General features: G+C 66.2%; 101 protein-coding genes, 1 tRNA gene and 1 riboswitch (2 of these 103 cut by a window edge). Of the genes, 37 read left to right on the top strand and 65 right to left on the bottom strand.

Annotated elements, in window-relative coordinates:
- Window positions 1–8: the beginning of an aminodeoxychorismate lyase gene (locus HCA61_RS11405; protein WP_169688294.1), read on the bottom strand. The gene continues 847 nt to the left of window position 1, outside the view; 8 of the gene's 855 nt are visible here — the first part of the coding sequence; the start codon lies at window positions 6–8; its stop codon lies beyond the left edge, outside the window.
- Window positions 9–63: 55 nt separating this feature from the next.
- Between HCA61_RS11405 and HCA61_RS11400 the strand changes: the two genes are divergently transcribed.
- The 4 genes from HCA61_RS11400 to HCA61_RS11385 all read left to right on the top strand — a co-directional run bounded on the left by HCA61_RS11400 (window position 64) and on the right by HCA61_RS11385 (window position 3,210).
- Window positions 64–1,194, top strand: a complete 1,131-nt coding sequence (locus HCA61_RS11400; protein WP_169688293.1) for a folate-binding protein YgfZ — start codon at window positions 64–66, stop codon at window positions 1,192–1,194.
- Window positions 1,191–1,862: an MOSC domain-containing protein gene (locus HCA61_RS11395; RefSeq protein WP_169688292.1), complete on the top strand. Its 672-nt coding sequence runs from the start codon at window positions 1,191–1,193 to the stop codon at window positions 1,860–1,862. Before HCA61_RS11400 ends, HCA61_RS11395 begins: the two co-directional genes overlap by 4 nt.
- A complete protein-coding gene (locus tag HCA61_RS11390; RefSeq protein ID WP_169688291.1) occupies window positions 1,859–2,815 on the top strand; it encodes an asparaginase in 957 nt (318 codons plus the stop codon). Before HCA61_RS11395 ends, HCA61_RS11390 begins: the two co-directional genes overlap by 4 nt.
- A gap of 194 nt (window positions 2,816–3,009) precedes the next feature.
- Window positions 3,010–3,210: a DUF3073 domain-containing protein gene (locus tag HCA61_RS11385; protein ID WP_169688290.1), complete on the top strand. Its 201-nt coding sequence runs from the start codon at window positions 3,010–3,012 to the stop codon at window positions 3,208–3,210.
- Between the two features lie 206 nt (window positions 3,211–3,416).
- Here the strand turns inward: HCA61_RS11385 and purM are convergent, their stop codons facing one another.
- From purM to purS, 12 genes are all read right to left on the bottom strand, one after another.
- Complete coding sequence (gene purM / locus HCA61_RS11380) at window positions 3,417–4,490, bottom strand: phosphoribosylformylglycinamidine cyclo-ligase (RefSeq protein ID WP_169688289.1); 1,074 nt, start codon at window positions 4,488–4,490, stop codon at window positions 3,417–3,419.
- Window positions 4,491–4,644: 154 nt separating this feature from the next.
- Window positions 4,645–6,228, bottom strand: a complete 1,584-nt coding sequence (gene purF / locus HCA61_RS11375; protein WP_169688288.1) for an amidophosphoribosyltransferase — start codon at window positions 6,226–6,228, stop codon at window positions 4,645–4,647.
- 94 nt (window positions 6,229–6,322) lie between these two features.
- On the bottom strand, window positions 6,323–6,709 hold the full coding sequence (locus HCA61_RS11370; RefSeq protein WP_169688287.1) for a sterol carrier family protein: 387 nt from the start codon (window positions 6,707–6,709) through the stop codon (window positions 6,323–6,325).
- Window positions 6,696–7,367, bottom strand: a complete 672-nt coding sequence (locus HCA61_RS11365; RefSeq protein ID WP_169688286.1) for a CPBP family intramembrane glutamic endopeptidase — start codon at window positions 7,365–7,367, stop codon at window positions 6,696–6,698. Before HCA61_RS11365 ends, HCA61_RS11370 begins: the two co-directional genes overlap by 14 nt.
- The gene (locus HCA61_RS11360; protein WP_169688285.1) at window positions 7,364–9,139 is read right to left on the bottom strand and encodes an alpha/beta hydrolase; all 1,776 of its coding nucleotides are present in this window, start codon (window positions 9,137–9,139) and stop codon (window positions 7,364–7,366) included. The genes HCA61_RS11365 and HCA61_RS11360 overlap by 4 nt, the downstream gene beginning before the upstream one ends.
- 4 nt (window positions 9,140–9,143) lie before the next feature.
- Window positions 9,144–11,426: a phosphoribosylformylglycinamidine synthase subunit PurL gene (gene purL, locus HCA61_RS11355; RefSeq protein WP_169688284.1), complete on the bottom strand. Its 2,283-nt coding sequence runs from the start codon at window positions 11,424–11,426 to the stop codon at window positions 9,144–9,146.
- Window positions 11,427–11,509: 83 nt separating this feature from the next.
- Window positions 11,510–12,181, bottom strand: coding sequence for a Uma2 family endonuclease (locus HCA61_RS11350; RefSeq protein ID WP_169688283.1), 672 nt, complete (start codon window positions 12,179–12,181; stop codon window positions 11,510–11,512).
- A gap of 65 nt (window positions 12,182–12,246) precedes the next feature.
- Window positions 12,247–13,554 carry a M18 family aminopeptidase gene (locus tag HCA61_RS11345; RefSeq protein WP_169688282.1) on the bottom strand — a complete coding sequence of 436 codons (1,308 nt, stop codon included), beginning with the start codon at window positions 13,552–13,554 and terminating at the stop codon, window positions 12,247–12,249.
- 57 nt (window positions 13,555–13,611) lie between these two features.
- A complete protein-coding gene (locus HCA61_RS11340; RefSeq protein ID WP_169688281.1) occupies window positions 13,612–14,028 on the bottom strand; it encodes a DUF427 domain-containing protein in 417 nt (138 codons plus the stop codon).
- A gap of 31 nt (window positions 14,029–14,059) precedes the next feature.
- Window positions 14,060–14,890 (bottom strand): acyl-CoA thioesterase domain-containing protein, encoded by an 831-nt coding sequence (locus HCA61_RS11335; protein ID WP_240959190.1) that lies wholly within the window; start codon window positions 14,888–14,890, stop codon window positions 14,060–14,062.
- Window positions 14,891–15,299: 409 nt separating this feature from the next.
- Complete coding sequence (purQ, locus tag HCA61_RS11330; RefSeq protein WP_169688279.1) at window positions 15,300–15,977, bottom strand: phosphoribosylformylglycinamidine synthase subunit PurQ; 678 nt, start codon at window positions 15,975–15,977, stop codon at window positions 15,300–15,302.
- Entirely contained in the window at window positions 15,974–16,219 is a 246-nt protein-coding gene (gene purS, locus HCA61_RS11325; protein WP_054714511.1) for a phosphoribosylformylglycinamidine synthase subunit PurS, read from the bottom strand. Before purS ends, purQ begins: the two co-directional genes overlap by 4 nt.
- Window positions 16,220–16,321: 102 nt before the next feature.
- Between purS and HCA61_RS11320 the strand changes: the two genes are divergently transcribed.
- Window positions 16,322–16,966: an MBL fold metallo-hydrolase gene (locus HCA61_RS11320; RefSeq protein ID WP_169688278.1), complete on the top strand. Its 645-nt coding sequence runs from the start codon at window positions 16,322–16,324 to the stop codon at window positions 16,964–16,966.
- A 21-nt stretch (window positions 16,967–16,987) separates the two neighbouring features.
- On the opposite strand, the gene HCA61_RS11315 is transcribed toward HCA61_RS11320, so the two are convergent.
- Together HCA61_RS11315 and HCA61_RS11310 are read right to left on the bottom strand one after the other, a co-directional pair.
- Window positions 16,988–18,628: an FAD-binding dehydrogenase gene (locus tag HCA61_RS11315; protein ID WP_169688277.1), complete on the bottom strand. Its 1,641-nt coding sequence runs from the start codon at window positions 18,626–18,628 to the stop codon at window positions 16,988–16,990.
- Window positions 18,629–18,694: 66 nt separating this feature from the next.
- Window positions 18,695–19,399 carry a DUF2334 domain-containing protein gene (locus HCA61_RS11310; RefSeq protein WP_169688276.1) on the bottom strand — a complete coding sequence of 235 codons (705 nt, stop codon included), beginning with the start codon at window positions 19,397–19,399 and terminating at the stop codon, window positions 18,695–18,697.
- A 197-nt stretch (window positions 19,400–19,596) separates the two neighbouring features.
- Between HCA61_RS11310 and HCA61_RS11305 the strand changes: the two genes are divergently transcribed.
- Window positions 19,597–21,723 carry an NAD(P)/FAD-dependent oxidoreductase gene (locus HCA61_RS11305; protein ID WP_169688275.1) on the top strand — a complete coding sequence of 709 codons (2,127 nt, stop codon included), beginning with the start codon at window positions 19,597–19,599 and terminating at the stop codon, window positions 21,721–21,723.
- A 67-nt stretch (window positions 21,724–21,790) separates the two neighbouring features.
- On the opposite strand, the gene bluB is transcribed toward HCA61_RS11305, so the two are convergent.
- The 3 genes from bluB to HCA61_RS11290 all read right to left on the bottom strand — a co-directional run bounded on the left by bluB (window position 21,791) and on the right by HCA61_RS11290 (window position 24,447).
- Complete coding sequence (bluB, locus tag HCA61_RS11300; protein WP_169688274.1) at window positions 21,791–22,462, bottom strand: 5,6-dimethylbenzimidazole synthase; 672 nt, start codon at window positions 22,460–22,462, stop codon at window positions 21,791–21,793.
- Between the two features lie 47 nt (window positions 22,463–22,509).
- Window positions 22,510–23,004 (bottom strand): glutathione peroxidase, encoded by a 495-nt coding sequence (locus HCA61_RS11295; protein ID WP_169688273.1) that lies wholly within the window; start codon window positions 23,002–23,004, stop codon window positions 22,510–22,512.
- Window positions 23,005–23,082: 78 nt separating this feature from the next.
- Window positions 23,083–24,447, bottom strand: a complete 1,365-nt coding sequence (locus HCA61_RS11290; protein WP_169688272.1) for a cation:dicarboxylase symporter family transporter — start codon at window positions 24,445–24,447, stop codon at window positions 23,083–23,085.
- Window positions 24,448–24,649: 202 nt separating this feature from the next.
- On the opposite strand from HCA61_RS11290, the gene HCA61_RS11285 reads away from it, so the two are divergent.
- The 3 genes from HCA61_RS11285 to HCA61_RS11275 all read left to right on the top strand — a co-directional run bounded on the left by HCA61_RS11285 (window position 24,650) and on the right by HCA61_RS11275 (window position 27,864).
- A complete protein-coding gene (locus HCA61_RS11285; RefSeq protein ID WP_169688271.1) occupies window positions 24,650–26,275 on the top strand; it encodes a sensor histidine kinase in 1,626 nt (541 codons plus the stop codon).
- Complete coding sequence (locus HCA61_RS11280) at window positions 26,272–26,964, top strand: response regulator (protein WP_169688270.1); 693 nt, start codon at window positions 26,272–26,274, stop codon at window positions 26,962–26,964. The genes HCA61_RS11285 and HCA61_RS11280 overlap by 4 nt, the downstream gene beginning before the upstream one ends.
- 90 nt (window positions 26,965–27,054) lie before the next feature.
- Window positions 27,055–27,864: an ATP-binding cassette domain-containing protein gene (locus HCA61_RS11275; protein ID WP_169688269.1), complete on the top strand. Its 810-nt coding sequence runs from the start codon at window positions 27,055–27,057 to the stop codon at window positions 27,862–27,864.
- Here the strand turns inward: HCA61_RS11275 and HCA61_RS11270 are convergent.
- The 8 genes from HCA61_RS11270 to HCA61_RS11235 form a co-directional block, all read right to left on the bottom strand.
- Window positions 27,855–29,639 carry an SIP domain-containing protein gene (locus tag HCA61_RS11270; RefSeq protein ID WP_277352005.1) on the bottom strand — a complete coding sequence of 595 codons (1,785 nt, stop codon included), beginning with the start codon at window positions 29,637–29,639 and terminating at the stop codon, window positions 27,855–27,857. The two genes, HCA61_RS11275 and HCA61_RS11270, sit on opposite strands and share 10 nt — an antisense overlap.
- A gap of 75 nt (window positions 29,640–29,714) precedes the next feature.
- Window positions 29,715–29,942, bottom strand: a complete 228-nt coding sequence (locus tag HCA61_RS26275; protein WP_247272727.1) for a phosphopantetheine-binding protein — start codon at window positions 29,940–29,942, stop codon at window positions 29,715–29,717.
- Window positions 29,943–30,010: 68 nt separating this feature from the next.
- Window positions 30,011–43,318 (bottom strand): non-ribosomal peptide synthetase, encoded by a 13,308-nt coding sequence (locus tag HCA61_RS11260; RefSeq protein ID WP_169688266.1) that lies wholly within the window; start codon window positions 43,316–43,318, stop codon window positions 30,011–30,013.
- Entirely contained in the window at window positions 43,315–44,916 is a 1,602-nt protein-coding gene (locus HCA61_RS11255) for an AMP-binding protein (protein WP_169688461.1), read from the bottom strand. The genes HCA61_RS11260 and HCA61_RS11255 overlap by 4 nt, the downstream gene beginning before the upstream one ends.
- Window positions 44,917–45,020: 104 nt before the next feature.
- The gene (locus HCA61_RS11250; protein WP_169688265.1) at window positions 45,021–46,826 is read right to left on the bottom strand and encodes an ABC transporter ATP-binding protein; all 1,806 of its coding nucleotides are present in this window, start codon (window positions 46,824–46,826) and stop codon (window positions 45,021–45,023) included.
- Window positions 46,823–48,583, bottom strand: a complete 1,761-nt coding sequence (locus HCA61_RS26270; protein WP_169688264.1) for an ABC transporter ATP-binding protein — start codon at window positions 48,581–48,583, stop codon at window positions 46,823–46,825. Before HCA61_RS26270 ends, HCA61_RS11250 begins: the two co-directional genes overlap by 4 nt.
- 499 nt (window positions 48,584–49,082) lie before the next feature.
- Window positions 49,083–51,209: a S9 family peptidase gene (locus tag HCA61_RS11240; protein ID WP_169688263.1), complete on the bottom strand. Its 2,127-nt coding sequence runs from the start codon at window positions 51,207–51,209 to the stop codon at window positions 49,083–49,085.
- A 5-nt stretch (window positions 51,210–51,214) separates the two neighbouring features.
- A complete protein-coding gene (locus HCA61_RS11235; protein ID WP_169688262.1) occupies window positions 51,215–52,099 on the bottom strand; it encodes a phosphoribosylaminoimidazolesuccinocarboxamide synthase in 885 nt (294 codons plus the stop codon).
- 131 nt (window positions 52,100–52,230) lie between these two features.
- On the opposite strand from HCA61_RS11235, the gene HCA61_RS11230 reads away from it, so the two are divergent.
- Both HCA61_RS11230 and HCA61_RS11225 read left to right on the top strand, forming a co-directional pair.
- Entirely contained in the window at window positions 52,231–53,676 is a 1,446-nt protein-coding gene (locus HCA61_RS11230; protein WP_169688261.1) for an MDR family MFS transporter, read from the top strand.
- Window positions 53,677–53,859: 183 nt separating this feature from the next.
- Window positions 53,860–54,270 carry a hypothetical protein gene (locus tag HCA61_RS11225; protein ID WP_346777546.1) on the top strand — a complete coding sequence of 137 codons (411 nt, stop codon included), beginning with the start codon at window positions 53,860–53,862 and terminating at the stop codon, window positions 54,268–54,270.
- A 95-nt stretch (window positions 54,271–54,365) separates the two neighbouring features.
- Here HCA61_RS11225 and HCA61_RS11220 read toward each other — a convergent pair whose 3' ends face one another.
- Window positions 54,366–55,403 carry an ABC transporter substrate-binding protein gene (locus tag HCA61_RS11220; protein ID WP_169688260.1) on the bottom strand — a complete coding sequence of 346 codons (1,038 nt, stop codon included), beginning with the start codon at window positions 55,401–55,403 and terminating at the stop codon, window positions 54,366–54,368.
- 249 nt (window positions 55,404–55,652) lie between these two features.
- Between HCA61_RS11220 and HCA61_RS11215 the strand changes: the two genes are divergently transcribed.
- Together HCA61_RS11215 and HCA61_RS11210 are read left to right on the top strand one after the other, a co-directional pair.
- A complete protein-coding gene (locus tag HCA61_RS11215; RefSeq protein WP_169688259.1) occupies window positions 55,653–56,795 on the top strand; it encodes an isochorismate synthase in 1,143 nt (380 codons plus the stop codon).
- On the top strand, window positions 56,792–57,562 hold the full coding sequence (locus HCA61_RS11210; RefSeq protein WP_169688258.1) for an SDR family oxidoreductase: 771 nt from the start codon (window positions 56,792–56,794) through the stop codon (window positions 57,560–57,562). Before HCA61_RS11215 ends, HCA61_RS11210 begins: the two co-directional genes overlap by 4 nt.
- An 18-nt stretch (window positions 57,563–57,580) precedes the next feature.
- On the opposite strand, the gene HCA61_RS11205 is transcribed toward HCA61_RS11210, so the two are convergent.
- Window positions 57,581–59,419: an ABC transporter ATP-binding protein gene (locus tag HCA61_RS11205; RefSeq protein WP_169688257.1), complete on the bottom strand. Its 1,839-nt coding sequence runs from the start codon at window positions 59,417–59,419 to the stop codon at window positions 57,581–57,583.
- A gap of 86 nt (window positions 59,420–59,505) precedes the next feature.
- Here HCA61_RS11205 and HCA61_RS11200 point away from each other — a divergent pair, with 86 nt between their 5' ends.
- Together HCA61_RS11200 and HCA61_RS11195 are read left to right on the top strand one after the other, a co-directional pair.
- On the top strand, window positions 59,506–59,979 hold the full coding sequence (locus tag HCA61_RS11200; protein WP_240959135.1) for a MarR family transcriptional regulator: 474 nt from the start codon (window positions 59,506–59,508) through the stop codon (window positions 59,977–59,979).
- Window positions 59,980–60,020: 41 nt separating this feature from the next.
- On the top strand, window positions 60,021–60,512 hold the full coding sequence (locus HCA61_RS11195) for an FBP domain-containing protein (RefSeq protein WP_169688255.1): 492 nt from the start codon (window positions 60,021–60,023) through the stop codon (window positions 60,510–60,512).
- A gap of 36 nt (window positions 60,513–60,548) precedes the next feature.
- Here HCA61_RS11195 and HCA61_RS11190 read toward each other — a convergent pair whose 3' ends face one another.
- Complete coding sequence (locus tag HCA61_RS11190; RefSeq protein WP_169688254.1) at window positions 60,549–61,613, bottom strand: LLM class flavin-dependent oxidoreductase; 1,065 nt, start codon at window positions 61,611–61,613, stop codon at window positions 60,549–60,551.
- Window positions 61,614–61,708: 95 nt separating this feature from the next.
- Here HCA61_RS11190 and HCA61_RS11185 point away from each other — a divergent pair, with 95 nt between their 5' ends.
- Window positions 61,709–62,299, top strand: coding sequence for an ABATE domain-containing protein (locus HCA61_RS11185; protein ID WP_169688253.1), 591 nt, complete (start codon window positions 61,709–61,711; stop codon window positions 62,297–62,299).
- Window positions 62,300–62,346: 47 nt separating this feature from the next.
- On the opposite strand, the gene HCA61_RS11180 is transcribed toward HCA61_RS11185, so the two are convergent.
- Together HCA61_RS11180 and HCA61_RS11175 are read right to left on the bottom strand one after the other, a co-directional pair.
- A complete protein-coding gene (locus tag HCA61_RS11180; RefSeq protein ID WP_169688252.1) occupies window positions 62,347–63,243 on the bottom strand; it encodes a cytochrome c biogenesis CcdA family protein in 897 nt (298 codons plus the stop codon).
- Window positions 63,243–63,908, bottom strand: a complete 666-nt coding sequence (locus tag HCA61_RS11175) for a thioredoxin domain-containing protein (RefSeq protein ID WP_169688251.1) — start codon at window positions 63,906–63,908, stop codon at window positions 63,243–63,245. Before HCA61_RS11175 ends, HCA61_RS11180 begins: the two co-directional genes overlap by 1 nt.
- A 209-nt stretch (window positions 63,909–64,117) precedes the next feature.
- Between HCA61_RS11175 and HCA61_RS11170 the strand changes: the two genes are divergently transcribed.
- From HCA61_RS11170 to HCA61_RS11160, 3 genes are read left to right on the top strand one after another with little or no spacing between them, the layout of a single operon-like run.
- Window positions 64,118–64,681: a hypothetical protein gene (locus tag HCA61_RS11170; RefSeq protein WP_169688250.1), complete on the top strand. Its 564-nt coding sequence runs from the start codon at window positions 64,118–64,120 to the stop codon at window positions 64,679–64,681.
- 32 nt (window positions 64,682–64,713) lie between these two features.
- Window positions 64,714–65,064 (top strand): BlaI/MecI/CopY family transcriptional regulator, encoded by a 351-nt coding sequence (locus tag HCA61_RS11165; RefSeq protein ID WP_240959134.1) that lies wholly within the window; start codon window positions 64,714–64,716, stop codon window positions 65,062–65,064.
- Window positions 65,061–66,056 carry a M56 family metallopeptidase gene (locus HCA61_RS11160; protein ID WP_169688249.1) on the top strand — a complete coding sequence of 332 codons (996 nt, stop codon included), beginning with the start codon at window positions 65,061–65,063 and terminating at the stop codon, window positions 66,054–66,056. The genes HCA61_RS11165 and HCA61_RS11160 overlap by 4 nt, the downstream gene beginning before the upstream one ends.
- Before the next feature lie 32 nt (window positions 66,057–66,088).
- Here the strand turns inward: HCA61_RS11160 and HCA61_RS11155 are convergent, their stop codons facing one another.
- Genes HCA61_RS11155 through HCA61_RS11120 form a run of 8 tightly spaced genes read right to left on the bottom strand, consistent with a single transcriptional unit; the run spans window position 66,089 to window position 74,108 of the window.
- Window positions 66,089–66,991, bottom strand: coding sequence for a TIGR03619 family F420-dependent LLM class oxidoreductase (locus HCA61_RS11155; protein ID WP_169688248.1), 903 nt, complete (start codon window positions 66,989–66,991; stop codon window positions 66,089–66,091).
- 29 nt (window positions 66,992–67,020) lie between these two features.
- Window positions 67,021–68,082, bottom strand: coding sequence for a DUF1214 domain-containing protein (locus tag HCA61_RS11150; protein ID WP_169688247.1), 1,062 nt, complete (start codon window positions 68,080–68,082; stop codon window positions 67,021–67,023).
- A 37-nt stretch (window positions 68,083–68,119) separates the two neighbouring features.
- Window positions 68,120–69,265 carry a sulfotransferase gene (locus tag HCA61_RS11145; protein ID WP_169688246.1) on the bottom strand — a complete coding sequence of 382 codons (1,146 nt, stop codon included), beginning with the start codon at window positions 69,263–69,265 and terminating at the stop codon, window positions 68,120–68,122.
- 23 nt (window positions 69,266–69,288) lie between these two features.
- The gene (locus tag HCA61_RS11140) at window positions 69,289–70,101 is read right to left on the bottom strand and encodes an SDR family oxidoreductase (protein ID WP_240959133.1); all 813 of its coding nucleotides are present in this window, start codon (window positions 70,099–70,101) and stop codon (window positions 69,289–69,291) included.
- Window positions 70,098–70,457 (bottom strand): nuclear transport factor 2 family protein, encoded by a 360-nt coding sequence (locus tag HCA61_RS11135; RefSeq protein WP_169688245.1) that lies wholly within the window; start codon window positions 70,455–70,457, stop codon window positions 70,098–70,100. The genes HCA61_RS11140 and HCA61_RS11135 overlap by 4 nt, the downstream gene beginning before the upstream one ends.
- A gap of 41 nt (window positions 70,458–70,498) precedes the next feature.
- On the bottom strand, window positions 70,499–72,400 hold the full coding sequence (gene cysN / locus HCA61_RS11130; protein WP_169688244.1) for a sulfate adenylyltransferase subunit CysN: 1,902 nt from the start codon (window positions 72,398–72,400) through the stop codon (window positions 70,499–70,501).
- Window positions 72,400–73,320, bottom strand: coding sequence for a sulfate adenylyltransferase subunit CysD (gene cysD, locus HCA61_RS11125; RefSeq protein ID WP_169688243.1), 921 nt, complete (start codon window positions 73,318–73,320; stop codon window positions 72,400–72,402). Before cysD ends, cysN begins: the two co-directional genes overlap by 1 nt.
- Window positions 73,317–74,108 (bottom strand): 3'(2'),5'-bisphosphate nucleotidase CysQ, encoded by a 792-nt coding sequence (locus HCA61_RS11120; RefSeq protein ID WP_169688242.1) that lies wholly within the window; start codon window positions 74,106–74,108, stop codon window positions 73,317–73,319. The genes cysD and HCA61_RS11120 overlap by 4 nt, the downstream gene beginning before the upstream one ends.
- A 124-nt stretch (window positions 74,109–74,232) precedes the next feature.
- Here HCA61_RS11120 and HCA61_RS11115 point away from each other — a divergent pair, with 124 nt between their 5' ends.
- Together HCA61_RS11115 and HCA61_RS11110 are read left to right on the top strand one after the other, a co-directional pair.
- Window positions 74,233–74,868 (top strand): TetR/AcrR family transcriptional regulator, encoded by a 636-nt coding sequence (locus HCA61_RS11115; RefSeq protein WP_169688241.1) that lies wholly within the window; start codon window positions 74,233–74,235, stop codon window positions 74,866–74,868.
- A 103-nt stretch (window positions 74,869–74,971) separates the two neighbouring features.
- Window positions 74,972–76,408, top strand: coding sequence for an MFS transporter (locus HCA61_RS11110; RefSeq protein WP_206039906.1), 1,437 nt, complete (start codon window positions 74,972–74,974; stop codon window positions 76,406–76,408).
- 63 nt (window positions 76,409–76,471) lie between these two features.
- Here the strand turns inward: HCA61_RS11110 and HCA61_RS11105 are convergent, their stop codons facing one another.
- The 7 genes from HCA61_RS11105 to HCA61_RS11075 all read right to left on the bottom strand — a co-directional run bounded on the left by HCA61_RS11105 (window position 76,472) and on the right by HCA61_RS11075 (window position 82,697).
- Window positions 76,472–77,455, bottom strand: coding sequence for an NADPH:quinone oxidoreductase family protein (locus tag HCA61_RS11105; protein WP_169688240.1), 984 nt, complete (start codon window positions 77,453–77,455; stop codon window positions 76,472–76,474).
- A 36-nt stretch (window positions 77,456–77,491) separates the two neighbouring features.
- The gene (locus HCA61_RS11100) at window positions 77,492–78,526 is read right to left on the bottom strand and encodes a phosphotransferase family protein (RefSeq protein ID WP_169688239.1); all 1,035 of its coding nucleotides are present in this window, start codon (window positions 78,524–78,526) and stop codon (window positions 77,492–77,494) included.
- Window positions 78,519–79,301, bottom strand: a complete 783-nt coding sequence (locus tag HCA61_RS11095) for an SDR family oxidoreductase (RefSeq protein WP_169688238.1) — start codon at window positions 79,299–79,301, stop codon at window positions 78,519–78,521. The genes HCA61_RS11100 and HCA61_RS11095 overlap by 8 nt, the downstream gene beginning before the upstream one ends.
- Window positions 79,298–80,521, bottom strand: coding sequence for an acyl-CoA dehydrogenase family protein (locus HCA61_RS11090; protein ID WP_169688237.1), 1,224 nt, complete (start codon window positions 80,519–80,521; stop codon window positions 79,298–79,300). The genes HCA61_RS11095 and HCA61_RS11090 overlap by 4 nt, the downstream gene beginning before the upstream one ends.
- Before the next feature lie 22 nt (window positions 80,522–80,543).
- Window positions 80,544–81,362: an SDR family oxidoreductase gene (locus HCA61_RS11085; protein WP_169688456.1), complete on the bottom strand. Its 819-nt coding sequence runs from the start codon at window positions 81,360–81,362 to the stop codon at window positions 80,544–80,546.
- 113 nt (window positions 81,363–81,475) lie between these two features.
- Window positions 81,476–81,976, bottom strand: coding sequence for a hypothetical protein (locus HCA61_RS11080; protein WP_169688236.1), 501 nt, complete (start codon window positions 81,974–81,976; stop codon window positions 81,476–81,478).
- Window positions 81,977–82,016: 40 nt separating this feature from the next.
- Window positions 82,017–82,697, bottom strand: a complete 681-nt coding sequence (locus HCA61_RS11075) for a TetR/AcrR family transcriptional regulator (protein ID WP_169688235.1) — start codon at window positions 82,695–82,697, stop codon at window positions 82,017–82,019.
- Window positions 82,698–82,769: 72 nt separating this feature from the next.
- On the opposite strand from HCA61_RS11075, the gene HCA61_RS11070 reads away from it, so the two are divergent.
- A complete protein-coding gene (locus HCA61_RS11070) occupies window positions 82,770–83,438 on the top strand; it encodes an alpha-ketoglutarate-dependent dioxygenase AlkB (RefSeq protein WP_169688234.1) in 669 nt (222 codons plus the stop codon).
- A gap of 105 nt (window positions 83,439–83,543) precedes the next feature.
- The gene (locus HCA61_RS11065; RefSeq protein ID WP_169688233.1) at window positions 83,544–84,302 is read left to right on the top strand and encodes a PE-PPE domain-containing protein; all 759 of its coding nucleotides are present in this window, start codon (window positions 83,544–83,546) and stop codon (window positions 84,300–84,302) included.
- Between the two features lie 54 nt (window positions 84,303–84,356).
- On the opposite strand, the gene aztA is transcribed toward HCA61_RS11065, so the two are convergent.
- On the bottom strand, window positions 84,357–84,986 hold the full coding sequence (gene aztA, locus HCA61_RS11060) for a zinc ABC transporter ATP-binding protein AztA (RefSeq protein WP_169688232.1): 630 nt from the start codon (window positions 84,984–84,986) through the stop codon (window positions 84,357–84,359).
- A gap of 55 nt (window positions 84,987–85,041) precedes the next feature.
- Here aztA and aztB point away from each other — a divergent pair, with 55 nt between their 5' ends.
- From aztB to HCA61_RS11035, 5 genes are all read left to right on the top strand, one after another.
- The gene (aztB, locus tag HCA61_RS11055) at window positions 85,042–85,950 is read left to right on the top strand and encodes a zinc ABC transporter permease AztB (RefSeq protein WP_169688231.1); all 909 of its coding nucleotides are present in this window, start codon (window positions 85,042–85,044) and stop codon (window positions 85,948–85,950) included.
- Window positions 85,951–85,980: 30 nt separating this feature from the next.
- On the top strand, window positions 85,981–87,228 hold the full coding sequence (locus HCA61_RS11050) for an ABC transporter (protein ID WP_169688230.1): 1,248 nt from the start codon (window positions 85,981–85,983) through the stop codon (window positions 87,226–87,228).
- Complete coding sequence (aztC, locus tag HCA61_RS11045; protein ID WP_346777545.1) at window positions 87,225–88,139, top strand: zinc ABC transporter substrate-binding protein AztC; 915 nt, start codon at window positions 87,225–87,227, stop codon at window positions 88,137–88,139. The genes HCA61_RS11050 and aztC overlap by 4 nt, the downstream gene beginning before the upstream one ends.
- Window positions 88,140–88,164: 25 nt before the next feature.
- Entirely contained in the window at window positions 88,165–89,358 is a 1,194-nt protein-coding gene (aztD, locus tag HCA61_RS11040) for a zinc metallochaperone AztD (protein WP_169688229.1), read from the top strand.
- 139 nt (window positions 89,359–89,497) lie between these two features.
- Window positions 89,498–89,977, top strand: coding sequence for a MarR family transcriptional regulator (locus HCA61_RS11035; protein ID WP_169688228.1), 480 nt, complete (start codon window positions 89,498–89,500; stop codon window positions 89,975–89,977).
- Window positions 89,978–89,997: 20 nt separating this feature from the next.
- Here the strand turns inward: HCA61_RS11035 and HCA61_RS11030 are convergent, their stop codons facing one another.
- The 7 genes from HCA61_RS11030 to HCA61_RS11000 all read right to left on the bottom strand — a co-directional run bounded on the left by HCA61_RS11030 (window position 89,998) and on the right by HCA61_RS11000 (window position 96,652).
- Entirely contained in the window at window positions 89,998–90,801 is an 804-nt protein-coding gene (locus HCA61_RS11030; RefSeq protein WP_169688227.1) for a family 1 encapsulin nanocompartment shell protein, read from the bottom strand.
- Entirely contained in the window at window positions 90,798–91,814 is a 1,017-nt protein-coding gene (locus HCA61_RS11025) for a Dyp-type peroxidase (RefSeq protein ID WP_169688226.1), read from the bottom strand. The genes HCA61_RS11030 and HCA61_RS11025 overlap by 4 nt, the downstream gene beginning before the upstream one ends.
- Before the next feature lie 43 nt (window positions 91,815–91,857).
- Complete coding sequence (locus HCA61_RS11020; protein WP_169688225.1) at window positions 91,858–93,450, bottom strand: lactate permease LctP family transporter; 1,593 nt, start codon at window positions 93,448–93,450, stop codon at window positions 91,858–91,860.
- Between the two features lie 4 nt (window positions 93,451–93,454).
- Window positions 93,455–93,883 (bottom strand): HIT family protein, encoded by a 429-nt coding sequence (locus tag HCA61_RS11015; protein WP_169688224.1) that lies wholly within the window; start codon window positions 93,881–93,883, stop codon window positions 93,455–93,457.
- A gap of 24 nt (window positions 93,884–93,907) precedes the next feature.
- On the bottom strand, window positions 93,908–94,522 hold the full coding sequence (locus HCA61_RS11010; protein WP_247272696.1) for a TetR/AcrR family transcriptional regulator: 615 nt from the start codon (window positions 94,520–94,522) through the stop codon (window positions 93,908–93,910).
- 65 nt (window positions 94,523–94,587) lie between these two features.
- Window positions 94,588–96,009 carry an adenylosuccinate lyase gene (gene purB / locus HCA61_RS11005; protein ID WP_169688223.1) on the bottom strand — a complete coding sequence of 474 codons (1,422 nt, stop codon included), beginning with the start codon at window positions 96,007–96,009 and terminating at the stop codon, window positions 94,588–94,590.
- 31 nt (window positions 96,010–96,040) lie between these two features.
- Complete coding sequence (locus HCA61_RS11000) at window positions 96,041–96,652, bottom strand: TetR family transcriptional regulator (protein WP_169688222.1); 612 nt, start codon at window positions 96,650–96,652, stop codon at window positions 96,041–96,043.
- A 137-nt stretch (window positions 96,653–96,789) separates the two neighbouring features.
- Here HCA61_RS11000 and HCA61_RS10995 point away from each other — a divergent pair, with 137 nt between their 5' ends.
- Window positions 96,790–98,418 carry a GMC oxidoreductase gene (locus HCA61_RS10995; protein WP_169688221.1) on the top strand — a complete coding sequence of 543 codons (1,629 nt, stop codon included), beginning with the start codon at window positions 96,790–96,792 and terminating at the stop codon, window positions 98,416–98,418.
- Between the two features lie 9 nt (window positions 98,419–98,427).
- On the opposite strand, the gene HCA61_RS10990 is transcribed toward HCA61_RS10995, so the two are convergent.
- The 4 genes from HCA61_RS10990 to HCA61_RS10975 form a co-directional block, all read right to left on the bottom strand.
- Window positions 98,428–99,603, bottom strand: a complete 1,176-nt coding sequence (locus HCA61_RS10990; RefSeq protein ID WP_169688220.1) for a pyridoxal phosphate-dependent aminotransferase — start codon at window positions 99,601–99,603, stop codon at window positions 98,428–98,430.
- A 31-nt stretch (window positions 99,604–99,634) separates the two neighbouring features.
- Window positions 99,635–101,401, bottom strand: a complete 1,767-nt coding sequence (locus HCA61_RS10985; protein ID WP_240959132.1) for a CocE/NonD family hydrolase — start codon at window positions 101,399–101,401, stop codon at window positions 99,635–99,637.
- A gap of 84 nt (window positions 101,402–101,485) precedes the next feature.
- Entirely contained in the window at window positions 101,486–102,739 is a 1,254-nt protein-coding gene (gene purD, locus HCA61_RS10980; protein ID WP_169688219.1) for a phosphoribosylamine--glycine ligase, read from the bottom strand.
- Between the two features lie 10 nt (window positions 102,740–102,749).
- Window positions 102,750–103,415, bottom strand: coding sequence for a nucleoside/nucleotide kinase family protein (locus tag HCA61_RS10975; protein ID WP_169688218.1), 666 nt, complete (start codon window positions 103,413–103,415; stop codon window positions 102,750–102,752).
- Between the two features lie 102 nt (window positions 103,416–103,517).
- On the opposite strand from HCA61_RS10975, the gene HCA61_RS10970 reads away from it, so the two are divergent.
- From HCA61_RS10970 to HCA61_RS10960, 3 genes are read left to right on the top strand one after another with little or no spacing between them, the layout of a single operon-like run.
- Complete coding sequence (locus HCA61_RS10970) at window positions 103,518–104,618, top strand: serine hydrolase (RefSeq protein ID WP_169688217.1); 1,101 nt, start codon at window positions 103,518–103,520, stop codon at window positions 104,616–104,618.
- A complete protein-coding gene (locus HCA61_RS10965; protein ID WP_169688216.1) occupies window positions 104,615–105,100 on the top strand; it encodes a helix-turn-helix domain-containing protein in 486 nt (161 codons plus the stop codon). The genes HCA61_RS10970 and HCA61_RS10965 overlap by 4 nt, the downstream gene beginning before the upstream one ends.
- A gap of 18 nt (window positions 105,101–105,118) precedes the next feature.
- Entirely contained in the window at window positions 105,119–105,544 is a 426-nt protein-coding gene (locus HCA61_RS10960) for an HIT family protein (protein WP_169688215.1), read from the top strand.
- A 9-nt stretch (window positions 105,545–105,553) separates the two neighbouring features.
- Here HCA61_RS10960 and HCA61_RS10955 read toward each other — a convergent pair whose 3' ends face one another.
- The 3 genes from HCA61_RS10955 to HCA61_RS10945 all read right to left on the bottom strand — a co-directional run bounded on the left by HCA61_RS10955 (window position 105,554) and on the right by HCA61_RS10945 (window position 108,868).
- On the bottom strand, window positions 105,554–106,675 hold the full coding sequence (locus tag HCA61_RS10955; RefSeq protein WP_240959131.1) for an alpha/beta fold hydrolase: 1,122 nt from the start codon (window positions 106,673–106,675) through the stop codon (window positions 105,554–105,556).
- 64 nt (window positions 106,676–106,739) lie between these two features.
- Entirely contained in the window at window positions 106,740–108,167 is a 1,428-nt protein-coding gene (locus tag HCA61_RS10950) for a HAMP domain-containing sensor histidine kinase (RefSeq protein ID WP_169688214.1), read from the bottom strand.
- A complete protein-coding gene (locus HCA61_RS10945) occupies window positions 108,164–108,868 on the bottom strand; it encodes a response regulator transcription factor (RefSeq protein WP_169688213.1) in 705 nt (234 codons plus the stop codon). Before HCA61_RS10945 ends, HCA61_RS10950 begins: the two co-directional genes overlap by 4 nt.
- A 127-nt stretch (window positions 108,869–108,995) precedes the next feature.
- Window positions 108,996–109,061, top strand: a riboswitch (guanidine-III (ykkC-III) riboswitch).
- A 10-nt stretch (window positions 109,062–109,071) separates the two neighbouring features.
- Between HCA61_RS10945 and HCA61_RS10940 the strand changes: the two genes are divergently transcribed.
- Entirely contained in the window at window positions 109,072–109,386 is a 315-nt protein-coding gene (locus HCA61_RS10940; protein WP_169688212.1) for a multidrug efflux SMR transporter, read from the top strand.
- A 42-nt stretch (window positions 109,387–109,428) separates the two neighbouring features.
- Window positions 109,429–110,259, top strand: a complete 831-nt coding sequence (locus HCA61_RS10935; protein ID WP_169688211.1) for an ABC transporter — start codon at window positions 109,429–109,431, stop codon at window positions 110,257–110,259.
- 28 nt (window positions 110,260–110,287) lie between these two features.
- Here HCA61_RS10935 and HCA61_RS10930 read toward each other — a convergent pair whose 3' ends face one another.
- Window positions 110,288–111,172 (bottom strand): ribokinase, encoded by an 885-nt coding sequence (locus tag HCA61_RS10930; protein ID WP_346777544.1) that lies wholly within the window; start codon window positions 111,170–111,172, stop codon window positions 110,288–110,290.
- The gene (locus HCA61_RS10925; protein WP_240959129.1) at window positions 111,159–111,770 is read right to left on the bottom strand and encodes a TetR/AcrR family transcriptional regulator; all 612 of its coding nucleotides are present in this window, start codon (window positions 111,768–111,770) and stop codon (window positions 111,159–111,161) included. The genes HCA61_RS10930 and HCA61_RS10925 overlap by 14 nt, the downstream gene beginning before the upstream one ends.
- A gap of 139 nt (window positions 111,771–111,909) precedes the next feature.
- Between HCA61_RS10925 and HCA61_RS10920 the strand changes: the two genes are divergently transcribed.
- A complete protein-coding gene (locus HCA61_RS10920; RefSeq protein WP_169688209.1) occupies window positions 111,910–112,383 on the top strand; it encodes a general stress protein in 474 nt (157 codons plus the stop codon).
- Between the two features lie 66 nt (window positions 112,384–112,449).
- A complete protein-coding gene (locus HCA61_RS10915; protein ID WP_169688208.1) occupies window positions 112,450–112,695 on the top strand; it encodes a hypothetical protein in 246 nt (81 codons plus the stop codon).
- 9 nt (window positions 112,696–112,704) lie between these two features.
- On the opposite strand, the gene HCA61_RS10910 is transcribed toward HCA61_RS10915, so the two are convergent.
- Window positions 112,705–113,328 (bottom strand): YdcF family protein, encoded by a 624-nt coding sequence (locus HCA61_RS10910; protein ID WP_169688207.1) that lies wholly within the window; start codon window positions 113,326–113,328, stop codon window positions 112,705–112,707.
- Between the two features lie 317 nt (window positions 113,329–113,645).
- On the opposite strand from HCA61_RS10910, the gene HCA61_RS10905 reads away from it, so the two are divergent.
- Window positions 113,646–114,524 carry a replication protein gene (locus tag HCA61_RS10905; RefSeq protein ID WP_169688206.1) on the top strand — a complete coding sequence of 293 codons (879 nt, stop codon included), beginning with the start codon at window positions 113,646–113,648 and terminating at the stop codon, window positions 114,522–114,524.
- Between the two features lie 771 nt (window positions 114,525–115,295).
- Here the strand turns inward: HCA61_RS10905 and HCA61_RS10900 are convergent.
- Window positions 115,296–115,343, bottom strand: a tRNA-Thr gene (locus HCA61_RS10900) (it continues 24 nt past the right edge of the window).

Raw genomic sequence — 115,343 nt, 5'->3', positions numbered from 1 at the left:
TCAGCCATGCCGCCCACCCTATCCACTACTCCCCTGCCGAGCGCTTCCCCATAGACTGGTGTCGTGGCCGAGTTTCCGATCGTGTCCGAGAGCCCGTTGCTCACCTTCCCCGATGCCGTCGCGTCCCCGCCCGGAAGTCCCGACGAGGGCCTACCGTGGCACTACGGAGATCCGCTGGGCGAACAGCGCGCCGCCGTCGGCTCCGTCGCCGTCGTCGACCGCTCCAACCGCTTCGTGATCGCGATCCGCGGCGACGAACGCCTGAGCTGGCTGCACACGATTTCCAGTCAACACGTGCAGTCCCTGCCCGACGGCACCTCCGCCGAGAACCTCAGCCTCGATATGAACGGTCGCGTCGAACACCACTTCGTGCAGACCGACCTCGATGGCACCACCTGGATCGACACCGAACACGACCGCGGCCCCGATCTGCTCGGATTCCTCACCAAGATGGTCTTCTGGGCAAAGGCCGAGCCCCGTGACGGTAACGAACTTGCGGTGCTCTCCCTGCTCGGCCCCGATGCCGACGGTGCGCCGATCCTCGCCGCACTGGGCCTCGATGCCATGCCCGCCGAGGCCTATGCGGCCGTCGCGCTCCCCGGCGGCGGATTCGTGCGGAGAATGCCGTGGCCCACCGAGCACTCCTACGACCTGCTCGTGCCGCGCGGGAGACTCGGCGAGATCTTCACCGCACTCACCGCCGCCGGCGCCCGCGCCGCGGGCATCTGGGCGTTCGAGGCACTACGTGTCGCCGACTCCCGCCCGCGGGTGGGTCTCGACACCGACGAGCGCACCATTCCGCACGAGGCCCGCTGGATCGGAGGCCCTGCCGAGGCCGGCGCGGTCCACCTCGACAAGGGTTGCTACCGCGGCCAAGAGACCGTGGCCCGCGTCCACAATCTCGGTAAACCGCCGCGCCACCTGGTACTTCTGCACCTCGACGGCTCGGCCGACGGACGTCCCGAGCCCGGTGAGGCGATCACCGCCGGAGGCCGCTCGGTCGGACGGCTCGGCACCGTCGTCGATCACTACGAGCTGGGTCCGATAGCGCTGGCCCTCGTCAAACGGAACATCGCGACGGACACCGCGCTCGTCGTCGGTCCGTGTGCGGCCGCCATCGATCCGGATTCGGTGCCTGCCGACGACACGGTCCAGGCCGGACGCCTCGCGGTCGACCGATTGCGCGGCCGTTGAGTCCCGAACCGAATTCCGGTCGGGTCGACGCCGTGTGTGTGGTGCACGAGATCCGGGCCAGCGGCACCCGCCGCGTCCCCGTCACCGGGATCGACAAGCGCCCCGTGGACGGTCCCGTCCACGTCGGACGTCTCGGCCTCGACGGTGACCGCCAATGCGATACCGAGAACCACGGGGGACGCTTCAAAGCCGTCTACGCATACGGCGACAACGAAGCCGGACGCTGGGCAGCCGACCTCGGCCGTGACCTTCCCGCCGGATGGTTCGGAGAGAACCTTCGGACCAGCGGCATCGCGACCAGCGACGCGGTCATCGGCGAGCGGTGGCGGGTCGGCGACGCCGGTCTCCTGCTCGAGGTGACGGGCCCCCGTACGCCCTGCGGCACGTTCGGAGTGTGGTCCGGCGAAACAGGGTGGGTCAAGCGGTTCGCGGCCCGCGGCGACACGGGCGTCTACCTGAAGGTCCTCGTCGAAGGCCCGGTCGCGACCGGCGACCGGATCGTCGTCGAGGACGTCCCGGGGCACGGGGTGACCGTGCGCGACCTGTTCAGCGGACGCGACCCGGAACGGATCGCGGTGATGCTCGAGCAGCAGCAAGATCTGTCGCCGAGTGTCGCGGACAAGGCCCGGCGACGTGTCGCCGGGCGAGAGGTACGGGTGATGTATTGAGCGTCGAACTGGTCGAAGTGGTGCGCTCCGGATTCCGGGAGTGCGTACATCGGGGATCTCTCGTGGTCCTGGATCCCCGCGGTGAGGTGATCGTGTCACTCGGGGAGGTCCACACTCCCGTCTATCCGCGCTCGTCGAACAAGCCCTTGCAGGCAACCGCGATGCTGCGGTTGGGCTTCGCACCCCGCAACACCGCCGAACTCGCCATCGCGACCGCGTCGCACGAAGGCGAATCGGACCATGTCGAACTCGTCGAGGAACTGCTCGCCCACTCCGGTTTCGGGGAGGACGCACTGCAGTGTCCCGCGGACCTACCCGGCAACGAACTCGCCCGCGCCGAGGTCCTCGCGGCGGGTCGTGTCCCTCGTCCCACCTACATGAACTGTTCGGGCAAACACGCCGCGATGCTCGCGACGTGCGCGGCGAACGACTGGCCCACCGCGAACTACCTCGACTCCGCCCACCCCCTGCAGCGAGCTGTGGTGGAGACGATCCTCGATCTCACCGGCGACATCGAGGAGACGGACCTCGGAATCGACGGATGTGGACTTCCCATCGTCCCGGTGCCGTTGATCAATCTGGCCCGCGCGTACTCCCGGCTGGCGACCGCCGATCCCGACACGCCCGAACGCGCTGTCGCCGACGCGATCCGCGAGCACCCGTTCCTCATCTCGGGGTCGGGTAAGGACGACCTGCGGCTCATTCAGGCCGTTCCGGGATTGATGTGCAAGGCCGGAGCCGACGGCATCCATGCGGGCGCCCTTCCGGACGGCTCGGCGTTCGCTTTCAAGATCGACGATGGTCATGAGCGTGCCCGGCTCCCGCTCACCGCCGCGGTCCTCACCCGGCTCGGGATAGCCGTCGACGAGAAGCTGGCAGCTCTGGCTTCGCAACCCGTACTCGGTGGTGGTGCGCGTGTCGGCACCGTCCGAGCCGTACCGGGGGTGTTCTGAGCCGCATCTTCGGACAATTGAATACCGCATTACTGCAGGTCGGGTGTCAATGAGATGTAACGGACACCTGCCTGAACGGGTGGGTGGGAGCGGAACTGAGTTTTCCAAGCTAAAGTGGGACACAGGAAAATACTCAACACACCGGGGCCGCCAAATTCCCCAGGCCGCCCCGTCAAAGCGCGAGGGGGTTGGCCATGGGCCGCGGCCGAGCTAAGGCAAAGCAGACCAAGGTTGCAAGGCAACTGAAGTACAGCTCGCCATCCACCGACTTCGAGAGCCTTCAACGAGAGTTGTCGGACGGAGATCTGTCGGGCGGTGCACCCAACTCGCACAGGGACGAGGTCTTCGCCGACCAAGGTTCCGGTTGGGACGACGACGACGACTGGCGTCGCTGACCAGACGTAAACCATCAGTGGAGGGGGAGCCGACATCGGCTCCCCCTCCACTGATGGTGACATCGGCTGATCGAGCGGTCCCCATGCGTGTGCGACGCAACGACCGCGAGTTCACATGAACAAACAGTTCACACGAACAAACAAGGGTCGGATATTCACGCCAGAGCGTGAATATCCGACCCTTGTTCGTACTTTGCCGCCTGCCCTCAGAAACGCGGGTGATCGCCGAGGAGCAGCGCCCGCTCACCGTCGGCATCCTGCGCCTTCCGGACAGTTCCGAGAGTCCAGCTCTCGATGTGTCGAGCCGTGAGCACCGCAAGCGCACGGTCGACGTCCTCGGGCGCGACGATCGCGACCATGCCGACACCCATATTGAAGGTCTTCTCCATCTCAGCGCGCTCGACACGACCGCGCTGAGCGATGAGACCGAACACGGGTGCCGGGCTCCACGTGGTGCGGTCGAGTTCCGCGACGAGGCCCTTCGGCATCACGCGCGCCAGGTTGGCCGCAAGCCCACCACCTGTGACGTGGCAGAAGGTGCGCACCTCGGTCTCGGCAGCGAGGGCCAAGCAGTCCTTCGCGTAGATCCGCGTCGGCTCCAGCAGTTCCTCACCGAGCGTGCGGCTGAACTCGTCGACGTGGGCCGTCAGGCTCATCTTGCCGATTTCGAGCAGCACCTTGCGTGCAAGGGAGTACCCGTTGGAGTGCAGTCCCGACGAGCGCATCGCGATCACGACGTCGCCCGGGCGCACGCGCTCGGGGCCGAGGAGTTTCTCGGCCTCCACCACACCGATACCGGTCGCAGACAGGTCGTAGTCGCCGTCTGCCATCACGCCGGGGTGTTCTGCGGTCTCACCTCCGAGAAGTGCGCAGCCGGCCTGGACGCAGCCTTCGGCGATACCCGAGACGATCTCGGCGACACGCTCGGGCACAACGCGTCCGACAGCGATGTAGTCCTGCAGGAACAGCGGCTCGGCGCCGCACACGACCAGATCGTCGACGACCATGGCCACCAGGTCGAGGCCGACGGTGTCGTGCTTGTCCAGCGCCTGCGCCACCGCAAGCTTCGTGCCGACGCCGTCGGTGGACGCGGCGAGCAGCGGCTCCTTGTAGTCGCCCTTGAGGGAAAACAGTCCCGCGAAGCCCCCGAGACCTCCGAGCACCTCCGGTCGTGTTGCCCTCTTCGCGTGCGGAGCGAACAGTTCGACGGCCTTGTCGCCCGCCTCGATGTCCACGCCTGCCGCTGCGTAGGAAGCTCCGGGGGTTGTCTCCTCGGTCATGGGTTGTCGGCTCCAGCTTCGAGTTGTGAATAGGGTTGTCAGTTGCGTTACGGCACGTTCGTGACCGAAATGCAGGGTGGCCGGTGTCCGTCAGAACGCATGCGAAAGCGGGCCCGAGAGAGCCGACCGCGCACTCACGGTACCGGAACCGGATCTACGGACGGCTCAGAACGTCCGCGTTGGCGTTGTCCAGCACGGTCGGAGTGACCGATTCCGCATCGACGACACCTTCGAGGACGTTCTTGCCGATCGCGTACTCGGTGGGCAACGCAATCGGGTAGCTGCCGTCGAAGCACGCCGCACACAGACGCGTCGACGGCTGCTCGGTCGCGCCGATCATGCCGTCGATCGAGATGTAGCCGAGCGAATCGGCACCGATCGACCGGCGCACCATCTCGACCATCTCGTCGTAGTCGTGCCCGTCGGCGTCCGTGTCGCGGTGACCGCCACCATTGGCGATGAGCTCGGTGGGTGAGGCGAAGTCGATGCCGTAGAAGCAGGGCCACTTCACCGGCGACGACGCGATCCGGACGTGGATCTCGAGCGCGCCTGCCTCACGCAGCATGCGGATCAGAGCGCGCTGGGTGTTGCCACGCACGATCGAATCGTCGACGACGACGAGTCGCTTCCCGCGGATGACCTCGCGCAGGGGATTGAGCTTGAGCCGAATACCCAGCTGACGGATCGTCTGGCTCGGCTGGATGAAGGTGCGGCCCACGTAGGCGTTCTTCATCAGCCCCTGTCCGTACGGCAGACCGGACCCCTGTGCGTAGCCGACCGCGGCGGGAGTTCCGGACTCGGGGACCGGGATCACCAGGTCCGCGTCGATCGGATGTTCCTTCGCGAGGCGCCGTCCGATCTCGACACGCGTCGCGTGCACCGAACGTCCGCTGATCGTCGAGTCCGGGCGCGCCAGATACACGTACTCGAAAACACAGCCCTTCGGTTCGGGCGCCGCGAAACGGGACGACCGGACACCGTCGGAATCGATGGCGAGCAACTCACCGGGCTCGATGTCGCGAACGAAGGACGCTCCGACGATGTCGAGCGCCGCGGTTTCGCTGGCCACCACCCAGCCACGATCGAGACGACCCAGGCACAGCGGCCGGATGCCCCAGGGGTCGCGCGCCGCGTAAAGGGTGTGTTCGTCCATGAATGTCAGGCAGAACGCGCCGCGGAGGGTCGGAAGCAGCTCGAGTGCGGCGCTTTCGATCGTGCTGTCCGCCGCCGCATGGGCGAGCAGCGCACCGACGAGGTCCGAGTCGGAGGTCGCTGCGCCCGGACGATTCTGGTCCAGTGCGCCCAGCTCACGCGCCTTCTGCGCAAGTTCGGCGGTGTTGACGAGGTTGCCGTTGTGGCCGAGTGCCACACCGGTGCCTGCCGCCGTGGTGCGGAAGATCGGCTGTGCGTTCTCCCACGTCGTCGAACCCGTCGTCGAGTAGCGGCAGTGGCCGACGGCGATATGACCCGGCATCGCAGCCAGGGTCTGCTCGTCGAAGACCTGGCTCACCAGACCGAGATCCTTGAACACGAGGACCTGGGCACCGTCGGAAACCGCGATGCCCGCGGCTTCCTGACCTCGATGCTGAAGGGCATAGAGCCCGTAGTACGTGAGTTTCGCCACGTCCTCGCCGGGAGCCCACACTCCGAAGACGCCGCACTCTTCGCGCGGCTCGTTCTCGGGTTCGTCCGAGGCGAGAAGATTGCGTGTGTGAACCGACAGATCGGCACTGGTCACCGGGGTGCTCCCTGGGGCTGGACAAAATCGGGGCAGGCCCATTCTACGTGCCGCTCGCGACGCCTCCGACCACGCACCCGCACGAGCTCCTGGATCACAGACGCAGGAGCGGAAGCCAATGCGCGATCTCACCTGCCCGTGCGCCCGACGCATCGACTCCACCGGCACCCACGGCATCGTCGAACATCTCGCGTCCCACGACCAGCCGCAGCCACGTGCGGGGGTCCGTCTCGACGACATTGGGGGGCGTCCCACGCGTATGCCGGGGGCCTTCGATGCATTGCACCGCCACGAACGGTGGAACCCGCACCTCGACGCTCGAGCCGGGCGCGATCTGTTCGAGAGTCCGGGCGCTGAGCCTCACTGCCGCCGCGAGGTCGGCCCTCGCGGGTTTCTCGTCGCTGTGCCCCGACACCCACGCCTCGACTCGCTGGAGCGCCCCGCGAAGTTCGGCGGGATCGACGGACTTACGCGGTGCCATGGCCGGCCCGATCCGCCGCACGGCGCTGCTCCGGACCGGTCCCGAGCGTCGCGGCCCGTACCGCGATCGCTCCCCCGACATTGATCGCGAGATGAGCCAGTGCCGGTGCAAGCACGCTGCCGCTTCCCTTCCTCAACCACGCGAAGCCCAGTCCGGACAGCCCGGTCACGACGACAGTGGTCACGACACTGTCGCCGACGGCCATCGCCGGGCGCACATGCCACAACCCGAAGGCCACGGCCTGCGGTAGCGGTCCGACAAGGGCCGTGAGTGCACCTCGGAAGAGCAGTTCCTCGGCGAGGACGGTGCCGATCGGAATGTGCAGACCGATCCATTCGTAGAAATCCCCGCGCCTGCCGCGCTCATCGTCGACGAATCGCTCCCGCACCGCCGGAACAGACAGCGCGGCGACATAGCAGGCTCCGATTGCTCCCCCTGCTGCTGCACCCCACTTCAGGCCCGCACGCAGCCGCGACGGATCGAGACCCAACGCATGCCGATCGAGACCCGATGCACGGGTCAGGGCCACCGCGCCGATCCCGGCACCGGCGGCGAGCAGCACGCGACCCCGCGGACCTACAGGGGCTGCGGGAAGAACCGCACCGATCGCCACCGCAGCGACGGCGGCGACCGGGCCGCGCCACGACCGGACCCTCATTTCTCCGGTCCCTGAGTCTTGCGCAGCGCCTCCAACGCGATCCGGACCCGTTCGGTGTCGGTATCGGTCCAGCCCTCGGGTTGCGTCACCGCCACCCACCCATCGAGCACGGTGGTGCCGTAGTTGTGACCGTGCCCGTCCGGAACCCCGGCCGCGTTCGTCAGATCGGCCGAGACCTGCCAGAACGTGACGAACGGGAACCAGCGCATCTGCGGGAGCCGATCCGGCCCGGGCGGCTCGGACAACCAGTCGGGGCGTGTGAACAGCAGGTCCGGGTCCCACCAGACGACAGGGTCCGAGGCGTGCTGGATGTACAGGACGCGCGGCGACAACCACAGGGTTTCCGGAACACCGATCTCCGACCGGCCGTCCGCGAACCGCACGACGAGACCATCGGCATAGACCGGATCGACCTCGGTGCTACCCGGATCTCGGCGCTCGACGAGCTGACTCCACAGCCGGTTCGAATTCGGCGGTCCGACCCACAGCACCCCGTCGACGGTCTCGCGGATGTCGGCGAGACTGTCGAAAGCACCTTCACCCGACTGCGTGCCGAGGCTCTCGCCGTAGACGAACAATTCGGGCCGCTGGTCTTCCGGGAGCTCGAGCCACCGCTGGTGCACGCGGTCGATCAGCATTTCGCCTGCAGCAGCGGCCTTCTCCTTGTCTGCCAGGAACGAGATCCAGCTCGGCAGGTACGAGTACTGCCACGCCACCATCGCGACGTCGCCGTTGTGCACGAGCTCCATCGCCTGCGCCGCCGTGGGATTGACCCAGCCGGTCCCCGTCGTGGGGATGAGCACCAGTACAGAACGGTCGAACGCACCGGTGCGCTCGAGTTCGTCGACGACCAGATCGATGCGTTCCTCGGCCGTTTCGGCCGTGTCGAGCCCGACGTAGACGCGAATCGGTTCCTGCGCCGGGGCACCGTTGATCGCGGTGAGTTCGTCGGTGTCCAGTCCCCGCGACACGAAGTTCCGGCCTTCGAACCCGAGCGTCTCCCACGGGGCGAAGGACTCGGGACTACCGGATTTCGTGGGGCTCAACGGTTGTACCGCACCGGGTCGGGTGCTGTCGTCCTGGATGCTGAATGCCGAGTTCGTGATCGCATATGCACCGCGCAGGAGCACACCGTCGATGAGCATGAAGGTCGCGAGGACGACGACCATGACCGCGAGGGTGCGGGCGAGCCCCGCCGGCATCCGTGTGCGCCGCACCAGTTGCTTTGAAATCCAGCGGCCGAGGTCGCGCAATCCGCGCCACAGCGAGATCAGCAGTGCGGCAACGGCAAGGGCGAGCAGACAGGTGCGCAGGTATCCGGACGTCGTGGTGCCCTCGGCGTCCATGAGAGCAGCCAGCTGACGTTGCTGACCGGCGGCGAGTACGAGAGCGACCAGCGAAGCGAGGATGCCTGCGACCGGGACCGCCACCCTGATCGCCCGTTCGACGGGCAACGGCAACGGCCACCACGCTCGGCCCCTGAGCACGAATCGAGTGGCGACCCAGCCGACGATGCAGCCGAGCCCGTACCCGATCGTGGCGTTGATCCCGCCGATGATGCCTTGGAACAGCCAGTCGCGCGGCAGTAGCGACGGCGACAACGACCAGCAGAAGAACAGAGCGGCGAATGCCACCCCGGTCGTATCGAGGCTGAGCCACCCCCACACCCGAGCGGTGAGGGGGTGGCGTTCACCGAAATCGGTGACTGCGGCGATGATCTGCCCTTGACGGGCTTCTATCGCTGCCAGCCGGTCGACCTGGGCAGCCGCCATTCGGTTACCCGAACAGTGCCGGCAAGGTACCTTCGTAGACCTCGCGGAGTTCACTCATGGGCACCGAGAAGTGCCCCTGAACCTCGACCGAATCGGATCCTTCGTCGACAACCCCGATCCGCACCCACGGCAGGTTGCGCGCCGTGCACATGCCCGTGAACCGGGACTCTTCGGTGCGCGGGACGGCGACGAGCACGCGGCCCGCGGACTCGGAGAACAATGTCACGAACGGATCTGCATCCTCGGGCAGCAGAATCCGGCATCCCGTCTCCCCCGCCAGTGCGGCTTCGACGACCGCCTGCACGAGCCCGCCCTCGGACAAGTCGTGGGCGGCGGAGATCAGTCCGTCGCGCGACCCTGCGAGGAGGATCTCCGACAGCAGACGCTCGCGCTCGAGGTCGACCTTCGGCGGCACACCCCCGAGGTGGTCGTGCTCGACCTGCGCCCAGATGGATCCGTCGAACTCGTCGCGGGTCTCCCCCAGCAGGATCAGCGTCTCGCCGGGCTCGAGGCCGAGGCCGGTGGGGATACGACGGTGCACATCGTCGATCACACCGAGGACCGCTACGACGGGCGTCGGCAGAATCGGCGTGGAACCGGTCTGGTTGTAGAAGCTGACGTTGCCACCGGTGACCGGAATACCGAGCTGCGCGCATCCGTCGGCGAGGCCACGCACGGCCTGCTGGAACTGCCACATCACGCCCGGATCCTCCGGCGACCCGAAGTTCAGGCAGTTGGACACTGCCTTCGGGGTGGCACCGGTGGTGGCCACATTGCGGTAGGCCTCGGCGAGCGCGAGCTGCGCACCGGCGTACGGGTCGAGCTGCGTGTAGCGGCCCGACGCATCGGTGGCCAGCGCGATACCGCGGCCGGTCTCCTCGTCGATGCGGACCACACCGGCATCGGCGTGCTCGGCCAGAACGGTGTTGCCACGCACGTACCGGTCGTACTGCTCGGTGATCCACTTGCGGCTGCACAGCGCAGGCGACGCGAGCATCTTCAGCAACGTGGCCTTCAGCTCTTCGTCGGTCTCCGGACGCTTCAGCGTCGCGGTGGTATCGGCGATGAGTGCGTCCTGCGTGTCGGGACGCTGCACGGGACGCTCGTAGACCGGCCCCTCGTGCGCAACCGTGCGCGGCGGCACGTCGACGACGGTCTCGCCGTGCCACGTGATGACGAGACGCTCCCCGTCGGTGACCTCACCGATGTCGGTGGCGAGCACGTCCCACTTCTTGCACACGGCCATGAATGCGTCGACGTTCTCGGGTGCGACGACCGCGCACATGCGTTCCTGTGACTCCGAGGAGAGCACCTCGGCCGGGGTCATGCCCGTCGCGCGCGTGGGAACACGCTCGAGGTAGATGTGCATGCCGCCGTCACCGGCAGCGGCGAGCTCGGATGTCGCGCAGGAGAGCCCGGCACCGCCGAGATCCTGGATCCCGACGACGAGCTTCTCGCGATACAGGTCGAGGCAGCACTCGATGAGCACCTTCTCCGTGAACGGGTCGCCGACCTGCACGCTGGGCAGCTTCTTCGGACGTCCGCCGCCCTCGCTGTCGTCGAACGTCTCGGACGCGAGGACGGACACACCGCCGATGCCGTCGAGACCGGTGCGGGCACCGAACAGGATGATCCGGTTGCCGGTACCCGACGCGAATGCCAGATGCAGATCCTCGACACGCATCGCTCCCGCGCACAGCGCATTGACCAGCGGGTTGCCCTGATAGGACGCGTCGAACACGGTCTCGCCACCCACGTTGGGCAGGCCGAGGGAGTTGCCGTATCCACCGACGCCGCGCACCACACCGTCGACGACGCGACGCGTGTCGGGGTGGTCGGCCGCGCCGAAGCGCAGCTGGTCCATCACTGCGATCGGGCGAGCACCCATCGCCATGATGTCGCGGACGATGCCGCCGACACCTGTGGCCGCACCCTGGTAGGGCTCGACGTAGGAGGGATGGTTGTGGGATTCGACCTTGAAGGTGACGGCCCAGCCGTCGCCGATGTCGACCACGCCTGCGTTCTCACCGATACCGGCAAGCATCGACGAGCGCATCTCGTCGGTGGTGGTCTCACCGAAGTACTTCAGATGCACCTTCGACGACTTGTACGAGCAGTGCTCGGACCACATCACCGAGTACATCGCCAGCTCGGCATCCGTGGGGCGGCGCCCCAGGATCTCCGTGATGCGGGTGTACTCGTCTTCCTTCAGCCCCAGCTCCCGATAGGGCTGAGCGACATCGGGGGTTTCGGCGGCGTGGGTGACGGTATCCACGTGCGATGACACTGGGCGTCGGGTCCCTTCACTCTGGGATCGAGAAACAGCAGGATCGAAAACAGCAGGCCGGGCGGGCACTGCCGGAAGCCAGTCTATCGGGGGGCAGGCCCCTCCGGCGCTTCCGGTGCCGCAGCGGTGTCGGCGACCACTGCGTTGCGCTCCTGCACGGTCGTCGTCACGCGGTGTTCCGCGGGTGCACGGGCGCTCTGTTCGACGAGCCCGCCGAGGTCCACGGTGACCTCGTTTCCCGCCGCGGTCAGCGTCGGTGCACCGCTGTGTTCACCGTCGTATCGATACCAACCGGAATCGAGGGTGAAGACCGCGATCACCGGCGGACCGGTGAGATCGACGATCCAGTACTGCGGGATCCCGGCCTCCGCATACTCCGAGAACTTCGTGACGCGGTCGGTGCGGGCGGTGCCGTCGACGGTGACCTCGAGTACCAACCGCACCTCGGAGGACGGAGCTCGATCGGGATCCGCATCGACGACGGCTCGGTCGACGACGATCGCGTCGGGAATGCGCACCGTGAGCGGCTCGGACGCCACCAGGACCTCCACCCCGCCGAGCACGCACAGGTTGCCGGGAAGCTGATCGTCGAGCTGCAACACGAGCGCGAGCGCCGCGTGGTCGTGCACCGATCCGGGTTGCGGGGACGCAACTAGAACCCCCTCGCAGAGCTCTACGTGGAAGCGCTCGTACTCGGGGAGTTCCGCCCACTCGTCGAGTCCGAGCAGGTGGTCGGGAAAGGACGGGCCGCTCACCTCGACACCCCCGATCGCACGCCGGACTGGACGACCCCAGTCTCGCACCGGGCGGCGCGCCGGTCTCAGGAATGAGGCAAGCGCGGTGTGAGAAATGCGGCGAGCGAATCCGCGTACATCGCCACGTCCGCCGCACCCATCAATTCCCGCGCCGAGTGCATCGCCAGTTGCGGTGCACCGACGTCGACAGTGGTCAGGCCCGTTCTGGACGCGGTGATCGGTCCGATCGTCGAACCGCACGGAAGATCTGCCCGGTGGACGTAGCGCTGAAGGGGAACACCCGCCTGCTCACACGCGAGAGCGAATGCACCGGCACCTTCCGCGTCGGTCGCGTACCGCAGATTCTGGTTGACCTTGAGCACCGGTCCGCCGCCGACCGCGATCCGGTGCGCGGGTTCGTGCCGGTCCGGATAGTTCGGATGCGTCGCGTGTGCCATGTCGCCGGACGCCACGATCGACCCCGCCAGGGCACGCAGGAACTCGTCGCGCCCACCGCCGCGCACCAGCACGATGCGCTCGAGGACGGTGTTCAGCAGATCGGAGAACGCCCCGCGGTCGGACATGCTGCCGACCTCCTCGTGATCGAACAGGGCCAGCACAGGCATCGGTCCCGCATGCTCGGCGACGTGCTCGGTCGCGGCGAGCAGCGCCTGCAGGCCGGCGTAGCAGGTGGCCTGGTTGTCCAGTCGCGGCGCGCTGACCAGCTCTCCGGCTGCGCCGACGAGTGAGCTCGGCGCCAGGTCGTGCGTCATCAGTTCCCAGCCGAGGACCGCGGAGGCGTCGATGCCCGTCTGCTCCGCGAGATACTCGATGAACGACCGGGGCTCGCCCCCGATGCCCCACACACCGTTGACGTGGCGCTGCGGATCGAGCTGCACACCCTTCCGGTCTTCCGACAGGTGGATGGCGAGCTGCGGCACGCGCAGAACCGGCTTGTCGACACACACGAGCACGTCCTCGGTCGTGTGACCGGAGCGGACGGTGAACCGTCCGGACACCCCGAGGTCGCGGTCGAGCCACGAATTGAGCCACGCCCCGCCGTACGGCTCGAGTCCTACGAGCTGCCAACCGGCCGACGCGAGATCCGGATGCTGCTTGACCCGCAGATTCGGGCTGTCGGTGTGTCCCCCGACGATGCGGAACGGCCGGGCCGGGCTCGGCTCGTCGCCTTCGGTGCTCCACGCGATCAGCGAGCCGCCCCGGATCACGTAGTACCTACCCGGATCGGCAGGCCAGCCGCTGGTCTCGTCGAGCTCGGTGAACCCGTTGTCGGTCAGAGTTGCCGCAACGGTCGCGCACACATGAAACGGTGAGGGAGACAGGTCGACGAAGTTGCACAGACCCTGGGCATCGGCATGCGTGATCGAAGGCATACCAGCATCCTCGCACTCCCTGCGGCGCCCTCGCCTGCGCCACCCGTCGCCTTCTGCTCAGCGCCCCGACACCGCAGGATGGGCCTGCCCCACGCTCACGGTCACGGCGTCCTGGTAGAACGCCACGAATCCACGTATCCGAGCGACTTGCTCCCACGGCTCCTCGTAGCTCCAGCACAGCGGCTGCTCGCCGTCCCCATCGAAACGCCAATAGGTGGCCTCGCCCTTGAACGGACACCGCGACCCGGAGTCTTCGGCCGGTGTCAGTTCCACCGCGACGTCCGCGCGTGGGAAGTAGAACACCAGGCCGTGGTCCTGCTCGTCGACCAGCAGGGATGCTGTGGTCTCGGCGAGGAGCACCCCGTCCAGGGTCGCGCGGACCACGTTGCGGCGGGCATGGATATCGACCCGGTAGTCGGGGCGGTCCGCGAAACCCGCGCTGCCCCGGGGACGTGTCTCGTCGTGCACACTCATCGATGTTCTCCTGTGCTGTGATCCTGCGGTCTCACAACCGCGCGCTCGCGGGGATCGCGGAATGGTCGGCCTGCACCGGCCGGATCATCGCTTCCTGGGTGAACGAGGCGAGCAGTTCCCCGCTTTCGGTGTGCACCTGTCCTCGCACGTAGGACATTCCGCCACCCACCTGCGTGCTTTCGTGGGAATAGAGCAACCATCCGTCCCATCGGACCGGGTCGTGGAACGCGACCGACACCGTCATGATTCCGGTCGAAACCGTCCGGTGCGCCTGGCTCGTTCCGATCCCGTCGTGTGCCCGCATGGTCGCGGACACCGACAGGTGCCCTGTGAAGTGCGCAATGAGCGCCTTGGCCAGGTCGGTGCGCGTCGGGATCGGGTCGTAGTGCAGCCAGGCATACAGTTCCGGCGGCCCGACCTCCTCGGGGCTGCGGACGTCGACCACGTCGACCACCCTGAGCTCCCGTCCGGTCATGGGCATCTCGTTCCGATGAGCTCGGGCAGGCGGGGCCACATCCGGCAATGGTGCATGATGGCGGATCACGTCCGGGGTCGGACGATCCGCGAGTATCGACACCATCGCGTGACGTCGACCGTTCTGGCAGACGGCGACGTTGGCGCTGACCATGGTGCGTCCCGCATGGACGACATCGATCTCGAAATCGACCGGCTCGTCCGCATCCACTGCGCGCGAGAAGATCGCCCGCGCAGATCGGATCTCCTTGTCGGGAAATCGTTTCGCTACCGCAACGATCGATTGGGCGAGCAGTTGGGTGCCGTCGACCACGCGGCGCCCGCCGCCGTCGCTCTCGCCGGTGAAGCTGTCCTCCCCTGTCGGCGTCACGTCGAAGATGCGCAGCATGCGCTCCACCGAAGACTCTTCGGGCGCAGCCTCTTCGCCTGCAGTGGCAGGATTCGCAGCGGCGGTATCGGACGGTGTTGCACCGGGAAATTCCATATGCCGGTCCTTCGTCAGCGGGATCGGGGACAATGCGCTACAGCGTACGTCCGCGCGGTGCAACTGTGGATACCCAAAGTTTGGGTATTCCTACTCACGACAAGATCGGTCGAATCCGGCACACTTGTGGTCGGCGCCATCGGAGGGGATGGGGGTGGCACCGGCTCGGGACTCGATCGGGGGGTTGAATTCCGGGCGAATTACGGGCGAGGGACCTCGAAGCCGATCGGGACGGCGACGGGGTCCCTCGTTCTGTTTCCGAACACAAAACCCCGCTGCGCCGATGGGCAGCGGGGTCTTGTCGTGCTGGAAGTCAGGCGTTCACAACCGCATCGAGAACGCTGTAGAACATACCGAGTCCATCATCGCTGGGACCGGTGAGCGCCTCGGTGGCGTGCTCCGGATGCGGCATGAGACCGACGACGCGGCCGTTCGCCGACGCGATACCTGCGATACCGCGCTGCGAACCGTTCGGGTTGTCGCCCGCGTAGCGGAACACGACTCGCCCCTCGCCCTCGAGCTCGTCGAGCACCTGCTCGGAAGCCTGATAGCGACCCTCACCCGACTTGAGCGGCACGAGGATCTCGGCGCCCGACTCGTAACGCGATGTCCACGCGGTGCCGGTGGCCTCGACCTTCAGCCACTGGTCGCGGCAGATGAAATGCAGACCGGCGTTGCGGGTCAGCGCGCCCGGCAGCAGACCGGCCTCGCACAGCACCTGGAAGCCGTTGCAGATACCGAGGACGGGCATGCCGCCCTGCGCAGCCTCGACCACCTTGCCCATCACCGGGGCGAAGCGGGCGATCGCGCCGCAGCGCAGGTAGTCGCCGTAGGAGAATCCGCCGGGCACGATGACCGCGTCGACGTTCTTCAGGTCGGCGTCGCCGTGCCACAGGCTCACGGCCTCACCACCGGCGAGCTTCACCGCGCGGGATGCATCGACGTCGTCGAGCGTTCCCGGGAACGTGATGACTCCGATGCGGGCGCTCATGCCTCACCGTCGATTCGACGGACCGTCCAGTCCTCGATCACGGTGTTCGCGAGGAGACCTTCGGCGATCTTTTCGAGCTCGGCGTCGTCGACGCTGCCGTCGATCTCCAGCTCGAACCGCTTTCCCTGACGGACGTCGGTCACGCCCGCGAAGCCCAGCCGCGACAGCGCCCCGACAATGGCCTGGCCCTGGGGGTCGAGAATCTCGGTCTTGGGCATGACTTCGACGACGACACGCGCCACGTGCTGCTCCTCGGTAGTAGTGCTGACATCCGGAGACGGACACCGGACACGCTGCAGTTTACCGGCCCACATGCAGCGGTCGAGCCCGGCATACTCGGATCCATGCGACTGACGCACTTCGGACACTCTTGCATCCTGCTCGAACACAACGGCACCACGATCCTGTTCGACCCGGGCAATTTCTCGCACGGATTCGAGGGGATCACCGGGCTCGACGCCATTCTCGTCACCCACCAGCATCCCGACCACGCCGATCCGGCGCGCCTTCCCGCGCTACTCGAGGCCAACCCCGGCGCGGCGCTGTTCTCCGACCCGCAGTCGGCGTCGATGCTCGACGGTGAGTGGGCGGCGGTGCGTCCCGGCGACACGTTCACCGTCGGCGCCCTCACCGTCCGCGGCACCGGCGGACGCCACGCAGTGATCCACCCCGAACTGCCGGTGATCGACAACACCGCCTACCTCGTCGGAGACGACGAGAATCCTGCCCGCCTGCTCCACCCGGGCGATTCTCTCTACATTCCACACGAGAAGGTCGATGTCCTCGCGCTGCCTTCGGCCGCTCCCTGGCTCAAGATCTGGGAATCGGTCGACTACCTGCGCGCGGTGAACCCGCGCGTGGCGGTGCCGATCCACCAGGGCATCATCACCGACCAGGCCAATGGGATCTTCTACGGCCGGTACTCCGAGATGGCGCCTGCGGGCACCGAGTTCCGGGTGCTGAAGCACGAGGACCACGAAGAGGTCTGACGAAGCACCCGGCCGGGGCGGTCACCGGGCGGCGCGACCCGCCGCCCGGCCTGAGAAGATGCAACCACCGAGGAATGTGCCCTCGAGCGCACGGTAACCGTGGACGCCGCCGCCACCGAAGCCCGCGACCTCACCTGCAGCGAACAGACCATCGAACACCGAGCCATCGGCTTTGAGCACCCGCGACGACAGGTCGGTTTCCAGTCCACCGAGCGTCTTGCGGGTGAGCAAGTGCAGTTTGACGGCGATGAGCGGCCCGGCCTTCGGATCGAGGATCCGGTGCGGTGAGGCAATCCGCGCGATGCGGTCGGGCTTGTAGGCGCGCGCTGCCCTCAGGGCCGCGACCTGCAGGTCCTTCGTGTACTTGTTGGCGATCTCGCGGTCGCGGGCCTCGACCACCGACCGCACCGTCGCGTAGTCCAGCGGCGCGTCGGGGGTGAGTTCGTTCATGCCTGCGACGAGATCGGCGAGGTTGTCGCGCACCACGAAGTCGACGCCGCGTTCCTTGAACGCCTCGACCGGACCGGGGGCGCCGGACTTCACGCGCTGCAACAGCAGTCGGATGTCACGACCGGTCAAATCGGGGTTCTGCTCCGAGCCGGAGAGCCCGAACTCCTTCTCGATGATCTTCTGGTCCAGAACGAACCAGGTGTGATCGTGGCCGGTACCCACGATGTGTTCGAGTGTGCCGAGTGTGTCGAAGCCGGGGAACAACGGCACCGGGAGTCTCTTTCCGGTGGCGTCGAGCCACAGCGACGACGGTCCGGGCAGGATGCGGATGCCGTGGTTCGGCCACACGGGATCGTAGTTGGTGATGCCCTCGGTGTAGTGCCACATGCGGTCGCGGTTGACGACGTTGCCGCCTGCGTTCTCCGTGATCTCCAGCATTCTGCCGTCGACATGCGCGGGTACCCCGGTGAGCATGTGCTTCGGCGGCGCGCCCAATCGTTTCGGCCAGTTCTTCTTCACGAGGTCGTAGTTGCCGCCGATGCCGCCGGAGGTGACGATGACGGCGCCGGCGGAGAATTCGAAGTCGCCGACGGCGGTCCGCGACGACTTCACGCCGCGCGCGGCAGTGGTCGGTTCGAGGATCGTGCCGCGCACACCGGTGACCGCGCCGCCCGTCACCACCAGCTCATCCACCTGATGCCGGTGCTTCAGCGTCACCAGCCCGCGGTCGACACCGTCGCGCACCTTGCGCGCGAAGACCTCGACGAGCGCCGGTCCGGTTCCCCACGTGATGTGGAAGCGCGGAACTGAATTGCCGTGGCCGCCAGCGTCGTAACCGCCGCGCTCGGCCCAGTTGACCATCGGGAAGATCTTCAGACCCCGAGCCCGGAGCCACGCGTACTTCTCGCCCGCCGCGAACTCGACGTAGGCCTGCGCCCAGCGGCGCGGCCACCGGTCCTCGTCGTCGCGGTCGAAACCTGCGGTACCCATCCAGTCCTGGAGGGCAAGTTCGTACGAGTCCTTGATCCCCAGGCGACGCTGATCAGGGCTGTCGACGAAGAACAGTCCGCCGAAAGACCAGAACGCCTGTCCTCCTAAGTTGTTCGAATTCTCTTGATCGACGAGCAGCACCGTGCGGCCCGCGTCGATCAACTCCCCCGCTGCAACCAATCCTGCGAGACCCGCGCCCACCACGATCACGTCTGCGTCCATGGACGGAAAGCCTACCGACCGGTAGCACCCGATGGGATGCGAGTCCGGCGATCGTCCCGAACGACGTCAGGCCACACTGCGATCGAATACGGTGCGCTGCCAACGGTAGACGCTGGGCTCGGCACCGTGATGCAGCGCGAGGTCGACCGCGTCGAGCATCGCCTGCCGGGGCCCGGGCTTTGCCAGGTGCGCCCCCGAGATCGCGACGCGCAGCAGTTCACCACGACGGGCAACGCGCCCTGCCCCGATCACCATGGCGCGACACCACCACGGTTCGGTCTTCGCGCCGTCCCCGATCCCGTAGACGCGGGATTTGGCGACGGTGTCACGTTCGAGATCGCGGATGCCTGCGATGTCGGCCATGAGACGGAACCCGGCGTGCGGGAGCGCGGCGACCGCCCCGGGCGACGCGAGCCAGCGCGGGGGCGCGAACAGGCGGGTACGCAGTCCGACCTCTTCGAGGACACGATCGGCCGCGAGCAGACGCAGACGGGCTTCGTGCTCGGGCAGCGCGGCGAACTCGGCGCGACGACGCTTGGTCGCAGCCTGGTCGTACCCGTGTAGAACCACCGCGTCGCCCCCTTCACGGCGTTCGAGCAGCCACTCCTGGGTCTCCGGATCGTTGATCAGGCGGTAGTGATCTTTGAGCCTCGGCGCGACGAACAACGACAGCGGCACACCGCGGGCGTCCATCTCCCGCGCGAAACCGTCGATGACGTCGCGTGTGGCGTCCCTGATCCCCGAGACCGACACGATCAGTTGTCCGCTCATGTCTTTCACGATGCATTATGCGGATGAACGGAAAACGTCGGGGGGCCGAAACCTACGCGAAGGTCCGTTTCACGCCGCATACCCCGCAGGCGGGTTCGACAGCGTACCGGTCGCACTGCTTCGGCGGTGAGTGACCGACATCTCGTTCATCGAGACCGGTTCCCGACGGCCCTTCTGCCAGGGAATAGCTTTCTTCCGTGACGAACCGGCTTCAGACCTACCCGAACCTGCTATCCCCCGGCGCCATCGGTCCCATTGCTCTGGACAACCGGGTGGTGCTGCCCGCGATGGACATGAACCTCTGCGAGGACGGCGAGATCGAGCAGGGCGACATCGATCATTTCGTCGCTCGTGCAGCCGGGGGAACCGGGCTGATCATCACCGGATGCTGCGCAGTTGCGTACCCCGCCGGATGTGCCAGCACGAAGGAGCCCGGCCTGTCCGAGGACCGGTTCATCCCCGGGCTCAAAGCGCTCGCCGACGCCGTTCACGACGCCGGAAGCAAGCTGTGCGTGCAGATGACGCACCACGGCAAGGTTGCGCGTATCGACACGGTCCAGGATCGGCCACAGCTCGTTCCGAGCACGCCGAAGCCACCGAGCGACATGAGCGCGTTCATCGACAACACGCCCGAGGAACTGAAGAAGATGGCCGCCATCCAAGGCGGCAAGCAGACCACGTATCACGAGGCCACCGTCGATGACATCGAGTGGCTGATCCGCATGTTCGCCGAAGCGGCAGGACGTGTGAAGGCTGCTGGTGGCGACGCGGTCGAGATCCATGTCGCCCACAACTACGTTCTCGGCGGGTTCCTGAGCCGGTACTCGAATCAACGCACCGACGAATACGGCGGGTCGCTGGAGAATCGGGCCCGGCTGACGGTCGAGGTGATCCGCGCGGTCAAGGCCGAGGTCGGCGACGACCTCGCGGTGATCGTGCGTCTGGCCGGCCAGGAATACGGCGAAACCGACGGTCTCACCGTCGAGGAGTCCACAGCCGCCGCTGTCATGTTCGAGCAGGCGGGCGCGGACGCCATCCACGTCACGGGCACCGCGCTCAACGCCTTCGCGAACTTCACCGACGGCCCGCTGCCCGACAAGGTCGGCTTCTACACCGACAACGCTGCCGCCATCAAACGTGCGGTGTCGATCCCGGTCATCACCGTCGGACGCATGTTGCCCGAGGTCGGCGAGAAGATGATCGCCGAAGGCCACACCGATTTCGTTGCGATGGGCCGCCAGTTGCTCGCCGACCCGCAGCTCGTGAACAAGCTCGAGACGGGCCGGACCGAGCAGATCCGCCCGTGCATCAACTGCTACGTGTGTGTTCAGGAGAACTTCTGGGATGCGACGCCGATCTGCGCGGTCAACCCCACGCTCGGCAACGAGACGCTGATGCCGTTCGTCCGGAGCGCCACGTCCAAGCATGTCGTGGTCATCGGCGCCGGGCCGGGCGGTCTGGAGGCAGCGCGGGTCGCCACCGAACGCGGACACCGGGTGACGGTCCTCGACAAGGCGGACCGGCTGGGCGGCACGATGTGGTTCTCCAGCCTGACCACCCCCGACAACGGACGCATGCTGAAGTGGCAAGCGCAGGAAGTCACCCGGCTCGGCATCGACGTGCGCCTGAACACAGAGGCGACCGCCGCGTCCGTGCGTGCACTGAACCCGGATGTGGTGATCGTCGCGACTGGTGCAGTGCGAGAACGTCCGACCGTTCCCGGCGGCAACCTGCCACACGTGCACACCGGCGACAGCATGCGGGCCCTCATGACGGGCACGGGCGACGTCTCCGATCAGGCACTGTTCCTGCGCATCATGGGCAAGCTCGGCAAACTGGCACGCATCACCACCAGCGCCGAACGGACCCGCAGCCTCAGCACCCGGTTCCTGAAGTTCCTGCCGATGGCCAAGGACGTCGTCGTGATCGGTGGCTCGCTCGTCGGACTCGAGCTGGCCGAGTTCATGGCCGAGCGCGGTAGCCGCGTGACGCTGCTCGCCGAAGGGCAGCAGCTCGGTGTTCCGATGGCGATGCCGCGCCGGTGGACCGCCGCAAAGCATGCTCGTGAGATCGGCGTGCAGGTGCACCGCAACGCCACTGTCGAGCGGATCACGCCGAAGACGGTGGAGTTCACCGTCGACGGCGAGACGAAGTCTGCTCGCGCCAGCATGGTCATCGTCGCGTCCGGTGTGTCGGCCGCGGCACCGCTGGCCGACCAACTGGCCGATTCGGGCCTGGATGTGCGCGTGGTCGGGGACGCAGGCAGCGTCGACTACATCGAAGGTGCCATCCACTCGGCATGGAAGGTCGCAACCGAACTCTGACGAGCATCGACAGCGGCGGCCGGCACCCGTGGGTGCCGGCCGCCGCTGTCGGTAGGGATGTCGGCTGTCAGGCGTCTGCGACGTCCGGTTCGAACGCAGCACCCGCGAACGTGTCGCGGTGCACCGCATCGGTGAGTTCCCGTCCGCTGCGCCAGCCGAACCGCTCGAGATCGGGGACCTCCTGCAACGCGGTGACCGGTCCGACGCACAGCCACGCGATGGGCCGGACGGGACCGGAGACACCGACGAAATCTGCGAGGAACGGCTCCTCGTAGAACGACACCCAGCCCACACCGAGCCCCTCCGCTGTCGCCGCGAGCCAGAGATTCTGGATCGCGAGCACCGCGGAGAACAGACCCGATTCGTCGATGGTGTGGCGGCCGAGGATGTGCTTGCCGCCGCGCTCCGGGTCATAGGTGACGACGATGCCGGTTCCGGACTCGACGATCCCCTCGACCTTGATCGGGTCGAAGGTGCCCTTGCGGTCTTCGGGCAACGAGTCGGCGAAAGCCTGACGGCGCCCGGCCACATGCTCGGCGAACTGCGCGAGACGTTGCCGGTCCTGCACGACCACGAAGTCCCATGGTTGGGTGTTGCCGACGCTCGGCGCGTGGTGGGCAGCACCGAGGACGCGCCACAGCACGTCCTCGGAGATCACGTCACCGTTGAACTCGGCGCGCACGTCACGGCGCATGCGGATGATGTCGTACAGCGCGTCGCGCGCCTCGGTCGAAAACATGTTTCTCGTGCTCTGTTCTGTTCTGGTCTGTCGCGGCAGGCCGGTCTTCAGGCGGGCAGGATCTCTTCGAGAGCGTCGATCACTTCGGGTGCATCGGGTTCGGTGCGGGGACGGAAGCGGTTCACGACCGTACCGTCGGGCGCGATCAGGAACTTCTCGAAGTTCCACTGGATGTCACCGGCTTCGCCGCTCGCGTCGGCCTGCTTCGTCAACTCGGCGTACAGCGGGTGCCGGTTCTCGCCGTTGACCTCGATCTTCTCGAGCAGCGGGAACGTGACGCCGTAGGTGGTCGAGCAGAACTCCTGGATCTCCTCGGCGGTGCCGGGTTCCTGACCCATGAATTGGTTGCACGGAACACCGATGACGAACAGCCCGCGGTCGGCATAGTCCTTCGCGAGCTGTTCGAGCACGGTGTACTGCGGCGTGAGGCCGCACTTGGATGCGACGTTGACGACGAGGAGGGCATGGCCGTCCCACGCACCGAGGCTGGTGGGTTCACCGGAGAGGGTGTTGATGGTGATGTTCTGCAGAGGCGTGGTCATACGACCAAGCTATCGTGCCCGGCCTGCCTTCTTCCCTCGGAGAGAAGATGACCGGCCGGGCACCAGGTTCAGGAAAGCTCAGACAGACACTTTCTGGAGCCGGGACGGTTCTTCGGGCGGCCGGGGCATGCCGTCGTCGTCTCCGAGCATGTTCTCGTCGAACGGCAGCCGACCCGAGAGCACCTCGTCCACTCGATCGCGGTCGACCGAGCGTGTCCACGTGCCGATCAGCAGCGTCGCGACAGCGTTGCCGGAGAAATTGGTGACCGCGCGCGCTTCCGACATGAAGCGGTCGACACCCACGATCAGACCGACACCGTCGAGCAGGTCGGGGCGGTGGCTCTGTAGGCCACCGGCCAGCGTCGCAAGACCGGCGCCGGTGACCCCGGCCGCGCCCTTCGAGGCGATCACCATGAACACCAGCAACGAGACCTGCTCCGACAACGTGAGCGGACTTCCCATGGCATCGGCGACGAACAGCGCGGCCATCGTCAGGTAGATGGCGGTTCCGTCGAGGTTGAACGAATACCCAGTGGGCACGACGACACCGACGGTGGTGCGCTCGACGCCGAGATGCTCCATCTTGGCGATCAGACGCGGCAGCGCGGACTCCGACGACGACGTTGCGAAGATCAAGAGGTATTCACGGGCCAGGTAGCGGACGAGTCTGAACACCGAGACTCCCGCCACGGCTTTGAGCAGCGAGCCGAGCACACCGAACACGAACACCAGGCACGTGAGGTAGAACGCGAGCATCAACGCACCCAACTGCACGACTGCGTTCAGCCCCGTCTGCCCGACCACATTGGCGATTGCGCCGAATGCTCCGATCGGTGCGAGCCACAGGATCATCGTCAGAATCTTGAACACGAGCTTCTGGATATGCGCGACGCCGCGCAGAATCGGTTCACCCGATTTCCCGATGCCCTGGATCGCAAAGCCGACGAGCAGCGCGACGAACAGTGTCTGAAGCACACTGCCCGCGGTGAGCGACGACAGCAGCGACGTGGGAATGATCGACGAGATGAACTCGGCAGTGCCGCCCGCAGCGTGCGCCTGCTCGGCGAGTGCGGCACCCGAATCTGCGGTCTCCGGGTCGAGCGTCAGGCCTGAGCCCGGGTCGAGAAGATTCCCGACGCCGAGTCCGATCGCCAGGGCGACCGTGGACATTCCGACGAAGTAGGCCAGGGCGAGACCACCGATCCGCCCGACGCTGGCGGCGGCACGCACCGAGCCGATGCCGAGCACGATGGTGCAGAAGATCACCGGGCTGATCATCATCTTGATCAGATCGACGAACATCGTGCCGAGCACACCGAGCGATTTACCGGCCTCGGGTGCCTGCCATCCGACGATCACACCCGCGACAACCGCAACGATGACGCCGATGTACAACCAGTGGGTGCGGTCGCGGTGTTTCGCCCCGCGCGTGGTGATACTCATGTGTGCCTTTCACGTTGTGGTGCAGTGTCGGCGACGAACCTGCTCGGATCGAGGTTCCACCGGCGTCGAATCGGGTGACCGAAGTCACGCGCACTGTGAACATGGTGGAGTGAAGGGCAGTGCGCGCAGAAGATTGCGTGCATTGTGTTCACGGGGAACGTGCGCGTGAACTCTTGGAGAAGACGCGCGGCGGGAGGTCGAGATGAGGTCGGGACCGGGTCGCGGCCGCCCTCTGAGCGTCGCGCGCCAATTGCTGATCCTGCAGCTGGTGGTGTTCACGGTGATGGCCGTGGTCGCCGGAGTCCTGTTCGTACTCGACGAACGCCGCGAGGCCGATGACGCCACCGGACGCGAAGTGACCGAGATCGCCGACACCTTCGCGCAGTTCCCCGAAGTCGCTGTCGGAATCACGACGAATGACGCGGGCGGCGACCTGCAGGTGCGGGCCGAAGAGGTTCGCACGTCGACCGGGGTCGATTTCGTGGTGGTCATGGGAATGAACGAGATCCGGTTGACTCATCCCACCCCCGAGGAGATCGGGCGGCCGTACACGGGCCACACGGATCAGGCACGCGCGGGTGCGACGTTCACCGAGACATACACCGGCTCGCTCGGCCCGTCGATCCGCGCCGTCGCGCCCGTCTACGACGAGGCGGACGACCTCGTCGGCTTCGTGTCCGTCGGGGTGACGCGTACCCACATCTGGGAAGAGTTCGTCGCAGGGCTACCCACGATCCTCGGAGTGGTTGCGGCGGGAGTTGCGGTGTCGGCTGTCGGCGCGTATCTCATCGCCCGCCGGTTCCGCCGGCAGACGTTGGGCCTCGATGCGCGGCAGCTCCGCACCCTCTACGAGCATCACGACGCTGTACTGCATTCGATCAGTGAAGGGTTGCTCGTATTCGATTTCGAGTCGTCGCGACCGCGGATCGATGTGGTCAACGACGAGGCACGGCGGCTTCTCGATCTGCCGCGCACCGGTCCGGTGCCGTTCGATGCTCTGCCCGCGACGGTCCGCGACCTGCTCAGCCGCCACGACGTTCGGGACGAGGTCCACGTCACGGAGGGCCGCGTTCTGTTGATCAACAGTGATGCGGTGCGGTGGGACGGGCGAACGCTCGGCACGGTCGTGACGCTGCGTGACCACACGGAGCTGCGAAGTGTGCTCGGTGAACTCGACGCGGTGAAGGGTTTCGCCGATTCACTGCGCGCGCAAGCCCACGAATCCGCCAACCGGTTGCACACGATCATCACCATGGTCGAACTCGGCAGAACCACCGACGCGGTTGCCTTCGCGACCGAGGAGCTCGCGATGTCGCAGGCGCTCATCGACCGTCTCACCTCGGCCGTGCGCGAACCCGCGCTCGTCGCGCTGTTGCTCGGGAAGAGTGCGGACGCTTCCGACCGGGGTGTGGAGCTGACGATCACCGAGGACACCGCACTCGACTCCACCTCGATCATGAGCACTCGCGACCTGGTGACGCTCGTGGGCAATCTCGTCGACAATGCGATCGACGCTGCGCGCATCTCGGACGAACCGTGGGTCGAGGTGGGGGTACGGCAGGATGGAACCACCATGATCGTCGAAGTCGCAGACAGTGGACCGGGCATGTCCGCGCAGACCCTGGCACGAGCAACTGCACGCGGCTACTCTACGAAGTCCGATCACCACGGGCTCGGTCTGGCGTTGGTCAACGGGCTGGTCAGAAAGTACCGGGGAAGTCTGCGCACCGAGCCGTCCCTCGGCTCGATGGTCGTTGTGGAGATCCCGCTCGGCCGGACCGGCACCGACGACGCTGCGTTCGCCGCCGAGCCTGGAGACGACGAATGATCCGTGTGCTGATCGTCGAGGACGAGCCGTTGATCGCGAAAGCCCATCGCGAATATCTCGCTCGCATACCGGGTTTCACCGTCGTTGCGGTCGCGCACACCGGACAGGATGCACTGCGCGCCGTGACCACGGCAGCTCACGGGGGGGAGCCGATCGACCTCGTGCTCCTCGACATCGGGCTACCCGACACCAGCGGACTCGACATCGCAGCCGCGCTGAGTGTGTTCCATCCGAGTCCCGACATCATCGCTGTGACCTCGGCGCGCGAACTCGAGGTGGTGCGCACCGCCGTCGCCCGCGGAATCGTGCTGTATCTACTCAAGCCGTTCACCTTCGCGGCCCTGCGCGACAAACTCGAACGTTACGTGTCCTACCGTGAGGCGCTCGACGACTCAGGAAAGGCCGCCGGGCAGCACGAGATCGATCGCGCCATGTCGGCGTTGCGCACGTCCGACTCGCGCGCATCGAGTCCGAAAGGCATCGCGCCCGCGACCCTCGACCTCATCGTCGGGTACCTCCGGGACGCGGATGCCCCGTGCACTGCCGCTCAGGTCGGCGCCGGGATCGGCGTGTCACGGGTGACGGCGTGGCGTTATCTCGAGCGTCTCGCCGACGACGGGGCACTCGTGCGACTCACCGAATACGGAAAGGCCGGGCGACCGCAGGTGCGCTACGCGCGCACTCCCTGACACCGCCCTCACCGTCACAGCGCCCACCGCCCGGGAACACCTGCTGGCCATCACCGATGCTCTGACTCCGAAATGACAGAATACGAATTCATGAGCACAGATAACCGCCCCTCCGTCCTCCAACTACAGGACGTCAGCGTCGTGCGTCAGGGCCGGTCACTGATCGCACACATCGATCTCGATGTCCGTGCAGGCGAGCAATGGACGCTGATGGGGCCGAACGGCGCCGGGAAGTCGACGCTGCTCGCATTGTGCGGAGCCCACCAGCACCCGACGACCGGCACCGTGCACGTCCTCGGACACCGTCTCGGGCGCGTGGACATGCGCTCACTGCGAACACACATCGGTCACGTCGACCCACGCACACGTATCGACCCTCGTGTCACGGTGCGTGACGCAGTGTTGACCGGGCTCTACGCATCCGCCTCACTGCCGCCGCGAGCCACCCCGTCGGACGAGGAGAAGCGCAAGGCCGGCGAGTTGATCGGCATGCTCGGGCTCGGTGCGATCACCGACAGTCCGTGGTCGGTGCTCTCGCAAGGAGAACGAGGCCGCGCACTGATTGCGCGCGGCCTCGTCACCGACCCGGATCTGCTACTGCTCGACGAGCCGACCACCGGACTCGACCTCGCAGCCCGCGAGGTCCTCCTGGGTGTCCTCGCCGAGCTACGTCAACTCCGCCCCGAACTGGCTTCCGTGCTGGTCACCCACCACCTCGAAGAACTGCCCGCCTCGACGACACACGCTCTCGTCCTCTCCGGTGGCACGGTGGTCGCTCGGGGTGAGGTCGACGAGGCGTTGACCTCCGAAACGATTTCCGAGGCCTTCCGGCATCCGATCGCCGTCGAGCGCCGCGCCGGGCGGTGGTCGGCCACCGGAGCGGTGCAGGCCTACAGCTGACGCGTACCGCTGAACTCGACGACCGTCGACCCCCAGCCCAGCGCCCCGAATCGGGGGGTTCCGCATCCCGACTCCGCTACCAGCGCAGACAGTTCCGCCTCGGTGCGCTGGCCTGAGCCGTGCAGGCACAGTTTCAGAAGATCCGCTTCTGTCTCGTGGTCGTCGGTGGTCTGCGGATCGAGTACGTCGGTGACCAGCACGACCCGTCGCGCAGACGCACCGAGTGCACCGAGCAGCAGGCGCGCGTCGGCGTCGGGGTGGCTGTCGACCATCTCGACTGCGACGGCGAGGTCGACGGGTGTCGCGAGTGCGGTGAACTCGCTGCCGTCGATGCGCTGGATCTTCTCGCGGCGCGACTCGGCCACGTCGCGCAGGTTCCGGGTGTTCTGGGCGGGCAGTCCCACGAGCGAAATCTTGAGGCCGGGATGAAGGCGGGCGAGAGTATCGGCGTAGACGCCTGCACCTTCCCCGTAGATCGCGACCGTGTGCACACCGTCGAGATCGACCGCGTCGGGTAGTGCCGGCGCGCGGTACACGGACCCGAACGCGACCTCCTCGTGGAAGTCATCCACGAACCCGGGCTCCCGAAGCTTGTCGGCGAAGCCGTGTCCGGCTGCGGGCGCCCCGGTCCGGACAGCGTCGAGCAGTCCCAGAAAGGCCATGTCGAGCCGGGTGTGGATCTTGTCGAAGTGCAGCGCCTGGCTGGCGAACGTGTCCTGATCGGCCAGGATCGATCCCATCTCGGTGAGTGCGAACCGGCCGTCCTCGACGGACAACAGATCCATCAGTACGAGATGGCGCAGCAGTTTCGCCGTCGCCGTGGGGTGCGTACCGCACTCTGCGGCGATCGTGGCCGCGGTGTCGGCACCGCCGTCGATCGCGGGAAAGAGCCCGACGGTCACTGCTGTCCGGATGGCGAGCGCCGGCAGCAACTCGGACATCTCGTGCAACTGCGCGTCCGGGTCGGCCTCGGCAACCGCCGTGACTGCCTGCGAATCCGCCGCAGCATGCGCAACCTCCCGGTGACGCCAGTACCCGGTGATCTCGACGAACTCCTTCGCGATCTCCTTGTCCCGCTTCGCCCAACGTCGCAGCGGCTTGATCGTCAGTGTCTCGCCTGCAACCCACAGATACGGTTGACCGGGACGCCACTGTGCCGCCTGCACTGTCTCGACCAGTTTCGACTCACCTCCGCTGTCGGAACGGAACAGCCAGGTGACGTCGAGGGGTGCCTCGCATTTCAGCTCTTGTCGATGCGACGGTTCGGCGACCTCGATCACCACCGTCGCGGGCAGATCCGGTGGGAGTTGCTCGAGGCAGTGCGCGATCGCGGGCAGTGCGGTCTCGTCGCCCGCGATGAGCATCCAGTCGGCTGCGGTGGGTAGGCCGGCAGAATGCTTCGGCCCCGCCATGAGGACTTTCTCCCCTGGCTGCACACGATTCGCCCAGTCCGACGCCAGCCCGCCCTCGTGCATCGCGAAGTCGATGGCCATCTCACGGCTGTCTGCGTCGAAGGAGCGCACCGTGTAGGTCCGGGCGTATTGGAACGATCCCGACGGCCACTCGACAGCACCGCTGTCGGAGTTCCGAGGCACCTCGAACGGCAGTTTCCCGGTCTTCGGGTCGACCGGCAACAGCTTGACGTCGTCGTCGAAACCACTGGTCCGTACCGGCGGCAACTCGACACCGTCACGAACGTGGGAGTCCATCGACGGTCCTCCGACCGTCACCCGGCGCATACCCGGTGTGACATCTTCGACTCGAAGCACGTCCATCTCTCGGATACAGATGGGAAATACCTCGAGCTCGCGGACGGTCCCAGCCATCGATAGCCCTTTCGTTCGAAGAAATCAGTACTCGCCGAGCACAACGGCAACCCAGTGTGCCACGGTCGGATCGGCGGCGAGCGTCGGGAAATCGAGGTCCTCCACCCCCGCGGAGCGCCAGCGTTCCACAAGTCCCATGATCCGGATCGAATCCAACCCTTCGTCGAGGAGATTCACCTCGTCGCTGATCGATTCGAGCGGCTGATCCAGAGCACTGGCGATGTCTCCGATGACGATCTCGCGCGTGAGCACTGTGTTGTCCTTCCCTGATTCGTCTTGCGTGTTTCTTCGTACCGTCCGAGACTCTGTCGCGAACTCGATCATTCCTCGAGTGCGGGCAGGATCTGCCGCCACCCGGCTGCCGTCGCGATGCCGTCGTGATCTGCGTCCACGGAGTGGACTACGAGTGTCCCGTCGTGGATTCGCTCCCACCGGTCGGAAAAACAGACCGGTGGCCTCGACCGCTGGGCCTCGAACAGCGTGAGGGTCCCCGAGTACACCGGCGCCTTCGCCGTATCCAGCAGAGTCGCGGTGTAGGCGAAGTTCTCGGCGATCTCGGCGGCCAGCTCCGAGGGGAGTCCGGACGCGTGTCCTGCCGGCACATCGGTGCTATGCCCGTCGAGTGGTTCACTGTCCACCAACCCGACGAAGTCGACGGTGTCACCGGACGCTGTCAACGCCGCCGCGATCGCGTGCGCAAGCGTTCCACCGAATGAGTATCCGAGCAGGCGGTACGGCCCTCGCGGCTGTTCGCGGCGCACGGCCCGCAGGTGGTGTGCGACGAGGTCGTCGAACGACTCGGGACGGTCGTGCACGGGAAGCTGCAGTCCGACGACGGGACGGTCGAGCATCGAGGCCAACGACGCGAACTGCCACGCGAAGCCTCCGGCCGGATGGATGCAGAACAGGAGCTCTCCGATTCCGCTGCGGCCGAAGCGGATCACGTCGCCCGTCGCATCGTCGGCGTCACCGCCCCGGCGGGCGTCGACGAGTTCTGCCACCGCCTCGACTGTCTGGCGTTCGAGCAGCTCCGCGACATCCACCCGGACGGAGGTGTCGCGTTCGAGCCGCGAGACCAATCGCATCGCTGCCAGCGAGTCTCCACCGCAGTCGACGAAACCGTCGTCTGCGCCCACCTCGTCCAACCCGAGCAGGTCGCAGTACACGGCGGCCACCATCCACTGTGTCGGCGTGCGAAGCGAATCCGCGACGTTGCGGCGCGGCGGTTCGGGTAGGGCCGCCCGGTCGAGCTTGCCGTTGACCGTGAGGGGGATGGTGTCCACTCGCACGATCTGCGCCGGAACGAGATGCGCCGGAACCGTGTCACGCAATTGTGCGCGCAGTTCGCTCTCCGTCTGCGCACCGTCGGCCACGACGTACCCGATCAGTCGCGACGCGTTGCCGGTCGACAGGACCGTCGCGGCGGCCCGCGCCACTCCCGGCAACGCCTCGAGTGCCGACTCGATCTCGCCGAGTTCGATGCGGATACCCCGGATCTTGACCTGCCGATCGACTCGCCCGAGATACTCCAGCCGCCCTCCGTCGAGGTAACGGACGAGATCGCCGGTGCGGTACATCCGCTCTCCGGCCGAGAACGGATCCGCCACGAATAACGACGCGGTCTGTCCGTGCCGGCCCCGATATCCGTGCGCCACACCGTCACCGGACATGTAGAGCTCACCGGCAGCGCCGATGGCGACCGGACGCAGCCCGGAATCGAGCACGCGTGCACAGGCATTGCGGATCGGTGTGCCGAGGCACGGGGTCGCACTGTCCGCGACGGCCGATCCCATCGCGTTGATGGTGAATTCGGTCGGGCCGTAGAGATCGTAGCCGTCGATACCTTCCTGGTCCCGCAGCCGGCTCCACAGTTCCTGTGGCACGGCCTCACCACCGAGCATCACCAGCTTCGGGGCCCGATCGCCGTCGAGCAGGCCGGCAGCGACCAGTTCGCGCGCATACGACGGCGTGACGTTGACGACGTCGATCCCGACGGTCCGATAGTGCTGCACCAGTGAGCGCGGATCGGACCTGGCCTCCTCGTCGATGACATGCACGTGGTGACCTGCCAGCAGCCAGAACAGTTCTTCCCACGACATATCGAAGGAAAACGACACGGTATGTGCGATCCGCAGCTGCCGACCGTCGACGAGATCCTCTGTGCCTCGGAATATCTCGTCGCGATGGTTGTGGTACATCGTGGTCAGGCCGCGGTGACCGACCTGCACGCCCTTCGGCTTACCTGTCGAGCCCGATGTGTAGATGACATAGGCGGGTTGGTCCGGATGGATGGGTCCAGCGATGCGGTGCGGCGCCACGTCCGGTGCGGGACGAACTCCAGCCAGGACCTCGGCGACCTCCGAGACGGCGAGGTCGACGACGCAGATCCCGGGTAGCCCGGCCACGACTTCGGCAACACCTTCGGCGCGGGCGTCGGCCGTGACGACCGTCCGGGCTCCGCTGTCGAGCACGATCTCCGTCAGCCGCGAAGCCGGGTGCGCGAGATCGAGCGGAAGATACGCGGCACCTGCGCGCATCACCGCGAAGATCGCCACGACGTGATCGGCGATCCGCGGCAGCATCAGGGCGACGAGGTCGCCGGCCTCGACTCCGCTCGCCACCAGATGCCGAGCAAGCGCAGTTACCCGGCTGTCGAACTCACCGGCAGTGAACGTTTCGGCGCCGCAAGTCAGCGCCGGCGAGTGCGGGGTCGCGGTGGCGCGTTCGGACAACAGCGTGTCGATGCTGCCCTGTGCCGCGCCGGGCAGAGGTATCGGTTCGCGCGGCGCGGTGAGCGCGGTCCGTTCCAGCTCCGCGTACGCACGCCCGGTCTCTGCCACCGTTGTAGCGACCCGCGCCCGAGCCCTCGCGAGCTCCTCGATCATGCCGGTGAGGTCCGCGAGGAGGGACGCGGCTGCCTCGTCGTCGACGAGATCGGGCCGGTTCTCGATCGTCACCTCCATACCACCCCTGCGGCTCCGGGGGTCGATGTCGAGCGTGATCGCGTAGTGGGTCGAGTCCGTCGCCTCCGCCGCCGAGATCCCCGCACGTTCGAACACACCGAATCGCGCCTCGTCACCTCCGACGTTGCGGAACACCACGAGCGTGTCGAACAGCACCCCGAACCCTGCGGCACGGGTGATCTCGCCGAGACCTGCATGGTGATGTTCGATCAGAGCACCCTGATCGACGAACAACCGGCGCAACGTATCCACCAAGGTCATGGACGAACGCAGGTGAACGCGGACCGGCACGGTGTTCAGTGTCAGCCCGACCATACGATCGACATCCGGCACGAGCGGGTCGCGTCCCGACACCGTGGATCCGAAGACCACATCGTCGCGTCCGGTCAGTCGGCGCAGAGTCAGTGCCCACGCGAGCGACATCACGGTCGACACCGTGACACCGTTCTCTGCTGCAAGAGCGACGATCTCGTCGCGCACCGAGTCGTCGAGCCGGCAGGTGACGCGATTGGGCAGCGACATCGTGCCGGGCACCGCGTTCGGTGCGAGCAGCGTCGGTTCGTCGAGATCGGCCAGGTGGAGTGTCCAGGCCTTCGCAGCGACCTTCGCATCGAGTCCCGCGAGATGACGCAGATGATCGGTGAAGTCCGCCGCCGGAACGAGCACACGCTGCAGTGCCGACGCCACCTCCCGATCGCCTGCCGCGTCCGCCGGGTACAGGCCGACGAGCATCTTCGCGACGCCGTAGAGCGTGAACAGTTCGGTGAACAGCACTCCCTGGGACCACGCATCGGACAGGAGGTGATGCTGAGTCACGATCAGCTGCCCGGCCGTATCCGGTGCCGTGACGAGCACCGTGCGCACCAGTGGTGCGCGGTCGAGCGTGAAGGGCCGAGCGAACTCGTCGGCAGCGATGTCATCGAGTCCGGCGAGGGATCCGGATTGCTTCTCTTCGATGTCGATCGTCACCGGACCGATGACCGCCACAGGTTCCGCGAACATCGAATGCGTGAATGCCGCAGCGAGGTTCGGGTATCGGAGAACGATGGCCGCCAACGCAGCGGCCAGTGCCCGGCGGTCGGCGGGCTCCGCGAATGTGAAGCGGTGCTGCACGTGATAGTTGTCCGCGGCACCGAGCCCGCCGCTCACGGACTGGAAGTACATTCCCCGCTGCAACGGGGTCAGCGGCAGAACCTGCTGCCACCCGGGGTACTCGGTGTCCACGCGCGCTCGGGCCGCATCGTCCATCTCGACGAGCTCGGCACGCGAGTGCGGTACGTCGTCTCCGATCGACACCCGAACTGCACGATCCACGAGTTCATCCAGGGTGTCGCACTCGAACACGTCGGCCACGACGATGCGCACCCCCCGGCCGGACGCCGCTGCCACGAACCGCACTGCGGCGATGCTGTCCCCACCGAGAGCGAAGAAGTTCGATCGCATGTCGATCTCGGTGCCGAGGACGTCACGGGCTGCGGCAACGAGATCCTCTGCGATCGATCCCGATGCCCGGTCGCCGGCGCCAGGGCGCGTCCCGCTCGGCGGGGCGGTGATCGCCGGCGCAGGCAGGCCCGCGCGATCGAGCTTGCCGTTCAGCGTGCGCGGCAGAGACTCGACGACAGTGATCGCCTGCGGCACGAATTGATCCGGCAGCGACTCCGCCAGTGCCTGCCGCATCCGGACCGGATCGGCCGCGGCAGCGTCACGGACAACGACGTACCCGAAGAGCCGGGACGATCCATCCGCGATCGCAGCCACCTTCGCGGCCGCGTCGGTGACCTCGGGCAACGCGCGCAGCGCAGTCTCGACCTCGCCGAGCTCGATCCGGAACCCGCGCACCTTCACCTGATCGTCGGTGCGCCGCAGGTATTGGATACGGCCGCGGCGTCTGCGTACCGCATCGCCCGTCCGGTACAGCCGCTCCCCCGGTCGCCGCGGGTCGGCGACGAATCGGGTCGCGGTCAGCCCCGGTCGGTTGAGGTAGCCCCGCGCGATCTGGGCGCCTCCCAGGTACAGCTCGCCGAACGCACTTTCGGGAACCTCCCGGAGGAGGTCGTCGAGAACAGTGGCTCGCACATCGATCCACGGTCCACCGATCGTGACCGGCGCACCCGCGGTGAGGCGGTCCGTCGTGGCCCACACCGTGGCTTCCGTCGGGCCGTACACATTCCAGGCCTCGTCGCTGACCGCGGTCAGTTGATCGGCCAGTTCGGCGGGCACCGCTTCACCACCGATCAGGGCACGCGCCGTCCGCACGCCGGGCACGGCCAGGAGCAGTCGCCACAGCGACGGGGTCGCCTGCACGACCGTGGCACCGGACGCCTCGATCAGCGCGGCCAGCTTCTCGGGGTCCACCACCGACGAGCGCGGAGCCACCACCACGGACGCACCGAGTGCGAGCGGACACAGCAGTTCCAGCACCGCGATGTCGAACGACACGGTGGTCACCGCCATCACCCGATCGTCACTGTCGATCCAGCCCAGCCGGTCCGTGGCATCCGCGAACGCCGCGAGGTTGGCCGAGGTGACCATGACACCCTTGGGTTTTCCGGTCGTCCCCGACGTGTGGATGATGTAGGCGAGCCGGTCGTCGGCGACGGGGACCTCCGGCAGCACGACCTCTGCCCGAATCTCCACGCCGGCCGCGTCGACTCGCACCGCGGGGAGGTCCATCCATCCGACGTCGTCGGCGGTCGCCGCAGACACCAGCACGCAGACCGGACGTGCATCGTCGAGCATGTACTGCAGACGATCGCGTGGATAGTCGACATCCAGCGGCAGGTAGGCGGCACCGCATCGCAGCACCGCGAGCAACGCCAGAGGCAGGCCGGCGTCCCTGCCGACCGCGACCCCGACCACCGACCCTGCACCTACTCCGCGCGCGGTCAGCGCGCGGGCGAGCGCCTCGACGCGGGCACCGGCCTCGCGATAGCTGGTCTCCGTCCCGTCCACGACGATCGCGGGGGCATCGGGTCGTTCCCCGACCTGGATCAGGAACCGCTGCACCACCGACTGCGGTGCACGCTCGCGCATCGGACCGTCGTGGGCATCGACACTGCCGAGCATCGAGATCGGCCGGTCCGGCTGCTCGACGATGTGGGTGAGCGTGACGAGGAGTTCGTCGGCCATGTGGGCGATCGTGTCCGCATCGAACAGATCGGCGGCGCCGCCCAGACGGATCTCGGTCGTCGTTCCGCTCTCACGGAGCCAGACGGAGATATCCATGCGCGCAGGCGGGTCGATCGGTTCGACGGGAGTGGCAGTAATGTCACCCAGTTCGATCGGCGCACCGAGGATTTCGTGTCCGACCATCGTCTGGAACAACGGGTGACGTCCCGCGGTGCGTTCCGGTGCGACCGCGTCGACCACACGATCGAACGGCACGTGCTGGTGTTCGAGCGCGTCGAGTCCGACAGCGCGCACGCGGTCGAGCACCCGTCCGGGTGTCGGATCACCGGTGAGGTCGATCCGGTGTACGGCGGTGTTCACCAGGTATCCGACGGTGTCCCGGAATCGCCCGTCCGCGAGAAGTTCCCGGTCGGATACCGTGGTGCCGAGCGGAATGTCGCTGCCCGCTCCGAATCGCTGCCACGTCAACGCGACCGCAGCTTCGAGCAGCATCAGAGCCGACACTCCGTGCCGGACGGATGCGTGTTTCAGTGCGTCGGCCATCGCGCTGTCGAGCAGCCGCACTGCATCGACCGACCTGTGCGTCGCATGCCGGGAGCGGGGCCGGTCGGTAGGCAGCTCGAGCTCGGAAGGAAGAGCGGCGAGCCGTTGTTTCCAGTGTGTCAACGACCGCTCGGTATCCGCCGAGCGTGTCCGGACTCGGTCTGCCCGAGCGAATTCAGCGAAATCGGGTGCGACAGAGGATAGCCGCGGAGTGCGGCCCGCCAGCCGATCCCGGTATGCCTGAGCCAGGGTGTCGAGCAGGATCGGCACCGACGCGCCGTCGACTGCGATGTGGTGGATCACGATGACGAGCGCTGCCCATCCGCGTCCGCGGAGCACAGTCGCCCGAGCAGGCACCGCGAATGTCAGATCGAACACCGAGTCCGGGTCCGAGATCTCTTGACGCACAGCGGAGTCGATGTCGAGTTCGGTGCTGAAGTTCCGCAGTTCCGGGATAGCCGACTCCGGCAGCACCCGCGCCTCGGGGTTACCGTCGGCCCCTGCGGGATAGCAGGTCCTCAGGACCGGGAAGTGCGCCACCAGGTCTCGCCATGCGGCCCGCAGCGCCGCCGTGTCCGGGGCATCGGACAGGGCGAGCACGATGGGGACATCGTGTGCACGGGACTGCTCGTCCATCCGGTGCAGGATCCACAGCCGCTCCTGCGCGGACGACAACATCGGCTCACGGGAGATGTCGTCCGGCTCGGATGCATCCACGACGGGGGCTGCCGGGGAAGCCTGTGCGCGCGCGGCGAGTGCCCGGGCCGTGCGCGCCGCGAAGATGTCGGCGACGGAGACGACGATGCCGTGCCGCCGCAGACCGCTGACCGCGCGCATCGCGACCAGCGAATGCCCGCCACGATCGAAGAAATCGTCATCGGGGAGCAGAGTGGTCTCGAGTACCTCGCCCAGTTGCGCGGTCACGGTATCGACGAGGTGCGGCAGTGCGGTACCGCCGGACGACGGTACGCGGGCGGCAACGGCCCGCGGCGGCAGGACGCCGATCGTGAGCGGAACGAACTCGGACGCAGGATGATCCAGTTTCGAGATCATCTCCGCGATCACCGCTGGGAGCGCCTCGACGACCTTCGACGCGGTCGTCGCATCCACGACGGCAGGGTCGTGGTCGACCACGAGACGGAACCGATCGCCGGGCGGCGCGAGCAGCGACAGCGGGTACTGCGTCGTACTGATGTTGCCGATACCGACGATATGTGTCGAGTCGGTGGAGTCGTCCGGGTTCGCACCGAACCGCGCAGGATAATTCTCGAACACCACCAGGGTGTCGAACAGACCGGTGCCGCCTCGTACGTTGCTGCAGGATTCGATCTCGGACAGCGGCAGGTGCTCCGCGTCGCCGAGGTCGTACTGGTCTCGTTGGCTCGCCTGCAGCACGTCCCGCAGCAGACGATGATCCATCCGCATCCGCACCGGAACGGTGTTGCTGAACAGGCCCACCATCGTCTCGACCCGTTCGAGGTCGGCGGGCCGGCCGGACACGGTCGTACCGAACACGACGTCGTCGCTGCCGACGAGCGCGCACAGGACGGCACTCCACGCACCTTGCACGACGGTGTTGACAGTGAGCCCGTTCGCGCGCGCAACCTCCGCGAGTTGCAGCCCGAGTGTGTCGTCCACCGCGACCTCGGTGGCCACCGGATGCTCACCGGTGCTGTCGCCGCGGGCGATCAGGGTGGGCTCAGCCAGCCCGGCCAGACGCCGGCGCCATGCTCCACGCAGTTCGGCGCGGTCGAGCCGGCGCAGCCACCGCAGGAAGTCGGCATAGTCGGGTGCGGGCGGCAAACCGGCCGTGCCGTTGGTGTACTGCCCGTCGTCGTACCGGCCGTGGTTGTAGACGTGCACCAGTTCGCGCAACACGATCGGCGTCGACCAGCCGTCGGTCACGAGGTGATGCGCATTGAGTACGAGTTGTGTCCGCCCGCCGGGGAGCCGGAGCACGTGCCCTGCAAGGAGAGGTCCCCGCTGCACGTCGAAGATCCGCTCGGAGGCACGCAGGCTGGCCTGTGCGGCGGCCGCAGCGGCAGCGCTCTCCGGCAAATCCCGAAGGTCGGAGACCCGCCACGGAATCTCGATCACCTGCGGGATCGTCGCGATGGGTTCATCGACACCGTCGAAATGGAATCCGGCGGCCAGGTTCCGGTGACGGGCGACGACAGCCGAGAACGCGGCACGCAACCGGTCGGTGTCGAGTTCGCCCGCGAGGTCGACGACCGCGGTCAGGACGTACGGGTCGTGTTCGGTGAAGCGAGCAGCATGTGCGAGCAGCCCCTCCTGCAGCGGGGAGAGCGGCAGGATCTCGGAGAGCGGTCCGGCGACCGATTCGAGGAAGGAGATCTGGCTCTGCGTGACGACGACGTCATCGCAGTCAGCGGCGCTCAACCCGCCGGGATGCAGTGCGGCGTGGGCGGCGAAACCGCTCAATGCATCCTCGAAGCATCGCTGCAGCTCCGCGACCGCCGCTCCGTCGAGAAGTTCACCGGCGGCGGTCCATTCGATGGACAGCACAGGCCCCGCCGGGTCGTCGTGGACGAACGCATTGATCGCCAGGACCTCGGTGAGCGTGCGGGTGCCCGGCTCCACCACGCCGAATGCGTCACCCGCAACCGTGCGCCAGTCCGGCCCCGACATTCCGGCGGGCTTTCCGAGATAGTTGAGCACGACCTGGGGCGCGGACAGCTCGGTGAGTGCCGCACCGGCGTCGTCCAGGAACCGCAGGACCCCGTACCCGATTCCGTTGTCGCGTCCCGCGCGGCGGCGGGCCTTGACCTCGTGCAGGATCTCGGCGACGACGCGTCCCCCGCCCAACGCTTCGGTCAGGCGCTCGTCGGTGTCGACGAACGCGGCAGGCACGGACACCGGATACTCGGTGGTGAACCAGCCGACGGTCGATCCACGGTCCGAACCCGAGTCCGCGTCGCGGCCGTGCCCTTCCGCCAGGACCGGGAAATCGCCTGTTGCTGTTCCCCGGTAGGCGCGCATCGCGACGGTCAGCGCCGCGAGCAGCACCTCGTCCGGTCGTGCCCGGTACATCGCGCACAGGGTGTCGACGACCGCGGCGGTGACCGCGGCTGTCGTGTTCGTTCGAGTCACCTGCGCGGTCGAATGGGTGTCGACGCCGGGCCGGAGTTCGGAGTCGACGAGCACGCGCGAGCCCGTCTCCAGAACCTCGCACCACATCGCCTTCTCGTCGACGTAGCGGTGCGCAGCACCGCGGGCGGCGAGATCCCTCGCGCGGTGCCGCCACGATTCGCTCGTCGTCGCCGGAAGTGCACGACCGCGGTAGGCCGCCACAAGATCGGTCAGCAGAATGCTCCAGGACACCGCGTCGACGGCGAAGTGATGGACCACGACGAGCAACCGATCGTTGCCGTCCGTCATACGAACGATGCTCACCCGCAGCAGATCGCCCGCCCCCGGTGCCAGTTCTTCGGCGCTGTCGCGGGCCCAGGAGGCCACCTCGCGCACGAAGTCGCCTGCGGAGACCGGCCCGCGCTCCCCGATCGTCACGGGCGCGGTGGTCGCGGCGGGAATGTCCACGGAGTCGTCGTGAACGATCATCCGCAGGGCGGGATGCCGCTCCCGCAGTGTCTGTACCGCAGCTGCCAGCGCCTCCCCGTCGATGTCGCCGTCGACCTCGACGGCCGTCCACTGCGAGTACGACGACACCGATTCGATCGAGTCGCTCCGCAGGACGTTGCGCATGATCGGCGTGGTCGGCGCCTGCCCGATTCCGTTGTCGTCGATCAGTGCCGCGGTGTCGTCGACCAGTTCGCGCGCAAGTGCCGCGAGTGTGGCCAGGTCCCGACCCGACAGCAGTTCCTTGGGGGTGAGGGCCAGTCCGTGCGCACGTAGCCGGCTGCTGATGCTGATCGCACCTATGCTGTCGCCGCCGAGCGTGAACAGGTCGGCGTCGAGCGACACGGATTCGACGCCCAGCACCTCGGCCACGACGGCGCACAGCGCGTACTCCGCAGGTGTACCGGGCTCGCGACCGGAGTCGCCCCGCGCAGATGCGCGATCGGAAGGATCCGGCAGTTGCCTCCGGTCGATCTTGCCGTTCACGGTCACCGGCATCTCGTCCAGGACCACGACCACGGACGGCACCAGGTGATCCGGGACCCGGGTCAGCAGCTCGCGACGGACGTCGTCGCCGGACAGTGCGGCATCGTCTGACACGACGTATCCGACGAGCTTTGCGAAGGGCCCTGCCCCGTGCACCACGGCGACCGACGCGGTGACCGAACCTGCTTGTGCCAGCGCAGCTTCGACTTCGCGAAGTTCCACCCGGTGGCCGCGGATCTTGACCTGGTCGTCGACGCGACCGCGGTATTCGAAGCCGGTCTCGGGATTCCAGCGGGCGAGATCGCCCGTGCGGTACATCCGGCCACCCGACGCATCGAAGGGATCCGCCACGAATCGATCCGCGGTGATCCCGGGCCGATCGAGGTAGCCGCGCGCAAGTTGGGGGCCGGACAGATACAGCTCACCGGCCTCCCCGTCCAGGACCGGATGCAGCGCCGCATCGAGGAGGTACGCCGCGGTACCTTCCAAGGGCATACCGATGTGGACGTCGGGGCCGGTCACGTCCGCCACGATCGCATCGACGGTGGCTTCGGTGGGCCCGTACATGTTGTAGGCGCGGGCTGCACTCCGTCCGAGTTGCTCGGCGAGCCCAGAGGGTAGCGCTTCACCACCGACGACGATCGTATCGACCCGGTGACCCGTATCGGTCGCGGACGAGGGCGGGAGCAGACCCGCCTCGAGAAGGAACGCCGCCATCGACGGGGTCGTGTCGACGACGTCGATCTCATCGTGGGTGAACTTCTCGATCTGCAGATCGGCATCGCGCTGAATATCACTGCCGTACAGATGAATATGGTGACCGCCGACTATCCACATCAGCGGATCGAGTGAGGCGTCGAACGCGAACGAGGTGGTGTGGGCGACGTGCAGCCGACGTCCACCGGCTCGCGCGCGAGCATCCGCGTGCACCGTGCCGCGTTGACGATGCACGAGATGTGCGAGCCCTCCCGAGCGGACGACGACCCCCTTCGGCGTCCCTGTCGAGCCCGAGGTGAACAGAACGTAGGCGGCGTCGTCGGGGTGCGGAGTTGCCGCCCGCTCGTGGTCGCGCAGTCGTGTATCGGGGAATGAATCCAGTTCGAATTCGGTTTCTTCCGTCCCCAGCCTGACCGTCTCGCATGCCGCCTTCGTCACCGGCGGCTCGTCGGCGCACAGCAGCAGGGAGGGTCGGGCGAGCTGGACGAGCCCATCGAGACGTTCGGTGGGGTACGCCGGATCCAGCACGACATAGGCGGCGCCGGCTTCCCAGACCGCGAAGATGCACGCGACGATGTCCGTGGTCCTCGGGAGGGCAATCGCCACGATGTCGTCGGGACCGACTCCGCGGGAACGGATCAGGCGCGCCAGGCGGTAGGTGCGCGCTGCGAGATCTGCTGCCGTCACGTCGTTGTCCGAATCGGAGAGCACGATGTCGGCGGGGTGCGCGGCCGCCATGTCCGCGAACATGTCGGTGACCGACCGGATACCGGCCTGCGGGAGCGCAGCGGGGGTCCACTTCTCGTCGATACCGCGGGAGCGCAGGCTCATCGTGCCGAGCGACGGGCGCTCGGGCGCGCACAGTGCACGGATGAGCCCGGCGAGGCTTTCGGCCCGGGCGTTCACCTCGGCCTCGGACACGACCCGGGCGTCGACCTCGAACCCGAGCATCATGCGTCCACCGTCGATGGGTGTCGCTGTCAGACCCAGTTCCTCCGGCGGTCCGCCCGCGACGTTGCGCAACGTTCCGACTGCTCCGGCGAAGTTCAGATCGAAATCGAAGGCCTTGAGATTGATTCCCACACCGTGCAGGACGGCACCCGCTCCTGGCGCGGCCAGATCACGTACGAGGTCCTCACCGCGGTAGCGCTGGTGCTCACGTAGTTCGCTCAGAGCGGTCGCGGCCGACGACCCCAGCATCGAGATGTCGTCGGACAGGGACACCGACACGCGCAGCGGCAGCACGTTGACCGCCATCGACGGTGTCGTGAGTGCAGTGCGCGTGGTGCGCACCATGACGGGCAGCGCCAGCACAACGTCGGCGGTCCCGTGCAGCCGGGCAACGAATCCCGCATAGGCACCGATCAGTACGTCTGCCCACGTGCATCCGCTGTCTGCGGCGATCTGCTTCAGCTGTTCCATGACCTCGGCATCGAGGATCGCCCGGGCAGAATGCGTCTGTGCTGCAGATCCGAGATCGGCTCCCCCGCGGCGGCCGTGCAGCTCCGGCAGTGGATCGAGACGCGCGGTCCAGTAGGCACGGTCCAGCGCCGCCTGCTCGGAGTTCCGGTACTCCACATCCTCGGCGACGACTTCGGAGATCGAACCGAAAGTGTTCGGGCGAAGCCGCTTTCCCGTTACTGCAGCGGTGTAGCGGGTAGCCAGCCTGCGGGAGATCATCGCCGCGGAGTACCCGTCGACGATCAGGTGGTGGTACAGCTGAACACACCACACCTGCGTCGACGACAAGCGGAGCAGCGTGTAGGTGAAGAGTTCTCGCTCCTCCATGTCCCTGGCAGCGCAGGCGGCGTCGGCGCGGATGCGGGTGACGGCCTCGTGTGCTGCCGCGTGCGGATTCTCCTCGTTGCCGAGGTCGAGGACGGGGATCGACAACGCCTGCTGGGGGGCGATCCACTGGCGGGGCCCGTCATCCGTGTCGACGAATCGCAATCTCATCGTCTCGGCCTCGGCGACGGTCTCCGAGATCTCCGCGATGAGCACCGGCAGATTTATCTCCACGCCCGCCGCGGAGCCGTCTATTTCGAGTACTTCACCCACCAGGTAGTACGGCGAATCCGGTTCGAGTCGTTGCGCGTTCCAGATCCCGAGTTGCGCGCCGGTGAGCGGCAGCAGCGTGGGCGTGGCAGTCGCGGCGGCAGCGGTCGGGGCGGGGTGCCCTTCGGTAAGTGTCATGCTCCCTGACTTTTCTTGTCGATCTTGCCTACCGACGTGGTGGGAAACTCGGTGACGAACTCGAAGCGATCCGGGATCGTGTACGCCGCCACCTGCCGTTCGGTCCGCAGAAATGCGCGTAGCTGAGACGCGGTGGGTGTCGCGGAGTCCGGATCGCGCCGGATCACATACGCACAGATACGTTCGCCCAGAGCCTCATCGGGAATACCCACGACGGATACGTCGTGGATCTCGTGGTGTGCCAGCAGATGGTTCTCCACCATCGCCGGCGCGATCTTCTCACCGCCCCGATTGATCTGGTCCTTACTGCGGCCCACGACCGTGAGGTATCCGCGAGGGTCGCGGACCACGATGTCGCCGGTGGCGTAGAACCCGTCGGCGGTGAACGATGTCCGGTTGTGCTCCGGCGCCCGGTAGTAGCCGCGGATCGTGTACGGGCCGCGGGTCTGGAGGTGCCCCGCCACGCCGTCGGCCACCGGCACGCCTGCGTCGTCGACGACCCGCACTTCGTCGTCGGGAGAGATGGGCCGCCCCTGCGTGGTGGTGACGGTCTCCTCGTCGTCATCGGGACGCGTGTAGTTGACCAGTCCTTCGGCCATGCCGAACACCTGGGTCAGTGAGCACCCGAGTTCCGGGGCGACCCGGCGGGCCGCCTCCTCCGGTAGCTTCGCGCCGCCCACCCACAGTGAGGAGAGCGACGAGATGTCACGATCGTGGCGCGCCGACGAATTCAGCCACGCGATCAGTACCGGCGGTACGAGTGCCGCATGGGTGACCGCGTGTTCCTCGATCAACCGCAAGCAGGTATCCGGGCTGGGGTCCGGGGCCATCACCACGAGCCCACCTACGGCGATCATTCCCAGCAGCCCCGGCGAGCTCATGGTGAAGTTGTGCGAGATCGGCAGTACCGCAAGCATCACCGAGGAGCTGTCGATGCAGCAGATCCGCGCGCTCTCCCGCACCGAGTACAGGTAGTCGTCGTGGGTACGCGGAATGAGTTTCGGTGTGCCGGTGGTACCTCCCGAGAGCTGGAGGAACGCCACGTCCGAGGGCAGTGAGCGGTCGACGCGAGGTAGGGGCGGGCCGGTTGCCCACGATTCGTCACCGATCGGGATCACGAAGGTCGAGACATCGGGGAAGTCGGTAGCGATCTCGGTTGCGAGGTCCCCGTACGAGGTGAGACCGAACTTGTCGACGGTGATGTACCCGCGGGCCGTTGCGGCCGTGCAGAACTGGCGGATCTCGGCGGAGCGGTGCGCGGCCAGCGCGAACACCGGCAACGCACCGATCTCGAAGAGCGCGAACACGACTTCGACGTACTCGACGGTATTCGGCATGTGGACTATCACGCGGTCGCCGCGGCCGAGCCCCCTGGCAGCGAATTCACCCGCAATGATCTGCACTCGCTCCGAGAGTTCGGCGTAGGACAGCGAACGCCGTGGGTCCACGACCGCCGCCCCGTCCGGATGGGCAGCGACCGTACCGGCCAGGAGCGCCGAATGCGTCTGTCCGATCCAGTATCCCTTCTCGCGGTACTGCGCGGCGAACTCGGCCGGGTAGTCCACCACCCCGTCGAGGTGGAGCGGAGCGATGGGCATGCTGGTGTCGACGGATAGCTTCGGGTGTGCCATCGGATCCCTCTCGGATCGGTCTGCAGCGGGAAGGTGATCGCCGGCCCGCTTCTGCATGTTCGCGTTCACGGTCACTGCCGATGCATGCTCCATGCATCCCACAGTTCGCAGTAGCGGCCACCACGTGCAATCAACTGCTCATGGGTGCCTGATTCCACAACTGTTCCATTGTCCACCAAGAGAATTCGGTCTGCATCCCGAGTCTGTCCCAGGCGATGCGCAACGACGAGTGCACTGCGGCCGGCGAGCGCCGCACGGGCTGCACGCTCGAGCAGCGAAGCGCCTGCGCTCCCGGCATCCGCGGTGGCCTCGTCGAGAATCACCATCGGCGGGTCGGCGAGCACCAGCCGAGCCAATGCAAGCTGCTGGGCCTGCATGGGCGTGAGCTGATGGCCGGCGTCCCCGACGACCGTGTCGAGTCCGTCGGGAAGCAGATCGAACCAGTCGCCGGCGAGCACAGTCCGCAACGCCGCCTCCATGGCGGCGTCGTCGGCGTTCGGGTTCGCCATGGCCAGATCGTCGCGCAACGATCCGGCGAAGACATGCACTTCCTGTGTGACCAGTGTGATCCGCTGCGCGCGCTCGGACTCCGGTACATCCAGGATGTCGACGCCACCGAACCGAATCGCGCCCGAGTCGGGCGTACGGACCCCGGCGAGCAGGGCCGCCAGCGTCGACTTCCCGGCTCCCGAAGGCCCCACGACCGCAACTGTTTCGCCGGGTGCGACATCGAGATCGATACCGCGGATGATGTCTCGTCCAGGTGTGTAGCCGAACGTGACGTTCCGCACTGCGAGCGCACCTCGCGACGGAAGCCGAGGCGTCCGGGATTCGGCAGTCCGGTCGGCACCGTCCACCCCGCCGCTCTCCTTCGCCGTACCTACCTCGATCACACCGACGATGCGTGCGAGCGACGCGAGTGCCGACTGCAACTCGTCGATGACGAGGAGGAGGTCGTCGATGGGGGCGAACAACCTGAGGAAGAGCAGCATTGCCGTCGTCGTGGCTCCCACGGTGAGTGCATCGGCGCCCACGAGGAGGAATCCGGCCACGAGAAGGCCTGCCATCACGATGAACTGGCCGGAATTGAGCCGCCCGTAGAACCGGTTCTGAACGATGCGGGCACGCATCGACCAGCGGACGACCTCCCACGAGTGGGATCCGATGCGGTCTGCGAGTCTGGGCGACAGGTCGTACGCGTGCACCGTGCGCAGTCCGCGCACCCCGCCCAGCACCTGTTGTGCCCGAAGCCCCATTGCTGCTCGTTCCGCCGCGTAGATCGCCGGCGCTTTGCGCAGGTACCAGCGGACCGCGAGCACGTAGATCGGGAGGGCCACCACGAGCACCGCAAGGAACCGCCAGTCGAGAGCGGTCAGCCCCACTGCGGTGAGCAGCACCGTGAACAACGATGTCGACAGTGCAGGCATCACCGTGCTGATCGCTCGGGACACCTCTTCGACATCGTCCGTGGCTCGCGATACGAGATCGCCGCTGCCCGCCGCCTCGACACGTTCGAGCGGCAAGGAGAGACTCGTCGTGAACATCTGCTCGCGCAGTCTCGCCAGAATTGTCTCGAAGAGCCTGGAAGACAGGATGACTCCGAGCGCGGTGAATCCGGCGAATGCAAGTGCCGCGCCGATCATGGCGGCACCGAGCAGCCAGATCCGCCCTGTCCCGCCTCCGTCGATGACGGCATCGACCATGCGGCCGAGTGCCCATGGCGGAACGAGACCGAGTGCAGCTCCGACGACCATGGTTGCCACGACTGCGACCAGGCGAAGGTGCTGCCCCTGCAGCGCGCGACGAACTTCGTGCCACACCGACCGCGCCTCGGCGATGGGGAACTTCGCTGATTCGGGACTCAATTGGGTGGTCATCGCGAAGGCTCCATCAGCGTCGAATCGATATCGCTTTCCACCGTCTCGGTGGCGGTGTGCGGTTCGGTTGCCTCTCCTGCGGCAGTGCCGAAACGCCACACGCTCGATGCCGCTGCCAACAGGGCCGGCGACGAGGTGAACACGACAGTGGTCTTTCCTGCCCGTGCAGCCGCGATGCGCCCGGCGACGGTCGCTTCCGTCACCGAGTCGACGGCGGTCGTCGGGTCGAGCAGTACGAGGATGTCCGGGTTCGCTGCGAGTGCCCGTGCCAGCGACACACGCTGACGCTGCCCACCAGACAGCAGCCGTCCGGCCTCTCCGACATCGGTGGTCAGGCCGTCGGGAAGCACCGCCACCACATCGTCGCAGGCCGCCGCGAATACGGCACGGGCCGCAGCGTCGTCGGTGACGTCGTCCGTAGCGGCGATGTTCTCGCCGATCGTTCCCTCGAAGAGATCACTCTCGTGCGGGGCGACCAGCAGGGTTCTCGCGCGAGAGTCATGGGGCAGATCTCGGACGTCCACTCCGCCGACGGTGATCACGCCGGCGTCCGGATTCGCCAGTCCGGTAAGCACATCGGCGAACGCGGAGGTGGTGGCCGCATCCGTGTCGACGGCGATGAACTCCCCTTCGGACACGCGGCGATCGACCTCGGTCGCGGTACCACACGTCACGCCGTCGAAGTGCAGTTCGAAGCCGTGCGGAGCACGCGCGGCAGCGGTGCTTTCGTTCGAGTACGGCGCCTGCAGCACCGTCAGTACGCGTTCTGCCGAGGCCAACGCCTGAGCCCAGATAGCACCGAAGTTCGCTGCGAACGCCTGGAGGGGGCCCATCACGAACTGGGTCACTGCCACCACGGTGATGAGTTGGCCGATGGTGAGTTCACCGCCGACCGCCATCGCTCCGGCAGCGATCGCGACTCCGGCGATGAACAGTCCAGTGACGATCTCCATCGACCCCAGGTAGCCCCCGCGTGCGACGTTCGCCTTGAGGGTGCCCTGCAGCGCGCGTTCGCTGGCCTCGAGGTATCGGCGTCCCGCCTCGCGTTCCGCGCCAAGGCCTTTGACGATCCTGAAGCCGCCCACGAGATCCGCGGCGGTACCGGCAGCTTCCCCTGCGACCTGCTGCTCCTGCATGCTCCGTCGGCGCAACGGCGAACCTGCACGGTCCATGACCCACAGCATCAGCGGCGCTGCCACCAGGATTGCGAGACCGAGCGGCCACGAGATGAACAGCAGAATCAATGCCGAGAAGACCACAGCGGCGAATTCGCCGAGGGGGTAGATGACGATCGCAACGGCCATGGCGAGCTGCCGTGCGTCCGATGTCGCGATGCTCAACAGCATTCCGGGTTGGCGCCGGGGTCCGCCCATCCCTCGTGCGTCGAGCATCCGGTCGGTGATCCTCGTCCGCACCTGGTGCTGGATCGACTGCATCCCGAGGAACCCGATGCGGGATCCGAACCGGAAGGTGAACGACACGAGTGCGAAGTCGACGGCGAGCACAGCGACCCACAGCACCAGTTGTCCCGCGTCGTTCGGGCTGATCGCACGGTCGATGGCCACACCCATGATGACCGGAACCAACGCCCCGCAGAGCTGGTGGATGATCAGCAGGAGGCCACCGGGCACCGTGTACCTCTTCGCAGCGAACATCGTTCGCAGCGTCAGCTCCCGCGGAGTCGTGGATTCCGTGACCTCTATGTGTTTGGTGCGCAGCGGTGACGCAGGCGCTTCGAAGAAGACTGGTAGTCGCATGTACTCGGCTCTCCTGGCCCATGACGGAGCCATCGATGTCGCGGCGGCTCCGAGCGGTCGGTATGTCAGCGTCGGTCGATACGTCGAGCCGGCGCAGCGCCCAGCACTGCGGATGGCCTGCCCCCCGTATTCACGCGCACGCAGAATCGGGTTCGTCGTGGGTGGAGTGCGGATACAGGGGCGTCTCTCTGCACGAATACTTCATCGGCACAACATGAACCGGGTATCACACGCAGAACCTGGACACGCCCCGTAGACACAATCCTCCCCTCGACCGGTATCAGTAATGGGAGCCTAACCTACCTTAGGGCGATCGGTACAGAGGTAGCTCGGGCGTGGCACATCGACCTGCCAGGGAAACGTCGATCACCCACTTTCGGCGGGAAAAGGAAGATGCCCTCCGGATGCGCCTTTGCGGGCGTACATCCGGAGGGCATCGTGCGCCTCGTCGGTGTTCTACCGAAACCGCGTCACCTGCGGATCCGCTGGAGAACAACCGTCACTCGTGAAGGGCCCCGGAGGTATCGAGCACCCATGCGAACTCGAATGCCACCTCGCGCCACTTCTCGTACCGGCCCGACACACCGCCGTGGCCCGCGCTCATCTCGGTCTTGAGCAGCAAGGGTGCATCGCCCGTCTTCGTCGCGCGCAGTTTCGCGACCCACTTGGCGGGTTCGACGTACAGCACGCGGGTGTCGTTGATGCTCGTGATGGCGAGGATCGCCGGGTAGTCCTTCGCCTCGATGTTCTCGTAGGGGCTGTACGAGCGCATGTACTCGTACACCTCCGGGTTCTCGAGGGGATTGCCCCACTCGTCCCACTCGATCACCGTCAGCGGCAGCGACGGGTCGAGGATCGAGGTGAGGGGGTCGACGAACGGCACATTGGCGAGGATGCCCGTGAACAGTTCCGGTGCCATGTTTGCGACCGCGCCCATGAGCAGACCCCCGGCGCTGCCGCCGTCCGCGACGAGCCGGTCGGGGCTCGTCACGCCGGTGTCGACGAGGTGCCGCGCGCACGCGACGAAGTCGGTGAAGGTGTTCTTCTTGGTGAGCGACTTGCCGTTCTCGTACCAATGCCGGCCCATCTCGCCACCACCACGCACGTGCGCGACTGCGAACACCATGCCGCGGTCGAGCAACGACAGTCGTGCGACCGAGAACCCCGGGTCGATGCTGGCCTCGTACGAGCCGTACCCGTACAGCAGGGCCGGAGCGTTCGCGGGCGTGCCCTTCTTCGCGACGATCGAGATCGGGATCTTCGTTCCGTCGTCGGCCGTCGCCCACTCACGTCGCTGTTCGTAGCGCGACGGATCGAAGTCGCCGAGCACAGGCTGCGACTTGCGTAGCAACAACTCCCCTGTGCCCACGGCGTACTCGTAGACACGGGTCGGAGTGATGAACGAGGTGAATCCGAGTCGGAGCAACGGCTGCTTCCACTCGGGATTTCCGCCCGGACCGACGGCGAACAGTTCTTCGTCGAATTCTAGTTCGTGGAGGTCGCCGTATCCGTCGGCGGTGAGCGGCCATACCGCGAGCCGGGTGAGCGCTTCGCGGCGGTAGCTCAGCACGAGGTGGCCTTCGAACGCCTCGACATCTTCGAGCCGGACGTCCTTGCGGTGCTCGATCAGCGTGCGCAGCGCCGACGGGTCGTCGACGGGAGCTTCCGCGAGGGCGAAGTTCTCCGCCTTCTCCCCGGTGCGGGGGTCGACGTCGTTGTGCAGCACCAGGAACCGATCCTGGCCTCCGACGACGGCATGCTCGGCGCCGTACTCGACACCTTCACGTCGCGGCAGCAGTATCCGGAACTCCCCCGTGGGGTTGTCGGATTCGAGAACCCAGCCCTCGGTGGTGATCTTCGATCCCACCCAGATCATGAGGTACTTCTCGCTGCGCGTGGCGCCGATCGACACCCAGTACCGCTCGTCGGGCTCGTGGAAGACTTTCACATCATCGTCGACGGCGGTTCCGAGCCGATGCCGCCACACGGTGTCGGGGCGCCAGGACTCGTCGACCGTCTGATAGAAGATGTGACTGTGGTCGAGTGCCCACGTGGCACCGGGTGCGGTGCCGGGGATCTCGTCGGAAAGGAGTTCGCCGGTGGTGAGGTCCTTGAATTTGAGCGTGTACCGCTCGTCGCCCACCACATCGGTCGAGTACGCGAGCAGCGTGCCGTCATGGCTGAGCGAGAACGCGCCGACCGAGAAGAAGTCGTGCCCCTCGGACTCCACGTTGCCGTCGAGCAACACCTGTTCGCCGGGTAGTTCGGTGCCCGCTGCGACCTCCGGCGGCGCCCAGTCGTCCGGGTCGGTGATGGGGCACCGGCACTGGATTCCGTACTGCTTCCCCTCGACCGTGCGGGCGTAGTACCACCACTCACCCATGCGGGTGGGGACCGACATGTCGGTCTCCTGTGTCCGCGACTTGATCTCCTCGAAGATCGACTCCCGCACCGGTGCCAGATGCGCGGTCTGCGCCGCGGTGTACGCGTTCTCGGCTTCGAGATACGCGATCACCTCGGGGTTGTCCTTGTCGCGCAGCCACTCGTAGTCGTCGACGAACGTGTGACCGTGATGGGTGCGCTCTTGCGGAACCTTCGCGGCAACGGGCGGGGTCGGGGAGGTCATCGTGGTCAGCCGATCCAATCGTCGAAGGACAGTCCGGAAATGCGTTCGTAGGCCTCGATGTAGCGCGCACGGGTCTTGTCGACGATGTGCTGCGGCAGTGCGGGCGGCGGCGTATCCGATGCGCGATCCCATCCGGATTCGTCACTGGTGAGCCAGTTACGGACGATCTGCTTGTCGAAGCTCGGCTGAACTTTGCCCACCTCGTACTCGGCCAGATCCCAGTACCGGGACGAATCGGGGGTGAGCACCTCGTCGGCCAGCACGAGATTGCCTGCCTTGTCGAGACCGAACTCGAACTTGGTGTCGGCGAGCATGATGCCGCGCTCGTAGGCATAGATCGAGGCGCGGTCGTAGATGTCCAGGGTGTCCTGGCGCAGCTGCATCGCCAGGTTCAGTCCGATCTTCTCTGCAACCTGTTCGAAGCTGACGTTCTCGTCGTGATCGCCGAGATCGGCCTTCGTCGCGGGCGTGAAGATCGGTTCGGGAAGCCTGGATGCCTCGACCAGCCCCTCAGGTAGTTCGACGCCGCATACCGATCCGGTGGCGTTGTAGTCGGCGAGACCGGACCCGGTGAGGTATCCGCGGGCCACGCACTCCACCGGCACCATCTCGAGACGCTTGACGATCAGCGCGCGTCCGAGAACCTCGGCGGGAATCCGCTCGTCGTCGGGCTCGCCTGCGAGGTGATTGTTCGCGTCGAGAAGGTCGAAGAAGAACACGCTCATCGCGGTGAGGACCCGACCCTTGTCGGGGATCGAGGTCTCCAGGATGTGGTCGTAGGCCGAGATCCGGTCGCTGGCTACGAGCAGCAGGTGCTCGTCGTCGACGATGTAGAGGTCGCGGACCTTGCCGCCTGCCAGGTGTGAGTAGGACTCGAGTGAAGGACGCACGATGACACCCTAGTGGTCGACACCGACTCGTACCGCACGCCGTGGCGTATGTCCCATCGACCACAATTTCGAGAAGAGGCCACGAAGATCGCTCCCCCGGACGACGACGCGGCAGAACAAGGGAAGGTGTGATGGCCGTGTCGGACCGTGTGGACGTCGGCTTCCGGTCGGAGCGAGGACCGATCCTGATCGCTCTGATGCTCGCCACCGCGCTGGTGGCACTCGAAAGCACGATCCTGGCAACCGCGGTACCCACGATCGTCGACGACCTGGGCGGATTCACCCAGTTCCCGTGGCTGTTCTCGAGTTATCTGCTCGCTCAGGCCGTCCTCGTACCCGTGTACGGGAAGCTGTCCGATATCTTCGGGCGCACACCGGTCCTGTTGTTCGGTATCGGTGTGTTCGCTGCAGGTTCGGTGCTGTGCGCGGTGGCGTGGAGCATGCCTGCGCTGATCGCCTTCCGCGCCTTGCAGGGGATCGGGGCGGGCGCGGTGCTACCGATGGCGCAGACCATCGCGGGTGACATCTACACGGTGGCGGAGCGCGCAAAGGCCCAGGGTTATCTGGCCAGCGTGTGGGGAATGTCGTCGATTGTCGGCCCGACGGTCGGTGGGGTGTTCTCCGATTTCATGTCGTGGCGGTGGATCTTCTGGGTGAACGTGCCGCTGTGTGCGGTCGCGGCGTGGGTGCTCGTGCGCAGTTTCCACGAGTCGAAACCCGATGGACCGCGACGCTCCGTGGACTGGGCAGGCGCCACCACGCTGGCCGTCGGAGCGGCGCTGGTGATCCTCGGGCTACTCGAGGGCGGGCAGTCGTGGGCATGGGTGTCGACGACGAGCATTGCGATCTTCACGGCCGGTGCGGTCCTGCTCGTGTCGTTCGTCGTGATCGAGACGCGGGTGCCCGAGCCGATCTTGCCGGTGTGGGTGCTGACCCGCCGGGTTCTGATCACCACCAGCGCGGTGTCGTGCCTGGTCGGCGCAGTGGTGTTGGGCCTGACGTCGTACGTGCCGTCGTTTGTACAGGGTTCGCTGGGCACCACCGCTCTGGTCGCCGGGTTCACACTTGCCGCGATGACGCTCGGTTGGCCGATAGCGGCCGCGCAGTCGGGACGCCTGTACCTGCGTCTCGGATTCCGCACCACAGGCCTCATCGGTGCGGTCCCGCTCCTTACCGGTACCACCCTCCTGACACAGACGGGTCCGGATTCGGCACCGTGGCAGGTCGCGGGCTGCTGCGTCGTCATCGGTCTGGGCATGGGTCTGATCGCGAGTCCATCGCTCATCGCCGCCCAGTCCAGCGTGAAGTGGGGTGAGCGCGGCGTCGTCACCGGCGCAAACGCCTTCGCCCGTTCGATCGGCAGCGCTGTGGGCGTTGCGGTGTTCGGCGCTCTCGCGAACGCTGCGCTGGCTCGTTCCGGCGCGACCGAGGGCTCCGCACCGAACTCCGAGCAGCTCGCCGCGTCCGTCTCTCCCGTGTTCACAGCCGTTCTGGTGTGTGCGCTCGTGCTCGCCGTCTGCGTAGCGTCGATTCCTAACCGTATCGGTCGAGACGAAAACCGTACTGGCCATGCGTAAGTGGTCGCGACAAGATACGAGGTTCGACCGCAGGTCCACCCTGGTGATCGGATATCGGCGGCGTGGCCTGCCGGAGGCCGGGTACGGCAACACCGGGGACATGCCCACACTCACTGACCGGGTGCGGGACCGATCTGGAACCGCGTGTTCCGTTCTGCCTCGTAATCAGGCACCATCTCTGCGGTGAGGACCAGACGCGGCGACAACAGATCCATCGACGACATCACGTACATCCCGCTCGGCTCGTCCGGCCACGCGTCGAGCCAGCTCCAGCATGCGACGGCGATGCAGGAGACGACGGACTACGAGTCATTGCGCGCAGCGATGGACGCGGAGTACTACTGGCGCGGGGTAACGGAGACGTTCATGATCGCGGACGACTCGTTCACCTCGGTATCGCGGGAGACCCGCGATCGTCTCGACATCTCCGCCGCAGTCATGGCGCGTGCCTCCCACTGGGTCAGCACTATCGAGCTGGCCACTGAAGGAGCGCACCTGTACGGGGCCCTCGTTGCCTACACGCAGGGCGTCGGCGACAGCTACTCTGCGATCGAGTCGTGGGCACGCACGACGAAGAACGCTCTGCGCCCCTGAGACATGACCGGCTCGTTCGTGCACGCCTGAACGGCCCCCGGATCAGGGGGCCGTTCAGGCGTGCGTTGCCGCGGGGTCGCAGCCGCGATGAAGTACTACTGCTGCGACTGGTTGGCGGGCAGCTTCTCGAGTTCCTCATCGATGGAATCGAGTGCGAGGAGAGCGGTTTGGTAGGTCGCCGCGTTGGCGTGCTCGACGGCGACGAGGTTACCCGCCTTCACTGCGGGCAGCTCCTTCCACAGCGGTGAGTCGAACAGTTCCTGCAAGGCCGGTGTAACCGATCCGTCCGCTTCGATGCCGTAGACGATCACGTCCGCGTCACCGAGGTTCTCCGGCAGCTGCTCGAACGAGAGGTACTCGCCGTGAGTGATTGCGGGGTCGGCCGGCGTGCCGGGGAAGTCGAAGCCGAGGTCGTCGAGCAGATTCGTGGTGTAGGACGACTTGTATTCGCGCATGTACTCACCGGGGTTCGTGCCACATTCACTGCACACCCCCGCGAACTTCAGGTTGCCGAGAGTACCGGCGTATTTCTCCGCGAGTTCCGCAGCGCGCGCGTCGTACTCGTCCTTGAACTCGCCGTACGAGTCGCTCACGTTCGCCGCATCGGCGAACTGTTCGCCGAGCTCACGCCATTCACCCGGAATGCTGGGGCCGAGGAACACCACCGGCGCAAGCGTTTCCAGTGCCGCCATGTCGAGCTGCTCTTGGACCATCGCCGGAACACCCATGATGATGAGGTCGGGGTCGGCCATGGTGACAGCCTCGTAGTTCAGGTCGGCGACCGACATGTCGGGAGCGACCTTCGGCAGTTCCTCGTATGCGGCGAGGGTTTCCTCGTCCATGTTCTCGGTCTCACGTGTCCACTCGCACACCGCGGCAAGGTTGGCGTTCGCCTGGATCAGAGGGAGCACCGCGTAGCCGCAGGCGACGATGCGCTGCGGATCGGCCGGGATCTCGATGGAACCGTTCTGCGCCTCGAATGTCCGCGTCTCCGAGGATGCCGAGGTGCCGGCACCTCCATCGGCAGTGTCGCTGTCACCGTCGCTCGAGCATCCGACCAGTCCGACAGCCAGCAAGGCCGCCGCGCCGAGCACTACGGCGGTGCGCCCCCGACTCCGTTCCAGAACCCGCATCGTGTGTCTCCCACATGTCACTACGCCGCGGCACGTTGCCCCGGTCACAATTGGTTAGGCTAACCGACATTACCGACCCAGGCCAAGCGCCCGGTTCATCCCGTTTCTACCGAAATTGCCGCCGCCTCGGATCCGGACTGCCGCACGACACGGCCCGAAGCGCTAGCAAAGGTAAGGCTAACCGTATATCTTCGTCACCGGTCGCGCGCAGCCGCCGCGTCCGACCATCCTCAACCGAAAGGTGTGAGCATGCAGGCACCGGTCGCCGCCGCTACCGCAACCGACCGGGCAGCACGGACCGCACCACCCCCGTTCGTGCTGTCCCGCCCCCACGGCACCGTGCTCGCCCACGGTGTTCGCGACCGCTTCGACTCCGCCCTCGACGCCGCATCCGCACTGCGCGCCGGACGAATCCGCACAGTCGTCGGCGCCCTGCCCTTCGCCCCCGACCACCCCGCAGCGCTGACCGCCCCCGAGGTCCTCGACCACATCTCCACCCCCTACACGACGGAAACTCCTGCGCTGCCTGCGATTCGGATCACCGGCGTCACCCCCGACGAAGATGAACACGTCGACCGCGTGACCACGGCGCTGGGATTGCTCCGCACCGACGACAACGCGCTGGAGAAAGTCGTTCTCGCCCGCGCTCTCACCCTCGAATCCGAGAGCCGCATCGCTCCCGAAACGCTTCTCGCCGCTCTGGTTTCCCGCGACACCGTCGGCAACGGCTTCGCCGTCGACCTCAGCGCGGCCGGTGCGCAGTGGTCCGGACGTCACCTGGTGGGTGCGAGCCCCGAGGTACTCGTCCGGCGCCGGGGCGACCTCGTCACCGCCCACCCACTCGCCGGCTCTGCACCCCGCAGTTCGGACCCCGACGTCGACCGCGCCACCGCAGAGGCACTTCGTGCTTCCCCGAAGAATCTGCGCGAGCACGCCCACGTCATCGATTCGTTGCGGGCTTCACTCGAGCCACTGTGCTCGGAGCTCGACATTCCGGATAGCCCGTCCCTCACGAATACTCGGCAGTTGTGGCATCTCGGCACGCCCGTGTCCGGTCGGCTGCGCGACCGTTCCGTCACCGGACTCGACCTGGCGCTCGCTGTTCATCCGACGCCCGCGATCTGCGGCACCCCGACCGGCCTGGCACACAAGATCATCCACGAACTCGAAGGCGACCGGGGATTCTACGCCGGCGCACTCGGCTGGTGCGACGAGAACGGCGACGGCGAGTGGATGGTCACCATCCGGTGCGCCGTCCTCCACCCCGACCGCACGACACTGACCGCCCACGCAGGCGGAGGCATCGTCGCCGACTCCGACCCGTCCGACGAATTGGCCGAGACCACAGTGAAATTCGGAACAGTGCTCGATGCCTTCGGGGTTCGTCGATGACCCGGCCGGTAACACTCGTCGTCGGCGCGGCCCAGGGTATCGGGCGGGCGACCGCCCTGACGCTCGCGGCCTCGGGGCATCGCGTCGCCCTCGCCGATCGCGATCTCGACGGAGTGCGCGAGACAGCAGCGATGCTGGACGATCCTGTTCCCTCGTATCAACTCGATATCCGCGACCGCGACGCCGTGGACACTGTGATTGCCCACATCGAGGGCACCCACGGCCCGATCGAGGGCCTCGCCCACGTCGCAGGCGTGTTCTCCGTTGCCTCGGTCCTCGACTGCGACCCGGACGAATGGCAACGCATCCACGACATCAATGTCACCGGGCTCCTCTCCGTGCTGCGCGCCGTCGGACGGGCTATGCGCGACCGCAAGTCCGGATCGATCGTCGTGGTCGGGTCGAACTCCGCGGGCGTGCCCCGCATGGGCATGGGAGCGTACGGATCCTCGAAGGCAGCCGCGACGATGCTCGTGCGAGTTCTCGGACTCGAGCTCGCGCAGTACGGGATTCGTGCCAATGTCGTCGCGCCCGGTTCCACCGACACGGCGATGCAACGCACGCTGTGGGCCGACCCGGACGACGACACCGGAGCGCAGGGCGCCATCGCGGGTGATCTCGCGCAGTTCAAAGTCGGTATCCCGCTGGGGCGCATCGCAGAACCGGTGGATATCGCCGAGTCGATAGAGTTCCTGCTCTCACCGCGTGCCCGGCACATCACCATGCAGACCCTGTACGTCGACGGTGGTGCCACACTCAGAGCGTGATCCGTCCCGACGCGCGACTCACACTGCGACGGGTAGCTCGACGCGGGCCTCCAGCGCAGCATACCGACCGCCCAGCGCGACAAGCTCGTCGTGAGATCCCTGTTCGGCGATCCTGCCGTGGTCCAGGACGACGATCTCGTCAGCGTCGCGAACCGTCGAGAGCCGGTGCGCGATGGTGATGGTGGTGCGCCCGTGTCGCGCGGTGTCGATCGCCTGTTGCACCAGACGCTCGGTTTCGTTGTCGAGCGCGCTGGTGGCTTCGTCGAGCACGAGAATCCGCGGATCACGGAGCAACGTTCGGGCAATGGCGAGGCGCTGCTTCTCGCCTCCCGAGAACCGGTGGCCGCGGGCCCCGACGACCGTGTCGTAGCCGTCGGGCAGGGACACGATCAAGTCGTGGATGCGTGCGGCGCGAGCGGCATCCTCGATCTCTGCGTCTGTCGCATCGGACTTCGCGTAGCGCAGGTTCTCACGCACCGTCGCATGGAGAAGATACGTCTCCTGCGAGACCACACCGACCAGCGCGGCGACATCGGCGAGCGCCATGTCGCGTAGGTCGACTCCATCGATCGTGACGCGGCCCGCCGCTGGGTCGTACAGACGCGCGACGAGTCCGCCGAGAGTCGTTTTGCCCGAACCGGTCTCGCCGACGAGGGCAACCTGCGTACCTGCCGGTACATCGAGGGTGACGTCGTCCAGGGCAAGACGGTGTGCGCCGTCGTACCGGAAGTCGACGCCCTCGAATCGCACTGCACCCGCGACCCGTTCGCGATCGACGTGGACCGGTTCCTCCGGGTCATCGATCTCGACGGTGAGATCCAGGTATTCGAATATCCTGCTGAACAACGCAAGCGAGCTGGTGACGGTGATTCCGACGTCGAGCAGGCTCATCAGTGGCCGGAACAGGGTCGATTGCAGACCGGTGAAAGCAACGAGGGTGCCGATCGTCATGCCGCCGGACGTAGCGGGCAGTCCGGCGACGAGATAGAGCACCGCGGGAATCGCGGAGAAGACGATGTTCATAGTGGCCATGCGCCACCGGCCGGACAGCTGCGCGTGCAGCTCGAGGTCGGCGAGATCGTCGGAGGTGCGCGCGAACTTCCCGGACAGCGCGGGCCCGGTGCCGAGCGTCTTGACCAGGAGTACGCCGCTGACGGACAGTCCTTCTTCGATCTGGGTCTGCATGTCGGCCAGCCGGCGTTGCTGACGCGCGGTGATCACGCGACGCATCCTCGCGACGCGGCGGGTGAGCCAGATGGCCGGCGGCAGCACGATCAGCGACAGCAGCGCCAGTCGCCAGCTGAGGATCGTCATCGCGACTGCGGTACCGACCACGGTGGTGACGTTGGAGGCGATGGACGTCGCAGTGGAGGTCACCACCGATTGCATTCCCCCGATGTCGTTGGTCAGCCTCGACTGGATCTCACCACCGCGGGTGCGGGTGAAGAAACTCAGCGACTGTCGTTGCAGGTGTGAGAACACGCGAGTTCGCAGATCGTGCATGATCCGCTGCCCGACGGTCGTGGAAATCCACGTCTGAGCGACACCGAGCAGTGAGCTGACCACGGTGACGGCGAGCATGCCACCCACCGTCCACAGCAGCAGGGGCACGTTCTGATGCGGGATCGCGTCGTCGATGACGGCGCGGACGAGGAATGGGTTCGCAAGTGAGATGACCGACGAGGCGACGATGAGCGCGACGACGACGGTGATCTGCCAGCGGTAGGGGGCGAACAGGGCGCCGATGCGCCGGAGGCTGACGGGTGATTCCTTCAGCTGTTCGATGTCCTTGGGGTCGACCTTGCCGCCGCGGCCTCTGCCGCCGCTGGGCCCGGGACCTGGTGGGGGCTGCATCATGCACACCACCTCGATTCATGATTCGTTCGTACTTAGTGAGGTTGCCTCATTAAGAGGCAGGCGTCAACTGAGGTATGGTGAACATCATGTCGGATTCCCCCGCCGTACTCCGCGACCTGCTGATGGCAACCACCCGTACGCTGCGGAAACGCTGGCACGAGATACTCCGTCCCTGGGAGCTGTCTCCTCACGAACATCGAGCGCTGCGAGTGATCGGAAGCGCCGACGAACCGGTACGTCTGGGTGTCGTCGCGAAGTCGTTGCGCATCGTTCCGCGCTCGGTCACCGAGGTCGTCGACCGGCTCGAATCCCGCGGTCTCACCGAACGCCTCCCCGACCCCGCCGACCGCCGCGCCGTATGCGTGCAACTCACCGACGACGGACGACGCATGCTGACAGAACTGGACACCGCGCGCGACGCCGACGCGGCAGAAGTATTCGACCGCCTAGAGTCGGCCGAACGCGCGGAACTCGCGCGCCTGCTCCACAAACTCACCGACGACCACAACCACACCGCGAGGGCAGAAAATTCCGTTGCCTCGGCGAACGACGGCCCGTAATCTCGTCGCACGTCATACCCGGCTCTACGAGGAGGCAGATCATGCTGCCGGTCACCGAACGCGATATCAGGTCGTCGTTCATCAATTGCTCGAAAGGTGACGCGAAGCGCCTGTCCGTCCCCGCCGACCTCGCCGGTCTGCCCTGGGAGGACCTCGATTTTCTCGGCTGGACCGATCCGTCGTATCCCGGTCGCTGCTACGTGGTGACCGAGCAGGGCGACCGCCTGGTCGGTGTTGCACTGCGACACGAGTCCGGTGGCCGTCGCCCCGCGCAGATGTGTTCGATCTGCCAGACCACCCACCCCAACGGGGGCGTACACCTCATGGCGGCACGCAAGACCGGCGACGCCGGGCGCCGGGGCAACACGATCGGCACCTACATGTGCGCCGACCTCGACTGCTCGCTCTACGCTCGCCGCAAGAAGACCCCGAGCGGGGGCCGCCTCTACCGCGACGACACTGCCGTCGACGACCGGATCGAACGCGTCCGGTCCAACCTGGACGCGTTCATCGCCCGCGTCGGCTCCTCCTGACGAGCCCGAAGCGTGTGACGCGGCCCCCATTGTCTGTCAGAGCTCCGGCAGTTCGTAGTGGTCGGCGATCAACTCCACCGTGCGCGCCTGTACCCGGCGTGAATAGCCCATGACGACGAGCATCACTTCGTCGACGCTCGTCTGCGCGTGCAGGTGTTCGAGAACGTTGGCGACCTCGGCGCCGGTGCCGTGAACGAAGCGCTGCGTGTATGCGTCGAGGATGTGTTGCTCCTGCGGCGTGGCGGGGTAGGCCTCGACTTCCTCGGGCGGGAGCAACGAGTAGGTCTTGCGCTGGAGCATTCTGAGCATCGCCATGGCTGCGGATGCCGACTGACGGCGGGCTTCCTCGGGATCGTCGTGCGCAACCACCCCGACGCTGACGAGACTGTGGGGTTCATCCAGCATTTCGGATGGACGGAAGCTTTCCCGGTACAAGCGCATGGCGGAGACGATGTCGGCATCGCCGAACTGCAGCGCGAAGGCATACGGCCGTCCGAGCCGGCCCGCCAATTGAGCCGAATACGGTGAGGAACCCAGAATCCAGACCTGTGGACTCGTCGGGCGCGATACCCGATTCTGCTCGGCTTGCCACGGTCCGGGCACGGCGTGCACGTTCCGATACGGGTGATCCTGCGGGAAATCGTCGCCCAGGAAACCGAGTAGTTCCAGAACTTGTTGGGGGAATTCGTCGTTCGCGCTTCGGCCGCGGCGCAGTGCCGCAGCGGTCGGTGCGTCTGTGCCGGGTGCTCGCCCCAGCCCCAGGTCGATGCGGCCGGGAGCAAGCGCCTCGAGCATGCCGAACTGCTCGGCTATCACCAAGGGCGGGTGGTTGGGGAGCATGATCCCCCCTGCACCGAGACGGATGCGTTGGGTCTCGCCGGTCAACCGGGACAACATCATCTGGGGCGATGAGGTCGCTGCAGCGGGCATCGCATGGTGCTCGGACATCCAGAACCGTTGATATCCGCGGCGTTCTGCAAGCTGGGCCAGCGTGATGATTTCCGAGAAGGATTCCTGGGCTGTCCGACCGACGGCGGTGTGCGCGTTGTCGAGGACGGACAGGGCGAACGGGGCGGTGCCGGAGGGGGGAAGCGGGATCATGCATCGTCTCGATTCTCACGGTTAAGTGATTATGTTGGCGTGATTCGATGCTACCAGTGAAGTCACGGAAAAATTCGAGTGATACCGTGATAAGCGTGACAAGGAGCCCACTCCCGCCGGCGCCGGGAACCGACGACCATGTCAGTCTCGCGTTGGCCAACAGCACGGTGAGCCTCCCCGGGGGACGCGGGACGGACGAACTGGGTTCTCCCGAAGACGCCACCGCGTGGCTGGTCGCCCACGGACTTGCTCCCGAAGGGACCGCCCTACTGACGTACTGTCAGAATCAACTCACCGGTCTGCGGGATGATCTGCGTTCGGTCTTCGCCGCGCACGTCCGGGGCCACACTCCCCCGGAAAGTGCCGTGGACGGCGTCAATCGGGCACTGACGAAAGTGCCCAGCGCCCCGTTGTTGCGGTACGACTCCAACCACGGTTTCCACCGTGTCCCGGAGCATCCGGTGACGCAACTCGTCGAGCATGCGATGGCCCAGGTTGCCGAGGATGCTGCCGCGCTACTCACCGGTGAGCGGGCAGCCCTGATCTCCCAGTGCGAAGCATCACCGTGTGACCGCTTCATGCTGCGCACCCATGCTCGGAGGCATTGGTGCTCCACTCGGTGCGGCGACCGCGTCCGTGCCGCACGGGCCTACGCCCGCAAGCAGGACCGAATCACCGTGGAGTGAACTGCAGCGACCGAGATTCCGCGGCGGAATTGCCCAGCTGTGGTCGCTCATCGTCGCGGCGTCCCCGGAAAACTCACGGAGCCATCGGAGTCGGAGGCACGCGCAGCGTGCGAGTCGGGGGAACCGGATGCACTTCTCCCGGTGTGCCGAAACGACCACACTGCCGTACCGATCACCGCGACGACCGCAGACACAGCGACAACGACGATGTTCGACACGCTCCTCCCGAAATCGGCAGCCCCCGTCTCGATCCGGTACTGGACGGCGATGGGCAGCAGACCTCCCGCCTCGGGATCACGGGCAACGACGAGCAGCAACCCACCGAGCACAATGGACAACGTCCCGGCGATGATCGCGTGCCAACTGTTGCTCCAGCGCCCGACGGTGAGTTCACGCGGAGTCAGAAGTACACGCAGTTTGCCCGACCATCGTTTCCAGACAAGTGCCAGCAGCAGCAACGGCAACGCCATACCGGCCGCATAGATCGCGAGCAGAATGCCCCCGTAGACGGGATTCGCCCCCACAGCGGCAACCATCAGAACCGAACCGAGGATCGGGCCGGTGCACACTCCGGCAACTCCGTACCCGGTGCCCAGAATGAAGACGGTCCATGCACGTCCGGCGTCCCCGGCCTGCCCACTGCGAGACAACCCCGGGATCGGAATTCCTGCCAGCTGCACGAGACCGAAGACGATCACCACAGCGGCAACGGCCGTGAGCAGCAGCCCGCGGTTGTCGTTGAGGAATGCCCCGGCGGTACCGGCGAACACGCCCAGCGGGACGAGTGTCGTGATCAAGCCCAGATAGAACACACCGGTGCGTGCGACAAGGGTGGCCGGATGCGAGAACGCATAGGCGAAGAATGCCGGCAACAGCATCACCGAGCACGGCGACAACAAGCTGAGCACACCACCGAGAAACGCGCCGAGGTATCCGATGTCCATCAATTGTCCTCTGCAAGCTGCGAATCGAGGATCTGCTCGAACATGTACACGGGTTGCGCTCCCTGCAGGACTTCGTCGCCGACGATGAACGTCGGTGTCGCGGTCACGCCGAGGGACCGGGACTCAGCTCCTTCTCGTCGGACCGCGTCCGCGAGCGCGGGATCGTCGAGCGCCGTGGTGAACTCGGCGACGTCGAGTCCGTCCACTCGGCCGGCGAGGCCGATCAGCGTGTCACGGTTGTAGTCCTTCGACCCGGCAACCGTATGCACGAATATCTCGTGGTTGAACTCCCAAAACAGGTTCTGCTCCGCCGCTGCACGTCCCGCGATCGCAGTGCTCTCGGAGTGGTCGGTGAGAATGGGAGTGTCTCTCCACTCGAAGCGGACGTGACCGGGTTCGATGTACTTCTCGAACAGGGTCGGGAACGTCTCGACCGCGAAGACTCCGCAGTACGGGCACGTGAAATCCGCGTATTCGATGATCACGACTGGAGCGTCGACGTCGCCGATCGCGAAGGCATCGGCCGCGTCACGGCGGGCGAGGTCGGACAGTCGACTCGACTCGTCGGCCGAGTTCGAGGTCGTGGCCGAATCACCGTTGTTCGTCTGCGAGCCGATTGCGACACCGATGGCCAACAGCGCAACAACGATCGCACCGATGCCCATGAGCTTCCAGGGAAGTGGACGAGTGGAAGTGGTCTGCTCGGAGATCGTCTTGCTCCTAACCGATCGAGGGACGAGGCGTGAGCGCTCTGAGGCGGAACCGAGACAAGGGCGTTCTACGTGCCGTGTGGCAGAGACGAGACCGAAACCCGGACCTACTATGCAAGGTAGTCGACTATGCAAGATAGTCAACTATCGGGCATAGTAGAACCATGAGTCGCCTCACCTGTTGGACGAACCGGCAGAAGTTGTCGCTCGATCTCGCCGTCCGCGCTCTGCGCACATGGGGTCCCAGGCAGATGATCACAGCAGCCGTGGCGGCCACATCTGTCGGCGCAGTCGTCGGTGTGGCCACCGTCCTGATCCCGAATCCCGTTTTCACACGCGAAATTCCACCAGTGCCATGGAACTACCCGGCCTGGCTCGTCACGTCGATCCTGGCCGGGATCCTCATCGCCACCTACGTGCACCCCGTCGGGAGCGCCCCCGACGAGCACGCGCCGGAGCATGCGACCGGCAACAAGGGTTCGGACCGATCCAGCGGCCGGCTCGGCGGCGCCGCCGGAGTCCTGGCCTGGTTCGCGGTGGGCTGCCCCGTCTGCAACAAGATCGCGCTTCTCGCCCTCGGATACACCGGGGCGCTGACCTGGTTCGCGCCTCTCCAGCCGGTGCTGGCGATCACCGCGCTGGTACTGTCCGCTCTCGCGGTGCTCTGGCGCTTACGAGGTCAGGTCGCATGTCCCATCCCCACTACAGAGAAAGTGGCGACGTCATGATGTCCGGCGACCGAGGGCGATCCACTGAACCGATGCGACTGGGCGCGCTCGAACAGCAGGTCATGGATGTGCTGTGGGACCAGGGGCCGTCCACGATCCGGCAGGTGATCATCCGTCTGGGAGACAACTTGGCGTACACCACGATCGCCACGGTCATGACCAACCTCGAGCGCAAACGCCTCGTCCGCTCGGAGAAGCAGGGTCGGTCCGCGTTCTACACGCCGTGCCACACGCGCGAGGTGCACGCAGCCCAGCTCATGGAGCAGGCACTGTCGACGAGCAACGACCGCGTCGCATCGATCGTGCACTTCCTCGACGCGATCGATCCGGACGACGCGCAACGGCTGCGCGACTACCTTGCGCAGCGCGGAGATCACCGATGAACGCGATCGGGCCGGCGCTGGTCGCCCTCGTCCTGATCGCCGCCTCGCTGGGTGGGCCGGGTCTCATCCGTGCCGCTGCGCCGCTGCTGATGCGTATTCCGCGCACGGCGATCCTCCTTCTGACCGGCGGTCTGCTGCTGTGGTTGCCGGCAGTGGCATCGCTCAGCCTGATGACAGCCTGGCTGGTCACCGGGCCGAGCCTTCTGCCCACACCTCTGGCCGATGTCTGTCAGCAGTGTCTCGATGCCGCGAACCCGTTCGCCGCGGCCACGGTGGACACAGCGTTTCCCGTGCTGCTGCTCCTGTTTCTTCCGGCGCTGGCGCTGCTCACGCTCATCGGTGTAGGCGTACCTCGGTGGATGCGCCGCGTCCGCGCCACCCGCTCTGCCGCCCACTCTGTGTCCGATCGGGCTCGCAGCACATATATAGACGGATATCGCGTGCTGTTGCTTCACGATCAGCGCCGGCTCGCGTTTTCCCTGCCGCCGCGCTCGGGCGGCATCGTCGTCTCCGACGCACTGTGCGAAGCGCTCGAGCCCGACGAGCTCGCGGCAGTTCTCGCGCACGAGCACGCTCATCTGCGACAACGCCATCACCTTGTCCTGACCGTCCTCGACACCGTGGCCTGGCCGTTGCGGCGGGTGCCGTTGATATCAGCGATTGTCGATGCCGTGCCGCACTATCTGGAGATTGCTGCGGACAACGCGGCACGCAGTCACGCCGGGACACCCGCGCTCGCGAGTGCGCTACTCGAGCTCGGTGCCCCGGACAGTGATCTGAGCGACCCGTCGGGATACCCGATCGCCGGTACGGTGCTGCATGCGACGGGTCCCGACCGGATCGGGCACATCGTGGCGCCGGCCCCCATTCGTTCTGCCGTGGTCCCGATGTCGGTGTTGGGCATCCAACTGGCTCTGTTCGCGATCGTCGCGGCTGCCGTACACGGGCCGTACCTCCGTGTGGCCCTTGCGGGCTGCGGCCTGTCCACATAGCCCCGTCATGGCGCCGACGACTGCACCGGCACCTACGAGAGCGAACTGATCGCAGCCGAAGCGTGAGGGAAGATCACGTCGTCCGCGAACCGGCGAATGGCGTCGAGCCGGGCCTGCGGATCGGACGGGTCGACGCCGTACATGCGCCACGGCGCCACTCGCACCCGGGTGACCCCGATGCCGGCCAAACGACGGTACCCGTCGACGTCGGAGACATCGGTGGGCGATACATCGATCTCGAACGGAACATCCGCGCGGCCGAATTCGGAACGCAGCTCCGACAGCCGCCCGATCGCCGACGTCAGCTGCGCGACATCGGTGTTGACCGAGATCCAGCCGTCGCCCAGTCGCGCCGCACGCCGCAGAGCTGCCTCACTGTGCCCTCCACCGTAGATCGGAACAGGCCGGTCGGGTGCAGGGCTGATCATCAGCCGTTCGAATTCGTAATGCTTGCCATGGAATTCGACCCACTGTGGACCTTCGCCGGAACACACCGCCTTCACGATCGCGATGGCTTCGTCGGTGCGAGCACCACGAGTGCGCATCTCGGTGCCGGTGAACTCGAATTCCTCTGGTATCCACGATAATCCGATCCCGACGGCGATGCGGTTCCCCGACATCACCGCCATCGTCGCCACCTGTTTGGCGGTGAGCAACGGATCGCGCAGCGGCAGCTTCAGTACATTTGTGTAGAATCGCACTCGCTGCGTGACGGCAGCCATCGCGGTCATCGCGATGAAGGGATCCGGCATCGGTGTCTCGGGAGCCCACATCCTCTTACCATCGGGTGAATACGGATAATCGGCCGAGACCGTCTCGGGGTAGAACACCGAGTCGGGCAAGGCAATCGCGTCGTAGCCGCATTCGTCGGCGACGCGGGCGAACTCCGGCAGGTCGCCCGCTTCGATCATCGCCGCGGGCAGTGCCCATTTCATGGGCCCTGATCTCTTCGTGGACACCAAGCTCACAGCTTGACCACACGCGATGTCGGGATCGGATGAGAATCGGCCTTGATCCAGCGCATTGCCCATGTGCCCTCGGCGTGCGAGTCGGTATCGATCCAGTTTCCGTAGCCGGGATCCTTTGCGGCGACGACGATGGTCAGCGTGCCGTCGTCATTCAGTTTCGCGGTGTGATTGTTGATGTAGATGTTGGTCCGGTTGTAGTCGAGCGACTCGACCCAGAAATTCTGCAGCACGAAGTTGAAGTACTCGCAGTTCGGCACCTCGGTCTCGATCACCCAGGCCTCATCGGCGGCGAGCTTCCAGTACCCGTGCAGATAGAAGATCGTGGGGTCGCCGCCGGCGTTCTGGAACTGCTCCTGGCCGCGGTCGAAGATCTCGTTGGGCTGCGGCTGGAATTTGCGCGACCACTCGAGGAATGTGTTCGCGGAGCCCCGGACCATCCCGATCGCCTTCCCGAGGCGGTCGGCCATCTCCACGGAACTCAACGGCACGAATTCACCGTCGGGGTTCAGACATTCGATGGACAGTTCGGCGGGAACCTCGCTGCGCCGGTCTCGGTAGGTCTGCCGGATGGAGATGAGGTTGCTGTCCGGGGCCAGCGGCAGCCACGACCCTTCCGCGGGCTCGTCGACGCTCGCGATGAACGTGAATCGGCCGTGTTCGTCGACGTCGAGGTCATGACCGTGCAGGTCGCCGGTCTGCAGCATGGAACCGTCGATGTGGTAGCGGTTGACCCGCGACCCGAACGTCACGAGCGGCACGGTCCCCCGTGTGCCGGTGATCCGGTAGGTGTACCTACCGGAGATGTTCGCCCGCATGTACAGGTTGTCGGGATTGTCGGCGCCGATCTTCGTCATCATGTTCGGGTTCGGGGCCGACGTGAATTGCGGCCACCGCGGATCGGTGTATTCGACGCAGTTGATGGTGGCGTATCGGAGCAACCGGCTCAGATAGCGGACGCCCTCCGCCTGAGTCAGTGAATCCTGTGGAACGATGTCGTCCTCGAGGATCTTCCCGACGTCGAGCAGATCTGTGCAGAACTTCTCCCAAGTGGGGTTCATACGACTATTCCTATTCTGATCGATGTGTCGAATACGTTCATGCCGTGGGGGCAAACTTCGCCTCGACGTCGGCTGCGCTCACGCCGAACTCCTCGAGCGAATAGCGGTGCGACGGACGGCGATGGCTGGCGAGGCTCGCCTGGTGCGATGCCTCCACCGCAGATCGAGCCACGTCCGTGAAGGGCATGGCGAATTGCGAATAGATCTTCTCGACGGTGCCGACCGCGTCGGAGATGAACTCCTTGTAGTCGACGTCGATGAACTGATCGGGGTTGTAACGGGTACGGGCACTGTTGAAGTTCGCGTTTCCGCGCGCCCACAGGTCCAGTTGGGTGCGCCCGATGGCCGGCCGGTCGAAGGCCTTCGACATGTCGTGGCCGCCCTGCTCTGCAAGGCTGAATGTGGACGCCATCGACGTCAGCGGGTCCCGGAAGGTGCGAACGAACAGCGCATCGGGGTACACGGACATGATCTCATCGATCGCGAAGACATGGCTCGGGCTCTTGAGTACCCACCGCCGGTCCGCGTCGTGCAGCCCGATCAACTGCAGGTTCTTCTTGTGCCGCGCATACGTTTCGGTCCAGTCCTGCTCCGCGAGCCACTTGGTGTAGCTCGGTACGTATGCGACGGTCTCGAATGCGGTCGAAAGCATCGTCTGCTGAAGCAGACGCCAGCATTCCTCGACCTCTTCAGACCCCATGAAATGAACCTTCATCAGGTCCGCCTCGTTGCGTTGGCGAGCCCGGTAGAAGGCGTCGGAGCGCAGGTAATCCTCGTTCTCCGACCACTTGTCGCGAGGCGGACGCGGCTGAGGGGTCTCGGCGAGCCACATCTCGGCACCCTGATGCGCCGGGTCAGCACCGAGCAGCCGGTGCAACGCGGTGCTGCCGGTCCGCGTCAACCCGACTACGAAGATCGGGCGTTCGACCGGAACATTTACGTGCTCAGGGTATTTCGCAAATCCAGCCTCGCTGGACAGGCGCCCCGCGAGCGCGGCGATGATCATCTTGCGCGCGATCACCTTACCGTGGGGAGTGAGGTCGGCTTCGTGCTCGAACGATTCGAGCAATACCCGCAGCCCTTCGAGGTAGTCGTCGCTGCCGAAGTCGTCGTATCCGGCGGCCTCGCGTGCGGCGTGATGCAAGTCCTCGATGGAACCGATGCCGGCGTAGTCCTGTGTCATTCTTGTGTCCTTGTGAGAGTGAATCAGTGGTGCGCGTGACCGCAATTGACGTCCAGGCACTGCCCGGTGATCGCGCGAGCAAGATCGGATGCGAAGAACAGCACAGCGTTCGCGATGTCATCGGGTTCGGGTAGCCGGCGCAGATCGGTGCCGGCCGCGATCTCGTCGTAGACCACCGACGGGTCTACGCCACGCTCCCCCGCCTGCTTCTCGACCATGCGCTGGACGCGTTCGGCCCAGATATATCCTGGCGCGACCGAATTCACCCGAACACCCATAGGACCGAGCTCCACCGAGAGGCTTCGGGCGAGGGCTAGCAGCCCGGCCTTCATCACGCGGTAGGCCCCGAAGTTCGGCAGCTGGTTGCGCAGCACCATCGAGTTGATCATCACGACCGAGCCCTGGGACTTCTCGAGGGCGGGCGCCAATTTCCGGGTCAGGTTGAGTGCCGCGAGCAGGTTGATGTCCATGCCCCGCCGGACCGACTCGAACTCGGTGTCGAGCAGACGCTCATGGGGCGGCTGCACGAACGCGTTGTGCACTACCGCGTCGACGACTCCGAACTCCGCGAGTGCCGACTCGGCGAGATTGGTGACGGACGCGTCGTCGGTGAGGTCTGTCGGCACGGACACCGCGGTACCGCCCATATCCCGGATCTCCTCGGCGACCTCCGTCAGCCTCGATTCGGTCCGGGCGGCCAGGACGACGCGGGCTCCCGCGAGCGCGCCGCGGACGGCCACCGAGCGTCCGAGCCCCGTCCCCACACCGGAAACGACGAGGACCTTACCCTCGAGCATTATCGGCATCGCGGTCGCGGCTCGCTCGGCCGCCGTCATACCTGGGCCTGCGGGTCGATCACGACGCTGAGTGAAACGATTCGGCAGTCGTCGTCGAACTCGAAGAGGTCGCTGGCGAGGAACGCCGGCATCCCCTCGCGCTCCACCCGTACCTGCATCGCGGCATACCGGCCGGTGACGACGATCGGTGAGTGGCGGCTCACCGTGAAGTCCACCTTGGCATTGGCGATACCGAACTGGCGGATCTCATCGACGCCGCGGTGCGTCCGCACGCCGAGCGGCTCATGTTGCACCGCATCATCTGCGAATAGCGCCACCAGTTGGTCCACATCGTGGTTTCCCAGGTGCTTGACGTACGACTCGAGTGCCGAACAGATTTCGTCCCTTGTGGGCAAGAAACATTCCTTCCGTGACGGGTGGTACTTCGGGAGCCGATTCAGGCGATCGCGCCGCGGCTGCGCAGCAGCTCGATGATCTGCCGGCTCGCGTCTTCGGGTGAGGTCGCGGTCGTATCGATCCTCAGGTCGGGATTCTCCGGCGGCTCGTACGGGGAATCGACGCCGGTGAAGTTGGTCAGATCGCCGCGTCGCGCCTTCTTGTAGAGGCCCTTGGGATCCCGCTGCTCGGCGACGTCGATCGGGGTGTCGACGAACACCTCGCAGAATTGGTCCGCGCCGATCACATCGCGTGCCGCATCGCGGTCGGCGCGGAACGGAGAGATGAACGACGCCAGGACGATCAGGCCGGCATCGGCCATCAGCCGGGCGACCTCGGTGACACGTCTGATGTTCTCCACCCGGTCGGCCTCGGTGAATCCGAGGTCGCGGCCGAGTCCATGCCGGATGTTGTCGCCGTCGAGGAGATAGGTGTGGCAGCCCAACGCATACAACTTGCGCTCGAGATCGTTGGCGATCGTCGACTTGCCCGATCCGGACAGGCCGGTGAACCACAGCACGTGTGAACCGTGACCGTTGAGCGCCCTGCGTGCATCACCGTCTACGTCCACGGCCTGCCAATGGATGTTGTCGGACCGTCGCAGCGAATGCGCGATCATGCCGGCACCGACCGTGGTGTTGGTGAGCCGGTCGATCAGGATGAATCCGCCGGTATCGCGGTTCGCAGCATAGGCGTCGAACGGCACCGGCCGATCGAAGCTGATGTTGCACACACCGATCTCATTGAGCGCAAGTGTGTTCGTCGCGGTCTTCTCGAGGGTATTGACGTTGACCTTGTGCTTGGGTTTGGTGATGCGGGCCTGCACGGTCATCGTCCCGATCTGACACACATAGGGACGCTCGGGCAGCATTTCGTGTTCGCCCATCCACACCACGTGCGCCTCGAACTGGTCGGCCACACCGGGCAGCGCCTCCGCTCCGGCAAGCACATCTCCACGGCTGACGTCGATCTCGTCGGCGAGGGTGATGGTGACCGACTGACCGGCGACGGCCTCGTCGAGGTCTCCGTCCATGGTGACGATCCGCGCGACAGCGGATTCCTTGCCGCTGGGGAGAACTCGCAACCGGTCGCCCGGTCGAACAGTTCCGCCGACGATCTGGCCGGAGAAGCCACGGAAGTCCAGGTTGGGACGGTTGACCCACTGCACCGGCATACGGAACGGGCCATTGCGCAGGTCGTCGTCGATCTCGACGTGCTCGAGATGCTCGATCAGCGTCGGCCCCTGATACCAGGGTGTGTTGGAGCTGCGTTCGGTGAGGTTGTCACCGACGTACGCCGACATGGGAATCGCGACGACGCCTCCGAGCCCGATCTCGTTCGCGAAACTCGTGTATTCGGCGACGATGTCGTCGAAGACCTCCTGTGAGTAGTCGACCAGGTCGAGTTTGTTGACGGCGATCACCACGTGGCGGATGCCGAGGAGTGAGACGAGGTACGAGTGCCGACGGGTCTGGGTGAGCACCCCCTTGCGGGCGTCGATGAGGATGACTGCGAGGTCGGCGGTGGAAGCCCCGGTCACCATGTTGCGGGTGTATTGCTCGTGGCCCGGGGTGTCCGCGACGACGAACTTGCGCTGTTCGGTCGAGAAGTAGCGGTATGCGACGTCGATGGTGATGCCCTGTTCGCGTTCGGCGGCCAAGCCGTCGACGAGTAACGCGAAGTCGAGGCCCTCGCCCTGGGTGCCGACCTTGCGTGAGTCCGCTTCGAGTGCGGAAAGCTGATCCTCGAAGACCAGTTTCGACTCGTAGAGCAGGCGGCCGATCAGGGTGGACTTGCCGTCGTCGACGCTACCGCACGTGATGAAGCGGAGCATGGACTTGTTCGCGTGCCGCGCGAGGTACTGCTCGATGTCGTCGGTGATCAGCTCCGAAGGCTGAGTCATCAGAAGTACCCTTCCTGCTTCTTCTTCTCCATCGAGGCGCTGGAGTCGTGGTCGATCACGCGACCCTGGCGCTCGGAGGTAGTGGTCAGCAACATTTCCTGGATGATGTCGGTCAACGTCTCGGCCGTGGATTCGACGGCGCCGGTGAGCGGGTAGCAACCGAGGGTGCGGAAGCGCACGCTCTTCAGCTCAGGAACCTCCCCGGGCAGCAGGGGCATCCGGTCGTCGTCGACCATGATCAGGGTGCCGTCGCGCTCGACGACTGGTCGCTTCGCCGCGAAATAGAGCGGAACGATCGGAATGTTCTCCTGCCTGATGTATTCCCACACATCGAGTTCGGTCCAGTTCGACAGGGGGAACACCCGCAGGGTTTCACCGGGCGATTTGCGGACGTTGTACATGCGCCACAGTTCGGGCCGCTGCTGTTTCGGATCCCAGCGGTGCTCGGCGGAGCGGATCGAGAAGACGCGCTCCTTGGCGCGGGACTTCTCTTCGTCGCGGCGGGCTCCACCGAATGCGGCGTCGAACTTGTGGAGGTCGAGGGCTTGCTTGAGACCTTCGGTCTTCCACATGTCGGTGTGGGTCGCCGATCCGTGCGTGAACGGGTTGATGCCCTTCTCGACACATTCCGGGTTCTGGTAGACGACCAGGTCGAGATCACCTGCGGCAGCGGTCTCGTCACGCAGCTTGTACATCTCTCGAAACTTCCACGTGGTGTCGACGTGGAGCAGTGGGAAGGGCAGACGTGACGGGTAGAACGCCTTGCGCGCCAGGTGCAGCATCACCGCGCTGTCCTTGCCGACCGAGTACAACATCACCGGGTTCTCGCTCTCGGCGACTGCTTCCCGCATGATATGGATGCTCTCGGCCTCGAGACGCTCCAGGTGTGTCAGGTTCTCACCGACGGTGGGACTGCTCATCGTCCGAGCACCTCCAATGCTTGGCCGGCCAACTCGGGGCGGCAGATCAACATGTCGGGCATCCAAGGGTCCTTCTGGTTGTAGCGGGGTTCGGAGCCGTCGATCCGTGAGACGTGCAGGCCTGCGGCGCGAGCAACCGCTACGGGTGCCGCCGAATCCCACTCGAACTGGCCTCCGGTATGGGCATAGATATCGACCTCGCCGCGCACGACGGCCATGGCTTTCGCGCCGGCCGATCCCATCTCCACGAGTTCGCCGCCGAGCGCGCGGGCGAGGGCGAGGACGGGTTCCGGTTTGCGGGTGCGGGACACGGCCACGCGAGGAGTTCGCGGTAACGGCGAGAGGGTCGCGGGAGTATCACCCGTCGAGTAGGTGACCCCGAGGGCGGGCATCGCGACCGCTCCGACCGTCAGCAGTCCGTTCTCGACAAGGGCGACGTGCACGGCCCAGTCGGTGCGGCCGTGCTCACCGAACTCGCGGGTACCGTCGAGCGGGTCGACGATCCAGACGCGATCCGCTCGGAGCCGCGCATGATCATCGGCACCCTCTTCCGAGAGCACCGAGTCGTCGGGAAACCTCTCCGCCAGTGCGAGGGTGAGGTAGTCGTGACTCCGCAGATCTCCCATCCGCCGGAGCTGATCCAGGTCCGCGTCCGCAACCTCGGTATCGCGCCGGAGGCCGAGGAGTAATTCCCCTGCTGCAGTGGCTAATTCAGAGGCAGCGAGCGCATCGCCGGCGCTCCGGGAGGGATGAATCGATTGTGTCGCCGAGACGGCGCCGTGGTCCATGAATGAGACTCTAACCACAGAACGAACATTGTTCAATCCTATTTCGAACAATGTTCGATCTCGTTCGGCAGCGCCACGCCGATGCGGGCATCGGCAATTACGACACCCCGGCTACGGTGGGACGATGGGCGAATCGAGCAAAAGATCGATTTACGGAGACGCGGAGGCCCGGCGTCGCCGCACACTCGATGCGGCCGCAGCCCTGCTCGACGAGGGCGGGTACGCAGCGCTGACGATCCGCTCGGTCGCGAAACGCTCCGGAACCAGCGTCGGACTGATCTACCAGTACTTCACCGACAAACAGGACATCTTCACCTCACTGCTCAACGAGAGCCAGATCGAGTCCCGTTCGTTCGTAGCAACTATTCCCCGAGACCGGGGAGTCGCCGCCCTGCTGGCGGCGGTCCTCCCCGAGTCGACGCGTCAGTGGGGCCGAGTCGGCCGCTTCACCGCCACCTGGCGTGACATCGAAGGCGACAACCGCACCGAACGTGAATCGGTCCGAGAGGTGCGGCGGACGGCGCGAGAGTACAACTCCGAACTCCATGCCGCACTCACGGAGGCCGCCGAATCCGAAGGTCGCGTCCTCCGGAACGACCCGTCGATGCTCCCCTTCGTTCTGTCCACCCTCCAGGGCGTGGCCGACACCATCGTCCACAACTGGGCAGCCGAACTCGACCACACAGAACTCACCCGATTTGCTGCCGAGTCACTGACCAGGGCGATCACCGTGGGCGACAGCTCGCAGACACAGAACTGACATCTGCTCGGCCGAACGTCCCACTCACCGGTATCCGGCCGATGTGACCACGCGCACACCCATACCGTGCTTGCTCGAAGCCTCACGGAATTCAGGAGCTCGCATGAGTACATCGGTGATACCCGATCGGCCCCGGTCGACACGCGCACAACGGCGATACGAGCGCACCAGGCCGGTCTGGTTGATCGTGTCCGTGCTGATCGCGGTAGAGATCATCAGCGCGTTCGAGACCTCGATGATGTACGCCGCGCTCCCGACCTTCACGCAGGTCTTCGACACCAACGCAGCATCGGTCGGATGGACGGTGACGGCGTTCCTACTGGTCGCCGCAGCCTCGGCCGCCGTGTGCGGCCGCCTCGGCGACATGTACGGCCGCGAACGCGTCCTCATCGTCGTTCTGATCTGTGCGGCGGTAGGTTCCATCATCAGCATGGCCTTCGGTTCCCTGTGGGCGATCATCATCGGACGCGCGATCCAGGGGGTCGCGGGTGCGATCCTGCCGTTGTGTATCGGACTCGCCCGTGAACACCTCCCGGCGAAGAAGGTGCCGATGGCGGTCGCGTTGATCGCCGGATCCGCAGTTGCTGCAGGTGCTGCCTCGCTCCTGGTGGCAGGCGTGCTCATCGATCTCGGCGACTGGCGGTACATGTTCGTCGTCACCGCCGTCTACGCCATCGGGTGTGTCGTGCTCGTCGAAGCCGTGCTGCCGTGGCGTCATCGCGACACCGAACGTCAGCAGGTCGACTTCGTCGGCGCGGCCGGTCTCGCGATCTCGGTGACCGCCATCCTGCTGGCCCTCACCCAGGGCAAGTCCTGGGGCTGGGGCGATACCCGAGTGCTCGGTCTCCTCGTGGTCGGAATCGCGATCTTCACCTGGTGGGTGCGCTGGGAACTCGGCCGCACGTCCCCGATCATCAACCTTCGCCTGCTCGCCGAACGCAACGTCTCGTTCACCATGCTCGCCACGATCGCGCTGGGTGTCGGCCCGATCGGCGTGACGACGATGCTGATCCCGATCATCATGCAGACTCCGACCACGGCGCCGTTCGGGCTCGGCCTCTCGGCCACCCACGCCGGGATGCTCTCGTTCATCGGCGCGATGATCGGAATGCTCTTCACCCCACTCGCAGGCAAGATCGCTGCGGCAGTCGGCGCGCGGGCGTCGTTGCTGCTCGGCACAGCTTTGTTCATGATCGCGTGTGCCGCGTTCTTCGTCTTCCGCGGTTCCGTTGTCGGCATGACCGCGCTGGTCGTCACCGTGTCGATCGCGACGGCCTTCGCCTATACAGCTCTGCCGAATCTGCTGGTCGAGTTCGTCCCCGAACACAACACCAGCGAAATCACCGGAAGCCAGTCGGTTGTGCGCACCGCCGCGATGGCAGTCGGTACGTCGATCACGACAGTCCTGCTCGCCACCCTGGTGGTCCCCGGGACGTCGACCCCGACGGTGGCCGCGCTCGGCGCCGTCTGCGCGATGCTCGTGGTCTTGTGTGCCATCACGATCGCGCTCACGCTCGGAATCAAGTACACCAAGAACTGACGAGCACACAGGGTCGGCCGACGGTCTCGAACCGTCGGCCGATCCTTCACCCCCGCGTGGCGGCTAGGGCACGAACACGACCCTGCCCACGGTCGTTCCCTCACCCAACCGCGCAATTCCGTCTGCGACCTCCGACAGCGACAACCGCTCACTGACGAGTGGTGCGATCGCCCCGGACGCCGCGAGAGCTGCGAGTTCGGTGTGGCATTCCTCGATCACCGCGCGGTTGTGCTCCTTGTAGAGACCCCAGTGCAGTCCGATGATCGAATAGTTCTTGATCAGTGCGTGATTGAGACCCGGAGTGGGGATGGTCCCGCCCGCGAAACCAATGATCACGATCCGCCCCTCGAACGCGATGCACTTCGTCGATCCGGCGTAGGCGTCGCCGCCCACGGGATCGAACACGACGTCGGCGCCCTTATCGCCGGTGAATTCCTTGACCAGCGGCACGAAATCGTCCGTATGGCGGTCGATCACGAGATCAGCGCCGAGCCGCCTGCAGTACTCGGCCTTCTCGGGTCCACCCACCACACCGATGACGCGCGCACCGGCTGCCTTTCCGAGCTGTACCGCGGCGCTGCCGACACCTCCCGCAGCAGCGTGCACGAGAAGCGTTTCACCTTCTCGCAGTTGCGTCCGGCGATGCAACGCGAACCATGCGGTCTGATACCCGATGAACAGCGCGGATGCCTCCGCATCGTCCAGCGACGCGGGCGCAGCGAATGCGTTCACCTCGTCCATCAGGGTGTGCTCGGCGAACGCACCGAGAGGCAGATTCGGATTCCCGATCACCCGGTCGCCCACAGAGAATTCGGTGACACCCTCTCCGACGGAAACCACCTCGCCGCACAGCTCGACGCCCGGGGAGAACGGCAGCGGCGGCTTCACCTGGTACTTACCCCGGCACAACAGCACATCGGGGAAGTTCGCGGGCGCCGCCAGCGTACGGACGAGCAACTGCCCGGGTCCCGCCACCGGATCGTCGACCTCCTCGAACCGGAGCACATCTCGAGGCTCACCGAGCTCGTGTACACGCCAAGCTTTCACGCAATCACATCCTTCAGTTCAGTGGTTGTCGGGTCCTCAGATGCCGGCATCGGCGGCCACCGCCCGGGCGGCGCCGACGAGTGCATCGATGCGCTCGACGGTGGGTGTGCTAGCGGCCGCCTTGTTGCGCGGGTCGTCGCGGGCGCGTCTCATCACACCTTCGGCGATGATGGCCACTTTCCACAGGCCGAGCGCATGCCAGAATTTCAGTGCGGCAGGGTCCCGGCCGGTCTCGGCGAGATACATCTCCACGAGTTCAGCGCGGTTCGGGAAGCCGTCCAGCTGGGTTGCCGGGAAATCCCCCGCGGTGCGCTCACCCGGCTCGCTCCAATATGCGAGCGTGCTTCCCATGTCCGCCAGAGGTTCTCCGAGGGTGGACAACTCCCAGTCGAGGACAGCTCGCACGTCACCGTTCTCCGGTGCGGTGATGAGGTTCCGCAGGTGGAAGTCGCCGTGCACGAGTGTCACTTCCCGCTGCTCCGGGATGTTGGCCAGCAACCGTCGGGTGAGGTCGTCGAGGTCGGGTATCTCTCGTGTCTTCGAGCGTTCCCATTGGCCCGACCAGCGGGTGAGCTGCCGCTGAGCGTAGGGCTTGTGGCTCGCGAGATCCGACAGCCCCACTTCGGCGAGGTCGACGGCGTGGATCGCCGCGAGTGTGCGTGGCAGGCGGATCCCGATCGCGCGGCGCTGCTCGGGTGTGAGTTCCTCGGCCACCGCCATCCGGTCGACGACGAGCCCGTCGACGAACTCCATCAGGACGAGTGGCGCCTCGGTGACCGACGGATCGTCGGTCACCGCAAGCACGCGTGGCACCGGAACAGCCGAGTGCTCGAGGGCCGTGAGGATCCGGGCTTCCCGCGCAACATCGTGTGCGGAGGCGAGCAGCGTGCCCAGAGGCGGCCGTCGGAGCACCCATCGTCGGTCGGATGTGTCGCTGATCAGGTAGGTGAGGTTGGATTGCCCCAGCCCGATCCGCTCGAATGTCAGCGGTCCCGCAAACTCCGGCACGATGCCTGCGACCCACGCCGTGACTGCTTCGGTCGCGATACCGACCACCGCGGTGTCAGACATCGTGTGCACTTCCCTGCCGGAACGACTGCGCGTTGCCGAGCAACCGGCCACCGTCGATCACCATCACCTCACCGGTGATCCACTGCGCTGCATCGGAGACGAGATAATGCACAGCCGAGGCGACGTCGATAGGTTCACCGATGCGCCCGAGCGGGGTGGAGGCCGCGACCCGGGGCTCGTGGTCCTTCCACAGTGCTTCGGCCAGCTTGGTTCTCACGACACCGGGTGCCACGGCATTGACGCGGACCATCGGCGACAACTCGAGCGCGAGCTGTTTGGTGAGGTGGATCAGCGCGGCCTTCGACGCGTTGTACACCCCGATGTTCGCTTCGAACTTCATGCCACCGATCGACGCGGTGTTGACGATGCTGCCGCCGTGATCACCCATCCACGCTTTCACCACCAACGACGACCACAACACCGGGCCCCACACGTTCACGTCGAAGGTCTTCGCGAACCGCGCGTGGTCCTGGTCGACCAGCGGACCGTACGACGGGTTGGTGCCGGCGTTGTTGACGAGAATGTCTATGCGGCCGAACTTCTCGAGGGTGATGTCGATGCATCGCCGCGCAGCATTGTCGTCGACGGCATGCGCTCCCACACCGAGCGCAGCCGGGCCGATGTCGGCCGCGGCGGCATCCGCCGATTCCTGGCTGCGTGAGGTCACGACGACGTTCGCTCCCGCCTGTGCGAGACCGCGGGCAGTCTCCAGTCCGATACCGCGGGAGCCGCCGGTGACGATCGCGGCCCTACCTGTGAGATCGAACCCGGTCACGACGTAGGCCGTAGGTCTCGGTACTTGCGCAGTTCCTGCTTCGCGATCGCGCGCTTGTGCACCTCGTCGGGACCGTCGGCCAAACGCAGTGTGCGCAGATGCGCGTACGCCATGGCGAGCGGGAAGTCGTCGGTGACACCGCCACCACCGTGGACCTGGATCGCCCGGTCGACGATCTTCAGTGCGATGTTCGGTCCGGCGACCTTGATCGCCGCGATCTCGGTGCGCGCTTCCTTGTTGCCGACGGTATCCATCAGGTACGCGGTCTTGAGGGTCAGGAGGCGGATCATCTCGATCTCGATGCGCGCCTCAGCGATCCAGTCCCGGATGTTGGCGTTGTCGGCGACGGGCTTGCCGAACGTGACGCGTGATTGTGCACGGCGGCACAGCAGTTCGAGTGCGCGTTCGGACACGCCGATCGCCCGCATGCAGTGGTGGATCCGGCCGGGGCCGAGACGCGCCTGGCTGATGGCGAAACCTTCGCCTTCACCTTTGAGAACGTCCTTCGACGGCACGCGCACGTCCTCGAACAGGATCTCGGCGTGGCCTTCGCGGTCGTGGTAGCCGAAGACCGGTAGGTTGCGCACCACTGTGACGCCGGGGGCGTCGATGGGGACGACCATCATCGACTGCTGCCGGTGGGGCGCCGCAGTGGGGTCGGTCTTGCCCATCACGATGAGCACCTTGCAGTTCTTGTGCATCGCGTTGGACGCGAACCATTTACGCCCGTTGAGGACATAGCCGTCGCCGTCGCGGACCATCGACATCTCGATGTTGGTGGCGTCCGAACTCGCGACATCGGGCTCGGTCATCGCGAAGGCCGAGCGAATAGTGCCGTCCAGCAACGGCTTCAGATACTTCTCGTGGTGTTCTTCGGTTCCGAAGAGTGTGAACACCTCCATGTTCCCGGTGTCCGGGGCGGCGCAGTTGCAGGCCTCCGACGCCAACGGACTCCGGCCCATGATCTCCGCGAGGGGCGCATACTCGAGATTGGTGAGCCCCGGACCCCACTCCGGATGCGGATGGAAGAGGTTCCACAGCCCGCGCGACCGCGCCTCCGCCTTGAGTTCCTCCATGATGGGTGGGTGGAAGTGCGGATCGCCGGCTTCCGCCATCTGACGGTGGTAGACCGCCTCGGCCGGGTAGACGTGCGAATCCATGAATTCCAGCAGGTCCGCGCGGTATTTCTCGGCGCGCGGCGACAGGTCGAACAGAGACACGACAAGCTCCTCGAAGAGTTGATCAGGACTCGGACATCAGAGACCGTTGGTAGCGCCGCATTCCGCGCAGCCACCGGTCGTAATCGGCACCCTTGTTCCGGTACATCTGGAGTACCTCCGGGTGCGGAAGGATCAGGAACCGCTCTTCACGGATGCCGTCGAGCACGATCTCGGCGACATCTGCGGGTTCGAGCACCGCCGCGGAAGACGTCACGGCGCGAGTTCCGAGGTCGCCGAGTGAGTCACCGGAGTTGCTGCCGGAGTACAGCAGCGGCGTGTTGACACCCATCGGACAGATACAGCTGACGCGGACACCCCGGTCGCCGTAGGTCACCGACAGCCATTCTGCGAATCCGACGGCCGCGTGCTTGGTGACGGAATATCCTGCCGCGCCGATCTGGGTGAGTAGACCTGCCGCGGACGCGGTGCTCACGAAGTAGCCTTCGCCACGCTCGACCCAGCCCGGGACGAGAAGTTTCGCCGCACGGATGTGTGCCCGGAGATTGACGTCGAAGACGTTCTCCCACTGGTCGTCGTCGAGGTCGAGTCCGTGCATGCCGGTGATTCCGGCGTTCGCGAAATACAGATCGACCGGCCCGAAGCGGGTTTCGGCGGCCTCGATGACCCTGGCGATCGCGGCGGCGTCGGATACGTCCGCTCCGGCGGCGACAGCGCTGTCGGGGTGTTCTGCCAGGATCCGCGCGACCGTCTCCTCGGCTGCGGCGGCATCGAGGTCGACAACCACGACGCGCGCTCCTGCCTGCGCGAGCCGGGCTGCGAGGGCGTCACCGATCCCGCTCCCCCCGCCGGTCACGATGGCAACTTTCCCAGCAACGTCCACTTCGTTCTCCCCGCAGCCGAACAACTCGTCCACCGCACTATAAGTTGAACACGGCGTCAACTTCAACCGTTCGCGGCGCACCGTCCGAGGACGAGGCAACGGGACAACAGTTCCTATTCGACGCGACCGTACGCGCGCAATACGTCTGCCATCAGAAGATCCAGCGCTTCGCCTGCGGGCATCTCACTTCGAGCGCGCTTGTAGTTCAGGGAGAGTGTGAGGTCGTCGAATCGGGCAATGTATCGGCCCATCTCCGGCGTGAGAGTCCAGATCTCGACCTCGGTGCCCGCAACGGTCGTGCGCTCCCACCCATCGTCGGGCTCGGACCTACCGGAGACCCACAGCGTCGCGTCAGGAGTGACGTAGGAGTTCACCCCGGACCACTCGCACCCGGGTTCGGCGAGCAACTCGTGCGGCGTCGCATCGCCCGCGCCCACCGCATCGAGCGTCTCGGGAGAAATTGCGGAGCACGGGTCGACATCCTGCGCCGATACCGGGACAGCGACCTCAGGCACCGTGGTGCCGTTACGGGTCACGGATACTTCTTGCTGGCTACATGCACCACAGGCCGCAGCAGCGAGGAGCGCAAGCGCGGCGATGCGTGTCGTCGTCATGCCCCGCATGCTACGACGGATCACGCCGAAACCGGAGCGATCAGTCGTCGTGGGGGATCTGCAGCGCGTTGACCCACAGCCGAGTCGCGGTGTACACGAGCTCGTCCATGTTCGCGGACTCGTCTTCGTTGATGACGAAGTGGGAGAGTGCAAGTCGGCTGATCATCCCGGAGAGGGCCCTCGACGCCAGGAGCGGGTCGACCTCGCGATCGGCGAGGCCGCGGCTCTGCAGATGCGCGATGCTGCGCGCATTGCGCCGAATGAAGGCGTCGCCGCGCTTCTGACGCAGCTCACGAAAAACCGGGTCGATGTGCGACACCTGCTCGAGCAGACCCATCAGCTTCGCGTTGCGTCGATACGCTTCGAGATAAGCCCGGTTGCTCGCCTCCACGACCGCCGCAGGGTCGTCCTCGTCGGCCACGCGGGGCATGCCCGGATGCAGCATGTCCTCCTGCGCCAGTTCGAGCACCGCCGCGAAGATCTCCTCCTTGCTCGAGAAGTAGGTGTAGAACGTGCCCGCAGAACACTTCGCCTGCGTGGTTATGTCGACGAGCCTGGTGTCGAGGTAACCCGCACTCTCGAAGACCGTCCGGGCAGCGGCGATCAACGACGACCGCGTCCGCAGCCCCCGCTCGGTGACCGGAAGGTCGCGCAACAACGACGACGGTGCCATCGACGGAGGAGAATCGTCGAAGGTGTCGTCGATGTCGGAGCTCGGCATTCTGTATTTATACGTGATCGGCGGGTGGACGCTGTCCACCCCGGACGACGAAGGCCTCGAGGAGCTGCGACCGTGAACGAATCACTACCCATCCCCCGCGCACGTCGCGAGGTCGCGCCCGGGGCGGTGCACGTGCCCGACTGGCTGGACCGCGCGACACAACGTCGACTGGTCGAGGCGTGTCGCGACTGGGCACGGAGCCCCGCACCGATGCGGCACACCGCCCTCCCCGGAGGCGGGGTGATGACGGTGCAGACCGCCTGCCTGGGATGGCATTGGTCTCCGTACCGTTACACGCGCCGGGCGGTGGATGTCGACGACGCACCTGTCGCACCTCTCCCCAGCCGGCTCGCCGACCTCGGTCGCCGAGCGGTCGCGGACGCGTACTCCCGCCCGGCCGACGACTACGAGCCGGACACCGCGCTGATCAACTTCTACGACGCCGATGCCCGAATGGGGATGCACCAGGACAAGGACGAACGCGTCGCCGAACCGATCGTGTCGCTCAGTCTCGGCGATGCATGCGTCTTCCGATTCGGGAATTGCGAGACGCGAGGCAGGCCCTACACCGACATCCGGCTCGAGTCCGGGGATCTGTTCGTGTTCGGCGGCCCGTCACGATTCGCGTATCACGGTGTGCCCTCGGTGTTCCCGAACACCGGGCCCTCCGGCATCTCGATGACGGGCGGACGATTGAACATCACGCTTCGCGTGACCGGACTCGACCGCGACCGGGGGTGACCATGATCACCTGAAAGTTCACATTTTGGACATGCGGAACATTCGAAACGTCGATACCATCGTTTTCAATTATCGCCTGTCGGGGGCTGACGAGGAGAATCGCGCATGTCCTGGACCGCCCGCAGGCGTCCCCGCACCGTCGGCCTGTTCGCCGCGGGTCTGCTCACCGCAGGTCTGATGGCTACGGGCCCGGTCGGCTCCGCGTCCGCCGAACCGGTCCGCGACTGTCCTGAACGCTATGTCCTCGCCGTTGACGGCACCCGAGGCCTCGACACGCCCGACTCGATCGACCCGGACTCCCCTCTGGCGAAGATCTCTGCTCGCTACCAGGAGCCCGGCACCGTTGTCGAACACATCCGTTACCCCGCGGTGGTCGTACCGATGCCAGGTTCCGGTTCGAGCGACGACGGAGACGGCATCGACGACGACGGCGCCATCGCCTATGACCGATCCAAGCAGATCGGGCATCAGCGACTCCGCGAAACCATCACTGCGCGGCACAGCACCTGCCCCGACGCCGATCTGTTGATTCTCGGCTATTCGCAGGGCGCCTCGATCGCCGGCGATGTTCTCGCCGAGATCGCGGAGGACGGATCCGTCCCGCCCGCCCGGATCAGCGGCATCCTGTACTCGGATCCGCGAGACTCCCGGGGCGTCGAGACCTTGTTCCCGGGCCCCGTTGTTCCCGGAGTGACACTCGGCGGCGGCCGTAGCGAATTCGGTGAGATCCCCGTCCAGCGAATCTGCATCGAGGGCGACGCGGTCTGCGACGGCCGAACCCCCGGCGACGGCGACGACTGGCTCGAGGCGAACGTCGCCGGCTATCTCGAACTGCACACGAAATACCCCGACTACCAGCCCTGACGGGGAATCACACACCAGGCCCCGAACATCGATTGCGAAGACCGACCACTCGCTTCAGAACACTGCTGCGCGTCCGGACTCGAGTCGAAGCACGCGATCTGCGGCGGCGATCGATTCGTCATCGTGGGTCACGCACGCCACTGCCGCTCCACAACGGGTCGCATACTCGGCGAGGATCTCGCGTGTGCGTCGGCGACTGGCCGAATCCAGCCCGGCAGCGGGTTCGTCGAGAAGCAGGATCGGTGCCTCTTGCACGATCCCTTGGGCAAGTAGGGCCCGCTGTCGTTGCCCGCCGGACAGTGCGGCGAGTGGTTGTTTCTCGAATCCCGTGAGGTCCACCTTCTCGATCGCCTCGGCAACCACGCTGCGGGCACTCCGGCGGTCCAGTTGTCGCGCCCAGGTTCCCATGGTGACGACATCGAAGACGGTCACCGGGAGGGTGTCGGGGACGGATGGCCGTTGGACGACCAGCGCCACCGCGCCGCCTCGTGAGATCTCTCCGCAGCGGGGAGTGCGGACTCCCGCCAGCAACTCGACGAGCGTCGATTTACCTGAGCCGTTGGGTCCCGCGATTGCCGTCACGGTTCCACGGGGGAGCGTCACGGAGACACCGTGCAGCACATCCCGTCCGTCGTAGGCGTAGCTCACGGATCGCGCGGTCAACACCGAGATCGAAGTCTTCATTCATGCGACTATAGCAATTGGAAATCGTTGTCATTACCAATTAAGGTCATGACCCGTGTCCTGGCTCAGCGATCCCTTCACCACCGACTTCATGGTCCGCGCCCTTCTCGGAGGCGCCCTCGTCGCCGCGATCTGCGGTGTCGTAGGCACCTGGGTAGTCATCCGCGGCATGGCTTTTCTCGGTGAAGCGATCGGTCACGGAATGTTGCCCGGGGTTGCCTTGGCAACAGTTCTCGGTCTGCCCGTACTGGCGGGCGGAGCGATCAGCGCCGGAGTCATGAGCGCAGCGATCGGCGCCCTGCAACGGCGAGGCCGCCTGTCCTACGACACGACCATCGGCCTGTTGTTCGTCGCGATGCTCTCGAGTGGCATCATCATCGTCTCTCATTCGCGTAGCTTCGCCACCGATGCGACGACCATTCTGTTCGGCGACATTCTCGCGATCCGGACTGCGGAGATCATCACCCTCACAGGCGCACTCATAATCGCGCTCGGTATCGCGACCAAGTTCCACCGATCCTTCGTGGCAGCCGCGTTCGACCCGCGTATCGCCCACACCCTCGGCCTCCGCCCGCAGCTCGCACAGGTGATGCTGGTTGCACTCGTCACCCTCGCCGTGGTCGCGTCCTACCAGGCGGTCGGAACGCTCCTCGTTGTGGCCCTGCTGCTCGGCCCGGTCGTCGCGGCCCACCAGTGGACCAGGCGCATCCCTTCGACGATGCTCCTCGCCACGGCGTTCGGATTCGCGGCCGTCACCTCCGGCCTGCTCGCCTCATGGCATTCCGGAACTGCGGCCGGCGCATCGATCGCATTCTGCGCCATCTGCCTGGCCCTGGCATCCGCGATCACCCGCAATACACACAACCGTTTCCGCAATCGCCACGACCGTGACGTGCACCCGACCGAGGAGTTCGGACATACCGGAGACGAGCCGCCGGTCCCGATCCGCGCCGAAAGCCGTTGACCTGAACAATTCTCGATCAGAAAGCAGACAATGTTACGACGCGGGATTCTGACCGCACTTGCCGCGACCGCAACTATCGCACTGTCGTCCTGCGCAGTTCGATCCGCCGATTCGCCCCCTCCGATAGAGGCCGATCGATCCACCGGTGACGGCCACGGCGCGATTGCAGGAGCGGAGGAGGTTGCCGAGCCGCCACTGCACCTGGTGAGCATCGACGCCGCGGGCGCAGTCGGCATGCTCGATCTTCTCGACGACACCACCACGGAGCTGGGCACCATCTCCGCACCGTCCGCGGTCGCATCCGACGGACGATACCTGTTTGCGACGACGCCACAAGGAGTCGACATCGTCGACAGCGGTGTGTGGACCTGGGACCACGAAGACCACTTCCACTACTACCGATCGGCACCGAAGTTGCTCGGGAACGTCACCGGTGAAGGCACAGCGACAGTTTCGACATCGAACACCTCGACCACCGGTGGTACCGGACTCTTCTTCCCTCTCACCGGCGACGCGGTGCTGTTGGACAATGAGGCTCTCTCGCAAGGGGAGATACGCGAACTGTTCCGGATCGACGCCGGGCCACATCCAGGACTCGCCGTCCCCCTGGGGGGCGGGGCCCTGGTCACCCACGCAGGAGATCGAGGACAGGCGCCGGAAGTGCGTTTCCATCACGCCGACGGAACCCTCGCAGACGGGTCGAGCGTCGAATGCCTCGACCCGCAGGGCACCATCACCACCCGGATCGGCGTCGTGATCGGGTGCGCCACCGGCGCTCTGCTCGCGACCGCGGAAGACGGCGACGTGACCTTCGAGCACCTCCCCTACCCGGAAGGGACCCACACGCCCGCGGTGGAATTCGACAATCGCAAAGGGCGCCCGAGCGTCGCCGCACTGGCCGGCGACGAGGGCATCTGGCTACTGGACACCCGCGCCCGCACCTGGCAGCTGATCCCGACCATCGAGCCACTCCTACAGGTGTCGGCCGCAGATGACGCGGACGAGCATGTCGTCGCCCTCGATCGAAGTGGCCGCATCAGGGTGTACGACGGCAGTTCGGGCGATGAAGTCGCGGTTACCGAGCCACTGTTGACTCGGACCGTCGCAGATCCCGCACTGCTCGACAGCGTCGAACTGACCGTCGACCGGCAGCGTGCCTATCTCAATGCGCCGGCGGAAGGCGTCGTCTACGAGATCGCCTATGCCGACAATGCACGGCTGGCCCGCACCCTCGAAACACCGACCACACCAACCTTCTTCGCGGAGACGGGGCGATGATGCGCCGAACCATTCTGGTCGGTGCGGCGTTGGCAGGGATGCTCGCTCTCGCAGGCTGCGGAAGCACGAGCGAGGACGAGGACCGGCCGACGGTGGTCGTGACCACCAACATACTCGGGGACGTCGTCGAGAACGTGGTGGGTGATGCCGCTGAGGTCACCACGCTCATGAAACCCGATGCCGACCCACACTCCTTCGAGATCTCAGCGCAGGAAGCAAGCCTTCTGAGTCGAGCCGATCTGGTGGTTTCGAATGGGCTCGGTCTCGAAGAAGGGCTGCAGCAGCACCTCGATCGCGCTGCCGATGCGGGCGTCGACACGTTCGTCGCAGGCAACACCATCGACGTTCTCGCGTACTCCGAGGAGAACGAAGGTACACCCGATCCTCACTTCTGGACCGATCCCACACGCATGCGCGACGTTGTGGACGCACTGGCAGACGCGCTGGTGTCGATCGACGGTATCGACAAGAGGGCGATCGACGAGAACGCCGCACGTTACCGCGTGGAACTCGCAGAACTCGAGAAGGAGATGACCGCGGCGTTCGATTCCGTCCCTGCGGACCGGCGCAGCCTGGTGACCAATCATCACGTTTTCGGTTACCTTGCTGAACGATTCGACTTCCGTATCGTGGGCGCGATCATCCCCGGAGGTACGACACTTGCGTCACCCAGCGCAAGTGACCTGCGCGAACTTTCCTCCGCCATCGCCGAATCCGGCGTTCCGGCGATCTTCGCCGAATCGTCACAACCCGACCGCCTGGTCCAGGTCCTTGCCGACGAAGCCGGTGTCGACGTGGACGTGATCGAACTGTTCACCGAGTCGCTCACAGCACCCGGACAAGGCGCCGAAAGCTACCTGGAGATGATGCGCGCCAACACCGAGCGCATCACCGCCGGGCTCTCTCCCTGATCACCGCATACCGAAAGGAAGAACGATGAGACTACGACATGTGCCCGGAAAAGGAGCAGTTGCGGCCGTAATCGGCGCCGCATTGCTGGCCACCGCGTGTAGCGGATCGGATGAGCAGACGGTCACCGACCCGACCACGGTGTCGCCCTCCGCCGATGCCTCGGCCGAAGGAGGCATCGCGGTCGCGATCGAGAACGGGCTCGTAGTACTCGATGGGGACTCCCTCGAAGTTCGCGGCGAGTTCGAATCCGAAGAGTTCACCCGGCTCAACGCGGTCGGCGACGGCCGCCATCTTCTCGTGACGACCACCGGTGGCTTCCAGGTACTCGACACCGCCACGCCGGAACTGACCGATCTCGTCTTCGAGGCCGAGACTCCGGCGCACGTCGTCCGCCACCATGGCAAGACCGTCCTCTACGACGACGGCACCGGCAACACCGTCGTGTTCGACACCGATGCGCTGCTGACGAACAATGACGAATTACCGTCGACCCGGATGGTTCCCGGCGATGAAGCCCACCACGGGGTGTCGGTCGTCCTCGAGGACGGCACGCTACTCACGACCATCGGCAACGCCGATGGCCGCACCGGGGCGCGGGCACTCGACACGGATTCGAACGAGGTGGCGCGAAACGAAGAGTGCCCGGGCGTCCACGGGGAAGGAACAGCAGCCGATGAGGCTGTGGTCTTCGGTTGCGAGGACGGGGCGCTGCTCTACCACGACGGTGCGTTCGAGAAATTCACCGCTCCAGACGAATACGGGCGGATGGGCAACGCCTACGTGTCGGAAACGAGCCCGCTCATCGTCGGCGACTACAAGAATGACCCCGACGCCGAGGGCTACCTGTTGAACATGGTGGCCTTGATCGACACCGACGCGCACACGTACGAAGCGATCGAGCTGCCCGACGGTATCGAATACACCTGGCGCGGCATCGCTCGCGGACCGAACGACCAGGCCTACGTTCTCGCAACCGACGGGTCCATCCATGTCATGGACCCCGCCACCGGTGAGATGAGCGGCCGGTATCCCGTGATCGCACCGTGGGAAGGGCCGGACGAGTGGCAGAACCCGCACCCGGCCATCGTGGTCGACGGCGATATCGGATATGTCACCGAACCTGCGAGCAACACGATTCACGCCGTCGACCTCACCACCGGTGTGATCGTGAAATCCACCGAGCTCCCGGATCAGCCGAACGAGCTCGCTGTCGCGTAGCGTGATCGACCCGGCTGTGGTGTGCGCGAGCGTGCATCACAGCCGGGTGTGTCGTCGTTGCCGGGACGTGATGTCAGTGCCGGATGAACCAAATCGCCCACGATCCATTGACGCACGACCGATTCGGTACGGTGATCTCATGAGCGTCGATATCCCCGCTTCGCATATCTCACCCGACGACGACCCCCTCGCCCTCGAGCGTCAGGTGTGTTTCGCCCTGTCGGTGGCGAACCGTGCGGTGCTTGCGGTGTATCGGCCGATTCTCGAGCCGCTCGGACTGACGCACCCGCAGTACCTCGTCATGCTGGCGTTGTGGGAGCAGGCACCGCTCGCTGTCAAGGACATCGGCGCGCTCCTGCAACTCGACTCCCCCACACTGTCGCCGCTGCTCAAGCGACTCGAGTCGCTCGATCTGATCACCCGCACCCGTAGCTCGGTCGACGAGCGGCGCCTGGTCGTCGCCCTGACCGAGGCCGGCCGCGATCTGCGGATCGCCGCCGAATCCGTCCCGAATCAGGTCGTGGACGCGCTCGGCGTGGAGATATCCGAACTCGAGGAACTGCACCGAGTCCTCGCCCGCGTCAACACCGCCGCCCAGAAGCAGCAGGGTCAGCGCTAGGCGAGGTCAGGGCTGCCAGGTCAGGGTTGCGAGAGCAGCGCGACCGAGGCCTCGCCCGTGTACACGAGGAACGTCAGGGTCTCCTGGAAGTACAACTGCACTCTGTCGGCATCATGCGACAGATACCCGATCGACAGATCCTGCCCGACCTGCAGGTCGTAGTCGCCGCCACGGGTCGTCACCACGAATGCCCCGTCGATCGCCGGCGCCCAGATGAGGTCGCCGTCGATCAGGCGACGGATCTGCTCACGGATCGGGTAGCCGTGGTCGGACGTCTCGCTGACCTTCGTGAACGCATCCGCACTCAGCAACACCGAGTACGGGCCACCGACACCGGCCAGGCGCAGCTCCGACAGTGCGAGGCTGATGGTCTCCGGGATGTCGCGCGGATCGTCGGGCAGATGCAACGGCGCATTCGTCGACGCGGCACGAATGCCTTCGATTCCCGCAGCAGCGTAGCCCTCGAAAATCGCGCGGTCCTCCGCGAACGCGATCTTCTTGGCAGCCTCCTTCACCGCGTCGAGGTCGACATCGTGAGCGCCACGCTCGACGTTGTCGAGCTCTTCGCGCGAGAGCGTGAACGGCACCCGCAGTTCGACGATGGGCGCCACCCGGTGCTGTCGTGCACGGACGCCGTCGGCGGGAGCGTCGATCTCGCGGGTGCGGCCGAGACCGACCGCCGCGAAATCGGTGCCGTGCGGGCCGGAGAAGTCGACGACAGTACGACCCGCCACATGCCGCTTGAACGTGCGGGACGCTTCCTCCTCGATCTCGGCCCACGCGGCGTCCGTGATGGGGGCAAGTTCTCGATAGAGATTGTTCACAGCGTTGAACTCCTTCTGAGAGGGCCGATTCCGAGGGATCCGTCTCCGGCGGTCGGTGTGTTCGGTTCGGGTACGACCGCTCTTTCCGACGGTGCCGGAGGTAGGTCGTCGAGGAACTCCCCGGCCGGGCAGAAGAAGAGCGTGCCGGTGACGGCCGTGGAGAAATCCAGTATCCGGTCGTGGTTTCCGGGCGGATCGCCGAGGAACATGTTGCGCAGCATTCGTTCGGTCACATCGGGAGTGCCGGAATATCCGATGAAGTACGTGCCGAATTCGTCGGCTCCGAAGTTCCCGAAGGGCATGTTCGCCCGGAGGATCTGGCGTTCGTCGCCGTTGTCGTCGACGATCGTATTGAGCGCGACGTGTGAGTTCGCCGGTTTGACGTCGTCGTCGAGTTCCATGTCGTCGAGCTTGGTGCGTCCGATCACGCGTTCTTGCTCTTCGACCGGCAACGCATTCCAGGCCGCGAGATCGTGCAGATACTTCTGCACGATGACATAGCTGCCGCCGGCGAAACCGGGGTCGTCCGCGACCAGTGCGGCACCGACCGCCTCGTCGTCCTCGGGGTTTTCGGTGCCGTCGACGAACCCCAGGAGGTCGCGGCGGTCGAAGTAACGAAACCCGTGGGTTTCGTCGACCACGGTGGCAACCCCGCGGAGCCGATCGTTGATCTTCCCCGCGAGCTCGAAACACAGGTCCATCGTCGATGCCCGGAGATGGAACAGGAGGTCTCCCGGCGTCGCCGGAGCGTGGTGTGTCTCGCCGTTCAACGGGACGAACTCGTGCAGTTCGGCGGGACGGGAACCGGAGAACAACCGGTCCCACAACTTCGACCCGATTCCGGTAACAACAGAGAGCCCGCCCTCGGGGATCCGGAAACCGACGGATCGACGCAGACCTGCAAGATCGCCGAGCAGATCCCGGACGACCGGCTCACCTCCCTCGTCCACCGTGACGACAAGGAAGATCGCCGCCTCGGTCAGGGGCGTGATGATCGGCTGCGGTACTGGCACAAGATCACCGTAGTGGAAGTCCGGACCGAACGGTGCAACGACGCTAGCTCACCATCGCGGACAGCACCGAGGTGGTCTGCAACCAGACCACCACCGAATACACGACCAGCGCAGCGAGGCTCACGGGAAGCAGCCGGCGCAGGAGCACCCCGTCCCTGCCTGCCAGGCCCTCCACCGACGAGACCAGCGCAAGGTTCTGCAGCGCGATCGGGGTTCCGGCCGTTCCACCGGTCATGTTTCCCGCCACGAGAACGGTCGGGTCCAGTCCGGCCTGCTGCGCCGCCGACACCTGCAGGCTTCCGAACATCGCATTGGACGCGGTGTTGGAACCCGTCACGACGACACCGAGCCACCCGAGAACCGGCGACAGCAGTGCGAATGCCGCCCCCGCACCGGCGAGGAACTGACCGATCGTCGCTGTCTGTCCCGACAGGTTCATCACGTATGCCAACGCGACGACGGAGGTCACCGTCGCGAACGACCACCGCAACTGCACCACAGCGGCAACGAAACAGCGCAGGGCGTCCCCGGCCTCGACACGCAGCAACGCGATCGACAACAACGCCGCGACGAACACGATCGTGCCCGGTGCGGTCAGCAGGTTCAGCGTGAACATCTCGGCGGCGGGCACTCCACCCGCCGCAGTCTGCACGTCGAGACCCGGCCACGTGAACGAGAATGTCGCGCGCGACAGCACCGATGCGACCGGCTCGATGCGGCTGATCAGGAACACGACGACGATCAGGGCGTACGGCGCGAAGGCTTCGATCACGCGGCGCGTGCTGTCGGGTTCGTGCTGCGGCGCGGCCGACGCCTGCCCGGTGGGCGACCAGAATCGCAACACGACAAGCAACGCCACCAGCCCTGCGGCAGCCCCCGCGATGTTGCTCAGTCCGACCACGAAGTAGGTCGCGCACAGGAACTGTGCGGACGCGAATGCGACACCGACCGCAATCGCCGCCGGCCACGTCTGCCGGACCCCGGCGGCGCCCCCGACGACTGCGACGAGCACCAGGGGAACGATCGCTGCCATCAAGCAGACCTGGGTCGCCACGACGGGACCGATCTCCTCGATCGGAATCTCCGACACCTTCGACATGGTGAGGATCGGGGTGCCCATGACGCCGAGAGGTGTCCCCACAGCGTTCGCGATCAATGCTGCAGCCGCCGCCCGGACCGGTTCGAGCCCCGCTCCGATGAGCACGACGGTGGCGACGACGATCGGCGTTCCGAAACCGGCGACGGCTTCGAGGAGCGCCCCGAACAGGAACGCGATCACGATCGTCAGGATGCGATGGTCCGGGGAGATTCGCGCGAATGCCCGGGTCAGCACGTCGAAATGACCGGTCTCGACAGTCAGCCGGTAGACGAACACAGCGCTGACGACGGTCCACATGATCGGGAACACGCCGAACGCGGCGCCCTCGAGGCCGGAACTGACCGCGGAGATCAGCGGCATCCCGTAGACGATCGCAGCGACCGCAACGGCCACGACGACCGCGACCGCCGCAGCGAGATAGGACTTGACGCGGAACACCGCCAGCATCACGAGCATCGTCAGCAGCGGAAGAACCGCGACCAGGGCCGACCACGCGATCGACTCGCCGATCGGCGCGATCGGTTGCACGTACGTCACGGGGTCACTCTCCGGGCACGGCCAGGGCGGACCTGATCGCATCGGCGGTGCCGTCGAGCACTGTCCGGTTCGGTGACTGTGACCGGGCGCGGATCCCGAAACCGTCGCCTCCGGTGCGCGGCACGACGTGCAAGTGCACGTGGAACACCTCCTGGCCCGCGGCTACGCCGTCGGCCAGGAAGAGGTTCACGCCGTCGATCGGGAGGGAACTCGCCCGGAGGGCTGTGGCGATGCGCTGCCCCGCGGCGAACACCGCCGCCCCGTCGGCCGGATCGAGTTGCTTCAGACCGGATGCGTGACGCTTCGGTACCACCAGCAGGTGACCCGGTGTGAAGGGCCGGATGTCCATGAACGCGAGTACGTCGGGTTCGTCGAGGACCACGCTCGCGGGTGCGGCTCCGGCCACGATCGCGCAGAAGATGCAGTCGTTCACGTAGGTAAGGATCTCACTCGGTGGTTACGAACCCACGGCCGGCTGTCGGGCTGCGCTGAGCACCCTCAGCAATTCCGCTTCCACCACAGCGCGGTCGCGCTGCGGCTCGTCACTGTGCGCGAGGTAGAGCATTGCTTCCTCGACGGCAGCGACGATCAGGTGAGCAAGCACCGATTCGCGAATCGACTTCTCCGGGTCCTCCGGGTGGAGCGATTCCAGCATCCGTTCGATGCTGCGCAACGACGAATTGCGGTGGGTCTCTCGTACCTCGGCCCACCCGAGGACAGCCGGCGCCTCGATCAGCAGCAGACGGCGGGTCGCCTGGTCGTAGACCGCGTCGAGAGACGCGAGCACGGCTGCGGTGAACGCCTCCCACCGATCGTCGTACGGCTCGTTCGGCACGAGGGTTTCCTCGGCCTCCTTCTGAAGGCGCTCGATCACACCCCGGAACAGCTCACGCTTGTTCGCGAAGTGGTGATAGAGCGCCCCTCTGGTCACGCCCGCGACGGCCACGATCTCCTCGGTCGCCGCTTCGGCGTAACCGTCCCTGAGGAACACCTCCAGCGCGGCATCGAGGAGCGCCGTGCGTGTGCGCACTGCGTCTCTGATCCGACCGTTGGTTCCCACCTTCTCCGACACTGTCGTCTCCCCTGTTGTGTGCAGCTACCCCCATCGAACTCTCCCCTGGTAGCCGTCTCCTGTGTCTACAGGATCGGAGCCGGCGAATACGTCGCCGCCTCCGGGTACTGCGTTACCAAATCCTCCACGGCACCGACCACCCGCGCGGTCTGCGCCTCGGCTGCGCCGACGAACACCGACCGGTCGGCGAGCGCCTCATCGAGTCCCGCGCGGTCGAGCGGAAGCCGCTCGTCGGCTGCGAGTCGATCGAGCAGATCGGGTTCGCGGCCCTGCTCACGCATTGCCAGCGCCACGGCAACAGCGTGCTCCTTGATGGCCTCGTGCGCGGTCTCTCGACCCACACCTGCACGCACCGCAGCCATGAGTACCTTGGTGGTCGCAAGGAACGGCAGGTACCGGACGAGTTCCTTCTCGATGACCGCCGGGTATGCACCGAACTCGGCGAGCACCGTCAGGAAGGTCTCCATCTGCCCGTCGATCGCGAAGAACGCATCCGGCAGCGCAACTCGGCGCACAACCGAGCAGAACACGTCACCTTCGTTCCACTGGGCACCGGCCAGCTCTGCCGCCATCGAGGCGTAACCACGCAAGACGACCTGCAGCCCGTTGACTCGTTCGCACGACCGGGTGTTCATCTTGTGCGGCATGGCCGAGGAGCCGACCTGCCCGGGCTGGAATCCCTCGGTGACCAGTTCGTGTCCGGCCATGAGACGGACGGTGTGCGCAAAGGACGACGGCCCCGCACCGACCTGCACGAGCGCGGAGAGCACATCGTGGTCGAGCGAACGCGGGTACACCTGGCCGACGCTCGTCAGCACATGTGAGAAGCCGAGATGCTCCGCGACCTTCGCTTCGAGCTGTTCGAGCTTGCCTGCGTCGCCACCGAGCAGATCGAGCATGTCCTGGGCCGTTCCCATCGGCCCCTTGATACCGCGCAGCGGGTACCGATCGATCAGTTCACGTACGCGCTGCAGCGCGATGAGGAGTTCATCGGCCGCCGACGCGAACCGCTTGCCCAGAGTCGTGGCCTGCGCCGCGACGTTGTGCGAGCGTCCGGCCATCACGAGCGTCGAGTACTCGGCGGCGCGCTCTGCGAGACGGGCGGCGACCGCGACACCGTGTGCGTGCACGTGCTCGAGCGACCGCAGGATCTGCAGCTGCTCGACGTTCTCCGTCAGGTCGCGGCTGGTCATTCCCTTGTGCACGTGCTCGTGGCCGGCGAGGGCGTTGAACTCCTCGATGCGGGCCTTCACGTCGTGGCGAGTGACCCGTTCGCGCGCGGCGATGGAGTCGAGGTCCACCTGATCGAGAACACGCTCGTAATCGGCGACCGCCTCCGCAGGAACATCGATCCCGAGCTCGGCCTGGGCACGCAGCACTGCGAGCCACAGCTGACGCTCGAGCACGATCTTCTGCTCGGGCGACCACAACTGCCGCATTTCGGGGCTGGCGTACCGGGTGGCGAGGACGTTCGGGATGTTGCTCACGGAGCAACAGTTTACGGACCCGTGCCCGTGATCACCCATCGGCCGGTGGTGCGACGGTGTCCACGACGTCGATCAAGATCCCCCGCGCCAGCGCTCTCGGATCGGGGTCGAGTTCTCCGAGACCACCGAGCACCGCGCCGTCCACCACCGCGACGAGCCGGCGCAACTGATCCGTGTGCACGTCGCGGCCGCAGCGGTGGAGCAGTTCGGTGAGCAGTTCGTCGAGCTGCTCGCGCATCTCCAGCTGCACGTCGCGCAACTCGGGATGCCGTGCGGTCGCGACATAGCGTTCGTACCTCGAGATGAGGCGTTCCCGGTCTGCCTGACCGATCGCGCGCGGGCCGATGAGCAGGTCGACGATCAGATCGGCGGTGGAGTCGACGGCGCGCGACGATTGCGGAACCTCACGCACCCACTCGCCCATCTCGTCGAGTTCACGCGCGCTGTTGAAGTGCACGGCGCACGATATGAGGTCGTCGAGCGAATCGAAGTAGTAGGTCGTGGACGCCAGCGGGAGGCCGGCGCGGTTCGCGACGGACCGATGCCGGACCGCGTCAATACCGCCTTCGAGTACGAGGTCGGCTGCAGCCTCGACCAGCGCCTGGCGGCGCCGCTCGCCCTTCGGGGTCGCAGCAATCGACACCTAGTCATCGTGACAGCCCAACCACCTCTACCAGGGGCGAACGGGCCAGAGACCGACCGGTACGATCGGCTCCGCCGGCATGGGGGCTCGGCTGTCGTGCCCCTGGTCGTATCGACACGATCGGAGCGAAGTCGGAAATGAAACGTCGTCGGTTCCTACAGGCATCAGCATTCGGCGCAGCCGTGGCGTCCGTGGGTGTCGGGGGCCCCGGGCTTCCGGTCGCCTCGGCACTGCCCCTCGGCATCGACGAATACCGTCGCCTCGTCCCCGAACTGTTCACCCCTCCCCCCACCCCACCGGCGCATTCCGACGTGATCGTGGTGGGTTCCGGATTCGGGGCGAGCGTCGCCGCGCTGCGGCTCGCGGAATCCGGATCGCAGGTGACCGTGCTCGAACGCGGCATGCGCTGGCCCCGTGACCCGCAGCGGGAGATCTTCACGACAGATCTGCTCGCCGACGGGCGCGGCTACTACCACCGAACCTCATTCACCGGCCCCACCGGAATTCCCGTCGTGTGCGACGACTTCGCGGGTGTGCTCGACGTGACCGACTACCCGAACATGTCGGTGTGGCGCGGGGCAGCGGTCGGTGGCGGCTCGATCGTGTTCACCGGGGTGATGATCGCCCCCGAACGGCACTTCTTCGAGCATGTTTTCGGCAACCGACTGAGCTACGACGAGATGACCTCGACGTGGTACCCGAAGGTGCGGGCGATGTTGCGGCTCGATCCGATGCCCGACGACATCTACAACGCCCGCGAATTCACGCACTCGCGACGCTGGGACGACGACGCCATCAAGGCCGGCTACACACCGCACCGTATCGACGGCATCTGGGACTGGGACATCGTCCGTGCCGAACTCGCCGGGTCGGTGCGCCGGTCGGCGGTGGCGGGCGAATCGAACCTCGGCAACTCCAACGGCGCGAAGTTCGACCTCACCCAGAACTACATTCCAGCGGCGGAAGCAACCGGTCGCGCGCAGGTGTGCCACGCCCACCGGGTGCTGTCGGTCGGCCAGGAACCCGATGGCCGCTATGTGGTGGAGGTGCAGGCCGTCGATCCCACCGGTGCCGTCCTGAGTACCTCGACGTTGACGTGCGACAAGCTGGTGCTGGGTGCAGGCTCGGTCGGCACCACGGAACTGCTCGTCAAGGCACGTCACACCGGATCGCTCGCAAACCTCGACGAGCACGTCGGCCGCGGCTGGGGCACCAACGGTGACGCGGTGCTCGTGCGCTCGATCGCCGTGACCGACGCATTCGGCGGCGATCAGGGCGCGCCTTCGGCCTCCCGCGTGGTCGACGAATCGGGTCTGCCGTTGAGCCTCGAGAACTGGTTCGTCGCGGGCACCGCGAAGGATGTGGGCATGCTCGCCTCCCTCGGCATGACGCTGGACCCGACACGCGGCGAGGTCGTCTACGACCCGAACGCCGATCGGGGTGTGGTGAATTGGCCTTCGGGCGGCGAACGCGCGAGCGTCGACGCACTCCGGGCCGTGCACAACAGGATGGCTGCGGCCGGCGGCACCGTACCCGGCGCCGAGCCGATGGCGGCGGACGTCAACGCGTCGTTCACGGCGCATCCGCTCGGCGGTGTGGTGATGGGCGACGCGACGGACGACTACGGCCGGGTGCACGGGCACCCCGGCCTGTACGTCGTCGACGGTGCCCTGATCCCCGGGAGCACCGGCACGGTCAATCCGTCACTGACGATCGCCGCGCTCGCCGAACGCAACATCGCGCAGATCATCGCGTCGGGCAGGTAACAGCGCCGTTCAGGACACCGGCAGCCAGCCGGCGAGCCGGTCCAGCGCCGCCGACACGTCCGCGCTCGATCCGGCGAACGACAGTCGCACTGTCTCGTCGCCTCGGACGGTGTCGAAATCGATGCCGGGCGCAAGCGCCAGACCCGTGTCGTGCAGCAGCCGGGAACACCACGCGGTCGACGTCTCGTCGCCGAGCAGATGGGCGATGTCGGCGTATACGTAGAACGCGCCGTCGGCAGGTGCCAGCTTCGTGATGCCGAGATCCGGTAGGCCGGACAACAGCAGTTCCCGGTTGGCCGCGTAGCGGGCGACGTGCCCGTCGAGTTCGGCACGCGCTTCGGCGCTGAACGCCTCGATCGCCGCGAATTGTGCGATCGACGGCGGGCAGACCGTCATGTTCGACGCCAGGCGCTGCAAGGCCGGCCGCAGCGATTCCGGAACGAGCATCCACCCGAGTCGCCAGCCCGTCATCGAGAAGTACTTCGACACCGACCCGACGACGACCGACTCTCGCGACGTCGCCCAGGACGTCGAAGTGTCGGGCGAGCCCGGGGTGTCGAATTCGATGCCGTGGTAGATCTCGTCGGAGATCAGCAACGCGCCGTGATCGTCGCACCACCGGGCCAGTGCGGCGAGTTCGTCGGGTTCGATCATGGTGCCGGTCGGGTTGGCCGGACTCGCGACCACCAGTCCCGCAGGCGGGGTGTCGAGTGCCTCGAGCATGGCAACGGTGGGCTGGTAACGGGTGTCGGGACCGCAATCGAGTTCGACCACGTTGCAGCCGAGCGCGGCGAGGGTGTTGCGGTAGGCGGGGTATCCGGGCCGCGCGACGACCACGGTGTCGCCGGGGTCGAACGCGGCGAGGAACAGCAGGGTGAAGGCACCCGATGACCCCGTGGTGACCACGACGTCGTCGGCATCGACATCGAGTCCGTACCGCTCGCGGTGGTACCCGGCGATCACTTCGCGCAGCGGAAGGATCCCGAAGGTCTCGGTGTAGCCGAGCAGTTCCGTGTCGACGGCGTGGCGGGTGGCCCGCAGCACCGGCACGGGCGCCGGTGTCGACGGCTGCCCTGCAGCCAGGCTCAGCACGTCACCGTGGGTGCGCTGCCGTTCGGCGGCGGCCTTCCACACATCCATGACGTGGAACGTCTCGATTCGGGAGCGTCGGGATTCAATGCGCACGACCACGACGGTAGTCCTCCGCTCCCGGCGCTCAGAGCCGGATGTGCTGGCGGCCGAGCACGGCATCCCACGCGATGGGGACATCGTGAAGTGAAGCCGGGGCGCCGAACACCGCAGCACTGCCTGCGTCGTCGGCGGCGGAGACCGCAGCGGGTACCACGGGCAGCAGCAGGTGCGAATCGAATCGCCCGCCCGCATGCACGATATGGAAACCCTGGTTGATCGTGTCGTTGTGCCGGATGTCGGGAAGCGTGTCGAAGTCGTGGCCCGTGATGACCAACGCGAGCGAGGACCCCGCTTCGAAGAAGGTGCTGTGCGGCATGATCTCGATGTCGACGGGCACGATCTGTCCTGCCGACAGCGGCCAGTACTCGGCAGGGTCGATCACCGGTCGGTATGCGGTCGACGCCTCCGGATCGAGTGCGCGCCGCGAGACCCGGATCCATCCGTGCGCGACGACCGCCTCTTCGAACCCGTCGTGGCCTTCGAAACGGACCTCGTTGCCCGACGGATCGATCTTCTTCAGCGCGACGAACAGGTCCATGTCCTTGGCGTCCTTGGCCTCGACCCACAGCCGCAGAGCGGCGTGGCCCGTGACCTCGGTGTCCTCGTCGAAGGTTGTGGTGAAGACCAGTTCGTCGCCTGCGACGGGGAACATCCGGGCACTGGCCTCCTCTGCGGGCCGCTCCGAATGCAGACCACCGCTGGCGTGATCGAGATGGAGTGGAACGTAGCGGGTGTCCGGAATCGGCCACCGGGATTCATGCCGTTCGGAGTAGGTGCGCAGGTCGTGTCGGGTTTCGAGGCGAACACGCGGGGTCTCGTCGAATCCGTTGTCCTCGCCCTTGAGGAAATGGTCGAAGAACCGGCGTTGTACGTCCAGCGCCTCGACCCCGTAGAACGTCTGCCAGGTCTTGCGGCCGTGCGTGTACAGCCACTTGTCGGGCGATCCCAGCTGTGAGAAACCGGTGATGGAGCCACGCGTGCGAGGCCCCTGATCGGACCACGACGCTCCCACCAGAGCGGGCACGGTGATGTCGGCGAAGGGCGGTGGGCCCACGACGTGCCTGCAGCGGTCGGGGAATCGTCGCCACAGCCACGGAGAGATCCTCCGGATCGACGTCGACGGCGAGCGGCTGCCGCGCTGCGTCGCGCGCCACCAGAAACTGCTGAAATGTGTTTCCGGGATTCCGCCGTGGCTGAGCGTGTCGCGGAAGGGATCGGTGATGCCCTCCCACGGGGAGAAAGCGGCGAGATGCGGCGGATGCTGCGCCGCGGTGTACCACTGCAGGGTCGCCAGATGCGACACCCCGGCCATTCCCACCTTGCCGGTGCTCCACGGTTGTTCGGCTGCCCATTCGACGACATCGGCGGCGTCTGCCGCGATCCGGCCGAGCAACAGCCGCGGGCGGCCCTCGCTGGCGAAACAGCCGCGCAGGTCGGCGACGACAACGGCGTATCCGCGCGGCACCCAGTAACCGGGGTCGGGGGCTTCGAACGCCGTGTGATCACTCAGTTCGAGTTCTCCGACGAAGTTGCCGCCCTGCGCGAGTTCACCGAAACTCACCGGATAGTCGTCGACACAGGCGTCCTTGCCGTACGGCGTCACACAGACGAGGACCGGGTGCTGTTCGGATCCCTCCGGCCGGAAGACGTTCGCCCGCAATATGGTGCCGTCGGCCATTCGGATCGGGACACCACGCTCGACAATGATGTCGCCCGGCAGCGAGTAGAGCCTGACGCAATGATGCGCGAGCGGAGTCGGATCCTGCGTCGATCTACGCTTCCACGAACCCATTTGTCACCTCTGGCCTCTTCAGAAGATGCACCGAGTGTGAAACATTCAATCAGTATGCGCAAGTTCTTCCCGCACGGGAGCAAGTCAGAGCGCGATGCGTCCCTCGACCGCGGCAAGACCGATATCCGTGCGGAAATGGCCGCCTGCGAGCTTGATGTCATCCAAGGTCGCGTAAGCGTCCGCACGCGCAGCCGCGAGATCGTCGCCGACCCCCACGACGCTCAGCACCCGACCGCCCGCCGACAGGAGCGCTCCGTCGTCGCCGCGCTTCGTGCCGGCGTGAAGGACCTTGTCGCTGTCTGCACCACCGATGACGTCGCCGGTGCGCGGGGTCGCCGGGTAGTGCTCCGCAGCCAGCACGACCGTCACCGCAGCACCGTCGCGCCATTGCAGCGGCGGCAACTGCGCGAGCGTGCGGTTCGCCACCGCACCGAGCACCTCGCCGAGCGGGGACTCGAGTAGCGCGAGCACAGCCTGCGTCTCCGGATCACCGAAACGGCAGTTGAACTCGACGACCGCGGGACCCTCCTGCCCCATGGCCAGACCCGCATAGAGCAGGCCGGAGAAGCCACAACCCCGGCGCACGAGTTCGGCAGCAACCGGCTTCACGACTTCGTCGACGATCCGAGTGACAGCACCTTCGGGCAGCCACGGAAGCGGCGTGTACGCACCCATGCCACCGGTGTTGGGGCCGACGTCACCGTCGCCGACCCGCTTGTGATCCTGCGCGGGCAGCAACGGCACCACGGTCTCGCCGTCGACGAGGCAGAACAGGGACACCTCGGGTCCGTCGAGGAACGACTCGAGCAGCACGGGGTGTCCGTTCTCGATGATCTCCGCCGCGTGATCACGGGCGGCGTCTCGGTCGGTGGTCACCACCACACCCTTGCCCGCGGCAAGTCCGTCGTCCTTGACGACCCAGGTCGGGCCGAACCGGTCGAGGGCCTCGTCGATGATCGCGGGCGAATCGACGACCTCACTGCGTGCGGTACGCACGCCTGCTGCGGCCATGACGTCCTTCGCGAAAGCTTTCGACCCCTCGATACGAGCAGCGTCGGCGGACGGGCCGAAGCAGGGGATGCCTGCCTCGCGCACGGCCTCGGCGACACCCAGGACGAGCGGGACCTCGGGTCCGATCACGACGAGGTCGACCTGCTTGTCCTTTGCGAGCGCGACGACCTGATCGGCGGACGAGGCATCGACCGCGTACTGCTCGGCCACCTTGGCGATGCCGGCGTTGCCCGGGGCAGCCAGGACGGCCGTCACACCCGGGTCGCGGGACAGAGCCAGAGCGAGAGCATGTTCACGGGCACCGGAGCCGATAACGAGTACGCGCACGCACGACAGACTACGGGACCGGGCTCCACACGAGATCGGCACGGCCACGGGTGCGGGCGACGGCGGTGGCGTTGGGCAGATCGACTTCATGAACCCAGTCGCGGGCCTGCGATCGCGCACGACCACCTACGCGGTGCCGTCGAACGAGGCGCGGAGTCAGCGTCTCCGCCGGCACGTCCAGGTAGATCACGAGATCCAGAAGTGGACGGATTTCCTGCCAGCCACCGGCGTCGAACAACAGGTAGTTCCCTTCGGTGACCACGACTCGCGCAGACCGTTCGATGGCATGCACCGCCGCAACCGGGTCGTCGAGTCTGCGCGAGAAACCGGGGGCGTACACGGTCTCGTCCCGGCGCACTCGCACGCGCTGCAGCAGCTCGCGGAATCCCGCCACGTCGAACGTGTCGGGTGCCCCCTTGCGTCCACGGGCACCGCGGGCATCGAGCTGGGCATTCGACAGATGAAAGCCGTCCATCGGCGCCAACCCCGTCTCGATTCCGGCGCGGGTGAGCGCACCGACGAGCAGTCCGGCCGCGCGGCTCTTGCCTGAGCCGGGCGGACCGCACAGCCCGACGACCGTCCGGCGGTGCGCGGGTAGTGGGGCCAGGACCTCGGTGACAAGCTCGGCGATCAGCGCATGTTGCGTACCGACACGTGCAGATCCGGACCCGTCCATGACGGTGACGATACGACCGACCCGGTCGGCGGGCTGGACACATGTCCGTGCCACGCATATCGTAAATTCGTAATTCCGAATTTCCGAACTTACGGAGTACCGATGTCGACGAAGGTCCTCGCTGCAGTTGCCGTCACGACCGCCCTGACACTCACGGCGTGCACCGACTCACCGCCCGACGACGCCACCGCAACCGGCACCGCAACCTCGCCGGCCGTCGATTGCGGCCCGCCTCCCGCCGCAGACGTGACGAGCCCCGAAGGCTGGATCGGCTACCTCGCCGAACACCCCGACTCCGTAGGTCTCGTCATCGACGACGGACACGGGAACGTCGTCGCACACCGCGCCGACGACCCACAACCACTCGCGTCGGCAGTCAAGGTCGTCCACCTTGCCGCGTACGCGCAAGCCGTCGCAGACGGCACTCTCGACCCCGCCGAACAGATCCCGGTGGCCGAATGGGAACGCTGGTACCTCCCGGATACGGACGGCGGCGCACACCCCGCCGCCATGCAACGCCTCGGTGTCACCGCCGAGGGCACGGTCGCTCTCGACGACCTGGTGACCGCGATGATCCAGGAGAGCGACAACGCCGCACCCGACTACCTGCGCGACCGACTCGGCGACGACGCACTGACCGCAGCAGCCGAGCAAGGCGGCTGGCACGATTTCGCACCGCCCACCATGCTCGGCAATACGCTCGGGTTCATCGCACCGGAAGACACCGACGCCGACCTGTGGGACACCGCGCAGCACTACGCGAACGACCCGGGCTTCCGCGCCGAGATCCACAAGCTCCTGCAACAACCCGACGTGTTACCCGATGATCCGTACGGCGAAATGGACCGGATTCAACGCGACGACAATGCGGGCACAGCCGAGCAACTCGCGGGCATCCATCGGGCGATCGCCGACGGGTCGTTCGGGAGCGGAGCAGACATCGCCCGCGAGCATCTGGAATGGCAACCCGCACCTCCCGGCACCGAAGGTCTCGGATTCAAGGGCGGAAGTCTGCCCGGGATACTCACCGAAGCAATGAGTCTGCGGCTGGCCGACGGCACCGTCGCGACCGCAGTGATACTGACGTCGAACATGACGGAAGCCGACTACACGGCTGCGCGCGGAAGCTTCGCGCACCAAGGTCTGATGTTCGCGGCGATGACCGAGCCCGAGATCTTCGATCGGATACGGTGCGCTGTGTGAACGACCGCCCGACCGGCAGCCACGAGGACCGCATCGCCGACCTCGAACGGCGCATCCGACTCCTCGAGAACAGCGCCGCGCCCGAGGAGAACCCGGTCTCGGAATCACCGGGCGCAGCGGGCAGCATCGGCTACCAAGGCGCCGTGTCGTTGTCCGGCAACGTGTCGTGGACCATCGAATACGACGCTGCCGCCACCCTCGATCTCGATGGGTCCGCGATCGCAGCGGTCCTCGACGCGCTCGGCAGCCCCGACCGGCTCGCGATCGTGCGGACCCTCCTGCGAGGTCCTGCCACTGCAAGCGAACTGCAAGAGGCGACGGCCCTGTCGTCCCCCGGCCGTCTCTACCACCATCTGCGGACACTGTCGGCCGCCCACATCGTCGAACAGCAGTCCCGTAACCGTTATCACATCCCACCTGCGAAGGTCGTCCCCCTGCTTGTCCTCTCACTCGCTGCGGCCGATGTCGCCGAGCAGCTGTGATCGGCCTATTGTGCCGGTATGGCTTCCGTGTTCAGCATGATCATTTCCGGTGACCTACCCGGCCGTTTCGTGTGGGAGGACGACGATGTCGTCTCGTTCCTCACCATCAATCCGCTCACCGAGGGGCACGTCCTCGTCGTTCCGCGACAGGAAGTGGATCACTGGCAGGAGATCGACGACGACCTATGGGACAAGGTCAACCGTGTCGCCCGGATCGTCGGACGCGCAGTGTGCGCAGCGTACGAAGCGCCGCGCGCCGGGCTGGTGATCGCCGGTCTCGAGGTCCCCCACCTGCACTTGCACGTCTTCCCGGCGCACACGCTCGGCGACTTCGATTTCTCGCAGGCCGAGAAGGATCCGTCGGCCGAGTCGCTCGACCGGGCCCGCGACAGGATCCGGGCAGCGTTGCGCGAGCAGGGGCACGCAGAACACGTCCCCGACTGAAGCTACGCCTCAGTGCGCCCGCGGCTGCGACGCTGTCGACACCGACACACCGGCCGCCGCGGGCGCTGCTCCCGCGCCGTGCGGATCGTCGCCGAGCGGGTTGTCCAGAAACGCGGCCAGCTCCACCCACGACGTGGCGGGGGCCGTCGTTCCCGCGAGAATCCCGAGGTGGGTACCCGGAACACGAACGCACCGCACCCTCGGCGACCCGGTGAGAACCGACGTGACCGGCTCGACCGACGGGATCGGAGCGAGAACGTCGTCGGTGCCGCCGAACGCCAGCACCGGCACGTCGACATCGGCGAGTTCGACGACGCGACCGCCGAGCTCGAGCCGTCCCGTCGTCAGTTCGTTGCCCACGGTCACCTTCACCGCGAGCTGACGGAATGCCCGACCCGCGTAGCCTTCGATCTCGTTCTGGAACCGGTCGACGCGTTCCATACGCGCGAGCTTGTCGCGGTCGGCGATATTGGCGGCGACGAACCACGGCCGCCTCACCTCGCGCTCGAACGCGGTGACGCGGTAGGCAATCCGCACCAGCGGTGCAGGAATCCCACCGAACAGATGGTCGGCGACATCGAGCGCCGGTTCTGCGAGATACCTACCTGCCAACCGGGGAAGGGCCATCAGCGGAATCTTCGCGTAGTCGATGGGTGTCCCGAACGTGGTGATCGAGCGAACCGGTAATTCCGGGTGGGCCGCAGCAGTCAGTAGCGCAAGGCTTCCCGCGATGCTCCACGCGACGAGGTCGACGTTGCGTCCGCCCGACAGTTCCGCAACGCGATGAATCGCTTCGGGAAGCACGTCGTCGATCCAGAATTCGAGTCCGAGGTCACGATCGTCGTCGGTGATCTCCCCGTACTCGATGAGGAAGACGCTGCGGCCGAGCCCGACGAGGTGCGCGGCGAGACTCTGCTCGGGCATCAGGTCGAAGCAGGTCGGCGACGCCGCGAGCGGCGTCACGAGCAGCACGGGGTCGCCGCCGTCCTCGGGGCCGAAGCGGCGCAGCGTCCGGTGGGGGCCGTCGCCGACCACGACCGACGGCGTCCGGTGCGGCTCGGCGACACCGTCCGCCACGAACAACGACCACGCGTTGTGGGCGGCCTTCGACACGAAATCCGCGATCCCCATCTGGCTCCCTACCTGCCCTGCGAATCGGCATGATGCGAAACGCAGTCTAGAGGAGGGCGGGATGTCACTCCGGGTGCAGGCGTGGCATTCGCACGCGGAACGTCGACCCCCGGCCGGGGATGCTGTCGACGTCGACCGTCCCGCCGTGCGCGGCGACCAGCGCGGCGACGATGGACAGTCCCAGACCACTGCCGCCCCCGATGCCGCCGGTGCGTGAACGAGAACTGTCGGTGCGATAGAAACGCTCGAACACGCGCTCCCTGTCGACTTCCGACAATCCGGGTCCGGTGTCGGCTACCTCCAGCACGGCATCGGCGCCGACCGTACCCACGCGGACCGTCACCGCTGCGTCGGACGGCGTGTGGGTCAATGCGTTGGTCACGAGGTTCCCGAGGACCTGGCGCAACCGGACATCATCGCCCAGCACCTCCGGTGTGCCGGGCCCGTCCACGACCGCGAGGTCGATGGTGCGGTCCGGCGCGACGACCCTCGCTCCGTGCACGGCGTCGGCAGCGATCGCGAGCAGATCCACGGGCTTGCGTTCGAGCGGTCGTTGCGCGTCGAGCCGTGCCAGCATCAGCAGGTCTTCTACGAGGACGCCCATACGACGGGATTCGCTTTCGATGCGCGTCATCACCATGTCGGTGTCGTCGCTCGCACCCTGCTTGTAGAGCTCGGCGAATCCCCGGATCGTGGTGAGGGGCGTGCGCAGTTCATGGCTCGCGTCGGCGATGAAGCGGCGCATCCGATCTTCCGACCGGCGAGCAGACTCCTCCGACGCGGCGGTCGCGGTGAATGCCTCCTGAATCCTGGCGAGCATCGTGTTGAGTGCGACGGAGAGCCCGCCCACCTCGGTCCTCGGATCCGTTTCGGGGACGCGCTCGTTCAGGTCGCCGGCCGCGATCGCAGCCGCCGTACGCTCGACCTCCTGCAGCGGGCGCAGACTGTGCCGGATTGCGAAGTATCCGGCGATGCCGAGAAGAACGAGCACGACACCGCCGATCACCAGTTGCAGAACGACGAGTCGGTCGACGAGGTCCTCGGTCTCCGACAAGGTCAATGCGACCGTGGTGGTGCCTCCGTCCCGATCATCGGTCGTCAGGACCCTCCACTCGACACCCGACCCGTCGGCCGAGCCCACCGTGCTCAGTCCCGCTTCGGGTACCGGAGGCAGCTCGGGAGACTCGGGCTGGTCGTTGATCAGCAGCCGAACGTTGCCGTCGGCGTCGGTGAGATAGACGTAGAACGGACTCGGCGGACGTCCCGGGTCCGCAGCCTGCCGCGGTGGAGGAAGAAACCCCAGCGGCTTCGCCCAGGTCTGCCCGGCATCGTGCAGATCCCGGTCGACGCGGGAGATCATCGACGTCTCGAACGCCGAGGTGACAGCGAAGCCCGATGCCAGCAACCCCAATCCCGCGAGCAGGACCAGCGCCGCAACCAGCTTCAGCCGCAGCGGAACAGCATGCAGTCGCGGGAGCGAACGCGAGTTCACGCCCTGGGCTCACGCATCACGTAACCCACTCCCCGCAGGGTATGGATCAGGGGAACGTCACCGGTGTCGACCTTGCGCCGCAGGTACGACACGTACGACTCCACCACCCCCACCTCTCCCCCGAAGTCGTAGTTCCACACGTGTTCCAGGATCCGTGGCTTGCTCAGCACCGTGCCTGCGTTGACCACGAAATAGCGCAGAAGTGTGAACTCGGTGGGAGACAGCGAGACCGGCTGCCCGGCCTTGAACACCTCGTGGGTGTCGTCGTCGAGTTCGATGTCGGCGAACCGGACGCGCCCCGAGCGCTCGGACTCCGACACTTTCCCTGCGCGCCGGAGAATCGTGCGCAACCGTGCGATGACCTCTTCGAGGCTGAACGGCTTGGTCACGTAATCGTCGGCGCCGAGTGTCAGCCCCGAGACTTTGTCCTCGACGGCATCCTTCGCGGTGAGAAAGAGGACCGGGGCGTCGATGCCGTCCGCGCGCAGGCGCCGCAGCATCCCGAACCCGTCCATGCCGGGCATCATGACGTCGAGAATCATCGCGTCCGGACGGAAGCGGCGGGCCCTGTCGAGACCTTCGGCGCCACTCGAAGCCGTCTCGACCTCGAACCCCTGGAACTTCAGGCTCACCGACAGGAGTTCGACGATCGTCGGCTCGTCGTCGACGACCAGAATGCGGGCCTCGGGATTATCGGTCACGCGGACGATTGTCGCGCCCGCCCCTCGAGTCCCGCTGGGCGTTCGCTGTGAGCTTCCTGGGAACGGATGCGGTGAGATGGCCCACCAGGCCCTTGCCGCCGTCGACGGGCGTTCCTAACCTGGAGCGATGGTGACCGCATCTCGGTCTCCCGGACGAGCGCACCGTACCCGGCCAGCGACAAGACGGTGCAGGAGTTGTCATCATGGCATGGATCGTCCTTGTGTTGTCCGGTGTTCTCGAGGCCGTGTGGGCCACCGCTCTGGGTAAAGCAGCGGGTTTCACCCGGCTGGCTCCCAGCATCGTCTTCCTCGTTGCGCTGACGCTGAGTATGGCCGGCCTGGCCTACGCCATGCGCACTCTCCCGATCGGCACGTCCTATGCGATATGGGTCGGTATCGGCGCCGCGTTGACCGTGGGGTACGCGATGGTCAGCGGTACCGAGACCGCGTCCGTCGTGAAGATCCTGTTGATCGCCGGGATCGTCGCATGTGTGGTGGGGCTGAAAGTCCTGCACTGATCGCCGGGCTGATTTCTGTGTGTCTCCGGTTACAGTGAATTCATGAATTTGGGGTCCGTGTTGGCGGCACCGTTGCGAGTCGGCCTGGCGGCGGCAGATTCCGCGCTGCTCGTCGCCGAAACGGTCATCGGCACGATACGTATTGCGGTGTCGCCGGCGACCTATTCGGCGCTGGGCGCGATCGGGCTGAACGACACCCGAGACTCGATCGGGTTACTGCAGCAGGTGTCGCGGTTGACCGCAGATGATCGCGGTCTCGGGCAGGCCCTCCGCCCCGGCGGCCCACTCGACCGGCTCCTCGCGACCGGTGGTCCGGTTGATCGGCTCACTGCCCCCGGCGGCCCACTCGAACGCATCCTCGAACCAGGAGGAGCGCTCGACCGGTTGACCGTTCCCGGTGGCCCACTCGACCGGGTTCTCGCCGACGACGGAGCCCTCGACAGGCTCCTGTCGGAGGGCGGGCTCCTCGACCGCATCACAGCGCCCGACGGCCCGCTCGAACGACTACTGGCGCAGGACGGCGCAGTCGAGCGACTCACCACGCCGGGCGGCCTGGTCGATACTGCGCTCCGGCCCGGCGGAGTCGTGGAACGCGCACTCGCCGAAGGCGGCACGCTCGACGTGCTGCTCTCCGAGCGCGGCGCCCTCGAACGCCTACTCGTCGAAGGCGGCCCCCTCGATCAGATCGTGTCGCTGTCGGAGACCCTCGCAAGCTTGACTCCGGGCATAGTCCGAATGAACGAGAGTGTCGACACTCTGCAGGAAACAGTCGAGCTGCTGCGCGGCGCGGTGGGCCCGCTCGGCGACCTCGCGGGCAAACTCCCGGGCCGTTGGTTGCGCAGCAGTAAGGGCGAGATCCTCCCGCCTCCCTGACCAGGAACGATCCGACGTATCGAGAGCCTCAGCGATCCTCTCGCCGCGTCGCGACCAGCGCTGCCGCGTCGGCACCGGCCCGCACCACTGCATCACGCAACGACACACCGGTGCCGAGCAGGGCCGCGAGGGTGCCTGCGAAATGGTCGCCGGCACCGGTCGTGTCGACTACGGCGACGCGAGGAACCTCGATGTGCTCGACGCCGTCGTTCGTGCCGATCACGATGTCGTCGCCGCCCCGCGTCACCACGACTGCGGGAACCCGCTGGAGCAAACGCCCGACCGTGGCATCGATGTCGGTGCCCGGCTCGGTGTTCGCGTAGTACGCGGCCTCGTGTTCGTTGACGACGAGCGGGTCGGCCACCTGGAGTATTTCGGGGGCGACCGGAGCGGTGGGGCTGGGGTTGAGCACGAACCTGCGCTGTCGAGCACGGGCCCATGACGCCACAGCGTGCGTCACCGATGGTGGGAGTTCGAGCTGGGTGAGGACGACAGCCGGATCCAGCTCATCGAGCGCTTCGGTGACGTAGGCCGGGTCGAGGAGTCCGTTCGCACCGCCGATCACGATGATTCTGTTGCTCCCGTCCTCGGCGAGAACGACGATCGCGCGCCCTGTCGCGGCATCGAGTTCGGTCAGGTGACGCGTGTCGACACCCGCGCGGCGCTGGGCATCTCGCAGAGTGTCCGCGGCGTCGTCGTTTCCGACCGCCCCGACGATCGCGGTCGACGCCACCTCGGCCGCTCCGATCGCCTGGTTGGCGCCCTTTCCGCCCGGGTAGGTCGACAGACTCCGGCCCAGCACCGTCTCCCCGTCCTCCGGGGCACGCGTCACGAGCGCGGTCAGGTCGAGGTTCAGGGAACCGACGACAGCCACGACGCAGCGGTTCGCTGCCTCGATGTCAGCCGACGGCACTGCCCGGTTCCAGTCCCGGGCACACCATGTGCACTACGTCGTCGGCCCAGGTCTCGTCGACCCGGCCGTGCCGCAGGTAGGCGCCGAGGTACGAACCGACGAGCGTGGACACCGCGGTGTCGATATCGAGATCCGCGCGGAGGGCACCTGCATCGACAGCGGCACGGAGCACTTCGGCCGCGACTTGGCTGCGACTGTTGATGATGTCGCGGAACGATTCGGTCAAATCCGGGTCTGCGTCGGTGAGGACCGCGCTGACGCTACCCATACCGATGTCGCTCGAGAGCGCGACGCGAAGCAGATCGAGGGTCCACTTCACCCGGTCGTACATGCAGAGGCCGTCGGGTATGCGCGGCGCCGCGGACTGCGAATCGAGTGCGGCATCCAGCAGTTCGTCGCGGTTGGCGTACCGACGATAGATGGTGGTCTTCGCGACACCGGACAACGCCGCGACGGACTCCACGGTGACCCGGTTCGGTCCGTGCTCGCGCAGGATCGCGAGCACCGCACCCAGAATTCTCGCGTCCGTCCCGGCACGCGACTTGGCGGAACGTCGCGGCGATACGGACGCGGGTACCACGTCGGCATCGACAACCATGTCCATCCCTTCTAGGGCGAGTGTTCCCCGCCAGTGCATCGAGTTTGCGGAAGAACACCCCCCGAAATCAAACACTACGAAACGATACGCTACGCTGAGCGTATCGTTTTGCCAATTTTTCAGATTTCAGGAGCTGCGCATGACAGAGATCTACGCACCCACTTCCGCATACAACTTCGATTCGGAGACGCTTCTCGAGAGCTACCGCACATACGACGCAGTAGAACGCGCGATCGACCATCTCTCCGACGAAGGCTTCGCCGTCGAGTACCTGAGGGTCGTGGGCCAGGGCGTCACCACCGTCGAACAGGTAGAAGGACGGATGACCACGGCGCGCTCGACCGCCAACGGCGCAGGCGTCGGCGTATGGACAGGCCTGCTGTTCGGACTCCTGCTCGCCGTTTTCCTTCCGGCGAGCACCGTCGCCGGACCCATCCTCGTCGGCATCGCGCTCGGAGCCCTATGGGGCGGCGCACTCGGCTTCGTCGCCCACTACAGCACAGGCGGCAGGCGCGACTTCATCTCCCGCAAGAGCATCGAGGCGAGCCGATACGACCTGATGGTCGAGCAGGATTTCGCTACCGAAGCACGGGAGAAACTCGCACTGCGGTGAATTCCTCGCCGCTCGAGTACGCTCTTTCGCCCCGACAAGTCTGCCTCGAGATGGCATCATCCGGATATGGCCGATCCGACGTCGAATTCATCGCCGAAGTTGTCGGTGGGTACTGCCGTGATCGTCAGAGCCGGGGTTGCCGAAGCGAGATCGACACCCGGCAAGATCGTGGAGGATTACGGCAGTTCCCAGCAGGTAGTGGGCGCAGACCTCGGACGCGACTGGGCACCGATCCGCAGGTGGGCGGTCGCGCTCGACAACGGGCGTCTCGTATTCGTCGACGACGACGACCTGGAGATCGCTCCTGTCTGATCCCCGCACTCAGGCCGCGACAATCCCTGCCACAGGAATCCTGGCATCGACGGCCTGACGGAAATTGATCATTGCGCGCTCGAGGTGATCCCTGTTGGTCACCAGCACAGCGCCCGTTGCGCGACGCTCGAGCAGGACATCGTTGGTGAATCGCGCGTTCTCCACCGTGGAAGTCGACTCGGATTCCTCGATGATCCGCTCCGGCGGAACACCCCGCGACACCAGCCACTCCTTCATGGCACCGGCCTCGGTGATGCCGTTGCGAGGCACTCCCCCGGTGACGACGACGGGTGACTCCGGATAGCGCTCCGCCGCGCGGAGAGCCGCTTCGAGTCGTTGCGCGAGCACAGGCCGGATCTTGCCGTCCTCGGTCAGCCCTGCCCCGAGAACCACGAGATGGGTACCGATCGGATTCATGTCGAGCATCACCGGAAAACGCGGGGTCAGGTTCTCCAGCTCGGTGCACGCGATGATCAACTCGTCGATCGTGCCCTGACAGAGCGGAGTGACCGACAGTATTCCGTTGACGATTGTGTCCACCGAAGGTGTTGCAGCTGCCTGCCCTGTCGAAAGTCCGAGCGTGGCCGTCGCTGCCACTGTCGCCGCGAGCACTGTCCGTCGCACACCACTCATACACGTCCACCTTCCAAGGAGCGGTCGGATTCCGGATGGGCCGCACTGTGCCACATCCAGTGGGCCAGGTGGGCATGGCACCCGCGCGATCGGGACCTGTCACCACACCCGCAAGAAGATTTGAGGACCCCCGACAACGTGGCACGCCTGCTCGTTGGCGGGCGCCACCGCACAACGAGATCGAAAGCGCGGCGCTCGTCAGAGGCGTGGACAAACCCGAACCGCATGTGCCAGAGTTTCGACCACAAATGAAAAGGCCCGCCGCGAGATTAGGCCCTCGCGACGGGCGGTTGTCCGACTAGTACAGGAGTCGAACAGTGACCGAGCATACCCATGTTCCCAGTTCGGGTGGTATCCGTCGTGGGCCACGTCTGGCCGACAACTTCACCATCCTTTCCAACGCCCTCATCAACGATGAGCGCCTCAGTTTCCGTGCACGCGCAGTGCTGATCTGGCTTCTGTCCAAGCCCCACGACTGGAGTATTCGCTCCGACGCCATCGCCCGGCAGTCTCCACGCGAAGGCCGCGAAGCGATCCGCACCGCGATGCGCGAACTCGCCGAACACGGCTACCTCGTCCGCGAGAAAATCCAGGACGAGCGTGGCCGGTGGTCCACCATCCAGACCGTCTACGAAGAGCCCCAGACCGCCACGCCCCCGCCTCCCGTTCCGAAGCCCAGGAAATCGGATTCCGGTAAAGCGACCGACGGAGAACCGGGCGCTCTCACAAAGGACGGATCTCCAAGGACCGAAACCGACAACGACGCCGCGCGGACGATCGAATCGACCGGAGACGACGCAGCAACCTCCACGTCGCTTTTGTCAGCGGCAGACTTTCTCGCCAGGAAGACTCGCGCGGTCGTCGACGAATCCCACACACTTTTCACCACGCTCGAAGCGGCGACTCTCGCTGCGGGCCTGCCCGCGTCGTACGCGCGCATCAAACCCGAACAGAGGCGCGAAATCGCCACGCTGATCGAACTTCACGGCATCGACGCGCTTGTCGCGGCGGCCACCCGCGCACACCGGCCCGAGAACCCGACAATGCACGTCCACGGCTGGATCCGGCTGTGGAGGTCCCTTCCGGTCCACCGTTCGCTGACTCGATCGAGTTCCTGTCGCAAGTGTGTGAACGGGTGGGTCGAGGACGACGAATACGAGATCGTCGGCCGCTGCGAGTGCCGACGTGCTGCGTGATGCGCGACGGACTCGGTACCACACCGCTGCGGTCGAATACGCCCTATCCGAGACGCCGGCCAGCAGCGAGGGCGCCAACCGCGCGACATTGGTTTGACGAGGTCGCCAAAAGGCCATATGCGTCAATCCGGACTCAGCATCGGCCATGACTCAGCGAAGCCGTCGCCGACGGCGGTTCCAGCCACCGGTCCGATCAAGGGCATCGGCCGCCCCCGGGTCGCCTAACGTCGCAAAGAGCGAGCGGCGCCGCGGCGGGCCACCGTCGCATCACTCGGCGCCTGTTGCAGCGACACGGCGCCAACCACCAGATCGTGACGGTGCGGTAGATACGCGAAACCCGGCTCACCAACCGTCCGGAAGGCTGCCGGGTTCACTTCACCAGAGGCTACTGCCCTGGGCGCCATCTACGCTGCCAGAGCCCGCAATAGCGCGCAACCCAGTGCGGAATGCAGCGTAATCTCCGGAGCCCTCGTCCCCTCCGCCGACCACCACCCGACGTCGGCGGGCCCGTTCGAGTACACCCCGCCGGTCGTCACTCGAGTCGCCAACGGGTTCCGGTTCCCGAACTTTCGGTTCGGCCCGCGCGGCGGCAGTCATCCGCTCGTCGAACGTGAAGTTCGCCGCATCAAGTACCGGTGAGGCACATCGTCGTGGTGGTTCGAGGAGAACGACATCCTCGACGCAGAGGCGAGTAGATGAATGTGAATTCCCGGTCCGGGCAAAGAACGGGACCCTGACCGCCGTTTTGGCTGGTCAGAGTCCCGTTACCGGAGCCCCCTGTCAGGATTGAACTGACGACCGCTCGCTTACAAGGCGAGT

It is taken from the genome of Rhodococcus sp. HNM0563 (genome assembly GCF_012726195.1).
GTDB lineage: Bacteria > Actinomycetota > Actinomycetes > Mycobacteriales > Mycobacteriaceae > Rhodococcus.
Note: the sequence above shows the minus strand (reverse complement) of the source record. Positions and strands in the feature narration are given on the sequence as shown.

What these genes read in the sequence shown, in the direction of transcription:
- HCA61_RS11385 (WP_169688290.1), top strand. Translation starts at nt 3,010, where the DNA reads ATGGGCCGCGGCCGAGCTAAGGCAAAGCAGACCAAGGTTGCAAGGCAA.
- purM (WP_169688289.1), bottom strand. Translation starts at nt 4,490, where the DNA reads ATGACCGAGGAGACAACCCCCGGAGCTTCCTACGCAGCGGCAGGCGTG.
- HCA61_RS11370 (WP_169688287.1), bottom strand. Translation starts at nt 6,709, where the DNA reads ATGGCACCGCGTAAGTCCGTCGATCCCGCCGAACTTCGCGGGGCGCTC.
- HCA61_RS11365 (WP_169688286.1), bottom strand. Translation starts at nt 7,367, where the DNA reads ATGAGGGTCCGGTCGTGGCGCGGCCCGGTCGCCGCCGTCGCTGCGGTG.
- HCA61_RS11360 (WP_169688285.1), bottom strand. Translation starts at nt 9,139, where the DNA reads ATGGCGGCTGCCCAGGTCGACCGGCTGGCAGCGATAGAAGCCCGTCAA.
- HCA61_RS11345 (WP_169688282.1), bottom strand. Translation starts at nt 13,554, where the DNA reads ATGCCTTCGATCACGCATGCCGATGCCCAGGGTCTGTGCAACTTCGTC.
- HCA61_RS11340 (WP_169688281.1), bottom strand. Translation starts at nt 14,028, where the DNA reads ATGAGTGTGCACGACGAGACACGTCCCCGGGGCAGCGCGGGTTTCGCG.
- HCA61_RS11335 (WP_240959190.1), bottom strand. Translation starts at nt 14,890, where the DNA reads ATGCTGCGCATCTTCGACGTGACGCCGACAGGGGAGGACAGCTTCACC.
- purQ (WP_169688279.1), bottom strand. Translation starts at nt 15,977, where the DNA reads ATGAGCGCCCGCATCGGAGTCATCACGTTCCCGGGAACGCTCGACGAC.
- HCA61_RS11320 (WP_169688278.1), top strand. Translation starts at nt 16,322, where the DNA reads ATGCGACTGACGCACTTCGGACACTCTTGCATCCTGCTCGAACACAAC.
- HCA61_RS11315 (WP_169688277.1), bottom strand. Translation starts at nt 18,628, where the DNA reads ATGGACGCAGACGTGATCGTGGTGGGCGCGGGTCTCGCAGGATTGGTT.
- HCA61_RS11310 (WP_169688276.1), bottom strand. Translation starts at nt 19,399, where the DNA reads ATGAGCGGACAACTGATCGTGTCGGTCTCGGGGATCAGGGACGCCACA.
- bluB (WP_169688274.1), bottom strand. Translation starts at nt 22,462, where the DNA reads ATGTTTTCGACCGAGGCGCGCGACGCGCTGTACGACATCATCCGCATG.
- HCA61_RS11295 (WP_169688273.1), bottom strand. Translation starts at nt 23,004, where the DNA reads ATGACCACGCCTCTGCAGAACATCACCATCAACACCCTCTCCGGTGAA.
- HCA61_RS11290 (WP_169688272.1), bottom strand. Translation starts at nt 24,447, where the DNA reads ATGAGTATCACCACGCGCGGGGCGAAACACCGCGACCGCACCCACTGG.
- HCA61_RS11285 (WP_169688271.1), top strand. Translation starts at nt 24,650, where the DNA reads ATGAGGTCGGGACCGGGTCGCGGCCGCCCTCTGAGCGTCGCGCGCCAA.
- HCA61_RS11280 (WP_169688270.1), top strand. Translation starts at nt 26,272, where the DNA reads ATGATCCGTGTGCTGATCGTCGAGGACGAGCCGTTGATCGCGAAAGCC.
- HCA61_RS11275 (WP_169688269.1), top strand. Translation starts at nt 27,055, where the DNA reads ATGAGCACAGATAACCGCCCCTCCGTCCTCCAACTACAGGACGTCAGC.
- HCA61_RS11270 (WP_277352005.1), bottom strand. Translation starts at nt 29,639, where the DNA reads ATGGACGTGCTTCGAGTCGAAGATGTCACACCGGGTATGCGCCGGGTG.
- HCA61_RS11260 (WP_169688266.1), bottom strand. Translation starts at nt 43,318, where the DNA reads ATGACACTTACCGAAGGGCACCCCGCCCCGACCGCTGCCGCCGCGACT.
- HCA61_RS11255 (WP_169688461.1), bottom strand. Translation starts at nt 44,916, where the DNA reads ATGCCCATCGCTCCGCTCCACCTCGACGGGGTGGTGGACTACCCGGCC.
- HCA61_RS11250 (WP_169688265.1), bottom strand. Translation starts at nt 46,826, where the DNA reads ATGACCACCCAATTGAGTCCCGAATCAGCGAAGTTCCCCATCGCCGAG.
- HCA61_RS26270 (WP_169688264.1), bottom strand. Translation starts at nt 48,583, where the DNA reads ATGCGACTACCAGTCTTCTTCGAAGCGCCTGCGTCACCGCTGCGCACC.
- HCA61_RS11240 (WP_169688263.1), bottom strand. Translation starts at nt 51,209, where the DNA reads ATGACCTCCCCGACCCCGCCCGTTGCCGCGAAGGTTCCGCAAGAGCGC.
- HCA61_RS11230 (WP_169688261.1), top strand. Translation starts at nt 52,231, where the DNA reads ATGGCCGTGTCGGACCGTGTGGACGTCGGCTTCCGGTCGGAGCGAGGA.
- HCA61_RS11220 (WP_169688260.1), bottom strand. Translation starts at nt 55,403, where the DNA reads ATGCGGGTTCTGGAACGGAGTCGGGGGCGCACCGCCGTAGTGCTCGGC.
- HCA61_RS11215 (WP_169688259.1), top strand. Translation starts at nt 55,653, where the DNA reads ATGCAGGCACCGGTCGCCGCCGCTACCGCAACCGACCGGGCAGCACGG.
- HCA61_RS11210 (WP_169688258.1), top strand. Translation starts at nt 56,792, where the DNA reads ATGACCCGGCCGGTAACACTCGTCGTCGGCGCGGCCCAGGGTATCGGG.
- HCA61_RS11205 (WP_169688257.1), bottom strand. Translation starts at nt 59,419, where the DNA reads ATGATGCAGCCCCCACCAGGTCCCGGGCCCAGCGGCGGCAGAGGCCGC.
- HCA61_RS11200 (WP_240959135.1), top strand. Translation starts at nt 59,506, where the DNA reads ATGTCGGATTCCCCCGCCGTACTCCGCGACCTGCTGATGGCAACCACC.
- HCA61_RS11195 (WP_169688255.1), top strand. Translation starts at nt 60,021, where the DNA reads ATGCTGCCGGTCACCGAACGCGATATCAGGTCGTCGTTCATCAATTGC.
- HCA61_RS11190 (WP_169688254.1), bottom strand. Translation starts at nt 61,613, where the DNA reads ATGATCCCGCTTCCCCCCTCCGGCACCGCCCCGTTCGCCCTGTCCGTC.
- HCA61_RS11180 (WP_169688252.1), bottom strand. Translation starts at nt 63,243, where the DNA reads ATGGACATCGGATACCTCGGCGCGTTTCTCGGTGGTGTGCTCAGCTTG.
- HCA61_RS11175 (WP_169688251.1), bottom strand. Translation starts at nt 63,908, where the DNA reads ATGGGCATCGGTGCGATCGTTGTTGCGCTGTTGGCCATCGGTGTCGCA.
- HCA61_RS11170 (WP_169688250.1), top strand. Translation starts at nt 64,118, where the DNA reads ATGAGTCGCCTCACCTGTTGGACGAACCGGCAGAAGTTGTCGCTCGAT.
- HCA61_RS11165 (WP_240959134.1), top strand. Translation starts at nt 64,714, where the DNA reads ATGCGACTGGGCGCGCTCGAACAGCAGGTCATGGATGTGCTGTGGGAC.
- HCA61_RS11160 (WP_169688249.1), top strand. Translation starts at nt 65,061, where the DNA reads ATGAACGCGATCGGGCCGGCGCTGGTCGCCCTCGTCCTGATCGCCGCC.
- HCA61_RS11155 (WP_169688248.1), bottom strand. Translation starts at nt 66,991, where the DNA reads ATGAAATGGGCACTGCCCGCGGCGATGATCGAAGCGGGCGACCTGCCG.
- HCA61_RS11150 (WP_169688247.1), bottom strand. Translation starts at nt 68,082, where the DNA reads ATGAACCCCACTTGGGAGAAGTTCTGCACAGATCTGCTCGACGTCGGG.
- HCA61_RS11145 (WP_169688246.1), bottom strand. Translation starts at nt 69,265, where the DNA reads ATGACACAGGACTACGCCGGCATCGGTTCCATCGAGGACTTGCATCAC.
- HCA61_RS11140 (WP_240959133.1), bottom strand. Translation starts at nt 70,101, where the DNA reads ATGACGGCGGCCGAGCGAGCCGCGACCGCGATGCCGATAATGCTCGAG.
- cysN (WP_169688244.1), bottom strand. Translation starts at nt 72,400, where the DNA reads ATGACTCAGCCTTCGGAGCTGATCACCGACGACATCGAGCAGTACCTC.
- cysD (WP_169688243.1), bottom strand. Translation starts at nt 73,320, where the DNA reads ATGAGCAGTCCCACCGTCGGTGAGAACCTGACACACCTGGAGCGTCTC.
- HCA61_RS11120 (WP_169688242.1), bottom strand. Translation starts at nt 74,108, where the DNA reads ATGGACCACGGCGCCGTCTCGGCGACACAATCGATTCATCCCTCCCGG.
- HCA61_RS11115 (WP_169688241.1), top strand. Translation starts at nt 74,233, where the DNA reads ATGGGCGAATCGAGCAAAAGATCGATTTACGGAGACGCGGAGGCCCGG.
- HCA61_RS11110 (WP_206039906.1), top strand. Translation starts at nt 74,972, where the DNA reads ATGAGTACATCGGTGATACCCGATCGGCCCCGGTCGACACGCGCACAA.
- HCA61_RS11100 (WP_169688239.1), bottom strand. Translation starts at nt 78,526, where the DNA reads ATGTCTGACACCGCGGTGGTCGGTATCGCGACCGAAGCAGTCACGGCG.
- HCA61_RS11080 (WP_169688236.1), bottom strand. Translation starts at nt 81,976, where the DNA reads ATGACGACGACACGCATCGCCGCGCTTGCGCTCCTCGCTGCTGCGGCC.
- HCA61_RS11075 (WP_169688235.1), bottom strand. Translation starts at nt 82,697, where the DNA reads ATGCCGAGCTCCGACATCGACGACACCTTCGACGATTCTCCTCCGTCG.
- HCA61_RS11065 (WP_169688233.1), top strand. Translation starts at nt 83,544, where the DNA reads ATGTCCTGGACCGCCCGCAGGCGTCCCCGCACCGTCGGCCTGTTCGCC.
- aztA (WP_169688232.1), bottom strand. Translation starts at nt 84,986, where the DNA reads ATGAAGACTTCGATCTCGGTGTTGACCGCGCGATCCGTGAGCTACGCC.
- HCA61_RS11050 (WP_169688230.1), top strand. Translation starts at nt 85,981, where the DNA reads ATGTTACGACGCGGGATTCTGACCGCACTTGCCGCGACCGCAACTATC.
- aztC (WP_346777545.1), top strand. Translation starts at nt 87,225, where the DNA reads ATGATGCGCCGAACCATTCTGGTCGGTGCGGCGTTGGCAGGGATGCTC.
- aztD (WP_169688229.1), top strand. Translation starts at nt 88,165, where the DNA reads ATGAGACTACGACATGTGCCCGGAAAAGGAGCAGTTGCGGCCGTAATC.
- HCA61_RS11035 (WP_169688228.1), top strand. Translation starts at nt 89,498, where the DNA reads ATGAGCGTCGATATCCCCGCTTCGCATATCTCACCCGACGACGACCCC.
- HCA61_RS10995 (WP_169688221.1), top strand. Translation starts at nt 96,790, where the DNA reads ATGAAACGTCGTCGGTTCCTACAGGCATCAGCATTCGGCGCAGCCGTG.
- HCA61_RS10985 (WP_240959132.1), bottom strand. Translation starts at nt 101,401, where the DNA reads ATGGGTTCGTGGAAGCGTAGATCGACGCAGGATCCGACTCCGCTCGCG.
- HCA61_RS10975 (WP_169688218.1), bottom strand. Translation starts at nt 103,415, where the DNA reads ATGGACGGGTCCGGATCTGCACGTGTCGGTACGCAACATGCGCTGATC.
- HCA61_RS10970 (WP_169688217.1), top strand. Translation starts at nt 103,518, where the DNA reads ATGTCGACGAAGGTCCTCGCTGCAGTTGCCGTCACGACCGCCCTGACA.
- HCA61_RS10960 (WP_169688215.1), top strand. Translation starts at nt 105,119, where the DNA reads ATGGCTTCCGTGTTCAGCATGATCATTTCCGGTGACCTACCCGGCCGT.
- HCA61_RS10955 (WP_240959131.1), bottom strand. Translation starts at nt 106,675, where the DNA reads ATGGGGATCGCGGATTTCGTGTCGAAGGCCGCCCACAACGCGTGGTCG.
- HCA61_RS10940 (WP_169688212.1), top strand. Translation starts at nt 109,072, where the DNA reads ATGGCATGGATCGTCCTTGTGTTGTCCGGTGTTCTCGAGGCCGTGTGG.
- HCA61_RS10935 (WP_169688211.1), top strand. Translation starts at nt 109,429, where the DNA reads ATGAATTTGGGGTCCGTGTTGGCGGCACCGTTGCGAGTCGGCCTGGCG.
- HCA61_RS10925 (WP_240959129.1), bottom strand. Translation starts at nt 111,770, where the DNA reads ATGGTTGTCGATGCCGACGTGGTACCCGCGTCCGTATCGCCGCGACGT.
- HCA61_RS10920 (WP_169688209.1), top strand. Translation starts at nt 111,910, where the DNA reads ATGACAGAGATCTACGCACCCACTTCCGCATACAACTTCGATTCGGAG.
- HCA61_RS10915 (WP_169688208.1), top strand. Translation starts at nt 112,450, where the DNA reads ATGGCCGATCCGACGTCGAATTCATCGCCGAAGTTGTCGGTGGGTACT.
- HCA61_RS10910 (WP_169688207.1), bottom strand. Translation starts at nt 113,328, where the DNA reads ATGAGTGGTGTGCGACGGACAGTGCTCGCGGCGACAGTGGCAGCGACG.